The sequence below is a fragment of the Microbacterium sp. GXF0217 genome (assembly GCF_054798195.1).
In genome coordinates this window covers 1-98,241 of sequence record NZ_JBSJZG010000009.1, presented here as the reverse complement: position 1 = coordinate 98,241, position 98,241 = coordinate 1, and the positions used below count along the sequence as shown (strand labels likewise).

Sequence of the window (98,241 nt, the reverse complement as noted above, 5' to 3'; positions counted from 1 at the left end):
CAACGTGATCGGGTGCAGCCGCGTCCCAGAACCCCCCGCAAGAATGATGCCTTTCACGCCTCTATGTTGTCACACGCAACACCCGCCACTGGCGTCAGCGTCGCAGTGGCAGATGCTTGATCACCTGAAGATTGGGGCGAAGCCACGGCGCCACACGGAGGATCCCGTGGGCTATTGGCCGTGCTGCGCGCAGCACAGCTGCCTGCCATGACCTTCTGCCTTCGTGCATCCCCGGACTGCGTCTATCGGAGGCCGGAGCCGTCATTTCTCGTGACCGGAGCCGGGAGCGTTGCTCGGCGAACTCGATGACGAGATCGACAAGCTGCTCAACATCTCGAAGAGTGGGACGCGGTGAGTGCGCACGAGGCAACGTTCCGGTCATCAACTGCCGATACAACGCGGCGAAGTCATACCCAAGCTCACGTTTCGCGGCCGTGACCGAGGCGGCGGACATCGTTGTGTACAACCCCGGATCGGTGACGATGGCAGCGATTCGACTAGCCAAGCTGTGCGGGTCTCGCTGCGGTGCGATCGCCAGTCCGCCATTGCCTTCCGCGATCGCCAGCCATGGCAAGTCGTACATTGCGACTGGGAGGCCACGGGCCTGTGCTTCCGGGATGGTGAGCGGGTAACCCTCGATAAAACTCGTGCTGACGAATATGTCGGCGTCGTCGATTGCTGCCATCAGTTCAGCGCCGCGCAACGGGCCAACTGCCTGGACCCGACTCCCCAATCCTTGTTTGCGTGCTTGAGCGTTCAATCGCGCTGCGCTCATGTCCCGCCAGTCTGGCCCGATGATGCGCATGCGAAAGTCGACACCCATGCGTTCAAGATGCTCGGCGACGCGGAGCAGCTCGCTCACGCGCTTGGTCCGCTCTTGGAGGCGCCCCCACCAGATGAGCTCGACTGGTCGACCCTCCGGTGCCCGTCGCGGTGAGGACACCAGGCCGGCGGTGACCATCAGAGACGAGGGCGGGTTTGGCAGATACGAAACGCGAGGCATGCCGCGCAATTTCCAGAAGGCCACGTCGAGCGGCGACAGCACCACGAGATGTGACAGCAGGGGGAAGTAGAGGGGCGCGCGCTGCAGCCGATCCAAGCCGAGCAGTAGCGAACGCCCAGCGAAGTTGTGTGACCATCCGATCGTTGGGACCCCCGCCGCGCGCGCCGCGAGGGCAAAAGCCTGCCAGGACGTCGAGTACTGCCATTGATGGTCGATGACTAGATCGATCTCGTTCTGCACGCAGAGGTCCGACCACGCTGAGAGTGCAGATCCGAGCGTCTCGTCCGTGACTTCGACGAACCGTACCCCGGCCGGAAGGCCAGACGCGTCGCTTCCTGTTTCACGGGCGACGATCAACACCTGAACGCCTGATTCTTGCAGAACTCGCGCCTGCGAGATGATCACGCCGGAGATACCGCCGGTACGCAAATGATTCGTTGCGAGCAGGATTCGGCGTACCGGTCTTTCGGCCAGGTCGATTGCGTCGGCATGCGCGGCGAGGGTATCGATATCTTGCGGCCAATGTGTCGCAGTGGACTGCACGATGTCGCGGGGCGATGCACGCGAATACAGGTCTGCGAGCACTGCCGGGAGCAGGTCCGGTCGGCTGTGGTCTGCGAGATAGTGGGTTGTGTAGGCGATGATCGCGCGTCGGGTGGACGCGTAGGTCGCGAGTATGTCCTCCGATTCGACGCCAGAGCCCGCGACGTGTCGAACGGCTGGCTCGATCGAGTCGATCGAGTGGATGGCACTGGCGTAGAACGACGCGGTGTCGAGGTCGCGCACCTTTCGGCCGCTGCTACCGCGCCCGAAGTGATAGCGGTACAGGCGCTCCGGTATCGACTCCAGGTGTCTCGCGATCGCTGCCGTGAGGAACATGACGGGCAGGTCGTTGACTCGCGGCAGTATCAAGTCTGCGGGCAGAAGCGCATACGCGTCGAGGAGAAGCTGGGTGCGGAACAGGTAGCGCCAGAGCTGACCCTGTGCCGGGCGGTCCTGTGGGAAGAGCTTGTGTATTACGTCGCGACCGGAGAGGCTGGCATGCTTTGGCTGAAGGCGTGATTCGAACGCTCCGCCGGTACTCCCGTCAAGCTGCACGACTTCGACGCCGAACTGTACGAGATCTGCGCCGGTCGACGTCGCCTTCAGGAAGGCAGTTTCTGCTGCGTGCTTCGCCAGTTCGTCGTCGCCGTCGAGGAAGAGCAGATGGGCCGCCTGCGCGGCCAGGATTCCGGAGCGTCTCGCTTGAAAGGCCGACGTATTATGTGTCTGGCGGATGAGGTGCACGCGGCGATCGCGTGCCTGGTATTCCTCAACAATTCGAACGGTGTCGTCCGTGGAGGCGTCATCGACCACGATGACCTCAATCGCATCGAGCGTCTGTCGGAGACAGCTGTCGAGCGCGTTGGCGATCACGTCCTCATCGTTGAAAACGGGGATCACAATCGAGACGTGGGGAGCTTGTGACATGGGTGTCTCCCTATCGGCGCAACAGGACGCGCTTGATCTTGCTTGCAGCGGGCTGGAGCCAGGGCGCGGAGTCCACTACGCGATGGCCGATCGGCGTGAGACGTCGTTCGATCCGTTGCGCGAACGTTCGGTGGTGAGGCCGACGCCGCTGAGCAGGGCGTGCGCGCGCGGGGGAGGGACTGCCTGCTGCCGTTGGCGGCGGAGTGCTCCGTTCAGCGAAGAAGGCGAGTAGCTCAAGAATTTGGCGACCATCTTCAAGCGTGGGCTCGGGAGAGTGCCCAGGCGAAAGGGTCCCCTGGAGCAGGTCGGCGTACAGGCGAGTGAAGTCGTAGGAGGTCGCCAGAGCTGAAGACGTGACGGATGCCTGCGACATGGCTTCGTAGCGCTGCGGGTCTCCTGCAAGGTCAGCGATCGCGTTAGCGAGCGATGCCGGATCCTGTTGCGGAGTTGTGATGGCACCAGCGTTGTTCTGGAGCAGCGACAGCCATGGCAGGTCATACATGGCGATCGGCAGTCCTCGGGACTGTGCCTCCGGCAGCGTCAACGGATATCCCTCGATGATGCTCGTATTGATGAAGACGTCCGCTGAATCGATCGTCTCCAGCAGTTCGATGCCGTGGCGCGGCCCGGTGAGTTCGATCCGGTCAGCGATTCCTCGCTTCGAGGCGAGTTCGATGAGGCGGTCCGCCGTCACGTCCGCCCACTCAGGGCCAACGATCCGCAGTCGATAGTCCACACCGAGCCGCCGGAGTGCCGCCGCGACTTCCACCAGTTGCGTCACTTTTTTGGTGTGTTCCTCTAGACGCCCCCACCAGATGAGTTCGAGCGGGCGCCCCTGCGGCGCTGACTTCGCTTGTCCCGTTGTACCGGCTTCCAACAGGAATGGGGAAGGCGGGTTTGGTAGATAACTCACATGGCCGATGCCGCGTAGTTTCCAAAACGCGACGTCCAGTGGCGAGAGCACGACGAGGTGCGCAAGCGCGCCGAGATGCGTTTGCAGCACGGTCTGCAGATCATTCGCGTTGTAGGTGGGGCGCGCGGCGAAGTTGTGAATCCAGCCGACAGTCCTAGCTCCCGTTGCGCGGGCAGCCAGCGCGAAGCCCGGCCAATCTCGGGAGTAGAGGATCCGATGGTCGATGACGACGTCGACTTCATATATCCGGCAGAGTTGAGCCCACTGCGCTACGCGTTGGCGCCGCGAGGTTCCGGTCACTTGGACGAGCGTCGCGCCAGCCGGTACCAGAGACTCAGCGCTACCCGGTCTGTGGGTCGCGATGATTACCCGAAAGCCTGCGTCGAGAAGAATACGCGCTTGCGTCAGCAGTACACCGGACACTCCGCCGGTCGTGAGCACGTTCGTTGTGAGTAGCACGTTACGAACCGGAGCTTGGCCAAGTTCGAGACGCTGGCCGTACGCGACGAGAGAGGCGAGCGTGTCCGGCGCGAATGCGACGGCGGCTAGGGTCGCGTCAAGCTCATCGATCCGATCTCGCAGCCGGAACTGCTCTTCCACACGCGCATCCGACGGGAGCGAAGCGAACGTGGAGAGAGCCTCGGCGATCACGGTGAGATGGCCGGCCGCGAAGCCGTCCAGCAGTGGTTCCGGGTCAGGGCTGGATCGCGCTCTTTCGCGCAACGTCGCGGCAAGACTGCCGAATGCGTTGACTTGGTCGAGCAGTTCGCGGAATCGAGCAGTATCGACGTTGGTCTTTGGCGCTCTACGCACATACTCGACCGTGTCGACGGACGCGTAAGACGTGGCCAGGGCGTAGGCGAGGAGCACGATTGCGCGATCATCGGCGAGCAATCTAGTGTCGTCTGACACGATTGCGTATGCCTGAAGCAGCAAGTTCTTCTGGAACAGGCCGCGCCAAGGCTCCAGCCCGGCTCGCGTCTCTCGGGGTACGAGATGGCGGAGGATATCGGGCCCGTTGAGCGGCCCGACGGCGGGCAGCGACTTGGAGCTCTTGCCGTCGGCCCGTGCTGTGGTGATGGCATAACAGATCAACTGTGCGCGGGTTTCATCCGCGCACTTGTGAAGACGCTTCGCCGCTCCACGGCTGACGACATCGCCAGGCTCGATGAACAGGACGAAGGGAGCAGAGGACGCGTGGACACCAGACCGGCGCAACTGCGCTGCTGACGACTCAGCAGGCGCAGCAACGACGACAGTGCGCCGGTCTTCCGCGAGTGCGGCCTTCAGCGATGCGCTCCGGACCGGCCCTACGTAGACGATCTCGATATCGGTGAGCGACTGCGTGAGGCACGATTGCAGACTGCGCTCGACAGCAGCTTGGTCGTCAGTGGAAACGATAATGAATGAGACTAAGGGCATCGATCTCGTTGACATAAGCGGTGATCACCGTCCCGCCGCGGCATCGCGATAGATCGCGGCGTAGCGTGCGCTGGTCATGTTGGGGTCGCGTGACTCCAGATGCGGTCGGCCCACTGGGGGCGAGAGACGTAGCTCTGCGAGTGTCGTCTCGAATGCGTGCGCTGTCAGCGGGCCTGGGTAGCGCCGGACCCACGACGCGCCGATCTCTTCGCCCAAAGCGCGCGTGTGAGCCGAGTCTTCGACAAGAACAGGACGGTCCAAGGAAAGCGCGAGCATCAGGATGCTCTGACCCTCGTATGTCTGCGGCGAGGCCACCGCGACGATCTCTGCTTGGCTCACTTCTGAAACGCGTGCTGCGTCCGAGAGATCCTCGTCACGGTGCGATATCGAGTGGAGATGATCCGCAAGCGTTCGCGCATACGAACTTTCGAGTTCCACGGGAACCCTGCCAGCGACGCGCAACCTCCATCCGGGAAGCTCGGCGACGCCGAAAATCTTCAGCAACACTTCGTACCCCGGATCCAGCGTGTCCTGAGCGATGAAGACAATGCGCCCGGGGTGGGTGTCCTCCCGAGGGAAGCCCAGGAAGCGGTCGCGAAGATGGCTGTGCCCGAGAAACACCCGCTGTCGACGATCCGCCGCAGTCAAGGGCAGCAACGAAATCACGGTCGCCGCCGCGTCGTCAACGATGATCTCGGCCTGGGACGGAAGACGCCGCTCGTCGGCACCGTCCGCAGTTCGGACGAGTGCGATTCTTCGGCGCTGGAGGAGCTTTGCGAAACGCTTCGCACGTCGCACGCGTCTTCTTTCTGACCCGCTGCGATCGCCGATCACCAACTCGATGTCGGTGAGATGGACCACATCAACACCGTGGACTCGAAAAGGGTCGGTGCGGAAAACAAACTTGGAACCGCTCGGTGCCAGCCCCTCGGAATCGTCGCCAAAGAGCTGGTCCACGTAATCGATCCGATGACGCGGTGGTCGTGAGGTGACGAGCACGGTCGGAACAGCGACCGGAGAGTCGTCCCACGTGCTCGCTGCCCTCGTCGCTGAAGAAAGCGCGGAGAACACCTAGCAACCATATAGTGTGGGGTGCCGTGAGTGTGAAACGGCCTCAGCACGTGTTCGCGCACTTCAGCGGACAGGATGACAACCTCGGCGACTCGGCGTTGCGCGTCGCATATCTCGAGGCGTTGCGCGGTTCGGGGCGGCACATCCACCTCTATTTAGGCGACGCGACAGCGGACTACGTGGCAGGGTTCGCTACCGGCCCGGACGTTACTGTCTACAGGCAGCGTGCTGACTGGGCAGGTGCTGAAGCCGGGGTGGCGAGGCCAGTACACGCGTTCAACGCTGGCGAGATCAATCCACGTGCGGGGGGGATCTTCCCGGTTTCACGCCGCGCGGCGGAGTGTGCTCGGGTCCTAGAGGACGGCGGGGCTTTGTTCTTCGCGGGGATCGGCATCAAGAACGTGGACGATCTCGATGGCGTCTCGTTCGATCCTGTTATGCGTGAGGCATCGGTAATGTCCTGGCGCGACGAAGGTTCGCGTGCTGCTGCTGGGTTCGGCGATTTCGCACCGGACTGGGCGTACTCGGAGGGCACACCCGTCGAGGACTGGGCGCCCCCGGCAAATCGACCACTCATCGCTGTGACGATGCGATTCGACAGGGCGTGGCCAGGCGATGATTGGCTGTCGTCCGTTCGGGCGTTCGCATCCGCAACGCAGGGACGCATCGTCACCGTTGCGCAGGTTGCGCGGGACGCGCCTCGGGCCGTGCGCCTCGCAGATGCGCTCGGCGGCGAGTACATCATGCCGAAGAGCATGCGCCATGATGCGCTCGACGAATACGTGCGCGCGGTCTATCGGCAATCGGTCGCGGTGATCAGCGACCGGGCACATGGACTCATCATCGGCGCGACTGAGGGTGCATATCCGATCGGCTCGGGCAGCGACCCTCACAAGATCTCACGGCTGTTGTCCGCAGTCGGCCTAGGCGATCTCGTTGGACATTACGACCAGTTCGATGAGTTCGCCGCGCGCTTCGACGCACGTGTCGCATCGCTTCCGCCGGCCGTAACCGCAGCGCGCGCGGACATCGCTTCTCTTGTCGGGCGAGTACACGCTGCCATGGAGGCAGTCGCATAGACCGTCGCCGACGAGGGAAGCCCTGAGCGGTCTTAGGCCGACAGGCCAGCCGTGGCAGGTGCAAATTGCATTCAGCGTGCGCCCAGCCAGCCCTTCGCGCGATAGGCGAGAGGTTTCAATCCGGGAATACGCTTCAGTGCGACGCGACCTGCCGGAGCGGCCGATCGCCACAAGCGACTTCGCCATGTTTGCGCGTCCGTCGCCGGCTTCTGGTGAGGGCGCGCGTGCTGAGAGAAGAAGCCCATCAGACCAAGCAACTGCCCAGCGCTTTCGAGCGTTGGATCAGGTGAAAAATCGGATGCGAGCGTCCCGGACACGACATCACGATACAGTCGTTCGAAGTCGTGATCTCGTGCTCGGCCCGCAGCAACCAGGGATGCGCGGGATAGCGTCGCGAATCGCCCGGGGGTCTCGACGATATCGGCGAGCCGCGCCGCCAGCGCACGGGCGTCGCCTTGCGGTACGGCGACAACACCGTCGTTGTCATTCACGAGCGTAAGCCAAGGCAACTCATACATGAACACCGGCAAGCCACGGGATTGCGCCTCAGCAATGGTGAGTTGGTACCCCTCAATAATGCTCGTCGTGACGAATGCGTGGGCCGCGTCGATTGCCGTGACCAGCGCAGCACCATGCATTGGGCCGGTAGCGACAACCGCGTCTCCGACACCGCGTTTGCGGGCGAGCCTGTTGAGCTTCTTGGCCGTGACATCGTCCCAGTCCGGTCCGATGACTCTCAGTCTGAATGCGACACCGATCGAGCGGAGCTGCACGCCTACCTCGATGAGCTCACGTACTTGCTTCGTCCGCTGTTCCAGCCGGCCCCACCAGACGAGCTCGAGTCGACCGGTCGGTGCAGGCTTCTCGATCGTGGTTGCTGCAGATGCGAGCATCAGAGGCGATGGCGGATTGGGCAGGTAGGCCACGTGCTCGATCCCGCGCAGGCGGAAGTAAGCGACGTCCAGTGGCGACAGCGTGACGAGCTGCGCCAGCGTAGGGCTGCACCGCTCTATGAGGGTGAGGCGGTCGTTGCCGTCGTAAACGGGGCGAGCGACAAAGTTGTGCAGCCAGCCGATCGTCGCTGTGCCCTCGGCGCGGGCGACGAGGGCGAACTCCGGCCAGGTGTCCATGTACAGCACCTGATGGTCGATGACAACATCGACCTCGTAGGTGCGGCAGATCTCTGCCCATTGCTCCAGTTGTGCGGGGAGGCGGGGGGACGTCAGTTCGATGAACGAGACGTCGTCGGGCAGCATGCTTGCGTCGCTGCCGGTGTTGCGCGCAACGACCGTCACCCGGTAACCGGCGCCGTGCAGATATCGAGCCTGCGACGTGAGCACGGCCGAAACCCCGCCCGTGCGCAGCGTAGATGTGACGAGCACGATGTTTCGCACAGTCGAGGGCAGGCCCCGCCAACTGGCGTGGTACTTGAGCGCCCTGAGCGTCATCGGGTAGAACCGTGCCGCCGCGTGCACGATGTCGTTCGCAGTGGCAACGGCGTGCAGCTGCGCGAGCGCGCTGTCGATCGTCGTCTCGTCGCTGTGCTCGACGAGCTGGAAACACACATAACCGACGATGGACAGGCGTGCGGACTCGTAAGCCTCTCGAACGACAGCCGGGTCGGCTTGCCTCGACGCAAGCTCCTCGACCGCCGGGCGGATCGCGTCGACCGACGTGATCGCCCCGATGTAGAACTGCGCACGCTCAACGCTGTCGACGCGATGTCCGCTGCCGCCACGGCCGAAGTGATACCGGTACAGCTTGTCCGGTATCGCGGCATAACTCGAGGCGAGAGCTGCGGTGAGGAACAGCAACGGAAGATCATTGACGCGGGCGAGCTCTAGATCGTCGGGTATCAGTGCGTATGCTTCGCGGAGCAGGCGAGTGCTGAAGAGGAAACGCCAGAGCTGGCCTTGCGCCGGTCGTCCGACTGGGAAGAGCGCGCGCAGCACATCGTCGCCGGTGTGCGGATGCGGCGGTGGCTGGAGGCGCATCTCGTATGGGCTGCCGGTCCGTCCGTCGCGTTCGATCACGGTGACACCGAAGCCAACGATCTCCGCGCCCGTTCTCTCTGCCTGCGCGATCGCGGTGGCCGCTGCCTGCGGCGCGAGCTCATCGTCGCCATCGAGAAACAGCACATGGTCGGCGGTCGCTGCCAGAATGCCCGTTCGACGTGCCTGAAATGCTGAGAGATTGCGCTCATGCCGCACGACGCGGACGCGACTGTCACGTCCGCGGAACCGCTCGAGGATCTCTGAGGTATCGTCTGCCGATGCGTCGTCGACGCAGATGACCTCGATGTTCGTCAAAGTCTGCGCCAGCGCGCTCTCGAGGGCTGTCGCGACGGTCGCTTCGTCGTCTGAGACCGGCATGACGATCGTGAGCAGTGGCTGCGGAGTCATCGAGGCGAGTCTATCCACGGGGCGGGATAGCCTTAGAACATGAAGATCGCCATCGCCGGGACCGGATACGTCGGCCTGTCCAACGCCGTCATCCTCGCCCAGCACCACGAGGTGTTCGCCGTCGATATCGACCCCACGAAGGTCGAACTGCTCAGCCGGCGCGTCTCGCCGATCGCAGACGTCGAGCTCGAGGACTACCTCGCCACGCGGGAACTGGATCTCACACCGACATTGGATGTCGATGAGGCGTACCGCGGCGCGGAATTCGTCGTGATCGCAACGCCGACGAACTACGACGAGATCACCAATTACTTCGACACCTCGTCGGTCGAGGGCGTGATCGAGACGGTTCTGGCGGTCAACCCGCACGCTGCGATCGTGGTCAAGTCCACTGTGCCAGTCGGCTTCACCGCCCGAATGAATGCGGAGTATCCGCAAGCTACGATCGTCTTCTCACCAGAGTTCCTGCGCGAGGGGCGCGCGCTGTATGACAACCTCCACCCGTCGCGCATCGTCGTGGGCGATCGCGGCCCCGTTGGGCAGCGCTTCGCTGAGCTACTGCTTGAAGGCGCGATTGCCACCGACGTCCCCGTGCTGCTCACGGATGCGACGGAGGCCGAGGCGATCAAGCTCTTCGCCAACACCTACCTCGCGCTGCGCGTGGCGTACTTCAACGAGCTCGACACCTATGCCGCTGTGCACGGACTCGACACCAAGCAGATCATCGAAGGCGTCGGACTCGACCCGCGGATCGGCTCGCACTACAACAATCCCTCCTTCGGGTACGGCGGCTACTGCCTGCCGAAGGACACCAAGCAGTTGCTGGCGAACTACTCTGAGGTGCCGCAGAAGCTCATCGCGGCGATCGTCGATGCGAACAGCACGCGCAAGGATTTCGTCGCCTCTGACATCCTCGCGCGCAACCCCCAAACGGTGGGTGTCTACCGTCTCGTGATGAAGTCGGGATCGGATAACTTCCGTGCTTCGTCGATCCAGGGGATCATGAAGCGAATCAAGGCGAAGGGCATCGAGGTGGTCGTCTACGAACCCTCACTCGAGGAGGACGAGTTCTTCCACTCCGAGGTGGTCCGCGACCTTGACGAGTTCAAGTCGCGCGCCGACGTCATCATCGCGAACCGTTCGACTGATGCGCTCGAAGATGTCGCCCACAAGATCTACACTCGCGATATCTATGGCCGCGACTGACCGAGCCGGCGGAGGGCGGCTCGACGAGGTGGGGTAAGATCTTCCGATATGCCCGCCACGCTGCGGGCGTATTGTGCGTCAGGACAGAGAGATAGAGGAGTCCGTATGGGAGCGATGGCTGTTCCCGCGACCGCCGGACTGACCGAGGTGGGGACTCGTCCGCCTCTGGGCGCCTATCTCGCGGAAACCAGGCGCATGCTTACCTTTGCGCTGCGACTCGCCGGTAGCCGCCTAATCTCTGGTCTGCTTCCGAACCGGCTCGGCGTGCTGTGGATCGTTCTCAAGCCGCTTTCGCTGGCGATCGTGTACGGCACGATCTTCTATTTCATCCTTTCCGGGTCAGCCCGTCCCGAGAACTTCGTGCAATACCTGCTCGTGGGTGTCTTCGTCTTCGAGTTCTTCACCGGCTGCTTTGCGAGCGGATCGAAGGCAATAACCAACAACGCGAAGCTCGTGCAGAGTTTCGGGTTCCCCCGAATGCTTCTTCCGATCTCCGTTGTCTTTGAGCAGGCGATGCGCATGATCCCGGTGATCCTGCTACTCGGAATCCTCCTGCTCATCTTCGGCGAGCCGATCTCCTGGTCGTGGTTGCTGATCATCCCGATTTTCATAGTCATGGGTGTTTTCAACCTCGGGCTCGCACTCGTTGTGGCGCGAATCGCGGTCCGCACGCGAGACATTCAGCAGTTGATCCCGATCATTACTCGAATCCTGTTCTACGCGAGTGGCATCTTCTTCGATGTGGACGGCGCTCTTGCGAGTTATCCGACTTTGCTCACGATCGTGCACCTCATACCGACCTACGACTTCATCTCTATCGCGCGAGACGTGCTGTTGTCGGGGTATTCTGCCCCGATGCTGGCGTGGATCGCGGCCCCACTGTGGGCGCTGGTGATGATAGTCGTGGGAACGATCTTCTTCTGGCAGGGAGAGCCGAGGTACGGACTCAGTGACTGAACTTCTGCTCCCCGGTCAGGCAGTCGGGCTACCGGGCGACGCGCCGCGAGCAATGATCGCCGCGGAAGACGTACACGTGAACTATCAGGTGTACGCCTCCGGCAAGCGCATGACCGCACGTGAGTCCATGCTGAGCCTGCGATCGTTGCGGGGCGGGCGCGATCTTCAAACCGTACCCGCGCTGCGCGGCGTGACGTTCACCGCGAACGAGGGCGAATCGATCGGCGTGGTCGGCCACAACGGCTCGGGCAAATCGACCCTGTTCCGAGCGATGACCGGTCTGATCCCGCCTTCTGAAGGGCGCATCCTGGCTCGTGACCGTCCTGTACTCCTCGGCGTTAACGCGGCCCTGGTCCCCGAGCTTTCAGGTGAGAACAACATTCGGTTGGGCCTGCTGGCAATGGGCTTCAGTCCCGATGAGGCGGCGGGGCAGATCGACGAGATCGCCGACTTCGCCGAGTTGAACGACTTTATCTATCACCCGATGCGCACGTACTCGTCCGGCATGGCGGCTCGATTGAGGTTCGCGATTGCGTCGGCGAAAGCGCATTCGATTCTCCTGATCGATGAGGCGCTCGCCGTGGGCGACCGGCGCTTCCGGACGAAGAGCGAGAAACGCATCAGCGAGTTGCGCGGTAGCGCGGGCCTCGTGATGATCGTGAGCCATTCCGTCGGGTCGCTCAAAGAGACGTGTGAGCGGGTGCTGTGGGTACACAAGGGTGAACTAATCGCCGATGGCCCGGCGGCTGACGTCATCGCGGAGTATGTCGCTTGGACGAAGAAGCCAGGAGCCGGTGCTGTCGGGGCAGCGTCAGCGTCGATCCCGCAGACGAAGAACGCGCCGGTTGCAGTGGGATTTGCTGGCGTTGCTGACGGGAACCCGCAGTCCACGATTGCACCAGCGGCAAGCGTGCTGCCGGCGACAGCCGTAGCCTCTTCAATATCGGACGAACCCCGCGCCATCGCCCGTCGCGAACGCCACCGCCGGATGGAGCAGCGCCAGCGCAAGCGCAGCTACCTGCTCATGGCGCTCACCGGCGTCGCGATTCTGCTCGCGGTCGCCGCAGGCGCGATCATCGGAACGCTCGCGAGCGCCTCGGCGCCAGCCGACACAGATCCGTCCCCGCGACCCACTCCCGAAGAGACGCAGGCGACCACTGCGGCTCCGGTGATCACGAACTTCACCGCCAACGCCACCACCGTTCAGTGCGAGGCGGAAGAGGGCGAAGCGCAGGTGCTGCTGAGCTGGGACATCGACAACGCGAAGAGCGTCGCGGTCGGCTCGGGCAATGCCGAGGTCGACGCGCTCGAGTTCCCCATCGCTGCGGCGCTCCCGGCGACGCTCGCCGACCGGGCCGTGCCCTTCGACTGCACGCAGGAAGCGGTCGTCTACACGGTCACGGCCGAGAACGAAGACGGCGTGCGGGTCAGCGCGCCGTACATGGTCACGCGCATACTGCCCGTTGAAGAGCCCGAGGAGCCGCGGGATCAGGGTAACTCGGGGGATCAGAACTCTCCGCCGGACGAGACGGAGCCGGAGTCCGGTGCAGGGACCGACGCGGACGCGAGCGCCGATGCGGGTGCCGCAGCCGACACGGGTGCGGATGCGGGCGCTGCCGCCGACGCCGGTGCGGAAACGGGCGCAGCTGCCGACGCGGGCGCAGAAGCCGACGCCGGTGCCGATACCGGCGCGGGAGCGGAGACGGGCGCCGACGGCAGCGTCGACACCGGTGCCGCCGCCGCCGACGCGGCGGCCACTGCGGATGCCACAGCCGACGCGACGGGCACGCCGGACCCGACGGCCACCCCCTGAGCATGCGCCCCCGATCGCCCCGACCGCCGCGATCCGCGCGCGCCACCCGGACGTTCGTCTCTCTCACCGGCCCCGCGGGCAACATCGGCGACGCCCTCATCCGCCGCGAGACGCTCGCCTGGGCATCCGACACGAGCGACGAGCTCGTCGCCTACACGGGCGACGCGCCCGACGTCTGGCTGACCCAGCTCGGCATCCCCGAAGACGCCATCGTCCTCCGCTCGAAGAAGTCGGTGCCGCGCTGGCTCTGGCTCCTCATCGCGGCTCCGCGGCATCCGGTGCTCGTGTTCGAAGCCGGCGAGATCCCGCTCGATCGGGGCAACGGACTCCGTGAACTCGTCTTCCTCGCCGAAACGCTCATCGTCCGCCTCAAGGGCGGTGTCGTCGTCCGGCCACCCCGGGGCATCCGGGCGCCGTCGCAGCCGTCGCTCAGCATCCATCGCCTCGCAGCGCGCCTGTCGCCGGTGACGCTGTGGCGCGACGCGGTCACGCTGGCCACCGCCCGCACAGGACGCCTCGCCCCCGACATCGGGTTCTCCGCCGGCATCCGCCCGGGGCTCGGCTGGAACGAACGCGCCGAGCTGATCGTGAGCCTGCGCGGCGCGCGTCCGCTGCCTGACGAGCGCTGGATCCGCACGGTGCGCGAGAGCGCGGAGCGCGCGGGGCTCGGCATCCGCACCGTCGTCCAGGTGCGCGAGGACGAAGACCGCGCCCGCGAACTCGCGGAACTCCTCGGCGGCGTCTTCGAAGAGTGGGGCGAGACCGACCCGCTCGCCCAGGAAGAGCGCCTGCGCGAACGCTACGACGCCGCGCAGCTCGTCATCAGCGACCGCATGCACGTCCTCGTTCTCGCCGCCCTCAGCGGAGCCGTCCCCGTCGAGCTGGTGCCGCAGCCGACGGCGAAGATCCGCGAGGCGTTCGCGGCCATCGGCCTGGACGACGTCTCGATCGACGCCGCCACGACCGACCAGGAGCGCATGCGCGAGGCCCTGCGCCCGACGCCCGAGCGCGCGGTCGAGGTCGCCGAACGCGTGGGCGACGCGGAGGCGGCCCTCGCCGGCATCCAGCAGATGCTGCGCACCGGCATCCGCAGGACGCGCGCATGACGCGGATCCTGTTCCTCTCGCACAGCCATCCGTTCGGACCGTTCCGGGTCGGCAGCCACCACTATGCCCGGGTGCTCGCCCAGCGCGGAGCAGACGTCGTGCACCTGAGCACGCCGATCTCGCTCGCGCACAGGGTCACCGGTCGCGTCAGCCGGACGGACCTCGCCGCCGTGCCGAACCGTCCGCAGCGCGACGCGGACGGCGTCCTGAACGTCGTGCCGCGGACGATCCTGCCGGTGCCGGTCGGCGCACCAACGGTGGCTCGGATGCTGAAAAGCGCGGGCATCGCCCCGCGCTTCGACGCCGTGCTGATCGACCAGCCGCTGCTGTGGGACGCCTCCGTGCGCTCCCTATCGGATGCCGTGATCTACCGCCCCACCGACCTGTATCCGGCAGGGGTCAAGCATCGGCTGCAGCAGCGGATCCTGGATGCCGCAGACGCCGTGATCGCGACCTCCGACGAGGTGCTGCGCGGGCTCGGCCCCGTGCGCGTGCCGTCGCTCGTGCTCGGCAACGGCGCGGAGGTCGCACGCTTCGCGGCGCCCACCGGGGCGGACGCGCCACGCGCCGACCGCTGCGTCTACGTCGGCGCCCTGGACGCCCGCTTCGACTGGGAACGCGTTGAACGCTGGGCGCGGTCGCGGCCCGGCGTCGAGTTCGTCATCGCCGGACCGGACGCGCATCCGCCGCATCCTCTGTCGTCGAACGTCTCCCTCGTCGGGCCCGTGTTCTACGCGGACGTCCCCGCCCTGCTGCACACGGCCCGCGTCGGCCTTCTGCCGCTCTCCGACAACCCGCTCAACGCGGGGCGGAGCCCGATGAAGCTCTACGAGTACCTCGCGGCCGGTCTCGCGGTCGTCGCGCGCGAGACGCCGGGCATCCGCGGGCGGTCTGACCTCGGCATCGAGGTCTACACCGGCGGCGACGACGCGGATGCCGCGCTCGAACGGGCCCTGCGGCATCCGTCCCCGAACGAGGCGGGGGAGCGCGCCGCGGCCGACGCCTCGTGGGAGCGCAAGACGGACGCGCTCGAGGAGTTCATCCGGGCACTCCCCGGACGCTCCGCGTAGGCGCCGTCAGCGCATCCGCGTGATCGTCTCCGAGACGATCGCGGCCGTCCGATTCCAGTCGTATCCTTCCGGTGGATCGACCCGGCGACTGGCGGCAACCGCGCCGCTCAACGCGTCGGCCCACTCCTGAGCGTCATGCGCGGATGAGACCGCCCACCCGCGCTCGCCCACGATCTCGGCGACCGCCTCGCATCCCTGCCAGTGGACCACCGGCACGCCGCAGCTGATCGACTCCAACGCGGGCAGTCCGAAGCCCTCCAGCGTCGAGGGCATCACGGTCGCGGCGGCGCCCCGGTAGAGCTCGGCGAGCTCCTCGTCGCCGACGCCGCTCACCCAGCGCACGCGAGCGCCGACGCCGTGGTGCGTCGCCCGAGCACTCAGCTCGCCGATCTCGCGATCCGGCACGACGGCCACCAGGCGCACGTCGCGTGCCAGCGCGAGCGCCTTGAGCACGGTGTCGAGGTTCTTATGCGCCCGACCGTTGCCGACGAACAGCACATACGGATCCGCGGCATCGGCGGCATCCCCGGGCCGGAACGCGTCGGAGCAGCCGTTGCCGGCATTGACGATCTCCACCGCGTCATCCCTGACCCATTCCCGCAGCGCCCGCGCTGACGTCTCCGACACGGTGAGCACGACACCGGCCCTGCGGACGACCTGTCGGACCGGACCCGCGTAGTACGCCGCGAACTTCCACCGCGACAGCCCTGGTGCCTGCAACTGGATCAGGTCGTGCAGCGTGAGCAGCTGCCGCCGAGCACGCACGAGCGCTCCGTAACCGGGGGAGTAGACCACGGCATCCGGGGCGCCGGCCGACGGAACCGCGCGGAACGCGTCGGTCGGATGGAACGGCGTGCCGTCGAGACCCAGATCCGTCCAGGGCACGGTCAGCCGCGGGAGCACCTCCGACGCGTACCGGCCGATGCCGTGGGTTCCGCGGTAACGGTCGTCGACCAGCACGCGCGTCATGCGCCCGCCCCGTCGACCGATTCGTCCACCCACGCACGGATGCGGTCGGCGAACACCTCTTCCGAGAACAGCATCCCCTGCGCCCGGCAGTCGTCGGACGAGACTCCGGATGCCGTGGCCACCGCCTTGCGCAACTCATCGTGCGACCAGTGCTCGACGAGCGCACCGGTGCGACCGTGCACGATCGTCTCGGCCGTGCCGCCGATCGCGTTGGCGATCACCGGACGCCCGGCGGCCATCGCCTCGACGGGGACGATGCCGAAGTCCTCGATCGCGGGGAACACGAGCGCGAGGCAGCGCTGCAGCAGCGCGCGGTACAGCTCCATCCCGGGGGAGTCGACGAAGAACACCCGGCCGGGAGCGCGCTCCGCGGCGAACGCGCGCAGTCGGGCCTCGTCGGGTCCGGCGCCCGCCAGCACCACAGGGACATCGGCGGCGACACCGGCCTCGATCGCGAGATCCAGGCGCTTGTAGGGGATGAACCGCGAGAACCCGAGCAGGAACGTCTCGGGCAGGGCATCGAGAACTTCCTGGTCGTGCGCGTCGAGGTGCGCGGGCGCGAGGAACGCAGTCACATCGACCGGGGGATAGATGACCGCGCTGTCGCGCTGCCAGGACGCCGCGATGCGCTCCTGCACGAACCTGCTGTTCGCGGCGATCGCGACCGGCTCCTGCGCTCGCCGCCGATCGAGGCGCTTGAGGGGAGCGGCGACGGCCCTCGCGGGGAGCGAGCTGCCCCGCCCGTCCAGCTCGGGGGTCCAGATGTAGCGGGCCGGCGTGTGCGCGTAGACGAGCTTGGGCGCGAGACGTGCGGGGCCCGCGAAGCGCGCGTGGTGCGCGAACAGGTGCGAGCTGGTGAGCACCCACTCGGCATCCACTTCGGGAAGATCTCGCCAGGCCGCGGGCATCAGCGGGAGCGCCGCGGCCTTGTGCCCGCGCAGCGGGGTGCGGGCGAGCCACGTCTCGCCGTCGACCGTGAACCGGCCGTCGCTGTCGTTCCACAGGCAGTAGCGCGCGGCATCCGGAAAGATCCGCGTCAGCGACTCGAAGACGTTCTCCGACCCGCCCCGCGGGGCGAGCCATTCGTGCACCAGGACACCGGTCACGGCATCGAACCCGCACGAAGAAGCATGCATCGAGTCTAGGGAGGATTGTCCGCACGGCCGACTCCGTGGTCTGTCAGGTTCGTGCCGCTAGGTTGGTAGCGACCACCCGGGGGGAAAGGACACGATGGCTCTGCGCTTGACGAAGAAGACCACGATCATCATCGCGAGCGCGGCGGCCGTGCTCCTGGCCGGAGGAAGCGTTGCGACAGCGGCCATGATCATGGCGCAGCAACCGGAACCGCAGGCCACCGAGACGTCCGAACCGACTCCGGAGGCCGTCGCCACCACTCCGCCGCCCGAGCCGCTGGCCGAGGTGCCCGTCACCAATGTCGCCCGAGCGTCGATCGACGGCTGGACACTCGCCGACCGCACGGTCGTCGCCGCCGTGCTCCCCGAAGTCGGCGACGCCGCCACCGGCACCGTGTCGCTTCGGGTGGATGCCCCGGCCGACGACGCCGATATCGTCGCCGCCTCCGCCCCTGTCGCCCTCGCGCCCGAGACCCAGTACACCCTCAGCCTCTCTGCACGCCTGCTGGCCGAGAAGAAGGCCGCGACCGGCATCCGCCTGGATGTCGCCGGCCAGACGTTCACGCTCGACGAGCTGGATGCCGAGTGGGAGACCGTCGAATTCCCCTTCACCACCCCGGCCGACCAGGCCGCCGACTCGTCGATCGACATCGTGCTCTCCGGCGCCGTGCGCGGGTTCGGTATCGACGACGTCTCGATCACCGGTGCGGCAGGCGACGAGTTCGTCGCCAACGGCTCGTTCGAGGCCGTTCAGGCATCGGGTGGCATCGTCAACGACTCGCTCATCCTCACCGACAAGAGCGCGGTGCTCGCCGTCGCGGCCCCCGCTGGTGCCGTCACCTGGAGTGCGACATCGACCTCCGGCGGCGAGCCCATCACGGGCGAGGCCACGGCCGCAGGGCCTCTGACCGCGCTGCCGCTGACCGGCGTACCCCAGGGCCACTACGCGGTCACGGTCGATGACGCCTCCGGTCGTCACATCGAGACGAACGTCGCCGTGATCGACACCGGAACCTTCTACGTTCCCCAGGACTCGCGCTTCGGGGTCGCCGCGCACGTCGAGAAGGAGACCTTCATCGGCACCGGCACCATGGCCTCCGCGCTCGGCTTCGCCGAGGTGCGCAACGACATCTCCTGGGAGCGCAACGAGAAGACCAAGGGCCAGTACGTCTGGGACGAGAACTACGTGCGCGAGTTCTCGCGCATGCACGCCAATGACGTCAAGCTGCTCGGCATCGTGGCCTACGGCAACCGGCTCTACGGCACCAGGCGCGCGCCGTCCGGTGAGGAGTCGATCCAGGCGTACGGCCGCTACGCGAAGGCCGTCGCCGACCGGTTCGACATGGTCGGCCTCGAGGTGCTGAACGAGTTCAACCACCGCGAGACCGATGTCCCGTGCGGTCAGGCGCCCTCGTGCTACATGCCGATCGCGCAGTCCGCCTGGGATCACGTGAAGCCGTCCCACCCCGATCTCCCGCTCGTCACCGGGTCGACCGCGCTGTACGACCGGGACTGGTTCGTCGGGTTCTGGCAGGCCGGCGGCATGGCCGTGACGGATGCCGCGAGCTACCACCCGTACGAGTCCTGGATCGACCGGGACGCCGACCTCATCGCGGGCACGGTGCAGCAGTCGATCGCCGACATGCAGGAGGTCGCCGGCGCGACCAAGCCGGTGTGGATCACCGAGATGGGCTTCCCCACGCACTACGACGGCGTCACCGCAGCCGAGCAGGGGCAGATGATGGTGCGCAACGAGGCGCTCGCGTTCGCGAACGGCGTCGAGAAGTACTTCTGGTACGACCTCATCAACGACACCCCGGATCTCGCCGCCGGTGAGTCCAACTTCGGCCTCTTCGAGAACAGCCCGCGGGCGAACGTCCTTGCGAACGCGCCGAAGCCCGGTGCGTTCGCGCAGGCGCTCATGATCACGCAGATCCGCGACCGCGGCTTCCTGGACGACGAGTCGGACGACACCAGCACGGTGCAGGTGTTCGGCACGGGTGACGACGAGGTCCGCGTCGCCTGGGCGAAGGATGCCGAGGTGCAGCGTGCCTTCGCCACCGACGTCGCGCTGTCGGTGACCGACCTGTCCGGGCTCACGCAGATCCTCGAGCCGGAGGACGGCCAGGTCACGCTGACGCTCGGCGCGTCCCCGGTGTTCATCGGAACCGCTGAGGTGGATGCCGAGGCGGAATGACCCCTCCCGGCATCCTCCGAAACCGCCGCAGGTAGACTGCATCGGTTGCATCCCGTACGAAAGGCAAGTCCTCCATGAGCGCTGAGAGCAGGCGTGCGCAGACCGTCGACGACAACACGACGGACAAGAGCCGCCGCCGGCGTCGCGTCTGGCTGATCCTCACGCTCGTGGTGATCGCACTCCTCCTCGCCGTCTGCTGGGTGGGTCTTCGCGCCCTCACGGTCAAGGACGGCCTCGTCAAGAGCCAGGAGCTCATCAGCGACATCCAGAACGGCGGAAACGTCGACGAGGCCCTCCCGGAGCTCGCCGAGAACGCCGAGAGCGCGTCGGCCGCGGCATCCGACCCGGTGTGGTGGCTCATGGAGTGGGTGCCGGTGGCGGGCGACAACCTGCGCGGCGTGCGCCTCGCGGCGCAGTCGCTCGACGCGCTCGTCAACGGAGTCGCGCTGCCCGTGATGGATGCCGGTGACGACAGCGCCCCGGTCACGGTGCGTCTCCTCGACGCGTCCGAGGAAGAGGGCGAGCGCATCGTCCAGCTCGCCGACGGGCTGGACTCGGTTTCGAACTCGCCGTTCCTCATCTCGGTCGTCCGCGACGGCGTCGATCAGGTCGACGCGGTGATGTCGGCCGCAGCGCCGATGATCGGCATCCTGCCCGAGCTCCTCGGCGGAGACGGAGAGCGCAACTACCTGCTGGCCTTCCAGAACAACGCCGAGTCGCTCGCGCTCGGCGGCAGCGCGGCGGCTCAGACGCTCGTGAAGGTCGACCGGGGCGTGATCACGATGGGCGCGCAGGGCGACAGCGGCAGCTACCAGAACGGCACCGCCGTCGACGTCGCGGTTCCCGACAGCGCGATCCAGCTGTACACGAGCTATCTCGTCGACCACATCAACACGTCGACCAGCCGACCCGACTTCCCCACGGCGGCGCAGATCCTGCGCGCCTGGTGGCAGCGCGACATCGCGCCGGACGAGGTTGCCGGCGTCATCTCGATCGATCCGATCGCGCTGTCGCGCATCCTCGTCGCGACCGGACCCATCGAACTCGAATCGGGAGAGGTGCTCTCCGAGGACAACGCCGTCTCGCTGCTGCTCAGCGAGGTGTACGGCCGCTGGGACTCGTACAAGGAGCCGGAGCTCGTCGACGGATTCTTCGCCGACACCGCCGCCGCCGTCTTCGACAAGATCGCCACCGGCGACTTCGACATCAAGGACATGATGTGGGCGATCACCGAGAGCGCCAAGCAGGGCAGCGTCCTGGTCTGGGGTGAGGACGAGCAGATCGCCGAGGCGATCAAGGGCACCCGCATGAGCGGCGTCCTGCCGGAGAACAACAAGAACACGACCTCGGTCGGGATCTACTTCAACAACAGCAACGGGTCGAAGATCGACTACTTCACCGAGACCGCGACGTCGGCGACCTCCGTCTGCGAGGGCGACACGGCGACCTACACCGTGAACGGTGCACTGACGCTGCCGCTGTCGCAGCGCCAGGCCGAGGCACTGCCGCGGTACGTGCAGAGCATGACGTTCGGTGCGCGCTTCCGCGACTGGATCTTCGTCTACGGCCCTCCGGGGACGACCCTGGCCGATGCCACGTTCAACGGCGACGAGGTCTCGGTGATGCACCGCGACGTCGACGACCTCGGGCGGCCGGTCGTCGCGTTCGAGGCGTGGTTCGACCCCAGCGACTCGGTCGATGTGACGGCGACGTTCGTCGGACCCGCCGGCGACAACGGGCCGCTCCAGGTGCTGACCAACCCGATGGTCAACAGCGAGAAGCCCGTCGTCACCGACGGCTGCGCCGGCTGAGAACCGGGAGTCTCCCTCCCAGGAAATTCCAAGGCCGCTAGAATGACTGCGGTTCTGGTGTCCGTGTAGGGGGTGGTGGTCGTCGTCGTTCAACTCGAGCGCGGCAGCTCCGATGCCTCGGGGGAGCCCATGAGGCCCCCGCACGCTCCGGTCAAGAAGGCACGTCCTGGTGCCTGGCCGCGTCGCTATGCGAGCCGTCTGTTCTACAGCGACGTCGTCGTGATCGTGCTCGCGCTCGTCGTCTCGGCGACCGCGGTGCTTCCCGCGCTGTCGACGGGGGTCTCCTGGCCGGACGGCCCTTCGATCTCGTACATCACGGCGCTCGTCGTGATCGGCGTGCTCTGGCTGCTCGCTCTCGACGCGACGGATTCGCGAGACCGCCACATCGTCGGCCAGGGAGCCGACGAGTACCGCCGCATCGTCAACGCCTCGATCGTCGTGTTCGCGGTCACCGTCGCGATGGCGTTCTTCCTCGGGATGAACCTCTCGCGCGCGCTGGTCGCCGTCGTCTTCCCGCTCGGACTCGTGCTCCTCCTGCTGTCGCGGTGGATATGGCGGCAGTGGCTGCGCGGCCGGCAGAAGTCCGGCCGCTACCTGCACAGGGCGGTCGTGATCGGCGAGCCGTCGAAGGTCGCCCATGTCGCGCGCGAGATCCGCCGCGCCAAGAGCAGCGGGTACGAGATCGTCGGTGTGATCACCGAGGGCACGTCGCCTGATGTCGTCGCCGGCTTCGAAGTGCTCGGCGACATCGCGAACGTCGAGACGCTGCTGGATGACGTCCGCTTCGATGCGCTGATCATCGTCGGGTCGGACGACCTCGACCCCCTGACGATGCGCCACCTCGGGTATGCGGTGTCCGACCGCGACATCCAGCTCATCATGGCGCCCGTCCTCACCGACATCGCAGGCCCGCGCCTGCACACGACCCCGGTCGCCGGCCTGCCGCTCGTGCACGTCGACTTCCCGCGCATGGAGGGCTCCAAGCGGTTCCTCAAGCGCACGTCCGACATCATCGGCTCGATCCTCATGCTCGTGCTGCTGTCGCCCGTCTTCCTCATCACCGCGATCGCGATCCGCATCGACGGACCCGGCCCGATCTTCTACTCCCAGGACCGCATCGGCCGAGGCGGGCGCACGTTCGGAATGCGCAAGTTCCGCTCGATGGTGGCGAACGCGGACGATCAGCTCTCGACGCTTCTCGACCTGCAGGGCACGAGCGACTCGCCGCTGTTCAAGATCGAGGACGACCCCCGCATCACGAGGGTCGGGCGCTTCCTGCGCAAGCACTCCATCGACGAGCTGCCGCAGCTCGTCAACGTCTTCCTGGGCGACATGAGCCTGGTCGGCCCCCGTCCGCAGCGCGCATCGGAAGTCGCGCTCTACGACGACGTCGCGCATCGGCGCCTGCTCGTGAAACCAGGGCTGAGCGGGCTCTGGCAGGTCTCCGGCCGCTCGTCGCTGTCGTGGGAGGAGACGATCCGTCTCGACCTGTACTACGTCGAGAACTGGTCGCTTATGCAGGACGTCATCATCCTGTTCCGCACGGTGCGTGCGGTCTTCCTACCCGGCACCACGGCGCACTGATTCTCGGTAGCCGTTCTCGGGGTTCGTCCGCGAGCTTCGGGGTCGTCAGCGGGCGTGGTCATTTCTCCCGGGGACCGTGCATTCCCTCGCGGCACAGTCCGCCCTGAGGCTGGTACCAGGCGGTCTGCGTCCATGGACGGTGGGTGCAACTACGCTGACGCGCGACAATCGAACATTTCTTTCGAACATCTCTTCCATTCTTCGTGTTGGTTCAGTAGTCTGGAGGCATGTCGACGACGCATCCTCTGCACGACGCGGTCAGCCGCGCTGGTCGACAAGGCGGCCGGGTTTGTCGTTGGACGAGGTCCGTAAACTCCTCACCCGCACCGAAGCGCACCTGGACCCCGACGGGGTCCTGCCCCGGGAGGAAGCAGCACGGGCGCAGAACAGACTGGTCATGTTCGAACGCGAGGGGCGCCTGCACATCGACGCGGACGTCGACGTCGCCACCGGTGCGCCGATCAAAACCGCGATCGAAGGGCATGTCACCGCGGTGCTGAACGCACGGGGGAGCGCCCTCGACCCGGACGCTCCCGACGCCGACCGGCGCAGCATCGCGCGGTTGCAGGCCGACGCTCTGGCCGATATCGCCGCCCACGCCATCGGCTGCGACAGTAACGCCCCTGCCCTCGCCGGGGCGACCGTGATCGTCCGGGTCGGGGTGAACGACCTGGCCGATGGCACCGGATGCGCATCCATCGACGGCATCGACCAGCCCATCAGCATCAGTGCCGCCCGACGCATCGCCGCCAACGGGGGCGTCATCCCCTACGTCCTCGGCACCGACAGTGAGATCCTCGACTGGGGCAGGGAGAAACGCTTCTTCACCCGCACCCAACGACTCGCCCTCGTGGAACGAGACGGCGGATGCGCGATGTGCACCCTCCCACCCTCGATGACCCGCGCGCACCACATCGACTGGTGGAACCGCGACCGCGGCAGAACCGATCTGGGCCGCGGCGTCCTGCTCTGCGACAACTGTCACCACCGCGTCCACGACAACGGCTGGGAAATCCGCATCCAAGGCACCGGCACCACCGCGAAAGTCTGGTTCATCCCACCCGCCAACGTCGACCCCACCCGCACCCCACGCCTCGGCGGCACCGCCCGCTACAACCTCGCCGCCTGACACCGGCGACGCCTGAGAGACTGTGCGTCGATGGCACTGAGCACCTCTGGCTGACCTCCTTGCCGTCTGCGCGCCGACAACGCCGGGTCTCCTCGCCGCCTGACGCCGCTGGCAACACACCCGCCGACTGACGCCAGCCGCACGGGTGGGCACGCGTGAGACGCGGGGTGACACGGCATCGTCCCGCCTCTTCCCCTTGCGGCATCCGCCGGACAGAATGTGAGGGGTCGGCCGGAACAGGCCGGCAGAGAACCGGATAGGGGATGCAATGGGAATCGATGAGGCAGTCAACAAGGGCAAGGACCTCTACGAGGAGCACAAGGACAAGATCGCCGAGGCCGTGAAGAGCGAGCAGGCTGAGGACATCAGCGACAAGGTCCTCGACGGAGTCGCCGATTTCGCCAAGAAGGTTGCCCCCGGTGCCGCCGACAAGATCGACGAGATCCGCGACGGAGCCGACAAGGCCGTCGGCAACGAGTGAGACCCCCGAAGCGCCTCCGCAGCCGAACGGTTGCGGAGGCGCTTCGCCGTTTTCGGCGCGAACTCGCCCGTTTCGAACGAGAGGGCCTTTACCCGTTCAGCGTTCGTTCAGTAGGTTCATAGACGGAGGGGGGCTCCGCCGGCGCTCCCTCATCGAACGCACGGAGAGTCACAGCATGTCGTCGAACGCAGCGAAGACCACCAGGTCGCCCCTCCTCCGAATCGTCGTCGCGGTCGCCGCGGCCTTCGCCTTCATCCTCGCGGGGCTCGTCGTGCCGACCGCCGCACAAGCGGCGGAGTCGGCCATCACGATCGACAAGCAGGTCGACGGGCTCGATCTGCAGGACGGGCTGGCACCCGGCGACGAGTTCATTTACACGGTCGACCTCGCATGCTTCGACGCCGACTGCCAGAACGTCGTCCTGACTGACACGCTGCCGGCCGAGCTCGCCGGCTTCGAGATCGTGGGCGCGACCTACACGCCGACGACTGTTCCGCTGACCCTCACGAGCGAAGGATGCGTTGAGGATGGAGCAGGCAACCCCGTCGAAGTCAGCGATTCGTGCACGTACGAAGTGGACTTCCAGCAGCCGATCGACGACGGCGCTGGCGAGGGGCTGGCCGCGGGCGGAACACTGAAGCTCAGCCTCGCGCTGCAAGTCCCTGCGGATCTGCCCGCCGACTGGGAGTACAACACCGATCAGGTCACCAACACCGCCAGCACCACGTGGGACAACGGGCCGGGCGAGGTGCCGACCACGATCACGGACTCCGCCGACGTCATCGTCACCGTTCCGACGACGGTCGCGGTCGAGGCATCCAAGTCCTGGGAGCCTGCGTCGCAGCAGTTCGAACCTGGCGTGGAGTCGACCATCACCATCGGTGCGCAGAACCAGTCGAACCTCTCCGGCGACTCCCTCGTCATCCAGGAACCCACCAGCGCCGTCGACGGCGCGAACTCTCTCGGCGCCGACAACCCCTTCCGCATCGTCGACTTCGCCGGCTTCGCGTCCACGACCCTCCCGCCGGACGCCACCACCGTCCAGGTCGACGCATACGTGTACGACGAAGGGACGGGCACCTGGAGCTGGGTGTCCGGCACCCCGGCGGCGGCCCCCGCACTGCCCGACGGCGTCGAACCCGCAGAGGTCGGCGGAATCCGGCTCACCTATGCAGGCGGGACGATCGAGGCGGATGCCGCGGCATCCACCGCCTTCGCCGTCGAACAGCGCTCGACCGACCGCAACGATGGCTCGAGCCTGAACACTGGTTCCGCCGTCACCAACGCGATCACCTCGACCGTCAACGCCGACGGCCAGTCCGCGAGCGACACGGCGGAAGCGCCGTACACGATCGGCGCGCTGACCGTCGATGTCGGTGCCGACAAGACGATCACCCCGGCCGAACTGGCCGCCGGGGGAGAGTCGACCGCGCAGCTCGTCGTCCGCAACGACTCCAACGGCCCAGTGCAGACCATGACGGTGTCCGAGCAGGGCTTCTTCGACGCCGACATGGTGTTCGGCGGGTTCCCCACCGGCATCGCATACCCGGCAGGCGCGACCGCGGCCACCATCACCTGGTATGTGGACGGAGTGGCGCAGACGCCGGTGCCGTTCGCGAACGGCGAGGCGCCGGTCGCGCCGGCCGGCGTCATCACCGGGTTCGACATCGTCTTCACCGGTGACATCGAAGCGGGCGCCGCAGCCACCTTCGACGTCACCATCCTGCCCGCCGTGACCTTGGTCAGCGAGGACGAGCCGACGGCCACCCGCACCAACACGATCGACGTCACCGCCGAGAACGCGGTCGGGCAGGCGACGGACGAGGCAGAAGCTCCGATCGCGGTGTACTTTCCCGAGATCAGCATCGCGCTCCAGAAGAACATCAGCCCCGGCGGCGCCGTCGAGCCCGGCACCAGCGTCGTCGCGGGGCTCACCGCCACGACCGGTTCCGGTGTCGCGCAGGTCTCGCCGACCCAGATCGTCGTCGAGGATTCCTGGCGTGATGACCAGAGCGACGACTTCTGGAATGCCTTCGACATCGCCGGAATCGCTCCCACACAGGTGCCCGCGAACACCACCCTCACGATCGTCTACTGGACCGCGGACGGAGTCGAGAAGACGCTGACGACCGCCGGTCCCCAGGACACGGCGTTCGTGTTCCAGATGAGCCGCGCCGAGATGGCGGCCGCGCTCACCGCGCCGGACACGCTCTCCGACGTCACCGGCATCCGCTTCGTCTTCGACAACCCGGACGGCTTCCCCCAGGGCTTCAGCGTGCAGCCGAACGTCGTCTTCGATGCACGCAGCGATTTGCGCGACGGCAGCGGGCCGACCGACACGCGAGACGAGCCGGAGGACGACGCGGCCGCCCAGCAGCCGACGGTCTACGAGGATGAGGCGACCGCGCAGAGCAGCGCCGACGTCGACGGGCTCCCGGACGGCATCACCAGCGACATCGTCGATGCGACCGACACGATCGGCATCCAGATCCCCGCGCTTGGCGAGGGACCGCTCGGCGTGGACAAGCGCTGGGTCGACAGCGACGACAAGACCACCGACGTCGACCTGCTGGACGCCCAGTCCGGCGACATCGTCTCGACCAGGAACGAATGGCGCATCGGCACCCCCGGCATCCAGCAGCTGACGCTCAGCGACCCGGCGACGGAGGACGGCACGGACCCCGCGCCCGCGGCCGAGACCGTGTTCCAGGCGTTCGACCTGCTGAGCGTCGACCCGATCACGCTGGCCGACGATCCGCTACTGGCCTGGGACGACATCACCGAGGTCCGTCTGTTCGTCGACGGAGCCTGGGTGGTCGTCCCCGCACCGGACGGCACCTGGATGGCCGCCGACGGCGGCTTCAAGGGACACGTTCTGACCCCGGAGCAGTCCGCCGGGACGACCGGCGTCGCGCTGGTCTACACGCCGGATGACGCGGCCCGTGCGGCCAGTGCCGACCCGACCCGCCCCGAACCGGGCTCGGGTCTGGCGACCTCTGCCATCGGCCAGTACCGTCCCAGCTTCCTCACCTGGCAGCTGCGCAACGTCGTGCGCGACGACACCGGTCTCGACTCGCCCTGGGCGACCGCGGATCAGCACTTCAACGACGACGTGGACGGCACGATCTGGAACACGGTGCGCGGGGACTACGTCTCGGACGCCGGCAACGGGTCGGACAGCGATCAGGACAACATCGCGCTGATCGATCAGCCGCCGCTCGTCGACGTCACCAAGACCGCTGACCCCGCGACGCTGACGATCCCGGAGTCGGCGGACGTCGACCCGGCGAACTATCCGACGACGACCTTCACGATCGTTGCCGAGAACGGGAGCACGGCGCGCGCATCGTACGTGCGGGTCACCGATCCGATCACGTGCGCGCCGGGATCGATCGGAGACTGCGTCAGCGATCCGGATGCCTGGGATGCCGATCCGTTCGACGGCGCCTCCTACGACGCCGACACGAACCCCTATGAGCGGCTCAACGTCCTCTCGCTCGCCTTCGCGCACCCCGCCGAGGTCGATCCGGCAGCGTCCACGGTGACCCTGTGGGACCGCGCCGAGGACGGCTCGCTCTCCACGCGCACCCTGTCGATCACGGATGCCGCCGCCCTCGCCGAGGGCGATCTCGCCACGGTGGTGGGCGTGAGCGCCGTGTTCCAGGGCACCGATCCCGAGACGAACGGCGGCCTCATCGAGCAGGGCGACGATCTCACGATCACGATTCAGACGCGCGTGCGCCAGTACGAGCGCAGCGACGCGGGCCAGCTCGTCGCACCGGGCACCGTCGACAACGACGTGATCGCCCAGTCGTACGACCCGGTGCTGACCCCGAGCGGTCAGGCATCGACGCCGTTCGACCAGGCCGACGCCTCCGTGCAGCTTCTGGTCGCCATGCTCGACGCGACGCTGACCAAGACGATCGCGCCCGAGACGCTGCTCGAACCTCAGCTGGGCGATCCTGTCGCCGTCACGCTGGATGCCACCGACGGCGAATCGACGGCGGCGACCCACCAGGTCACGATCACCGACGACGCCGCCGCCTTCTGGAACGGCGTCCGCCTCGCAGACACGTCGAACCTCGCGGCGACGCTGCCCGCAGGCGCCGACCAGGTGCGCATCGACGCGCTCATCGGCTCCGAGTGGGTCGAGGGCGCCTTCGGTCCGACCGCGGAGCTGCCGGGCGTCGACCCGACAGCGGTCGTGGGCCTGCGCGCCGTGTTCTCGAACTCGTCGGGAGACGTGCTCTCGCACGCCAACCCGCCGGCCGACTGGACCGCGCAGCTGCGCTTCGACGTGCAGGTGCTCACCACCCAGCGTGACGGCACCGAACTCGCGCCGCCGGCGACGATCCCCAACGAGGCTTCGATCGTGAGCGAGCGCACGGACGGGCGCTACGCCCCGGCGGATGACGACGCGCAGGCGTCGCTGAACGTCGAACCGGGCACGCACACGATCGACGTCGTCAAGACGCAGCCGGGATCGAGCCACATCGTCGGCATCGGATCGTCGTTGCCGTGGACCCTGACGTTCACGAACACCGGCACCGGGTACCTGACGATCGACGAGCTCGTCGACACGCTCCCCGACTACCTCGAGTGGGACTTCTCCGAGCCGACCTACGCGACCAGTGACGGCGGCACGCTGTCGACCGACGTCACTGCGGCCGCCGACGAGACCGGGAAGATCATCACGTTCACCTGGCCGGACGGTGGACAGCAGATGTCTCCGGGCGAGTCGTTCACGATCACGATCAACCTGACCCTGCTTCCCGGTCTCGGGCTCGAGGAGTTCACCACGAACTCGTTCGTGGTGACCGCGGCGGAAGAGCTGTCGTCCTGCACCAACACCTCCGGCAACGGGCAGGGCACGGTCGACGGCCTCGAGACGAACCAGTGCGGCACGACGAACTTCGTGCAGCCGGCCCCCGGCGGTGCGCTCTCGGCCAGCAAGTGGGTCAAGGGCGAGATCGACGGCGTGCTCGTCGACGGCCAGGTCAACCCGACCAACCCTGCCCAGGCGTGCCCGCTCGACGCGGACAGCTACACGCGCATGCCGTGCGCCGCCTACACGGCCGTCGGCGCGACGGATGACTGGAAGGTGTCGGTGCTCAACGCCGGCACGGTCGGCTTCCCGACGATCTCGATCGTCGATCCGCTCCCGCAGCCCGGCGATCGGATGCTGGCGACGGGCGCCGCGCGCAACTCGACGTTCAAGAACGTCCTGCTGCCGGAGTCGCTGCTGACGAACTCCCTCCCCGAGGGCGCCGTCGTGTCGCTCGACGTCACCACGTCCGCCGCGCCGTGCTACGGCAGCGGAAGCGGATCCGCATGGTTCGGCGACCTGCTCTGCGACACCACGGCCGAGTGGGTCGGTGCCACCGAGTACGCCGGGCCCTGGGAAGCGGTGACCGGCATGCGCGTCACCATCGACTTCTCGGCGACGGCCTCCGGCGTGTTCGGACCCGGCGATCGCCTCGGCCTGCACTACCAGACCCGGAACACTCCGGCATCCGCCGACTTCCCGACCCTCGCACCCATCGCGGTGCCGGACGCCGGCGGCTTCGCGTGGAACCAGATCGGAGCCGTCGGGACGGACGGCGCCGGCGCCGAGTACTCGGTGGCGCCCGTCCAGGCCGGCGTCACGCTGCTGCACGGCGATCTGGGGCTGCAGAAGGTCATCGAAGGCGCGACGGATCTCGCACCGGATGCGTTCACGTTCACCGTCTCCTGCACCGTGGCCGGCGTTCCGCTGACGCTGCCGGACGGGGGAGTGGTGACGCTCACCGCCGAAGCCGACTACGCGTCGCGCATCGACGGTCTCCCGCTCGGCACGGTCTGCGACGTCGCAGAATCGGGTGAGGACGGCAGCTACGGCGAGATCGACCGTTCCGAGCCGCAGCAGATCACGATCACGACTCCCGCGACGGAGGACGGTGAGATCCCTGAGGCGCAGACCGCGTCGTTGACCAACACCTTCCAGTACGTGGACGTGTCGGTCACCAAGACGGTCGACACGGATGCGGCGGCTGGGTCGTTCGGTCCGTTCGACTACACGCTCACCTGCACCGGGCCTCTCGGCGATGACGTCGTCTGGGAGGACGGCGGCACGGAGCTGGCGTTCACGATCGAGGACGGCGAGACCTTCACCGCCCCGGAGGACACCATCCCGGCGAACTCGACCTGCCTCGTCACCGAGGTCGACGCCGACGGCGCGGACGGCGTGGTCGTCGTCGGCACGGGAGTCATCGACAACGGCGACGGCAGCGCGACGGTCGAGGTCGGCACAACCGGCTCCGAGGTCTCCTTCACGAACAGCTATGACACCGGCATCCTGACCGTCGTGAAGAACGTCACCGGCTCAGGAGCCGAGCAGTTCGGCGCTGGACCGTTCGAGTTCACGGCGGTGTGCACCTACCAGGACGAGACGCTGCTGGATGAGACGTTCGAGCTGGACCCGAGCGCGCAGCGCACGTTCGGCCCGTACCCGACCGGCACCGAGTGCGCGGTCGCCGAGACCGACGACGCCGGCGCCACCAGCGCCGTGCTCGATCCGCAGGACGGCGTGGTCGTCCTGGGCGAGGGCGCGGATCCCGCCTGGACCGTCACGGCGACGAACACGTTCGTGTCCGGCATCCTCACCGTCGTCAAGAACGTGGATGGCGACGGTGCCGCCCAGTACGGGGCCGGCCCGTTCGCCTTCACCGCGGTCTGCACGCTCGAGGGCGAGACGCTGCTGGACGAGGAGTTCGAGCTCGCCGCGAACACGCAGACCACGTTCGGGCCGTACCCGGCCGGTACGGAATGCGCGGTGACGGAAACCGATGAGGCCGGCGCGACGGACGCGACGCTCTCACCGGCCGACGGCACCGTCGTGATCGGGGACGGTGCGGCCCCCGGGTGGACGGTGACGGCGACGAACACCTTCGACGTCGGCATCCTGACCGTGGTCAAGAACGTGGACGGACCCGGAGCCGAGCAGTACGGCGGCGGTCCCTTCGTCTTCACCGCGGTCTGCACGTACGAGGGTGAGACGCTGCTGGACGAGACGTTCGATCTCGGTCCGAACGCCGAGGCGACGTTCGGACCGTACCCGACCGGCACCGAGTGCATCGTCGCCGAGACAGACGACGCGGGCGCGACGGAATCGGCGCTCTCGCCGGCCGACGGAGCGGTCGTGATCGGCAGCGGCACCTCGCCAGAATGGACGGTCACGGCCACGAACACCTTCGAGACCGGCATCCTGAGCGTGGTCAAGAACGTCGTCGGCGACGGGGCGGAGCTGTACGGCGCCGGGCCCTTCACCTTCACCGCAGTCTGCACCTATCAGGGGGAGACATACCTGGACGAGGAGTTCGAACTCGACGCCAACGCGACGGCGACGTTCGGCCCGTACCCGAACGGCAGCGAATGCGTCGTGGCTGAGACGGACGATGCCGGGGCGACGAGCTCGACCCTTTCGCCCGCCGATGGTGCGGTCGTGCTCGGCGACGGCGCGTCGCCCGAGTGGACGGTCACGGCGACCAACACGTTCGACGTCGGCCTCCTGACGGTCGTGAAGAACACCGAGGGCGACGGCGTCGAGCAGTGGGGTGCGGGTCCGTTCGGCTTCGAGGCGGTGTGCACCTACCAGGGCGAGACGCTGCTCGGCGAGCAGTTCGAGCTCGGTCCGGACGAGGAGCGCACGTTCGGCCCGTACCCGACCGGCACCGAGTGCACGGTCGACGAGACCGACGCCGCAGGCGCGACCGGTTCGACCCTCGCGCCCGCGGACGGCGTCGTCGTGATCGGAACCGGTACGGACCCGGCATCGGCGTCGATCGTGACCGCGACGAACACCTTCGACGTCACGTCGATCCTGGTCACCAAGACTCGGCTGGGCGACCTGGATGCCGAGGGCGCAGGCGGCCCGTTCACGGTGGAGCTGTCGTGCGTGCGACCCCTGGAGGGCCAGGACGTCCCGATCGAGATCCCCGGCGGCGCGACGCGCGAACTCAGCGCGGACGACGGCTACACGGCCTCGTACGAGGACCTGCCGGTCGACGCGACGTGCGCGCTCACCGAGACCGAGACCGGCGGTGCGGTGCGCACCATGACGGTGGTCACGGACGAGAGCGGCGCCTCGTTCACCGCGCCAGGCGTGACCGCGGACATCGCACTCGCCGATGCCGAGGGGCCGGTGAGCGTCGACGTGCGCAACGAGTTCGTCGAGGAGCTGCCCCGCACGGGTCTGGACGACACTCTCGCGCTGTGGCTGGCCATGCTGATTCTGCTCGGCGGCGGAGGGGCGCTCGTGCTGATCGCACGCCGCCGATCGGCCTGATCCTGACGCGCGCCTGATCGGATGAAGGGCCCTCTGCCGCAGAGGGCCCTTCATCCGCTACTATCGGGACAGCCGCCTGGGGATCTTGCGGCTGGGAATCGCGAAGGGGTTCGCGATCCCGAACCGCACGGCTCGTCCGTGCATACGACTGGGGAACGACTTTGGGGATCGATGCGTTCGTGACGCCTTCTGCGCGTCGCGCGCTGCCGACACGGCAGTCGATCCGCCGAGCCTCCGACGGGGATCAGGGCGCCCTTCCACGCCCGAATCCCCGCGTTCGGCGCGCCCCCTCGCGCTGAACGCATCCCCACGTGGGGCGAGGCATGGGGATGCCTCGCCCCACGGTCGTGGCTTCGGATGCAGGGCGCGACACGCCCGGGTTTGCAGAACCGAAATCAGTCATGGCAGAATGGGTGAGTTCCACATTCCGGGGGTGCGCTGTGCGCGCCGGTCGGATCACTACCAGGGCAGTGCATAGACGGCGCCTCTTCGTGAGGCAGCAGGGTTCTAGGCCGCGGGTAGAAGAACTCCCCGACACCTCTGCTGAGAGGTTCTGCCGTGCGCCGCGAGGAGCACGGACTGACAGAAGAACAGTGGTGCGCCCTTCGACAGGCCGGGACCGAGAGGTCACGAGTCCGAGAAGGCAAGTGCCGAGGCGTGAACAGCGCCATCGTGCGTCCAATGCCCCTGGGTCACCCGGCCCAGGACGGTAAGACGCTTAAAGAGAGTGAGCAGACAATGGCGGGACAGAAGATCCGCATTCGCCTGAAGTCGTATGACCACGAGGTCATCGACACGTCGGCGCGCAAGATCGTCGACACTGTGACCCGTGCGGGCGCAACCGTCGTCGGCCCCGTGCCGCTTCCGACCGAGAAGAACGTCGTGTGCGTCATCCGGTCGCCCCACAAGTACAAGGACAGCCGCGAGCACTTCGAGATGCGCACCCACAAGCGTCTGATCGACATCGTCGACCCGACGCCCAAGGCCGTCGACTCGCTGATGCGTCTCGACCTGCCGGCTGACGTCAACATCGAGATCAAGCTCTGAGGATCGACATGGCTGACATCAACGCAAAGATTTCCAAGGGTCTGCTGGGCACCAAGCTCGGCATGACGCAGGTGTGGGACGAGAACGGCAAGATCGTTCCCGTCACCGTCATCGAGCTCGCACCCAACGTGGTCACGCAGGTCCGCACCCCCGAGAAGGACGGCTACAACGCCGTTCAGATCGCCGCGGGCCAGATCGACCCCCGCAAGGTCAACAAGCCCCTCACCGCTCACTTCGAGGCCGCCGGCGTCACGCCGCGTCGCCACGTCACCGAGATCCGCACCGCGGATGCCGCTGACTACGCGCTCGGCCAGGAGCTCACGGTGGACGGTCTCTTCGAGGCCGGCCAGCTGGTCGACGTCGTCGGCACCAGCAAGGGCAAGGGCACCGCGGGTGTCATGAAGCGTCACAACTTCAAGGGTGTCTCCGCTTCGCACGGTGCGCACCGCAACCACCGCAAGCCCGGCTCCATCGGCGCATCGTCGACTCCGAGCCGCGTCTTCAAGGGCATGCGCATGGCCGGCCGTATGGGTGGCGAGCGCGTGACCGTCCTGAACCTCACGGTGCACGCCATCGACGCCGAGAAGGGACTCATGCTCGTCAAGGGCGCCGTCCCCGGTGCGCGTGGCCGCGTCGTCTACGTCCGCAACGCAGTGAAGGGTGCCTGAACATGGCTGACTCGACTCTCGCGCTCGACGTCCTGAAGGCCGACGGCAAGAAGGCCGGCTCCATCGAGCTGCCCGCCGAGCTCTTCGACGTCAAGACGAACATCCCGCTGATCCACCAGGTCGTCGTCGCACAGCTCGCCGCTGCGCGTCAGGGCACCCACTCGACCAAGCGTCGTGGTGAGGTCTCCGGTGCAGGCCGCAAGCCCTTCAAGCAGAAGGGTACGGGTAACGCCCGTCAGGGTTCCATCCGCGCGCCGCACATGACCGGTGGTGGCATCGTCCACGGTCCGAAGCCGCGCAACTACGCGCAGCGCACCCCCAAGAAGATGATCGCGGCCGCCCTGCTGGGCGCGCTGAGCGACCGCTTCCGCGGCGAGCGTCTGCACGCAGTCGAGACCTTCGGCATCGACTCCGCTCCTTCGACCAAGACCGCCGCGAGCCTGCTCGCTCAGGTCGCCGGTCCGAAGAACATCCTGGTCGTCACCCAGCGTGACGATGAGGTGACGCTGAAGTCCGTTCGCAACCTGCCGAACGTGCACTGGCTCACCTACGACCAGCTCAACGCCTACGACGTGCTCGTCTCCGACGACATCGTCTTCACCAAGGCCGCGCTCGAGGCGTTCATCGCTTCGAAGACCGGCGCAACCGAGGAGGTCTCGGCATGACCGAGCAGGCAACCGTCCTGACGACCGCTCTCAACAAGGACCCGCGCGACATCATCCTGAAGCCGGTCGTGTCCGAGAAGAGCTACTCGCTCATCGACGAAGGCAAGTACACCTTCCTCGTCGACCCGCGCGCCTCGAAGACGGAGATCAAGCTCGCCATCGAGAAGATCTTCAACGTCAAGGTCGCAGCGGTCAACACGATCAACCGCGTCGGCAAGGCCCGCCGCACCCGCTTCGGCACCGGTAAGCGCAAGGACACCAAGCGCGCCATCGTCACCCTGAAGTCGGGCACCATCGACATCTTCACGGCAATCGGCTGATCCGGGGGATAAGGACAATCATGGCTATTCGCAAGTACAAGCCCACGACCCCGGGTCGTCGCGGTTCGTCGGTGGCCGACTTCGCCGAGATCACCCGATCGACGCCTGAGAAGTCGCTGCTGCGTCCCCTGTCGAAGACCGGTGGCCGCAACAACCAGGGCCGCATCACGACCCGTCACATCGGTGGTGGCCACAAGCGCCAGTACCGCGTCATCGACTTCCGTCGCAATGACAAGGACGGCGTCAACGCCAAGGTCGCTCACATCGAGTACGACCCCAACCGCACCGCACGCATCGCACTGCTGCACTACTTCGACGGCGAGAAGCGCTACATCCTCGCGCCGAACAAGCTGAGCCAGGGCGACGTCATCGAGTCGGGCGCATCGGCTGACATCAAGCCGGGCAACAACCTGCCGCTGAAGAACATCCCCACCGGTACCGTGATCCACGCGATCGAGCTCCGCCCCGGCGGCGGCGCGAAGCTGGCACGTTCGGCCGGCACCTCGGTGCGTCTCGTCGCCAAGGATGGCCCCTACGCGCAGCTCCGTCTGCCGTCGGGTGAAATCCGCAACGTCGACGCGCGCTGCCGCGCCACCATCGGCGAGGTCGGCAACGCTGAGCAGTCGAACATCAACTGGGGCAAGGCCGGCCGCAAGCGCTGGAAGGGCGTCCGCCCGACCGTCCGCGGTGTCGCCATGAACCCGGTCGACCACCCGCACGGTGGTGGAGAGGGCAAGACGTCCGGTGGACGTCACCCCGTCACTCCTTGGGGCCAGGCTGAGGGTCGTACCCGCCACGCCAACAAGGAAAGCGACAAGTACATCGTGCGTCGTCGTAACGCCGGCAAGAAGCGCAAGTAGGAGTAAGAGAAGATGCCTCGCAGTCTTAAGAAGGGCCCCTTCGTCGACGAGCACCTGCTTCGCAAGGTGGTCGTGCAGAACGAAGCCGGCACGAAGAACGTCATCAAGACCTGGTCGCGACGCTCGATGATCATCCCGGCCATGCTGGGACACACCATCGCCGTCCACGACGGTCGCAAGCACATCCCCGTGTTCGTGACCGAGACCATGGTCGGTCACAAGCTGGGCGAGTTCGCGCCCACCCGCACCTTCCGCGGCCACGTGAAGGACGACAAGAAGGGCCGCCGCCGCTGACGCGGGGGCGATAGAGGAGAGAGAAATGGTGGAGTCCATCGCACGCGTGCGACACATCCGCGTGACCCCTCAGAAGGCTCGTCGTGTCGTCGCGCTCATCAAGGGCAAGCAGGCCCAGGAAGCTCTCGCGATCCTGAAGTTCGCACCGCAGAGCGCCAGTGAGCCGATCTACAAGCTTGTCGCGTCGGCTATCGCCAACGCACAGGTGAAGGCGGATCGCGACGGCGAGTACCTCGACGAGCAGGACCTGTACGTGGCTAACGCCTACGTCGACGAGGGCACGACGCTCAAGCGTTTCCGCCCCCGTGCACAGGGTCGCGCTTTCCAGATCAAGAAGCGCACGAGCCACATCACGGTCGTGCTCTCGACGCCGGAGGTCGCTGCTGCGGCCGAGGGCGACAGCAAGAAGAAGGCGAGCAAGTAATGGGACAGAAGGTAAACCCGTACGGCTTCCGCCTCGGTATCACCACCGACCACGTCTCGCGCTGGTTTTCTGACTCGACGAAGCCGGGTCAGCGCTACGCGGACTACGTCGCCGAGGACATCAAGATCCGCAACCTGCTCAAGACGCAGCTGGATCGTGCCGGCGTCAGCAACATCGAGATCGAGCGCACCCGCGACCGCGTGCGTGTGGACATCCACACCGCGCGTCCCGGCATCGTCATCGGTCGTCGTGGAGCTGAGGCCGAGCGCATCCGCGGCGACCTCGAGAAGCTCACCGGCAAGCAGATCCAGCTGAACATCCTCGAGGTCAAGAACCCCGAGGCCGACGCTCAGCTCGTCGCGCAGGGCATCGCCGAGCAGCTCTCTGCTCGTGTGGCGTTCCGTCGTGCGATGCGCAAGGGTCTGCAGGGCGCTCAGCGCGCCGGCGCCAAGGGCATCCGCATCCAGGTCTCCGGCCGTCTCGGCGGCGCCGAGATGAGCCGGTCGGAGTTCTACCGCGAGGGTCGTGTGCCGCTGCACACGCTGCGCGCGAACATCGACTACGGCTTCTACGAGGCCAAGACCACCTTCGGCCGCATCGGCGTGAAGGTCTGGATCTACAAGGGTGACCTCACCAACAAGGAACTCGCTCGCGAGCAGGCCAATGCGCCGAAGTCGCGCGGTCGTGACGACCGTGGTGGCGACCGTCGCCGTGGCCCCCGCAACGAGGCCCCCGTCGCAGAAGGAGCGTCTGCCTGATGCTTATTCCCCGTAAGGTCAAGTTCCGCAAGCAGCACCACCCGGGTCGCAGCGGCCAGGCAACCGGCGGCACGAAGGTCTCCTTCGGCGAGTACGGTATCCAGGCGCTGACCCCCGCTTACGTGACGAACCGTCAGATCGAGTCCGCTCGTATCGCGATGACCCGTCACATCAAGCGTGGTGGCAAGGTGTGGATCAACATCTACCCCGACCGTCCGCTCACGAAGAAGCCGGCCGAAACCCGCATGGGTTCCGGTAAGGGTTCCCCCGAGTGGTGGGTCGCAAACGTCAAGCCGGGTCGCGTCCTCTTCGAGGTCGCCGGTGTCAACGAGCAGCTTGCTCGTGAGGCGCTGACCCGTGCCATTCACAAGCTGCCGCTCAAGGCACGCATCATCAAGCGCGAGGAGGGCGACGCGTAATGGCGATCGGCACCAAGGAGCTCGCTCCCAGCGAGCTCGACACGTTCGAAGACCAGCGCCTCGTCGAGGAGCTGCGTAAGGCCAAGGAGGAGCTGTTCAACCTCCGTTTCCAGTCGGCCACCGGCCAGCTGGAGAGCCACGGCCGCATCCGCGCCGTCAAGCGCGACATCGCGCGCCTGTACACCGTGATCCGCGAGCGCGAGCTGGGCATCCGTGCGACGCCCGCTCCGGTCGAGGTCCCGGCGAAGAAGGCGTCCAAGGCAAAGGCGAAGAAGGCCGACACGGCTGACGCGCCGAAGGAGGAGGCCGAGTAATGGCTACCAAGAAGGAAGCCGCCGTCGAGGCTGAGCACGCTGCGCACGACGTGCGCGACGAGGATGCCCGCGGTTACCGCAAGGCTCGCCGTGGCTACGTCGTCAGCGACAAGATGGACAAGACCATCGTCGTCGAGGTCGAAGACCGCGTGAAGCACCCGCTGTACGGCAAGGTCATCCGCCGCACCTCCAAGGTGAAGGCGCACGACGAGGGCAACACCGCCGGCATCGGCGACCTGGTCCTCATCAACGAGACCCGGCCGCTCAGCGCCACCAAGCGCTGGCGTCTGGTTGAGATTCTGGAGAAGGCCAAGTGATTCAGCAGGAGTCCCGCCTCAAGGTCGCCGACAACACCGGCGCGAAGGAACTGCTCACCATCCGCGTTCTCGGCGGCTCGCGCCGTCGTTACGCCGGCCTCGGTGACACCATCGTCGCGACCGTCAAGGACGCGATCCCTGGCGGCAACGTGAAGAAGGGCGACGTCGTCAAGGCGGTCATCGTCCGTACCAAGAAGGAAACGCGTCGTCCCGACGGCTCGTACATCAAGTTCGACGAGAACGCCGCCGTGATCCTGAAGAACGACGGGGAGCCCCGCGGCACCCGTATCTTCGGACCGGTCGGTCGTGAGCTTCGTGACAAGAAGTTCATGAAGATCGTCTCGCTCGCCCCGGAGGTCATCTGATCATGGCGAACATCAAGAAGGGTGACCTGGTTCAGGTCATCACGGGCCGCAAGCAGGACAAGGGCGGCGACCGCGGCAAGCAGGGCAAGGTTCTCGAGGTCCTCGTGGCCGAGAACCGCGTCATCGTCGAGGGCGTCAACTACGTCACCAAGCACACGCGCGTCGGCCAGACGCAGCGCGGCACGAAGACGGGCGGCATCGAGACCATCGAGGCTCCCATCCACATCTCCAACGTCCAGGTCATCGACCCCTCGTCGAAGAAGCCGACTCGCGTCGGCCACCGCGTCGAGGAGCAGACCAAGGACGGCGTGAAGCGCACCGTCCGCGTGCGCTACGCGAAGAAGTCAGGTAAGGACCTCTGATGAGCACCGACACTGCCGCGCCGGCTGGCAAGATCCAGCCGCGCCTGAAGCAGAAGTACAAGGCCGAGATCCAGCAGAAGCTGCAGGACGAGTTCGGCTACGAGAACGTGATGCAGATCCCCGGCATCGTCAAGGTCGTCGTCAACACCGGTGTCGGTGAGGCTGCCCGCGACAGCAAGGTGATCGATGGGGCGGTCGACGACCTCACCAAGATCACCGGCCAGAAGCCGATCGTCACGAAGGCCCGCAAGTCCATCGCGCAGTTCAAGCTGCGCGAGGGACAGGCCATCGGTGCGCACGTCACCCTCCGTGGCGACCGTGCGTGGGAGTTCATCGACCGCCTGGTCTCGCTCGCACTGCCCCGTATCCGCGACTTCCGCGGCCTCTCGGGCAAGCAGTTCGACGGCAACGGCAACTACACCTTCGGTCTCCAGGAGCAGAGCGTGTTCCACGAGATCGATCAGGACAAGATCGACCGCGTTCGCGGCTTCGACATCACCGTGGTGACGTCGGCGAAGACGGATGACGAGGGTCGCGCTCTGCTGCGTCACCTCGGCTTCCCGTTCAAGACCGACGACGCCCAGGCGTGATCACCCTTCGACAGGCTCAGGGACCTTGGTCACTGAGCCTGTCGAAGTGCACGTACAATTGAAGATTGCGTGCTCATCGCAGGCCGTCTGTCGTGTAACGGCAGCCGGAACCTCATGATCGAAAGAAGAACACAATGACAATGACAGACCCGGTCGCAGACATGCTGACCCGTCTGCGCAACGCGAACTCGGCTCACCACGACTCCGTGACGCTTCCGTCGAGCAAGCTGAAGACGCACATCGCAGAGATCCTCCAGCAGGAGGGCTACATCTCCAGCTGGGAGGTCACCGACGCCCGCGTCGGCAAGAACCTCACGCTGTCGCTCAAGTACGGCCCGAACCGTGAGCGCTCCATCGCAGGCATCAAGCGTGTCTCGAAGCCCGGCCTCCGCGTGTACGCGAAGTCCACGGAGCTGCCCAAGGTCCTCGGCGGACTCGGCGTCGCCATCCTGTCCACCTCCTCCGGTCTTCTCACCGACCGCCAGGCTGAGCAGAAGGGCGTGGGCGGAGAAGTTCTCGCCTACGTGTGGTAATCCATCATGTCGCGTATTGGACGACTTCCCATCGAGATTCCCGCGGGCGTGACCATTTCGGTCGACGGTCGTGAGGTCGCGGTGAAGGGCCCCAAGGGTGAGCTCACCCTGACGGTGGCCAGCCCCATCGAGGTCGCGGTCGAGGAGAACCAGATTCTCGTCTCTCGTCCCGACGACGAGCGCGAGTCGCGGTCGCTTCACGGCCTGACCCGCACGCTCATCAACAACAACATCATCGGCGTCACCCAGGGCTACACCAAGGGCCTCGAGGTCGTCGGCACCGGTTACCGCGTGCAGCAGAAGGGCAGCTCGGTCGAGTTCGCTCTCGGCTTCTCGCACCCGGTCCTGATCGACCCGCCCGCCGGCATCACCCTGACGGTCGAGGGCAACAACAAGCTCACGGTCAGTGGCATCGACAAGCAGGCTGTCGGCGAGGCAGCTGCGAACATCCGCAAGATCCGCAAGCCTGAGCCGTACAAGGGCAAGGGTGTCCGCTACGCGGGCGAGGTCGTGCGTCGCAAGGCCGGAAAGAGTGGTAAGTAACCATGGCTCTCAAGTCAAAGTCTGACGCCCGCGCGCGTCGTCACGCCCGCCTTCGCAAGAAGATCGTGGGCACCGAGCAGCGTCCGCGCCTCGTCGTGAACCGCTCCGCTCGCCACGTCTTCGTGCAGCTGGTCGACGACAGCAAGGGTTTCACCGTTGCTTCGGCATCCACGCTCGAGACCGACCTTCGTGGTTTCGAAGGCGACAAGACGGCCAAGGCCCGCAAGGTCGGCGAGCTGCTCGCCGAGCGCGCGAAGGCCGCTGGTTTCACCGAGGCCGTGTTCGACCGTGGCGGCAACCGCTACGCCGGCCGTGTCGCGGCTATCGCCGATGGCGCCCGTGAAGGGGGGCTGGCACTGTGAGTGACAACAAGGAGAACGAAGTGACCGAAGCGGCAGCTGCCACTTCCGAGACGGCCGCAGGCACCACGCAGGCTGAGCCGGCTCGCGATCAGCGCGAAGCCCGCCGTGGCGGTCGTGACCGCAACCAGGGTGGCCGTGACCGCAACTCGCGTGACCGTGGCGACAACCAGTTCCTCGAGCGCGTCGTGACCATCAACCGCGTCTCCAAGGTCGTGAAGGGTGGACGTCGCTTCAGCTTCACCGCCCTCGTGGTCGTCGGTGACGGCAACGGTCTGGTCGGCGTCGGCTACGGCAAGGCCCGTGAGGTCCCCCTGGCGATCTCGAAGGGTGTCGAAGAGGCCAAGCGCAACTTCTTCCGCGTTCCCCGCGTCAGCAGCACCATCCCGCACCCCGTGCAGGGTGAGGCCGCGGCCGGCGTCGTGCTGCTTCGTCCGGCCGCTGCCGGTACCGGTGTTATCGCCGGTGGCCCGGTTCGCGCCGTCCTCGAGTGCGCCGGCATCCACGACGTCCTGTCGAAGTCGCTCGGTTCGTCGAACACGATCAACATCGTGCACGCGACCGTTGCTGCCCTGAAGCAGCTCGAGGAGCCCCGTGCGGTCGCCGCACGTCGTGGCCTCGAGTTCGACCAGGTCGCACCGGCGCGTCTCGTCCGCGCGGAGGCCGAGGCGGCCGCAGCGCAGAAGGTAGGTGCCTGATGGCTGCGCGCCTCAAGGTCACGCAGATCAAGTCCAAGGTGAGCGAGAAGCAGAACCAGCGCGACACGCTGCGCAGCCTCGGTCTGAAGCGGATCGGTGACACCACCGTCCGCCCCGACGACGCGCAGACGCGCGGCTACGTCCGGACCGTCGCCCACCTCGTCAAGGTTGAGGAGATCGACTAATGGCTGAGAAGAACGAAGCCGTCGAGGCCGAGAAGGCCCCGAAGAAGGCCGCCCCCAAGGCTGCCGCTTCGAAGGCCGCCACGGCCGAGAAGAAGGCGCCGGCTGCGAAGAAGCCGGCTGCCAAGAAGCCCGCCGCCAAGAAGGAAGCCGAGACCTCGCGTCCCGGCGTCCTGAAGGTGCACCACCTGCGTCCGGTCCCCGGCGCCAACACCGCGAAGACCCGTGTCGGTCGCGGTGAGGGTTCCAAGGGCAAGACCGCCGGTCGCGGCACGAAGGGCACCAAGGCCCGCAACACCGTGCGCGTCGGATTCGAGGGTGGGCAGATGCCGCTGCACATGCGCACCCCGAAGCTCCGCGGCTTCAAGAACCCGTTCCGCGTCGAGTACCAGGTCGTGAACCTGGAGAAGCTCGCCGAGCTCTACCCCAAGGGTGGAGACGTCACCGTCAGCGACCTCGTCGCCAAGGGTGCCGTTCGCAAGAACGAGAAGGTCAAGGTCCTCGGCAACGGGGATATCGCGGTGAAGCTCACCGTCTCGGTCGACAAGGTCTCGGGCTCTGCCGAGCAGAAGATCGTGGCGGCCGGCGGTTCCGTCAAGTAACCACAGTTCAGAGGGGTCGGAGAATTCTCCGGCCCCTCTGTGCGTTACTCTGGTCTTTCGGCCGTCTGCGTATCGACGGCGACCTTTCTGGAGGAAATCCCTTGTTTAGCGCCATTGCGCGGATCTTCCGCACGCCCGACTTGCGTCGGAAGATCGGTTTCACCCTGGTGATCATCGCCCTCTACCGGTTCGGCTCGCACATCCCCGCTCCGTTCGTGAACTTCCCGAACGTCGAGCAGTGCCTTGCACTCACCTCGGGCACCGAGGGCCTGCTCAGCCTGGTCAACCTGTTCTCGGGCGGAGCCCTGCTCCAGCTGTCGATCTTCGCCCTGGGTGTGATGCCGTACATCACGGCCACGATCATCACCCAGCTGCTGCGCGTCGTCATCCCGCACTTCGAGACCCTGCACAAGGAGGGTCAGTCGGGCCAGGCGCGCCTCACGCAGTACACGCGCTACCTCACGATCGCTCTGGCGCTGCTGCAGTCGACGACGCTCGTCACCGTGGCGCGCAGCGGTCAGCTGTTCGGCACCACCGACATCGCGGCCTGCCAGAACCTGCTGACCAACGATGTGTGGTGGGCGCAGCTGCTGATGATCATCACGATGACCGCCGGTACCGGTCTCATCATGTGGTTCGCCGAGCTCGTCACGGAGCGCGGCGTCGGCAACGGCATGTCGCTGCTCATCTTCACCTCGATCGCGGCGACCTTCCCGGCTTCGATGTGGATGATCTTCGAGGCCAAGGGCCTCGAGGTGTTCCTGCTCGTCCTCGCCGTCGGCATCGTGGTGATGGCGCTCGTGGTGTTCGTCGAGCAGTCGCAGCGCCGCATCCCTGTCCAGTACGCCAAGCGCATGGTGGGTCGTCGTACGTACGGCGGCACCAACACCTACATCCCGATCAAGGTGAACATGGCCGGTGTGATCCCGGTGATCTTCGCGTCCTCGCTGCTGTACATCCCGATGCTCATCGCGCAGTTCAACACTCCGCAGGACGGCTCGGAGCCCGCGGCCTGGGTCACCTGGATCTCGCAGTACTTCACTACCGGTGACCACCCGCTGTACATGGCGGTGTACTTCCTGCTGATCATCGGCTTCACCTACTTCTACGTCGCGATCACGTTCAACCCCGTCGAGGTCGCCGACAACATGAAGAAGTACGGCGGGTTCATCCCCGGCATCCGTGCGGGTCGTCCGACGGCCGAGTACCTCGACTACGTGCTTACGCGCATCACGTTCCCCGGATCCATCTACCTGGGTCTGATCGCCCTCATCCCGCTGGTGGCCCTGGCCACCGTCGACGCGAACCAGAACTTCCCGTTCGGCGGTGCGTCGATTCTCATCATCGTCGGTGTGGGGCTCGAGACGGTCAAGCAGATCGACGCTCAGCTTCAGCAGCGTCATTACGAAGGGCTCCTCCGATGACCGCATCCGCTCGTCTTCTGATCGTCGGTCCGCAGGGCTCCGGCAAGGGCACGCAGGGTGTGCGCATCGCGTCGGCATTCGGCGTTCCGGTGATCTCCACCGGCGACATCTTCCGTGCGAACATCAAGGGCGGCACGGAGCTCGGCCAGCAGGTCACCTCGATCCTCGATCGCGGAGACCTCGTGCCGGATGAGCTGACCAGCGAGATCGTGCGCGACCGGCTCTCGCAGGAGGATGCCGCGGGCGGCTTCCTGCTCGACGGATACCCGCGCAACGCGGTGCAGGTCGGCCACCTCGAGGAGTTCCTCTCCTCGCGCGGCCAGGCGCTGGACGCGGTCATCCTCCTCGACGTTCCGCGTGCCGAGAGCATCGAGCGCCTGCAGCTGCGTGCAGCGGAGCAGGGACGTTCGGACGACACCGCCGAGGCCATCGCGCACCGCCTGGACATCTACGAGCACGAGACGGCTCCGATCCTGGAGACGTACTCGGAGCGCGGGATCGTCGACCGGATCGACGGCGTCGGCTCGCTGGACGACATCACCGAGCGCATCTCCGCGGCGCTGGATGCGCGCGGCCTGCGCGTGACGGTCTGAGCGTGTTCCGCCGCTCGATCTACAAGACCCCGGCGCAGTTGCGCTCGATGGTCGAGCCTGGTCTCATCACGGCGGCATCGCTGGATGCGGCGGCGGCGGCGATCCGGCCAGGAGTGACGACGGCATCCGTGGATGCTGCGGCATCCGATGCCGTGCTCGCGCGCGGAGCGGAGTCGAACTTCAAGCTCGTGCGCGGATACAGCCACACCACCTGCATCTCGGTGAACGAGCAGGTCGTCCACGGCATCCCCGGTAAGCGCGTGCTGGAGGCCGGCGACATCGTGTCGGTCGACAGTGGCGCGCAGTTCCAGGGATGGAACGGCGACAGCGCCCGGACGTTCGTCGTCCCGGACGAGTCGCGTTCAGCGCTGGTCGCGTCGCGGCAGGAGCTCTCGCGCGTGACCGAGGGATCCATGTGGGCCGGAATCGCCGCGATGGCCTCGGCCCGGCACCTCGGCGACATCGGTGCGGCCATTCAGGACTACATCGAGGCGCAGGGTTCCTACGGGATCCTCCGCGAGTACGTCGGCCATGGCATCGGTCGCAAGATGCACGAGGCCCCCAGCGTCTTCAATTACCGGACACCGGATGCCGGGGCCGAGGTCAAGCCCGGGCTGGTGCTCGCGATCGAGCCGATGGTGACCGCCGGCGGCGAGGCGACGTTCGTGGAGGACGACGACTGGACCGTCTCGACGGTCGACGGCAGCGACGGTTCGCACTGGGAGCACAGCGTCGCGCTGCACGCCGACGGCATCTGGGTGCTGACGGCATCCGATGGCGGCGCTGCCGGCCTCGCGCCCTTCGGCGTGGTGCCGACCCCGATCGCTTAGCCGGCGCCGCGCCTCCGAGCGCACATCCGCGTGCGCCCACAGCCAGCGCAGCCCGGCGACACCGCGCTGATTCTGCTGGCCCGCGGCATGGTCCAGCAGCGACTCCGCCGTCAGCGGGTGCGGCAGAGGATAGGGGGTTCACAACGGGCGCATAGGATGGGGCGGCAGGATTGAGGGTGCGGCGCCGTGCGCGCCGGAAGACTTCGACGTGAGGGCGGCGCGATCGCGCACGTCCCGAGAGAACGGGAAAGCAATGGCAGCAGCACAGGGCAAGACCAATTGGTTCGCCATCTGGATCTCGGCCGCTGTGGTCGTCGTCCTGGTGGTCCTCGGCGGTGTCGTCGTGTTCCTGAACAACCAGGCGACAGCACCTGGGGAAGCCCCGGAGACCGCAGGGATCGTGAACGGCGAGACGGGCGCGATCGCTTTCGGCGAGGGCGAGACGACGATCGACACGTACGTCGACTTCATGTGCCCGATCTGCGGCCAGTTCGAGGACGCATACGGCGCTGCGCTGCAGGATGCCGCGGCGAACGACACCATCACGCTGAACATTCACCCCATCTCGATCCTGGACAACGCATCGCAGGGCACGGAGTACTCGTCCCGCGCCGCGAGCGCGATGTACTGCGTGGCGGCCGAGGCGCCCGACGCTGCTCTGGACTTCTTCAACCTGCTCTTCGAGAACCAGCCGGAGGAGAACACCACCGGCCTCACGGATGAGGAGCTCTCCGCGTTGGCCGAGCAGGCGGGCGCCGGAGCGGCAGCGGACTGCATCGCCGACGGCACCTACATGACGTTCGCGCAGGACCAGGTCGAGCAGACCCCGCCGGACCCCGCGACCGGCCGCGTCGGCACGCCGACCGTCGCGATCGACGGTGAGCGCATCGACAACGCGGACATCGCCACGCGCTTCGCCGAGATCCTCGGCTGAGCCCGCTGCGAGCCCGCAGCGACCGGATCTGACGACGACGGCGCATCCCATTTGCCGGATGCGCCGTCGTCGTCTAATATTGATCTTTGGTGCTTTGCGCCTGTTCGGCGTGTCCGGCTAATGCGAGCATCCAACCCACCCATCCACCGCAGATCGGCCGATCTGCAGAAGCGTCAGCGAGTTTATGGCTAAGAAAGACGGTGTCATCGAGATCGAGGGCGTCGTGTCCGAGGCGCTGCCCAACGCGATGTTCCGCGTCGAGCTCACCAACGGACACAAGGTTCTCGCAACGATCTCCGGAAAGATGCGGCAGAACTACATCCGCATCATCCCCGAGGACCGCGTGGTCGTGGAGCTCAGCCCCTACGACCTGACCCGCGGCCGCATCGTCTACCGCTACCGCTGATCGGTCGAGAAGTAACACCCCAGGCGATCACGCCTGTCCGGTGAAGACAGCGAACAGGAAACATCATGAAGGTCAACCCCAGCGTCAAGCCCATCTGCGATCACTGCAAGGTGATCCGCCGTCACGGCCGCGTCATGGTGATCTGCAAGAGCAACCCGCGCCACAAGCAGCGCCAGGGCTGACGCTTCGACGAAGCTCAGCGCGCTCAGCAGCACAACTGAATACACACAGGCAGGATCAGACGCTTCGGCCGGCTCAGCGAGCCGACGAGGCTGACACCTCGGGGCGGAGGCCCGGGCACCGATCCTGCTCCACACCTCCATCACATTTCAGGAGATTCGCATGGCACGTCTTGCCGGCGTTGACATCCCGCGCGATAAGCGCGTGGTGATCGCACTTACCTACATCTACGGCGTTGGCCGTACCCGTTCGGTCGAGATCCTCAAGGCCACCGAGATCGACGAGTCGATCCGCGTGAAGGACCTGAGCGACGACCAGCTCATCGCACTCCGCGACTACATCGAAGGCAACTACAAGGTGGAGGGTGACCTGCGACGCGAGGTCGCCGCAGACATCCGCCGCAAGGTCGAGATCGGCTCTTACGAGGGCATCCGTCACCGTCGTGGCCTTCCGGTCCGCGGCCAGCGCACCAAGACCAACGCCCGTACCCGCAAGGGCCCGAAGCGCACCGTCGCCGGTAAGAAGAAGGCCCGCTAAGCAGCGGCCAGGGAATAGGAGAAAACTTTCATGGCTGCACCTAAGGCCGCCGCGCGCAAGCCGCGCCGCAAGGAGAAGAAGAACATCGCGCTGGGCCAGGCCCACATCAAGTCGACGTTCAACAACACGATCGTTTCGATCACCGACCCGACCGGCGCGGTCATCGCGTGGGCATCGTCGGGTGGCGTGGGCTTCAAGGGCTCCCGCAAGTCGACCCCGTACGCCGCCGGCATGGCTGCCGAGTCGGCCGCCCGCCAGGCTGCGGAGCACGGCGTCAAGAAGGTCGACGTCCTCGTGAAGGGTCCGGGTTCGGGCCGCGAGACCGCGATCCGCTCGCTGCAGGCCGCTGGCCTCGAGGTGGGTTCGATCCAGGACGTCACGCCCCAGGCTCACAACGGCTGCCGTCCGCCGAAGCGCCGTCGCGTCTGATTTCGTTCGAGGATGCCGGCCCTTCGACAGGCTCAGAAAGCTGTCGAAGGGACCGGCATCCTCGCCGCAGGTTTCCACAACTCAAGAACCTCACCCACCACATGTCATATAGCGGGCATGTGATCGAAAGGAACACACAGTGCTCATCGCACAGCGTCCCACACTGACCGAGGAAAAGATCGTCGAGAACCGGAGCCGGTTCATCATCGAGCCGCTCGAGCCCGGTTTCGGCTACACCATCGGCAACGCGCTGCGTCGCAGCCTGCTCTCGTCGATCCCCGGCGCTGCTGTCACCAGCATCCGCATCGACGGCGTGCTGCACGAGTTCAGCACCATCCCCGGCGTGAAGGAGGATGTCACCGAGATCATCCTCAACATCAAGCAGCTGGTCGTCTCCAGCGAGCGTGACGAGCCCATCACCGCCTACCTGCGCAAGACCGGCGCTGGCGAGGTCACCGCAGCCGACATCTCGGCTCCGGCCGGTGTGGAGGTGCACAACCCCGAGCTCGTCATCGCGACCCTGAACGACACCGCGAAGTTCGAGCTCGAGCTCACGATCGAGCGCGGCCGCGGCTACGTCTCGGCCACGCAGAACCGCAACGAGTACGCCGAGGCCGGTCAGATCCCGATCGACTCGATCTACTCGCCGGTCCTCAAGGTCAGCTACCGCGTCGACGCCACCCGTGCCGGGGAGCGCACCGACTTCGACAAGCTCGTCCTGGATGTCGAGACCAAGTCGTCCATCAGCCCGCGCGACGCCGTCGCCTCGGCTGCGAAGACCCTCACCGAGCTGTTCGGCCTCGCCCGCGAGCTGAACGTCGAGGCCGAGGGCATCGAGATCGGCCCCGCACCGGTGGAGGCTGTCGCCTCCAGCGAGCTGTCGATGCCGATCGAGGACCTCGACCTGTCCGTGCGCTCGTACAACTGCCTCAAGCGCGAGGGCATCAACACGGTGTCCGAGCTCGTCGCCCTGTCGGAGACGCAGCTCATGAACATCCGCAACTTCGGCCAGAAGTCGGTCGACGAGGTGCGCGACAAGCTCATCTCGCTCGGTCTGTCGCTCAAGGATTCGGTGCCCGGTTTCGACGGCGCCCACTTCTACAGCGGCAGCGAAGACGAGTCCTTCTGACCTTCCCGAAATTCTGACCAGGAGTTAGACGAATATGCCTAAGCCCACCAAGGGTCCCCGCCTCGGAGGCGGCCCCGCACACGAGCGCCTGCTGCTTGCCAACCTCGCGGCTGCTCTGTTCACCCACAAGTCGATCAAGACGACCGAGACCAAGGCCAAGCGCCTTCGCCCGCTCGCCGAGCGTCTGATCACCTTCGCCAAGCGCGGCGACCTGCACGCCCGCCGCCGGGTGCTGTCGGTCATCGGGGACAAGACCGTCGTGCACGAGCTGTTCACCGAGATCGCACCGCTCGTCGCGGACCGCGAGGGTGGCTACACGCGCATCACCAAGGTCGGCAACCGCAAGGGCGACAACGCGCCCATGGCCGTGATCGAGCTCGTCCTCGAGCCCGTCACGCCCAAGAAGAAGGCTGCCAAGGCCGCCCCGAAGGCCGAGAAGGCCCCGAAGGCCGAGAAGGTCGAAGAGGCTCCGGCTGAAGAGGTCGTCGAGGAGACCGCCGAGGCTCCCGCCGAAGAGGCTGCTGCCGAGGAGAAGTCCGAGTAAGCATCCGCTCTCCACGAAGCCCGCCACCCCGTCAGGGATGGCGGGCTTCGTCGTTTCCGGAGGGGGCGCCGTGAAACGTCGCCGGACGAGGCGCCGTCGGCACCCTGCAGGCCCCCGGAGTAGGGTGGATGAGTGACTGACGCTCGGATTCATCGCGGCCCCCGGGCGTATGCGTCCTTCATCATCATCGGTCTGCTGGCTGGGCTCCTCTCCGGACTCTTCGGCGTCGGCGGCGGCACCGTGATCGTGCCGTTGCTCGTGCTGCTGCTGCACTTCGACCAGCGCCTGGCTGCAGGCACCTCGCTCGCGGCCATCGTGCCGACCGCCGCCGTCGGCGTGATCTCGTACGCCGTGCACGGCTCAGTGGCGTGGATCCCCGCGATCATCCTCGCGGCGGGCGCCGTCGTCGGCGCGCAGATCGGCACCCGCCTGCTGCCGCGGATCTCGCAGACCGCGCTGCGGTGGGGCTTCGTCGCCTTCCTGGTGGTCGTCATCATCATGCTGTTCGTCGTGATCCCGTCGCGCGGCGTGGAGTTCGATCTGAACTGGTTCTCGGGGATCGCGCTCGTCGTGGTCGGCGTCGGCACCGGCATCCTGTCCGGACTGATCGGTGTCGGCGGAGGCATCATCGTCGTCCCTGTGCTCATGCTCGCGTTCGGCACCAGCGACCTCATCGCCAAGGGCACTTCGCTGCTCATGATGATCCCGACCGCGATCTCGGGCACGATCGGCAATCTCCGGAATCGCAACGTCGACCTGACCGCCGCGGTCACGATCGGCGTCGCCGCCTGCACGACCACGGCGCTCGGCGCGTGGCTCGCGACGCTGATCGACCCGCTTCTCGGCAACATCCTGTTCGCCGCCTACCTCGTGGTCATTGCGGTCCAGATGGCGCTCAAGGCCGTCCGCGGTCGCCAGCGCTGAACTCCTCGGCGAGGGATGCCTGGGGCGGATGCCGGGGAAGGCCGAAAGTGAAGAAACGCTTATCCGCACCTCATTTCCGCCTCACATAGGGCCGACACCATGAGGTCATGACCTTCTCACGTCGCATCCTCGTTCCGGGCATCCTGATCTCCCTCCCTGTCGTGTTCGCCGCGGGCAGCATCGCCCTCGCGCAGACGCCTGGGGCACCGCAGCTGCCCCAGGAATCGGTGGTCGTCGACTTCGCGACGCCGACGCCCACCCCGACGCCCGAGCAGCCGTTGCCAGCGCCGTCCGCGGCGCCCGTCGCGCCGCCGGCCACCGGCGACGACGACGCCGACGACGGCCGGGGAGACGATGGAGCCGGAGACGATGGGGTCGGAGACGACGGCGCGGGTGACGATGGCGTCGGAGACGATGACGGCGATGATGGTGCCGGTGACGATGACGGAGACGACGGAGCGGGAGATGATGACGGTGACGATGATTGACGCGACCACGGCCCCGATCCCGACTGCACCCCAGCCCGAGCCCCGGCCCCAGAGCGAGCATCAGGCCGAGCCCGGACACCAGCGCAGGCGGATGCCGGCGCTGCCGGCGCGCTGGCGGATCACCGCCTGGATCATCGCCAGCACCGTCGTCACGCTCCTCGCCGTCGGGCTGATCGGGCGCAGCATCTTCCTCGCGGACATCGAGCAGTCCGCCAACGCGGATGTCGAGCAGGAGGCGCTCGAGTTCCACCGGTTCCTCGACCAGTCGGCCTCGGACTTCACCTCGGCCAAGGAACTGCTCACCGACTACCTCGGCCGTCAGTCCGTCCAGGCGGGGGAGATCATCGTGGGCGCCGTCGACGGCGAACCCGTCGCCCTGGCCAACGGACTCGTCGAAGGAGACGCGACGTTCGGCTTCGCCGAGGGCGAGGCGCTCGCCCTGCGTCTGCTCCACAGCGCTGAGAAGTCCGGAACCGTCTCGACGTCCGAAGCCGGCCCGCTGCGGTGGGGACGCGTGGACTTCACCGCGGGCGACACCGAAGGCTCGCTCCTGGTGATGCAGTTCACCCAGGCTCAGAGCGACGCCGTCGACCAATCCGTCATCACGATCGCCTGGGTCGCGTTCGCCGGGCTGCTGCTCAGCTCCGGCGTCGCCTGGCTGGTCGCCGGTCAGATCCTCGCGCCGGTCAGAGCGGTGCACCGCGTGGCGCGCGAGATCAGCGAACACGATCTCACGGCCCGGGTGCCGGTCGAGGGAAACGACGACATCGCCGCCGTCGCCACCACGTTCAATCAGATGCTCGACCGGCTTGAGGGCGTCTACGCCACCCAGCAGCGGTTCGTCGACGACGCCGGCCACGAACTGCGCACCCCCATCACGATCGTCCGCGGACACCTCGAACTGCTCAGCGACGACCCGGTCGAACGCCGCGAGACGCTGCGGCTGGTGAGCGGCGAACTCGACAGGATGAGCCGCATCGTCACCGACCTGCTCGTGCTCGCCCGCGCCGAGCAGCCCGACTTCGTCCGCGTCGCCGGATGCGACATCGCCGCACTCACGCTCGACATCGAAGCCAAGGCGCAGGCGCTCGGCGATCGACGCTGGCAGCTCATGGAGGTCGCCGAGGGGCAGGCGCGCTTGGACCCCCAGCGCATCACGCAGGCCGTGCTGCAGCTCGCCGCCAACGCCGTCCAGATCACCGAGCCAGGCGCCCGGATCCGCATCGGCTCGCGCTTCGAGGGCGTCGGCCCGGATCGGATGCTGCGGCTGTGGGTGCAGGACGAAGGACCCGGCGTCGCACCAGCGGACGTCGAGCGCATCTTCGAGCGCTTCGTCCGCGGCGGCACGACGGTGGAGGGAGTCGCGCACCGCCGCGGCTCAGGGCTCGGGCTGGCCATCGTCCGGGCGATCACCGATGCTCACGGCGGCTCGGCCTGGGTGGACAGCGTGCTGGGCGAGGGCGCGACCTTCGGACTCGACATCCCCGCCCCGAACGACGTCGACCCGGTCATCCCGCTGGGTGCCACTACCGTGAAGGAGGCCTGACATGCGCCGCATCCTCATCGTCGAAGACGACCCCTACATCACCTCGTTCGTCCGGCGCGGCCTGCGCACGGCGGGGTACGAGACCTCCGAGGCGACGGACGGCGAGAGCGCGCTCATTCTGGCCCGCACCCGTCAGTTCGATCTGATCCTGCTCGACATCGGCCTGCAGGGCATCGACGGCTTCACGGTCCTGTCGCACCTCCGCGGGGAGGGCATCGCCGCACCGGTGATCATCCTCACCGCGCGCGATTCGGTGATCGACACCGTTCGAGGGCTCGAGAGCGGCGCGAACGACTACGTGACCAAGCCGTTCCAGTTCGCCGAGGTGCTCGCCAGGGTGAAGCTGCGCATCGGCGACGGCGAGCAGCGGGTCGCCGGTGCCGTGCTCGCGCACGGAGACGTGACGGCCGACATCCGCACGCGCCGCGTCACGGTCGGCGAGCAGTCCGCCGACCTCACCTCCCGGGAGTTCTCGCTGCTCGAGGTCTTCCTCCAGCATCCGGGCCAGGTGCTGTCGCGCGATCAGCTGATCGGCCAGGTGTGGGGGATGGACTTCGACCCGGCATCCAATGTGGTCGACGTGTACGTGCGCGCCCTGCGGAGCAAGATCGGCGCGGAGCACATCGAGACGGTCCGCGGCGCCGGGTATCGGTTCCAATGAACACCGCACCTGTTCGCGTCACCTACGCCACACGCCCGCCGGAGCGGTTCGCGTCCGGAGCGCCGCTGCTGCCGGAGCGGACGCCGCGCGGATCGCGACCGCCGCGCGACTCTCGACCGCCGCGTGCGCACCGCACACCGCGCAACCGCGCCCCGCGCGACCGCATGCGCCTGCGCAGTCTGCTGAGCCTGCTCATCGCAGCGATGGCCGTGATCGCTCTGATCGCCGCCGCCCTCACCGCTCCGGCCACCGACGGCGCCCCGACGCTGCCGATCGCCGCGACGCTCTCCGTGTTCCTGCTCGCCGTCTGGGCGTGGATGTGCACCCCGCTCGACGACACCCTGGTGGCGTTCCTGGCGGCAGTCGCGCTCATCCTGGTCGGCGTGCTCCCCGCCGCGGACTTCTTCGCCTCGCTCGGAGACGAGACGATCTGGCTCCTGCTGTGCGCGTTCATCATCGCGGCGGGTGTCAGCTCGACCGGCCTCGCCCTGCGCGGCACAGCGCTGTTGCTGAGCCGCGCCCGCACACCGCGTGCGCTGTTCCATCTCACGACCTTCGCGCTCACCGTCACGACGTTCGCGGTGCCGGCGACCTCGGGCCGCGCGGCGCTGGCGATCCCGGTGTTCACGGCGCTCGCCGCAGCGCTCGCCGACCGGCCGTCGCTCATCAGGGCGCTCTCGCTGCTGTTCCCTACCGTGATCCTCCTCTCGGCGGTGGCGTCGCTCCTCGGCGCAGGCGCGCACGTCATCACGTCGCAGCTGCTGGAGGCGTCGACGGGCACGGGCTTCGGATTCCTCGACTGGCTGTGGTTCGGACTGCCGCTCGCGATCGTCTCCTCCCACGTCGCCTGCGAGATCGTGCTGCTGCGCTTCACCGGCCGAGCGGACCGTCGCCTCGGCATCCGGAACGTCACCGCAGCCCTCGGACGCACCGCTCCGACACCGATCGACGGACCGCTCACGGCCCCCGAACGCCGTGCCGGTCTACTGCTCATCGCCGTCGTCGCGCTGTGGTGCACGGAGCCGGTCCACCACATCCCGCCGGCACTGGTCGCCCTGCTCGGCGCGATCGTCGTGGTGTCGCCGGGGATCGGATGCATCACACTGCCGGTCGCGGTCAAGAAGGTGCCCTGGGCGCTGCTGCTCTTCCTCGCCGCCACTCTCGCGCTGGCCTCCGCGCTCACCTCAACGGGAGCTGCGGACTGGCTCGGCACCTGGGCGCTCGGTCCGATGGCCGGCCTCGGATCCGGTGCCGGCATCGCGTTCATGCTCGTCGTCATCGCGCTCTCGCTCGGCGCGCATCTCATGATCCCCTCGCGTTCGGCGCGCTCCGCCGCCATCATCCCGATGGTCATCGCCCTGGCTCCGGGCCTCGGCATCGATCCGGCGGCTGCGGCGTTCGCGTCCACCGCGGCCGCCGGCTTCTGCCATACGCTGCCGAGTTCGGCCAAGCCCGTCGCGATGTTCGCGGACCCGGAGATCGCGCCCGGAGGCTTCCAGCCGCGCGACCTGCGCTCGTTGTCGGTGCTCCTCGCCCCCGCGATGTTCCTGCTCGTCGTCTGCTTCTCGTTCTGGATCTGGCCGGCGATGGGGATGCCGATGCTGCGCTGAGCGCGATCCGCAGCATCCCCTCGTCCGCACGTCTCCCCACCTCACCACCCACCCCACCGACGTTCGTCGTCCCCGGAATCGGCTCCATCGAAGGAGAAACCATGTCCATTCACATCCCTCAGCGCGTCCTCGTCGCCCCCAGCGGTTTCAAGGAGAGCCTCGACGCGGAGGCCGTCGCCCGTGCGATCGCCTCCGGTGTGCGCCGGGTCATCCCCGGCATCCAGGTCGACGAGTTCCCGATCCCCGACGGGGGAGAGGGCACGGCGGCGGCGCTCGCGGCCGCGACCGACGGCGAACTCGTCCCGGTGAACGTGACAGGCCCCGTCGGCGACCCTGTCGTCGCCCATTACGCCCGACTCGGCGGGGCGGCGAGCGGCACAGCGGTGGTCGAGATGGCCACCGCCGGCGGACTGCGACTCGTCCCCCGCGATCGTCGCGACCCCGGTGCCACGACGACGTTCGGCGTCGGCGAGCTCATCGCGGCCGCGCTCGACGACGGCGCCGAGCGGATCATCGTCGGTTGCGGAGACTCGGGCACCAGCGACGGCGGTGCCGGAGCGCTCGAGGCGCTGGGCGTGCGCATTCTGGACCGCGAAGGGACGCCGATTCCGCGCGGAGGACGGCACCTCATCGACGCGTCAGCGCTGGATCTCAGCGGCCTGCACCCGAGGGCAGCGGAGATCGAGATCGTGCTGGCCTGCAACATCCACAACGTGCTGTGCGGACCGCGCGGCGTCGCACGGGTGTTCGGGCCGCAGAAGGGCGCATCGCCCGCCGACGTCGAGCAGCTGTCTGCCGCGCTGGACGCCTGGGCCGACGTGCTCGAGCGCTTCGGCAGCCACGGCGGCACGATGGACGTGCGCACCGGACCGGGCACCGGGGCATCCGGTGGACTGGGCGCGGGGCTCGCCGCCGTGCTCGGCGCACGCCTCGCGCCGCGGTTCGACGTCCTGCTCGACGGCGACCTGCTGCCGCGCAGTCTCGACGATCTTCTCGAGACGGCAGACCTCGTCATCACGGCGGAAGGCGCGATCGACTTCCAGACGCCCCGCGGGAAGGTGCCAGCCGAGGTCGCGATGCGCGCCCGGATCGCCGGCGTCCCTGTGCTGGGCATCGCCGGCTCGCTGGGGGAGGGCGCCCCGGCCGTGCACGACATCGGCATCGGCGCGATCGCCTCCATCCTCACGGTGCCGATGGCACTGGAGCAGGCGGTCGAGCAGGGCGAGGCGCTGCTGCGGGATGCCGCGGAGCGCAGCATGCGGCTGGTGATGCTCGGCTCGGCGCTCGCCGCCCGCGCGGCCTGACCGGTTTCCCCGGCCGACCTCAGGGAGTCGGTCGGGGGCGGCCGGTAGGATCGAGGGGTGCCAGTCAACACCGAACTCGTCGGCCGGGAGTTCCCGCCGACTGCCCCGTATCTCGTCGGTCGTGAGAAGGTGCGCGAGTTCGCCCGCGCCGTGTTCGCCGACGCCCCTCTGCACACCGACGTGGATGCCGCTCGCGCGCTCGGATATGCCGACGTCGTCGCTCCGCCCACGTTCGCCATGGTCATCCAGGACCAGACGCTGCAGCAGCTGCTCAGCGAGCCGGGGTCCGGTATCGAGCTGGCGCGGACCATCCACGCCGAGCAGCGCTTCGCCTACACCCGTCCGATCGTCGCCGGCGACGAGCTGAGCGGGCGCCTGAAGGTCACCGGCATCCGCACGGTCGGCGGCAACGCCATGATCACCAGCGAAGCCGAGATCACGGATGCCGAGGGAGCGCACGTCGTCACGGCGACCAGCGTGCTGCTGGTCGGAGCGGGGGAATGATGTCGTTCACTGTCGGAGATGTCATCGCCGAGCGCGACATCCACCTCACCCGCGAGTCGCTGGTGCGCTACGCCGGCGCGTCGGGTGATTTCAACCCGATCCACTACCGCGACGATGTGGCCGCGTCCGTCGGTCTGCCCGGCGTGCTCGCGCACGGGATGCTGACGATGGGCATCGCCTCATCCGTCGTGGTCTCGGCGCTCGGCGACGCCGCCGCGATCACCGAGTACGGCGTGCGGTTCACGAAGCCCGTCGTCGTCGACCCGGCGGACGGCGCGGACATCCGCGTCGTCGCCACGGTCGGCGCGGTCGACGAGGCGAGCGCCCGCATCGACCTCAAGGTCACCTTCGGCGAGACCACCGTCCTCGGCAAGGCGCAGCTGCGCGTCTCGATCTGATGCACGAGGTCTCGCCGATCGCGCTCTCACAGCTCACGACTCTGCGCACCGGCGCGGCACCGGAGCGGATGCAGGAGGCGCGCACCGCCGACGAACTGGTCGACGCGCTGCGCGAGACCTGGTCGCGAGGCGATGAGTGGTTCGTGCTCGGCGGCGGATCCAACCTCTTCGTCGGAGACGAGCCGTTCGAGGGCACCGTGATCCGCGTGCTCACGACCGGCATCGAACGGCTCGTGTCGCCGCACCCCGGTCGCGCCCGCGTCCGCGTGCAGGCCGGTCACGACTGGGATGCGCTGGTCGCCTACACCGTCGAGAACGGACTCGCCGGCATCGAGGCGATGAGCGGCATCCCCGGCACCGTCGGCGCGGCACCTGTGCAGAACGTCGGCGCCTACGGCCAGGAGATCCAGGAGACGCTGGTCGAGGTCGAGCTCATCGATGAGGCCAGCGGCGAGGTGTCGGTCGTTCCGGCATCCGCACTCGGGCTGGGCTTCCGGACGTCCGTGCTCAAGCATCACTACGGCGGGGCGCCGCTGCGCCGCGCCGTCATCCTGTCGGTCACGCTGGATCTCGCCGACGTGGGGGATGCCGGGCGCATCGTCCGCGGCGAGCAGCTGCGCCGGGCGCTCGCTCTGCAGGACCACGAGCCCGTCCCTCTCGCGTGGGTGCGTGAGCGGATCCTCGAGACGCGTGCCGCGAAGGGCATGCTGCTGAATGCGGAGGATCCGGACACGTCGAGTGCGGGGTCGTTCTTCCAGAACGCGATCGTGCCGGAGTCCGTCGCGCGTGCGCTCCCGCCGGAGTGCCCCCGTTGGCCGGTCGCTCCGGATCTGGATGCGGTGACGGTCATTCCGCTCGGTGCATACGACGGGAATGTACCGCCGCTGACCCACCGGCCGACCGATGTCAAGGTGTCGGCGGCGTGGCTCATCGAGCACGCGGGAATCTCGAAGGGCTTCAAGCTGCCGCGGTCACGAGCCGGGGTGTCGACCAAGCATGCGCTCGCGCTGACCAACCGCGGCGGGGCGACCGCCGGCGAGATCGCCGAACTCGCGCGGTACATCTCCGGCCGGGTGCACGCCGAGTTCGGTCTGTTGCTGCAGCCAGAGCCCGTGCTCGTCGGCGTCGAGATCTGAGCTCTCTCGCCGCGCGGGGCTCGCCGGGGGTGAGACCCGCGTTGCGGGGTGAGGCTTGGGCTGCTGGCGCACGCGTCACCTTGCAAGGTACGTCTCGCCGGGTGACGGGCAGATGGATGGGCGAAGGGCGTAGGCTCGCCTGCATGCCGCGACTCGTCCCGTACGTTCTCTTCCCCGGCAACGCAGCGGAGGCACTGACCTTCTACCGCGACGTCTTCGGCGGGGAGTTGTCGTTGTCGACGTACGCGCAGTTCAGCCGGGTGGACGGCCCCGATGACGCGATCGCGCACGGATCCCTCAGCGGTCCGGTGGACATGTTCGCCGCGGATGCCGGGCCGGACGAGGATGCCGTCCACATCGTCGGCGCGACCTTCTCGCTGCTGGGTTCCGCGTCGGAATCGGCGACGCTCACCCGTTGGTTCGATGTGCTCGCCGAGGGCGGAACGGTCGCCGACGCCCTGCAGAAGCGTCCGTGGGGTGACTACGACGGCCAGGTCGTCGATCGCTACGGCATCCGCTGGCTGATCGGATTCGAGGACTGAGCCGAGCGCGGGCGGGCGCTCACTGGAGCAGCGCCCGCCCGCGGTCAGCCGGACTCAGGAGGCGAACAGGCGCTGCAGGCGCTGGATGCCCTCGAGCAGCTGATCGTCGCCGAGCGCGTACGACAGACGCAGGTAGCCGGACGGGCCGAACGCCTCGCCGGGAACCACGGCGACCTCGGCCTGCTCGAGGATGAGGTCGGCGAGTTCCAGCGACGTGGACGGCGTGACACCGCCCCACGTGCGGTTCAGCAGACCCTGCACGTCGGGGTAGACGTAGAACGCGCCGAGCGGGTTCGGCACCTTCACGCCGTCGATCTTCGCCAGCTCGGACACGATGAGACGGCGACGACGATCGAACGCCTGACGGAACTGCTCGGCCTCGGTCTGCGGGCCGGTGAGCGCAGCGATCGCCCCCTTCTGGGCGACGTTGTTCACGTTGCTGGACAGGTGCGACTGCAAGTTGCCGGCGATCTTGATCGCGTCGGCAGGGCCGACCATCCAGCCCACACGCCAGCCCGTCATCGCATAGGTCTTCGCGACCCCGTTGACGAGGATGGTCTGGTTCGCGGCCTCGGGGACTGCTTCGACGATCGAGACCGCCTTCGTGCCGTCGTAGGTGAGGTTCTGGTAGATCTCGTCCGAGATGATCCAGAGGCCGTGCTCGACGGCCCACTGGCCGATCGCGGCGGTCTCCTCTGGCGTGTAGACGGAACCGGTCGGGTTCGACGGCGAGACGAACACGAGCACGGTGGTGCGCTCGGTGCGCGCCGCCTCGAGCTGCTCGACCGTGACCTTGTAGTCCTGGTCGGATCCGGCGAACACCTCGACCGGGATGCCGTCGGCCAGGCGGATCGCCTCGGGATACGTCGTCCAGTACGGCGCGGGCAGCAGCACCTCGTCGCCGGGGTTCACGACAGCCTGGAACGCCTGGTAGACCGACTGCTTGCCGCCGTTGGTCACGATCACCTGGGACGGCGAGACCTCGAGGCCCGAATCGCGCAGCGTCTTCGCCGCGATCGCCTCGCGCAGCGCGGGCAGCCCGGGCGCTGGTGTGTACCGGTAGCTCGCCGGGTCGGCGAGAGCCTCTGCCGCGGCATCCACGATGAACTGCGGCGTCGCGAAGTCGGGCTCGCCGGCCGCGTAGGAGATGACCGGCTTGCCTTCGGCCTTCAGGGCCTTGGCCTTGGCATCCACCTTGAGGGTCGCGGACTCGGCGATAGCGGACAGCTTGCGGGAGAGAGGAGCGCGTTCGGTCACGCTTTGAATGCTACCCGCGCGAGGAGAGCCGTGCGCGTCCGTCGTCGCGGCACGTCACGCCGCCGCACGTATCGCCCTCACCCCGCCCTCGTCGACAGCACTCCGACGAAGAAGAACAGGCCGGAGATCAGGACGACAGCCTGCGGGTACACGTACGACGCGAGGCACAGCGCCGCCCCGATGATGCCCAGCGTCAGCGGCCAGCGCGACGTCGAGCGGGCCGGTGGGGCGGGCCTCGGCATCCGGATCAGAAGACCCAGCGCGATCATCGGGAGGAAGAGCAGGTACTCGCGCGCGCCGATGACGACCTGCTCCGCGCCCGTGAGCGCGGACATCCCCATGCTGAGGAAGATCTCGGGCCGCGTGAGGAAGATCGCGAGGATGCCGATCGACAAGACGATCGTCAGGATGCTGAGAGCGATCGAGACGACGCGGCGCGCACGGCCCGCCTCTCGATAGGCGATGGCGAAGGAGGAGATGGTCGGGAGAGTACGCCGATCGCGCGAAGCGCCGTGCGGGCTGTCCACAGGCACTGTCGTTGCGTCGGAGAAATCCCGTCGGTCGGAAGCATCCGGGTGGATTCGTCCGACCGACGGGATATTTCCGCCAACGAGGTCAGTCCGTCTCGACGAGGTACCGGCTGTACGCGTTCAGCGTCAGGAACGCCGGGAACTCCGTACCGAGCGCGACATCGCGGAACACGTCGGCCGCATCGTCGAAGCGATCGCCGTCGCGGCGCTCGACCGTGGACAGCACATCGGAGATGAGCGACTCGACGTACTCCGTCGTGATCGGCGTGCCCTCCTCGGTGGAGCGGCCCTGGTGGATCCACTGCCACACCTGCGAGCGGGAGATCTCCGCGGTCGCGGCATCCTCCATCAGGTTGTCGATCGCGACGGCGCCCAGACCCCGCAACCACGCCTCGACGTAGCGGATCGCCACCGAGACGTCGTCGCGCACGCCCTGGTCGGTGATGGGGCACCCGATGTGCAGGTCGAGCAGGTCCGCCGGCTTCACGTCGACGTCGTCGCGCTGACGGTCCACCTGGTTGGGCCGGTCGCCGAGCACCGCGTCGAACTCGGCCTGCGCGGTCGGGATCAGGTCCGGATGAGCGACCCACGTGCCGTCGAAGCCGTCGCCCGCTTCGCGCCGCTTGTCCGCGGAGACCTTCTCGATCGCGCGGGCGGTCACCTCGGGGTCGCGGCGGTTCGGGATGAACGCGCTCATGCCGCCGATCGCGAAGGCACCTCGACGGTGGCACGTCTTCACCAGGAGTTCGGTGTAGGCCCGCATGAACGGCACCGTCATCGTGACCTCGCTGCGGTCGGGGAGCACGAACCGCGCCCCGCGCCCGCGGTAGTTCTTGATGATCGAGAAGATGTAGTCCCAGCGACCGGCGTTGAGACCGGCGCAGTGGTCGCGCAGCTCGAACAGGATCTCATCCATCTCGAACGCCGCGGGCAGCGTCTCGATCAGGACCGTTGCGCGGATCGTTCCGTGCGCGATCCCGATGTACTCCTCGGCGAAGGTGAAGATGTCGTCCCAGAGCTTCGCCTCCTCGCTCGATTCGATCTTGGCGATGTAGAAGTACGGCCCGCGTCCGGCATCGACCAGCGCCTGCGCGTTGTGCAGGAAGTAGAGCCCGAAGTCGACGAGGGATCCGGATGCCGCCATCGCCCGCCCAGAGCGGTCGACGAAGGTGAGGTGCTTCTCGGTGAGGTGCCAGCCGCGGGGACGCATGACGATCGTCGGCGTCCGCTCGGCGGTGACGCGGTACTCCTTGCCCTCGGGGCTCGTGTGGATCAGCTCGCCCCGGATCGCGTCGCGCAGCGACAACTGCCCTCCGATGACGTTCCCCCAGGTGGGGCTCGTCGCGTCCTCCTGGTCGGCGAGCCAGACCCGCGCCCCGGAGTTCAGAGCGTTGATCGTCATCTTCGGGTCCGTCGGCCCCGTGATCTCGACGCGGCGGTCCTCGAGGCCGGGACCTGCGCCCGCGACCCGCCACTCGGCATCCTCGCGGATGTGGGCGGTGTCGTCACGGAAACGAGGGTCATGCCCGTTGCCGATCTCGAACCGGCGCCGCATCCGGTCGGCGAGGCGGTCGTGGCGCCGGTGGGCGAAACGGTGGTGCAGCTCGGTGAGGAACGCGATCGCATCCGGGGTGAGGATCTCGTCGTAGCGGTCGCGCATGGGTCCGGCGATCTCGATCGCCGGACCCTGCCGGGTCTCGTTCGGGACGGTCGGTGGGGCGGTGGGAGTGGTCATGATGTGTCCTTTGGTCGGGAGGAGCTGGAAGGCGTTGCGGGAAGCGGGGCCCCGCGCCCGGAGGCTCAGGTCAGCGCGAAGCGGTGGTGTGGTCGTGTGAAGCCGGGAGGCGTTGCGGGAAGCGGGCCCCGCGCCCGGAGGCTCAGGTCAGCGCGAAGCGGTGGTGTGGTCGTGTGAAGCCGGGAGGTGTTGCGGGAAGCGGGGCCCCGCGCCCGGAGGCTCAGGTCAGCGCGAAGCGGTGGCCTGAGTGGGCGTGGGGTGGAATTGCGCGGTCTCGGTGGAGCCGGCGAGGGCGAGCGTGGCGCTTTCGGGATTGAGCGCCGTCGAGATGACGTCGAAGTATCCGGTGCCGGCCTCGCGTTGATGCTTGGTGGCGGTGTACCCGGATGCCTCGGCGGCGAACTCGGTCTCCTGCAGATCGACGTACGCGCTCATGGCGCGTTCGGCGTATCCGCGGGCGAGGTCGAACATGGAGTGGTTCAGGGCGTGGAAGCCGGCGAGTGTGATGAACTGGAACTTGTATCCCAGCTCGGCCAGTTCCTGCTGGAACGTCGCGATCTCGGCATCCGAGAGGTGCCGGCGCCAGTTGAAGCTGGGGGAGCAGTTGTAGGCGAGCATCTTGCCGGGGAACTCGGCGTGGATCGCCTCGGCGAACGAGCGAGCCAGCGCGATGTCCGGCTCGCCGGTCTCGACCCACAGCAGGTCCGCGTACGGCGCGAAGGCGAGGCCGCGGCTGATGACCGATTCGATGCCGGCGCGGATTCGGTAGAACCCCTCCGACGTGCGCTCGCCGGTCGTGAACTGCTGGTCGCGCTCGTCGACGTCGCTGGTGAGCAGGTCGGCGGCGAGGGCATCCGTGCGGGCGATGATGACGGTCGGAACGCCCGCGACGTCAGCTGCGAGCCGCGCCGCATTCAGCGTCCGAATATGCTGCTGCGTCGGCACCAGCACCTTCCCGCCGAGATGTCCGCACTTCTTCTCGCTGGCCAGCTGGTCCTCCCAGTGGATGCCGGCCGCACCGGACTGGATCAGCGACTGCGCGAGTTCATACGCGTTCAGGGGCCCGCCGAACCCGGCCTCGGCATCTGCCACGATCGGGGCGAGCCAGTCCTGGGTGAGCTCTCCCTCGGCGTGCTCGAGCTGGTCCTGTCGCAGCAGCGCGTTGTTGATGCGGCGGACGACGGCCGGAACGGAGTTCGCCGGGTACAGCGACTGGTCGGGGTAGGTCTGACCGGCGAGGTTGCCGTCGGCGGCGACTTGCCAGCCGGAGAGGTAGATCGCCTTGAGACCGGCACGCACCTGCTGCACGGCCTGGCCACCGGTGTACGCACCGAGCGCCCGAACGTACTCCTCGGTGTGCAACAGGTTCCAGAGAGTCTCTGCTCCGCGGTGGGCGAGCGTGGACTCCTCGCGCACCGAGCCGCGGATGCGGATGACGTCGTCGGCACTGTACGTGCGCTCGATGCCGTCCCAGCGGGGGTCGGTGTCCCAGCTGTCCTGGAGCTCGGCCGCGGTCTGGACCTGGTCACCGGCTCGCAGTCCGGTCGGTGCGGTGTTCGTCATGATCTCTCTCCTGTTCGGCTCGCTGAGCCTGTCGAAGCTGGGGCGTGGCATCCACTCTGGGTGAAGATCTCGGATGTTGATGACCGATCTCGAGGAGAAATTCATGCGTATTTCTGTTTTCGTGACAGAATCAGCGCCATGATCCTCCGGCAGGCCCAGGAAACGGACGACGACACCGACGCCCTCACCATCGGGCGGCGCATCCGCCGGCTGCGCGCCTCCAGGGCGATGACCCTGGAGGCGCTCGCCGCGGCCGTCGATCGCGCGCCCAGCCAGCTGTCCATGATCGAGACCGGCAAGCGCGAGCCGAAGCTGACGCTGCTCCAGGCGATCGCCCGCGCACTGGGGACGAGCATCGACGCGCTGCTCGAGGGCGAGCCGCTCGACGAGCGCAGCGCGCTCGAGATCTCTCTGGAGCGCGCGATGAAGGGGCAGACGTTCCAGGCGCTCGGGATCGAGCCGTTCCGGATCGCCAAGAGCGTCCCGACGGATGCGCTGAAAGCACTGCTCGCCCTGCACGGCGAGATCGACCGGCTGCGCGACGAACGCGCGGCGACGCCGGAGGAGGCCCGCCGAGCGAACGTCGAGCTGCGCCACCTCATGCGGCGGCAGGACAACCATTTCGCGGAACTCGAGGCGAAGGCGTCAGAGATCCTCGCGGCGGTCGGCCACCCCGGCGGCCCGCTCACGCAGCGCACGGCCTCCGAGATCGCCGCCCACCTCGGATTCACGCTGCACTACGCATCCGACCTCCCGCAGACCACGCGCAGCGTCGCCGATCTCGCGAACGGGCGGTTGTACCTGTCTGCCCATGTGCAGGCGAAGGGCGACGCGCGCACGGCGGTGCTGCAGGCGCTGTCGAGCCGGATCCTCGGCCACGCCGAACCGCGCAGCTACGCCGAGTTCCTCCGGCAGCGCGTGGAGACCAACTACCTGACCGGAGCGCTGCTCGTCCCTGAGGCGCACGTCGTGCCCGCTCTGCAGGAGGCGAAAGCGCGCAGGGAGATCTCGATCGAGGACCTCAGGGATGCCTACTCGGTGTCTTACGAGACCGCGGCGCACCGGTTCACGAATCTGGCGACCAGGCACCTCGGCATCCCGGTGCACTTCCTCAAGGTGCACGAGTCCGGCACGATCACGAAGGCCTACGAGAACGACGACGTGAACTTCCCGACCGATCGGCTCGGGGCGATCGAGGGGCAGATGTGCTGCCGGCGGTGGACGAGCCGGGTGGTCTTCGACGAGGACGACCGGTTCAATCCGTACTACCAGTACACCGACACGGGCAACGGCACGTACTGGTGCACCGCCAGGGTGGAGGCCTCCAGCGAGGGTCTGCACTCAGTCAGCGTCGGCGTGCGCTTCGACGACACGAAGTGGTTCGTCGGGCGGGACACCGCCAACCGGGGCGTGTCGAAGCACTCCGTCGAGGTGTGCTGCCGGCGGGCGCCCGCCGAGCTCGAGGAACGCTGGCGGGAGCGGTCCTGGCCCAACGTGCGCACTCCGCGCACGCTGCTGGCGACGCTGCCGACCGGCGCGTTCCCCGGCGTCGACACGACCGACGTGTACGAGTTCCTCGAGTCGCACGCGCCTCGATAGCCTGACGGACGTCCGAGCTCGACGGAGGAGATGAGATGTCGAAGGACCCTGAGGCGCCGACGGACGCACACCTGTGGCGGACCGAACTGCGCTCACTCGTCGCGGGCGGCAACCTCGTCGCGCTCGTTCTCGCGATCATCCTCGGCGTGTGGGGCATGTTCGCCACGCTGTCGGATGCTTCGGGCGATGGCATCGGCGGCAACCTCGCGCTCGTCGCCCCCGGCCTGTACTCCGGCTGGTGCATGCTCGAGATGGCGTGGAAGCGCACGGCAGCCGTCGGTCCGCTTCTGCTGCGGACGCTCGCGGCGTGCTTCGTCGCTCCGGCGTTCGTCGCGATCCCGATCGGCCTCGTGCAGGCCATCGCCGTCGCGTTCCCCGGCGTGCGGCAGTTGATCGTCGAGTCGGCAGCGCAGAACGGCGACTTCCACTACTGGTGGGACGAGGGGATCGCCGCCCAGCTGTTCCTCGTGCCGCTGGCCGGCTACCTGATCGGCATGTGCATCCCGTTGGGCGTGGTCCTCATCATCGTGCTGCCCGTCATCTCGATCCGTGCACCGCACATCGCCGCGGAGGGCTCGCACCTCGAACGCGTCGGAGGGCGCGGTCGCCTGTCCGCGACGGCGTTCGTGTTCGTCGGTCTGGGCGCCACCACCCTCGGGATCGTCCTGTGGGCGTTCGGCGACGGCGGGAGCATCCTCGATTTCCCCGAGGGTGTCGCGCGATCGTTCGACGCGCTGTCTTACGGCGATCTGTCGATGGAGGTCTTCTGGCCGCTCGGGGTCATGCTCGTGGTGGCCGGCGTGCTCTGCATGATCTGCGGCTGCATACCGGTGCTCATCGCGCGGGGCCGCGGTTTCGCCGACCAGTAACGGCGTCAGCCGCCGACCGCGACGGGCTATGCGCGCGGGGCGGCCGTGCTGTCGCGGGCGATCAGCTGCGGGCTCAGCTGAACCCGGTGCACCGGGCGGTCCGGGCTGCCCATCCGGTGCAGCAGCAGATCGACCGCCGTGCGTCCGACAGAGGCACGCGGCGGGCTCACGGCGGTCAGCGCCGGCGTGAACAGCTGCGCGACCTCGTCGTCGTAGGCGATGATCGACAGGTCCTCGGGGACCGATATCCCGCGGTTGAGTGCGAGATCGACGACAGCCATCGCCTCGGGGTCCGAGTGCACGAGGAGCCCGGTGATGCCGGCATCCATCAGCGCGTCCAGTGCCGTGTTGACCTCCGCAGTGAAGTCAGGGCTCGATCGATCGGGCAGCACGGTCTCGACATTGCCGGTGGGCTCGAGCTGCAGATCGGTGACCGCCTGACGCCAGCCGGCCACGATCTTCCGCGAGGTCGGCGAGTTGCGCGAGAGCACCAGGCCCACCCGTCGGTGACCGAGCGACGCCAGGTGCCGCGCGGCGAGCATCGCACCCAGCGCGTGGTCCGTGGTCACCGATTCGACCGGTGCGCCGTCGGATGCGACCGCGTCGCGCTCGACGAGCACCGTCGGGATGCCGGATTCGTGCAGCCAGCGCGTGACGTCCCGCGCGTGCGGGGTGTCGGTGTTCGGTGCGACGATGAGGCCGGCGATGTCCTCGCTCGCGACGAGTCTCTCGAGGACGGGGCGCTCATCCTGCAGCTCGTACGAGGCGCCGCGCAGCAGCACCTTCAGTCCGCGCGAACGGGCCTCGGCCTCCATCCCGCGGACGACGCCCGGCCAGTAGTAGTTCAGTGAGGGGACGAGCACCGCGATCGTGCGGACTTCGGACTCGGTCGGCGTCGAAGGGGCAGCGGCCGCTGCCTTCGACGGCACCGCACCGCCGTGCACGCGGACGAGCACGCCCTCGCGCTCCATCTGGGCGAGGTCGCGGCGCAGAGTGACCGGTGTCACCCCGAGGTCGTCGACCAGCTGCGAGATGCGCACCGCGCCGTCGCGCGCGAGTGCGTCGAGCACCTGCTCGCGGCGCTTCGCCGCCAGCAGGACGTGCGCGGTGTCGTCGGTCATGCTTCCTCGCCTCTTCCCCGTTCTTTCTACCGTCATCGACGTCCCTCATGCGTCATTCCGGGTGTCGACATCTCTAATCGATCATAACCGAACATAACGAAACTGAAACTATCTTGTCCTGTTTGAAAAAGATTGCTAATCTCCGAAAGCGGTCAACCCGACCTGACTGCCCGCATTTCAAAGGAGAGATCCGTGCTCGACTGGACCCGCGACGACTGGCTCGCGTTCGCCGACCGCCTGCTCGCCGGTTCCCGTGTCTGGGCATCCGAGAACTTCGCCCGCATCACTCCGCCCGGCGCATCCGGCGGCTACGGGCGGGATGTCGATGGGCTCGAGGGGTTCGCCCGCACGTTCCTGCTCGCCGGCTTCCGGATCGCCGGCGCTCGCGGTGAGGGTGTCGATCAGCTCATCGCCGACTACTCGCGCGGCATCGCCGCCGGAGTCGACCCCGACGCCACCGACCGCTGGGTGCGTCTCGACGAGCACGCGCAGGCCAAGGTCGAAGCGGCGTCGATCGCGCTCATCCTCGACATGACCCGCCCGTGGATCTGGGACCGCCTCGACGCGCTCATCCAGCAGCGCTTGATCGACTACCTCGCGCCGGTGGTCGGCGACGACACCTATCCGCAGACCAATTGGGTGTGGTTCCGCATCGTGGTCCAGACGTTCCTGCGATCGGTCGGCGGACCCTGGTCCCGGACCGACATCGATGCGGACCTCGCCACGCACGACTCGTTCGTCCGCGAGGGCGGCTGGCTCGCGGACGGCGACGAGCGCTCGTACGACCACTACGTCGGCTGGGCGCTGCACCTCTACCCGATCCTCTGGTCGCGCATGCAGGGCGCGGCGGATCTCGCAGACGGTCGCACAGCGGCGGACGTCGCGCGCCTCGATTCCTACCTGCAGGATGCCGTGGCCCTCGTCGGCTCCGACGGCTCCCCGCTCGTGCAGGGACGCAGCCTCGTCTACCGGTTCGCCGCCGCCGCCCCGTTCTGGGCCGGCGTCTTCGCCGAGGTCCCCTCGGTTCCTGCCGGGCAGCTGCGCCGCGCGGCATCCGGCATCGTGTCGCACTTCGCCGATCACGGCGTCCCGAACGACGACGACCTGCTCGACCTCGGCTGGCACGGCGAATGGCGTCGCCTCGCGCAGAACTACTCCGGCACCGGCTCGCCCTACTGGGCCGCCAAGGGGATGCTGGGGATCGCGCTTCCCGCCGACCACCCCGTCTGGGCGGCCGACTCCGTGCCGCTGCCCGTGGAAACGGGTGACGTGCTCCGCGTCGTCGAGAGCCCCGGCTGGATCATCGCGGCCACGCGGGACGACGGCATCGTGCGGGTCATCAATCACGGTGCCGACCACGCGAACGCCGGTGACCTGGTCGGCGACTCGCCGCTGTACGCGCGGATCGGCTATTCCACGGCGGCGAGCCCGCTGCTGAACGGCGACGCGTGGCAGGAGCCGCTCGAGCAGTCCGTCGCACTCATCCACGCCGACGGTCGTGCCGCGCACCGCGCTGGCATGCAGCTGCGCGTCGTCCGTCACGACGGCGATGCCGCGCTCGCCGGGTCCACCGCACGCGCGCACTGGATCGCGCCGGCCGCCGACCAGGTGCGTCACGGCTCGGGCATCACGGGAGACATCGCCCTCGCCGGCACCGTCACGACCCTCTCCCTGGTGCGCGGCGCCTGGGAGGTGCGCCTCGTGCGCATCGACGCCCTCGAGCAGGGAGCTGAGCCCGCGGCCCTGCGCATCGGCGGGTGGGCGATCGCTGCGGATGCCGTGGCCATGACTGCGGCGGGCGCCACCGCGAGCGCCGCGGCGAACGGTCGCGTCAGCGAGATCGTCGCTCTCAGCCCCGGCGGAACGGCGAGCGTCGAGGAGCGCTTCGAGGCGAGCCCGCTCGGCCCGGTCGCCGGCGTCCCGGTGATCGCGTACGAACCCGCCGTCGGCGTCTGGATCGTCACCGCCGTCCGCCTCGCGGCCGGCACGTCGTCCACCGAGCCGCCGGCCGTGAACTGGGACGGCGATGCCGTCTCGGTCGCGTGGCCCGACGGCATCCGCACGACCACGGACCTGGCCGACCTGGACTGACAGACCACCGGACGCCGAGCGTCCGGAGACCCCGACCCATCACTGGGCCATCGCAATCGCAAAGGAGCAGCACCCCATGAACCGCAGGATCCTCGCCGCCGGCAGCATCGCAGCTGTCGCGGCTCTCACACTGGCCGGTTGCAGCAGCGACTCCGGCGAACCCGCCGACCCCGATGCGCCGGTCACACTGAGCGTATCGGCCTGGAGCGTCGACACGACGCCGGAGTTCCAGCTGCTCGCCGAGGAGTTCGAGAAGACCCACGACAACGTGAAGGTCGAGCTCAAGGAGTACGACCCGGCCGAGTACAACACGCTGGTCACCGCCGACCTCGCCGCCGGTTCCGGCCCGGACATCATCACCCAGAAGGAGGTCAAGTACGTCACCACCTTCCAGGAGGGCGGCCAGCTGCTCGACGTCTCCGACGTGGCGCTGCCGGACGGCATCGGGGGAGCGAGCTCCTATGAGGTCGACGGCACGGCCTACGCGGTTCCCTACCGCCAGGACTCCTGGGTGCTGTTCTACAACAAGGCGCTCTTCGACGCCGCCGGCGTCGAGTACCCGGACGGCTCGTGGACGTGGGACGACTACGCGACGGCCGCCGAGGCACTGACGACGGATGCCGCCAAGGGCGCCTACCTGCACAACTGGCAGTCCACGGTGCAGGGCTTCGCGAACGCGCAGACCGGCACCGACATCCTCGAGGGGGACTTCAGCAACCTCAAGGACTACTACGACCGCACGCTCGCGCTGCAGGATGCCGGTGCGCAGGTCGATTTCAACACCGCCAAGGCCAACCAGCTGACGTACCAGGGCGAGTTCGGCACGCAGAAGGCCGCCATGCTGCTGATGGGCACGTGGTACACCGCGACGCTCATCGCCCAGCAGGCCTCCGGTGAGGCGGGCGACTTCGAGTGGGGCATCGCTCCGGTTCCGCAGCTCGACGAGTCGACCGCGGGCACCGACAACACCCCGGTGACGTTCGGCGACCCGACCGGCTTCGGCATCAACGCCAACATCGATTCGGCCAAGACCGACGCCGCCAAGGCGTTCCTGGAGTTCGCCGCATCCGAGGATGCCGCGAACCTCCTCGCCGGCATCGGCATCACGCCCGCGCTGACGAGCGACGCGATCGCCGAGAAGTACTTCGCCGTCGAGGGCGCGCCGACCGACGAGCTGTCCACGTTCGCGTGGTCGACGCACGAGACGCTGCCCGAGAACCCGACCTCGAGCAAGACCGCCGCGATCCAGGGCATCCTCGCTGACCTGCACACGGCCGTCATGTCCGGAGCCGAGCCGGTCGACTCCGCGATCGCGACCGCCGAAGAGCGCGCGAAGAACGAAGTCGGACTCGACTGATCCATCGGGGGCGGCCTGCGGCCGCCCCCGACACCTCCCCGCTTCCCCACAGGAGACGACATGACCACGACAGATGCCCCCGAGGCGCCGACGACGACGCCGGCGCGGCGACGCCGCTCGGCGCTGCGCCGCCGCAACGCGCTGATCGGCTGGAGCTTCATCCTGCCGAACTTCGCCGGGTTCGGGTTCCTGACCCTGCTGCCCGTGCTGATCCTCTTCTACATGGCCTTCACGAACTGGAACGTGTTCGGCAAGGCCGACTGGGTGGGGATCGCCAACTTCCAGCGCCTGCTGGGCGACGGCAGCTTCCACATCGCGTTCTGGAACACGATCTATTACTCGGTCCTGCACATCCCGCTGACCATCGTCGTCTCGCTCGGGCTGGCCCTGCTGCTGAACAACAAGCTGCGCGGCGTGGCGTTCTTCCGCACCGCGGCGTTCTTCCCGTACATCACATCGATCGTCGCGATCGCGGTGGTCTGGAACCTGCTGTTCAGCCCCGACTACGGCCCCATCAACGAGATCCTCCGCGCCATCGGCATCCAGAACCCGCCGGGGTGGCTGACCTCGCCGGAGTGGGCGATGCCCGCCGTGGTGATCGTGTCGACGTGGCGCGACATGGGCTATTACATGATCCTGTTCCTCGCCGGTCTCCAGACGGTTCCCCGCGAACTGCACGAGGCGGCCCGCGTCGACGGTGCGAGCGTGTGGCAGCGATTCGTGAACGTCACCCTGCCGTGCCTGCGGCCGACGATGTTCTTCGTCACCGTCATGCTCACGATCAACTCCTTCAAGATCTTCGACCTGATCCTCGTCATGACCGACGGCGGACCCGGCCAGGCGACCCTGGTGCTGTCGCAGTTCATCTACAAGAAGGGCTTCGAGGAATCGCAGTTCGGCTACGCGTCCGCCGCGGCCGTCGCGCTGTTCTTCCTCTGCATCCTGGTCACGATCGGCCAGTTCCTGTGGAACAAGAAGCGGAGCGCATGATGACTCAGACCGAACTCCTGGTCACCGGGCGCCGCCCGCTGCGCAAGCTGACCGATCCCGCGCCGCGCAGCCCCCGCGTCGGCGCCTCGTCCACCCGGCGCCGGGTGGGCCGCGTCCTCGGATACGTCGCGCTCGCCGTCTTCGCCGTCGGCCTGCTCATGCCGTTTTTCTGGATGCTGATGAGCTCCCTGAAGACGGCGAACGAGGTGTTCTCGGTTCCCGTGGTGTGGATCCCCGAGACCTTCGTCTGGCAGAACTACATCGACATCTGGACCAAGTCCGACATGCTCACCTGGATCCGCAACACGCTGGTCCTGGCGGTGTCCGTGACCTTCCTCCAGGTGCTGACCGGCTCCTTCGCGGCCTACGGGTTCGCGCGCATGCGCTTCGCCGGTCGCGACATCCTGTTCCTCATCTACGTGGGAACGATCGCCGTGCCGTGGCAGTCGTACATGATCCCGCAGTTCATCCTGCTGTCGAATCTCAAGGTCTCGAACACGCTGTGGGCGATCATCCTGCTCCAGGCGTTCGGCGCCTTCGGCGTGTTCCTCATGAAGCAGTACTACGAGACGATCCCCGAGGAGCTCAGCGAGGCCGCACGCCTCGACGGGCTCAGCGAGTACGGCATCTGGCGCCGCATCATGCTGCCGTTGTCTGTCCCGGCACTGGCGAGCCTGTCGCTGCTGACCTTTGTCAACACCTGGAACGACTACCTCGGGCCGCTCATCTATCTGCGCAACCCGGATCTGTGGACCATTCAGCTCGGACTCAAGAGCTTCGTGAGCAACCTCTTCGACACCAACTACGCGCTGCTGTTCGCTGGTCTGACGATCTCGGTCATCCCGATCGCGATCATCTTCCTGCTCGGGCAGAAGTACTTCGTCGAGGGCATCGCCACCAGTGGAATGAAGGGCTGAGCATGAAGCGCGTCTCGCACAGCACCTGGGCGACGATCCTCGGGGTCGTCTACCTGGGGCTCGCCGTGAACTTCCTCGTGCTCGTGGCCGCGGCACCCCTCGTCGTGCTGCTGATGACCACCGACCCTGCGCACTCCTGGCCGCTTCTCGCACTGGCCGCTCCGCTCGCCGCCCCCGCGCTGACCGGCGCGTTCACGGCATTCCGTGAGAACGCCGCCGGCGAAACGCAGGTGGTTCGCGCGTTCTGGCGCGGCTGGAAGGCGACGTGGCGCAAGGCGATGCTGCTCGGTCTCGCCGGCACCGCGCTCACCGTCATCCTGCTCGTCGACGTCCGCGCCGTCGCCGACACCCCGGCATCCGTCGTCGTCGTGCCGGTGCTCGGCATCCTGACGCTGGTGACGCTGGCGACGGGCCTCGTGGGGCTCGGCGCGCTCGCCGAAGTGCCGGCGGCGCGGATGCGCGATGCGTTCACGGCGGCGCTGTACCTCGGCATCCGTCGCTGGTATCTGACGGCGCTGTCCTTCGCGGTGCTCGGCGTGCAGGCGGCGCTCTTCACGACCATGCCTGCCATCGCGATCGGGCTGACCGCGGCGCCGGCGCTGTACGTCGTCTGGGCGAACAGTCGGTACACGCTGCGCCCCGTGCTCGAGGTCGAGGAGGTGCGGGCGTGAGCGCCGTCGTGCGCACGGCCATGAGCGCCGACGTCTTCGATCTGCTGTTCGACGAACCGCGGATGCAGCGGCTGAGGTCGCTGAGCTCGGCGGCGTCGTTGCGGTTCGACGACGGTCCGATCGAGGACACCGAGATCCTGCTCTCCTCCTGGGGAGCGCCGCAGCTCGATGCGGAGATGCTGGCACGGATGCCCCGGCTGCGTGCCGTCGTCCATGCTGCGGGGAGCGTGCAGGATCTCGTCTCGGACGAGCTCTGGGACCGTGGGATCGTCGTCACCTCCGCGGCCGACGCCAATGCGGTGCCTGTCGCCGAGTTCGCGGTCGCGTCGATCGTGCTCGCGTTCAAGCGCGCCTTCGTGCACGTCCGCAATCAGGAGCGGGAATCGTTCGCGTGGGCGGATCTCGTGACCTCCGCGGCGTACGGCAGCGCTGGTCGCACGGTCGGCGTCGTCGGGTTCTCGCGGATCGGACGCCGCGTGGTGCAGATGCTGCGTCAGATGGACGACGTCACGGTGATCGTGGCCGACCCCGTCGTCGATGCTTCGGCCGTCGCCGAGGCGGGGGCGCAGCTGGTCGCGCTGCCCGAGCTGCTGCACCGGGCGGATGTGCTGTCGCTGCACGCACCGGCTCTCCCGGAGACCCGGCACATGATCGGCGCCGTCGAACTCGCGGCGCTGCGCGACGGGGCGACGGTGATCAACACGGCCCGCGGAATGCTGATCGACCATGACGCGCTGTACGAGGCGTGCGCATCCGGCCGCATCGACGCGGTGCTCGACGTGACCGACCCCGATCCGCTGCCGGTGGACGCACCGCTGCGGCACCTGCCGAACGTCGCTTTGACGCCGCACATCGCCGGATCCATGGGCACCGATGTGCGCCGACTCGCCGACGCCGCCCTCGACGACGTCGAAGCGCTGCTGGTCGGTGCGCCGCTCTCCGGGGCGATCACCCGACGGGACATGCAGGTCAGCGCGTAGGTGTTTCACGCGCGCGGCCGCCCGTGCGCGCCGCGGTTCCGCCGGGTGAGGCGTCCTTTGCGGCGTGAGACTTGCGCGCCCTGCTCACGTCTCACCCCGCAGAGTACGTCTCACCCGGCAGAGTACGTCTCACCCGGCCGCCGTCCCGCGGCCTCGGTCAGCTCGCGGTCTGCAGCGCCGCCCACAGCTCCGCCCTGGCCGGGAATGTCGACAGGTCGACGCCGAGCAGCGCGGACGCCTGCGTGATCCGGGCCCGCAGGGTGTGGCGATGGATGCCGAGGGCGACCGCCGCCTGTTCGAACCGCGCGTCGTGCTGGAGCCACACGCGCAGGGCCTCCTCCAGTCCGTCGTGCGTGCGCAGCGGTGCGAGGCGCGATTCGGCGACCAGCCGCGCCTCGTCCGTCGCGAACGCGGTGAGGATGCTCGACGCGACCGTGTCCGCGTACCGCATCGCGCCGGTGCCGCCGTGCCGCTGCGCCGCCAGCGCCTGCGCATGCGCGCGCGAGAACGACGCGTAGCCGTCCGGCTCGGAGACGCCGAGGCGGATGCCGAACCGTTCGGCGATCTCGTCGAACACGCCGGCGTCCTCCGCGGAGACGCACATCACGACGCCGTCCTCCGTCGATGCGCCGAACAGGGCCGTTCCGGCATCCGTCCGCGTCCGCTCCCACCACTCCTCGAGCGCGTCGGCTGGTGCGTCTGCATCCGCCACGGCGACGACGATCGGTGCATGCGGGAGCGATCCGAGCACGCGCCGCGCGAGCGTGGGGTCGTCCAGCATCAGCGACGCGAGCACCTGAGCGTGCAACCGCCGTCTGCGGCGCGCGAACTGCTCGTTCTGCTCGAGCGCGAGACCGGCCATCGCGATCACGGAGGTCACCACGGCGCGGGCCTCGGCATCCAGCGACGCCGTAGCGATCGCGATGACGCCGCGCAGATGGCCGCTGCGGCCGAGCGTGAAGAGCGTGTACGACTCGGCGCCCAGTGACAGGGACTGACCGGCCTGGCCCCCGCGGGCGATGAGGTCCGTCGCCCTGGAGGCGAGGGCCTCGGCATCCGCCGTCGCGAGACTGCCCTGCGGATACTCGTGCACGAGAACGCCGGCGGCGTCGAACATCCCGGTCCAGCGCTCCAGGCGCCTGGCGAGCTCGGTCAGCGTCGCGAACAGGCCGCGCGGACGCAGCGCCGCGACGGCCAGAGCGCGCTGGGTGTCCAGCGCCCACGTCCGACGGGCGTAGGCCTGCGCGGCGATCGCCTCGGAGTGCGCACGGGCCACGGCGATGAACGGGGTGTCGTAGGGCACCTCGAACAGCGGCATCCGCAGATCGGCGCACGCCGCGATCAGCTCATCCGGGATGCCGGAGCGGTGCACGTCGGTGCCGAACCCGAGCCCGACGACGCCGCGCTCGTGCAGACGACGAACGTAGGCGTGCACGTCCTCTGCCGTGTCGAACTGCGATCCGGTCGTGAGCAGTGCGAGCTCGTCGGCGAGGAACGGGGTCGGATCGGCGAGGTCAGAGGAATGCACCCAGCGCAGCGGCAGCTCCAGGGCGCCGTCGTGCAGCATCCTCTCGTCCGAGATCAGACGCAGACCGAGGTCGTCGCGGCGCAGGAGTGCTCGCAACGTCGGCTGATCCATGTCGCGTCCTTCGGAACTCTTGTACGTATGGGCGAACTCCTCGAACAGATTGTACATTCGGGCGAGTGCGCGCGGTGTGCGCACCGGCCTACGCTCGCCGCATGGCACTTCTCGAGACCGCACCCGTTGCCCCTCCTCTCGGCGGGCCCGAACTCCCGCAGGAGCGTCGGCTCGCCACTGAGCTGCCCGGGCCGAAGTCGGCTGCGATCCTCGCGCGCAAAGCGGATGCCGTGTCCGCCGGCATCAGCCACACGATCCCGGTGGCCGCCGTCGCCGCGGGTGGGGGAGTCGTCGTCGACGTCGACGGCAACTCCCTCATCGACCTGGGCAGCGGCATCGCGGTGACCACGGTCGGCAACGCGCATCCGAAGATCGCCGCTGCGGTCGCGGCGCAGGCCGCGCAGTTCACGCACACCTGCTTCATGATCTCGCCGTACGAGTCGTACATCGAGGTCGCCGAGGCTCTGAACCGGCTGACCCCTGGCGGCTTCGCGAAGAAGACCGCGCTGTTCAATTCGGGCGCCGAAGCGGTCGAGAACGCGATCAAGATCGCCCGCAAGCACACCGGTCGCCAGGCCGTCGTCGCCTTCGACCACGGCTACCACGGCCGCACCAACCTGACCATGGCTCTGACGGCGAAGTCCATGCCGTACAAGAGCGGCTTCGGCCCCTTCGCCCCCGAGGTCTACCGCGCCGCCGCGTCGTACCCGTTCCGCGACGGACTCTCGGGCGCCGAGGCGGCAGCCCGCGCCATCCGGCAGCTCGAGAAGCAGATCGGCGCCGACAACCTCGCAGCCGTCATCATCGAGCCGATCCAGGGCGAGGGCGGATTCATCGTCCCCGCAGACGGCTTCCTGCCGGCGATCGTCGACTGGTGCCGCGCGAACGGCGTCGTCTTCATCGCCGACGAGGTGCAGACCGGCTTCGCGCGCACCGGAGCGATGTTCGCGAGCGAGCTGTTCGGCATCGAACCGGACATGATCACGACCGCCAAGGGCATCGCCGGCGGCCTTCCGCTCGCGGCCGTCACCGGCCGCGCCGAGATCATGGATGCCTCGCACGCCGGCGGTCTGGGCGGCACGTACGGCGGCAACCCGATCGCCTGCGCCGCAGCGCTCGCCGCGATCGATGTCTTCGAGAACGACGGCGTCATCGAGCGCGCCCGTGAGATCGGAGTGCTCCTCACCAGCCGCCTCACCGCGATCCAGCAGAGCGACGCGCGCATCGGCGACGTCCGCGGCCACGGGGCGATGATCGCCGCCGAGTTCGTGGATCCGCAGACCGGTGCTCCGGATGCCGCGCTCACCGCCGCCGTGGCGAAGGGCGCGATCGCGCAGGGGGTCATCGTGCTCACGTGCGGCACCTACGGCAACGTCATCCGATTCCTGCCGCCGCTCTCGATCGGCGACGACCTGCTGAACGAGGGCCTCGACATCATCGCCGAGGTGCTGGCCGCCAACGCACCGGCCTCCTAGAACGTCCGGTCGCGGCTCGGATCGGGGGATTTCGAGTCGCGGCCGGCGACTGCCTGCACGACGCAGCCGCACCCACCGCAGCATCCGAAGACGCACCACCTCACGCAACCAACGAAGGAGCAGCCCTCATGGCCGAGATCTCACGCGACGTCGTCGTCATCGGTGCCGGAGCCGCCGGACTCACTGCCGCCAACGATCTGCGCAAGGCGGGGCTCTCGGTCGCCGTCCTGGAAGCGCGCGACCGCGTCGGCGGGCGCCTGTGGACCGACGTGATCGACTCCGCGATGCTGGAGATCGGCGGCCAGTGGGTCTCGCCGGACCAGGAAGCGCTGATCGACACGATCGCCGAACTGGGGCTCGAGACCTTCAGCCGCTACCGCGAGGGCGACAGCGTCTACGTCGGACCGGACGGCGTCGCGCGCCGCTTCACCGGCGAGATGTTCCCGGTCGCCGCCGAGACCGAGCGCGTGATCGCCGAGATCACCGAGCGCCTGGACGCGATGGTCGCGGAGATCGATCCCGACAAGCCCTGGGAGCATCCGAACGCGCAGGAGTGGGATGAGATCTCGTGGGATGCCTGGCTGCGCGCGCAGACCGACGACGACGAGGCCATCCGTAACCTCGCCTTCGCCACCGGATCCGCGATGCTCACCAAGCCGACGCACGCGTTCTCGCTGCTGCAGTCGCTGCTCATGGCGGCATCCGCCGGGTCGTACTCGAACCTGGTCGACGCCGACTTCATCCTCGACAAGCGCGTCGTCGGCGGTCTGCAGCAGGTGCCGCTGCTGCTGGCGGAGCGGCTCGGCGACGACGTGCTGCTGAACCAGCCGGTGCGGAGCCTCGAGTGGGGCCCGTCGACCGGGTCCGGCTCGGGCTTCGTCGTCGCGACGACCGAGGAGCACACCGTCCGCGCACGGTTCGCGATCCTGGCCCACGCGCCGATCCTGTACAACCGCATCTCCTTCGTCCCGCCCATGCCGCGGCGTCAGCACCAGCTGCACCAGCACCTGTCGATGGGCTTCGTGATCAAGGTGCACGCGGTGTACGAACGGCCGTTCTGGCGCGAGGCCGGGCTCAGCGGAACCGCGTTCAGCCCGTACGAGCTGTCGCACGAGGCCTACGACAACACGAACCACGGCGACGAGCGAGGAACGCTCGTCGGCTTCGTGTCCGACCGCAACGCGGACGGCGTGTTCGAGCTCAGCGCCGAGGACCGAAAGGAGCGCATCCTCGAGTCGCTCTCGCACTACTACGGCCCAGAGGCCATGAACCCCGTCGTCTACTACGAGAGCGACTGGGGGAGTGAGGAGTGGACGCGCGGCGCGTACGCCGCGAGCTTCGACCTCGGCGGACTGCACCGCTACGGTGCGGACTTGCGCACTCCGGTCGGGCCGATCCACTTCGCCTGCAGCGACATGGCCGGCGCCGGATACCAGCACGTCGACGGCGCGATCCGCATGGGTCACCTGGTGGCGGCGAACATCGTCGACGCCGGCCGCGCCGCGAGCGAGGTCGGCTGATGGCCGGCGCGATCGTCATCGGCTACACGGCGACGGATGCCGGAGCGGATGCCGTGGCGCTCGGCGCCCGGCTCGCGCGCAGCCTCGGCGCGCGCGTGCACCTCGTGATGGTGCTGCCGAACGAGGGTACCCGCAACGCGGCAGTCGCGCCGGAGCGCGCGTACGCCGACCACATCAGGAATCAGGCCAGGCAGTGGCTCTCGGATGCCGCGGCGACGCTGCCCGCCGACCTCGCCCGCACCGGTCACGTCCGCTTCGCCGAGTCGTTCGCCGCCGGCCTCGTCGCCGCCGGCGAGGAGTTCGATGCGCGCGTGATCGTCGTCGGCGCCGCCGGCGGCGGATTGCTCGGGCGTCATCGACTGGGCAGCGTCGCCTCCGAGCTGCTGCACTCATCGACCACCCCGGTCGCGCTCGCCCCGACCGGCTTCTCGCAGCGAGACGACCACGTGATGACGCGGGTGACGGCTGCCGTCGGCATCCGGCCTGGGGCCGATGTCCTGCTGGAAGAGGCTGCTGCCCTCGCGACCGATGCGGATGTCCCGCTGCGGCTCGTGTCGCTGATGCCGTTCGACGTCCCCCCCGGGCTCGACACCGCGGCGATCCGCGTCGTCCAGGACGGGCATGCCGAGTCGGTGCTGGAGACGGCGGCCGCCGCCGTCCCCGGCAGAGTGTCGACCACGATCGAGCAGGCGGCCGGCGACAGCGTCGAGGATGCCGTCGCACACCTGTCCTGGCTCCCCGGCGAGGTCATCCTGGTCGGTTCATCACGGCTCGCGCAGCCGCGGCGGCTGTTCCTCGGCTCGACGGCGGCGAAGATGCTGCACGAGCTGCCCGTACCCATGATCGTCGTACCGCGCACGCGCGCTGAAGCAGGAGACCGCTGATGACCAGCACCGGTCGGGCGATGGGGCCCGAATCCACCGTCACGACAGGCATCTCGCAGAAGGGTCTGCGCGCCGGCGCCGTCGGCGTGATCGGCGCGGTCGTCATCGGCGTCTCCACGATCGCCCCCGCATACACCCTCACCGCATCACTCGGACCGACCGTCGCCGAGGTCGGCACTCAAGTCCCCGCCATCATCCTGGTCGGCTTCATCCCGATGCTGCTGACGGCGTTCGGCTACCGCGAACTCAACAGGGTGATGCCGGATTCCGGCACATCCTTCACGTGGGGCGTGCGGGCATTCGGGCCGTGGATCGGCTGGATGACCGGCTGGGGGCTGATCGCGGCGACCGTGATCGTGCTGTCGAACCTCGCGGGCATCGCTGTCGAGTTCCTGTTCCTGCTGATCGCTCAGCTCAGCGGCAACGCCGCGATCGCGGACCTCGCCTTCAACCCTTTCATCAACGTCGCCGTCTGTCTGCTGTTCATGCTGGGCGCCACGCTCGTGTCGTACCGCGACATGCAGACGACGCAGAAGTTCCAGTACGTCCTGGTCGGCTTCCAGGTGGCGGTCCTCGTCGTCTTCGCGGTCGTCGCGATCGTCAAGGCGGTGCAGGGCGATGCGCCGGACCCCACCGCGTTCTCATGGTCGTGGTTCAACCCGCTCGAGGTGCCCACGTTCAGCGCCTTCGCCGCCGGCCTCTCGCTGTCGATCTTCATCTTCTGGGGCTGGGACGTCGTGCTCACCATGAACGAGGAGACCAAGAACCCGGAGAAGACCCCCGGTCGGGCGGCACTGGTCACCGTCGTCGTGGTCGTCAGCCTGTACCTGCTGATCTCGATCGGGCTGATGATGTTCGCCGGCGTCGGCACGGGCGACCTGGGGCTCGCGAACGAGGGGATCTCGGCGAACGTGTTCTTCGCCCTCTCCGATCCCGTGCTCGGACCGCTCGCGTTCCTCGTCTCGCTCGCCGTGCTGTCGAGCTCGGCCGCGTCGCTGCAGTCGACGGCCGTCGGTCCGGCCAGGACGCTGCTCGCGATGGGGCACTACGGCGCGCTGCCGAAGACGTTCGCCCGCGTCAGCCCGCGGTTCTTCACCCCCGGCTACGCCACGATCGTGTCGGCCGTCGTCGCGAGCGTCTTCTACGCGGTCATGCGCCTGGTGAGCGAGAACGTGCTCACCGACACGATCCTGTCCCTGGGCATGATGATCTGCTTCTATTACGGGCTCACCGCGTTCGCCTGCGTCTGGTACTTCCGCAAGCAGTGGTTCGACTCGGCGCGCAGTTTCTTCTTCACACTGCTGTTCCCGCTCGTCGGCGGAGCGATCCTCGCTGTGCTGTTCGTGACGACGCTGATCGACTCGATCGACCCCGGCTACGGCAGCGGCTCGAGCGTCGGCGGCGTCGGACTCGTGTTCGTCCTCGGTGTGAGCATCATCGGGGTCGGCAGCGTGATCATGATCTGGAACGCCATCCGTCGTCCCGAGTTCTTCCGCGGCGAGACCCTCGCGATGGACGCGCCGCCGAGCGCGCGCCGCCGCTGACCCCCACTGACGAGCTACGAAAGAGAGATGATGATGACCGCTTCCCTCACCACGGAGGAGCAGACGCTGCTCGACAGCGTTCCCGCTGGGCTCTACATCGATGGGACCTGGCAGGATGCCGCGGGCGGCCGCACCTTCGACGTGCACGACCCCGCCACGAACACCGTGATCCGCCAGGTCGCCGACGCGACGCCGGAGGACGGCATCCGAGCCCTGGATGCCGCGGTCGCCGCTCAGGAGTCCTGGGCCGAGACCCCGCCGCGGACCCGCAGCGATATCCTGCGCCGGGCGTTCGACCTCGTGCAGGTGCACAAGGAGGATCTCGCGCTGCTCATGACGCTCGAGATGGGCAAGCCGCTCGCCGAGGCCAGGGGAGAGGTCGTGTACGGCGGCGAGTTCCTCCGGTGGTTCAGTGAGGAGGCCGTGCGCATCTCGGGCCGCTACGGCATCAACCCGGAGGGCACGGGCCGCATGGTCGTCTCGCAGCGTCCAGTGGGGCCGTCGTTCTTCATCACCCCGTGGAACTTCCCGTTCGCGATGGCGACCCGCAAGATCGCACCGGCGCTCGCCGCCGGGTGCACGGTCGTGATCAAGCCGCCGGCGCTGACGCCGCTCACCACGATGTTCTTCGTGAAGCTGCTCGAGGAGGCGGGGCTGCCCGCCGGCGTCGTCAACGTCGTGCAGACCTCGTCGTCGTCGAAGGTGTCGGCGCCGATCATCGCGGATCCACGGCTGCGCAAGCTGTCGTTCACCGGTTCGACCGAGGTCGGCCGCAAGCTCATCGCCCAGGCGGCGGAGGGCGTGCTGCGCGTGTCGATGGAGCTCGGCGGCAACGCCCCCTTCGTCGTCTTCGAGGATGCCGATCTCGACAAGGCGGTCGACGGTGCGATGGCGGCGAAGTTCCGCAACATCGGCCAGGCCTGCACGGCGGCGAACCGCTTCATCGTGCACTCGGCCGTGGCCGAGGAGTTCGCCGATCGGGTCGCCGAGCGCGTCAGGGCGATGAAGATCGGCCGCGGTACCGAAGAGGGCGTGGCGATCGGCCCGCTCATCGATGCGGATGCCGTCGCGAAGGCATCCGAACTCGTCGGCGATGCCGTCTCGCGCGGCGCCCGCGTCCTCGCCGGCGGCAACGCGATCGACGGCACCGGGACCTTCTACGAGCCGACCGTGATCACCGATGTGGCGGCGGGCAGCGACATCCTCCGCGAGGAGATCTTCGGACCCGTGCTGGCGATCGCGACCTTCGACACCGAGGAGGAGGGGGTCCGGCTCGCCAACGACACCGAGTACGGACTGGTCTCGTACGTGTTCACGGAGGATCTCGCCCGAGGGCATCGCATGATCGACGCGCTGGAGACCGGCATGATGGGCCTGAACGTGGGCGTCGTCTCGAACGCCGCCGCTCCGTTCGGCGGAGTCAAGCAGTCGGGTGTCGGCCGCGAGGGCGGTCTCGAGGGCATCCACGAGTACCTGTCCACGAAGTACACGTTGATCCCGAACTGAGAGGACGCACCATGACCGAGTACGCCGTCACCAACCCGGCCACCGGCGAGACCGTCGCCGAGTACGACACCGCCACCGATGCGCAGATCGAGGATGCCGTGGCCCGCGCCGCCGGGGCGGCGAAGACCTGGGGTGCGACACCGCCGGCCGAGCGCGCCGCCGTGATCCGCCGCATCGCCGAGCTGCACCGCGAGCGCCGCGACGAGTTCGCCGCGATCATGGTGCGCGAGATGGGGAAGCCGATCGCCGCCGCCGTCGGCGAGGTCGACTTCGCGGCCGACATCGTCGAGTTCTACGCCGACAACATCGAGACCATCACGGCCGATCAGCCGCTGCAGATCCTGGGGGAGGGCACGGCGGTCATCCGCCGGGCGCCCCTGGGTGCGCTGCTGGGCATCATGCCGTGGAATTTCCCCGCGTACCAGGTGGCGCGCTTCGCCGCCCCGAACCTCGCGAACGGCAACACGATCATCCTCAAGCACGCGCCGCAGTGCCCGGAGTCGGCTGCCTTCCTGGAGCGGATCTACGCGGACGCCGGGCTCCCGGACGGCGGATACGTCAACGTCTACGCCACGAACGAGCAGGCGGCGACGATGATCGCCGACCCTCGAGTGCAGGGCGTCTCGATCACGGGCTCGGAGCGTGCAGGCGCCGCGGTCGCGGAGGTCGCCGGCCGGCACCTCAAGAAGGTCGCGCTCGAGCTCGGCGGCTCCGATCCGTTCATCGTGCTCTCGACGGACGATCTGGATGCCGTGGTGCAGGCGGCCGTTGACGCGCGCATCGACAACAACGGCCAGTCCTGCAACGGCGCCAAGCGGTTCATCGTGGTCGACGGCCTGTACGACGACTTCGCTGCGAAGTTCACCGCCGCACTGGCGGCGATCACCGCGGCTGATCCGACGCAGGAGGACACGGTGCTGGGTCCGCTGTCGTCGCTCGCCGCGGCCGAGCGCCTGCAGGAGCAGGTCGACACCGCGATCGCGCAGGGGGCAACGCTGCTCACCGGCGGCACGCGGGACGGCGCGTTCTTCGCACCGACCCTGCTCGCCGATGTGACGGACGACATGGACGTCTACCGCGAGGAGCTGTTCGGCCCAGCGGGTGTCGTCTATCGCGTCGCGGACGAGGACGCCGCGGTCGCCCTGGCGAACGACACCTCGTTCGGCCTCGGCTCCTACGTCTTCACGACGGATGCCGAGCAGGCCGAACGCGTCGCGGATGCGATCGAGGCCGGCATGGTCTACGTCAACCTCGTGCTCGCCGACAGTCCGGAGTTGCCGTTCGGCGGTGTGAAGCGCAGCGGCACCTCGCGCGAACTGGGTCTGCTCGCCGCCGACGAGTTCGTCAACAAGAAGCTCGTCCGCATCGCGTGAGACCCGCCGGCCCGGCGCCGCGCTACCGTTGAAGCATGTGCCATCTCCTTGTCGAGGCGCGCCGTGCGGCCTGAGCGCGTCACGCGCACCCAGTCGGTGGTCGACGGGCTGCTCGACGAGATCATCGCCGGGCGGCTCGTCGCCGGTGAGCCGCTGCCCGCGGAAGGCGAGCTCGCCGACGCCCTGGGCGTTTCGCGGCTCACCCTGCGCGAGGGGGTCCGGCTTCTTCAGGCGCAGGGCGTGATCGTCCCCGTTCCTGGGAGCAGGCATCGCATCGCGCCCGTCGACGAGTGGACCGGTCTCGAGGCGGTCGTCCGCCACTCGCGCAGCGGCGGGGCGCGCAGACGAGCGGCACTCGATCTGCTCGACATGCGCGTCATGTTCGAGACCGGCGCCGCTGAGCTCGCCGCACCACGGTGCACGGATGAGCACCTGACGGCTCTCGAGGACGCTCTCGAACGGATGCTTTCGGCACACGCCAATGGAGACGTTCCTGGGTTCGTCGATGGCGACCTCGCCTTCCACGACATCATCTTCCAGGCGGCGGACAACCGCATCCTGGTGGCCTCGGTGCGCCCTCTGACGGCGCTGCTGCAGGAGTCCCGCAGCGAGACCAGCGCGGTGTTCGAGATCAGGGAGCACGCCCTGGTGGAGCATGCCGCGGTGCTCGCCGCCATGCGGACCCGATCGGCCGATGGGGCCCGCGAGGCGATGGCGAGCCATATGCGCCAGACCCGCGAGGACCTGCTGCACTACGTGCAGGGCGCCTGACGGGCGCGATCGCCCGAGCACGGCCGCGTGCCTACAGCCAGCGGTTTGCCTTCCCGCGGAACGCGGCGTATGGTCGTTATCTGATATCGGATATCTCTCTGGACAAAGGAGTTCCCGTGCACATCGACGCGCTGCTCGCGCCACTGCCCGACCCCGTGGACATCGACGCGGCCGCCGTAGCCGCTGCCCGTGATCCGCGGAGCGTTCTCGTCGTCCTCGACGACGACCCCACAGGCACCCAGTCCGTCGCACACCTGCCGGTGCTCACGCGGTGGGAGCGCGAAGACCTCGACGGCGCGTTCGCCACGGGATCCGCTGCGGTCTACGTCCTGACGAACACGCGTTCGCTCGACGAGGACACGGCGACCAGCCGCAACCGCGAGATCGTCGCGGTCGCGCTCGCCGCGGCTGAGGCTGCAGGGCGTCAGGTCACCTTCGTCTCGCGCAGCGACTCGACTCTGCGCGGACACTTCCCGCTGGAGACCGATGTGCTGGCTGCCGAGATCGCCGCCCACGGAGGCGCAGCGCCCGAGCTGACGCTTCTCGTCCCCGCGTTTCCCGAGGCCGGCCGCATTACCGTCGACTCCGTGCACTACTGGGTGACGGACGGCGAGGCGACCCCGGTCGGCGAGACCGCGTTCGCGCAGGACGCCACCTTCGGCTTCGTCTCCTCGGATCTGCGCGATTGGGTGGCGGAGAAGACCGGAGGACGCATCGCCGCCGAGGACGTCGCGGCGCTCACGCTCGGCATTATCCGCTCGGGCGTCGACGCCGTCGCCTCCTTCCTGCGCGCACTGCCGGCCGGCACCGTCGTCGCCGTCGACGTGGTCGAGGAATCCGACATGCGCGTCGTCGCGCTCGCGCTGAACAGCCTCGGTGGAAGAGGGGCGCTGCTCCGCGTGGGCCCGCCCTACGTGCGCGCCCACATCGGGCAGGAGATCGCAGAGCCCGTCCGTGCCGAGGACATCCCGTTCGCGAACAGCCGCGGCGGACTGGTCGTCGTCGGAAGCCACGTTCCGCTCACCACCCAGCAGCTCGAGGAGCTGCGTCGTGCACGCCCGGACACCGCGACGATCGAGCTCGACGTCCGCAGCCTGATCGACGACCGACGCGAGGCGCACCTGGCCGAGCGGACGCAGGCGGTCGCTGAGGCGCTGGAATCCGGCACAGTCATCGTCCACACCACGCGCGAGCTGGTCACGGGCGCGAGCGGCGAGGCGAGCCTCGAGATCGCCAGGCAGGTCTCCAGCGGTGTCGTCGAACTGGTCCGCAAGGTGCTGGCGGCCGCCCCGCCGCGCTTCGTCATTGCGAAGGGCGGCATCACCTCGAGCGACGTCGCCAGCGAGGCGCTCGAGATCCGTCGCGCGACCGTTCTCGGACCGATGCTCCCCGGCATCGTCTCACTGTGGCAGCCGGAGACCGGCCCCGCCGTCGGCATCCCCTACATCGTCTTCGCCGGCAACGTCGGCGTCGCGGATTCCCTCGCCCGCGTCGTCGCGACGCTGGCCGATCCCTCGAAAGGACTGAGATGACCACCACCGTCGCCGCCATCGGGCTCGGAGCCATGGGACTGCCCATGGCCACCCGGCTCGCCGAGCGCTTCACCGTCCGCGGGTTCGACATCGCCGCAGAGCGCGTCGCCCTCGCCTCCGAGCAGGGTGTCGTTCCTGCTGCATCCGCCGCCGAGGCCGTTGCCGGTGCACAGGCCGTGCTCGTCGCCGTGCGCACGGGCGCACAACTGGATGACCTGCTCTTCGGCGAGAGCGGCCTGGCGCCGCACCTCGCAGACGGGTCCGTCGTGATCCTCACCAGCACCGTCGGCACCGAGGGCATCGCCGACATCGCCGAGCGCCTGTCCGCGCGTGGCGTGCACCTCGTGGATGCCCCGCTGTCCGGTGGACCGGTCCGTGCGGGCGAGGGCGACCTGCTGATCGTTGTCGGGGCGACCCCTGACGCGCTCGCGATCGCACGACCGCTGCTCGAGCAGCTGGCTTCGACCCTGTCGATCGTCGGGGACCGCCCCGGCGACGGCCAGGCGCTGAAGACCGTGAACCAGCTGCTGTGCGGTGTGCACATCGCCGCCGCCGCCGAGGCGCTCGCGCTCGCGGACGCGCTCGGACTCGATCGCGAGAAGACCCTGGAGGCGCTCACGGCTGGGGCTGCGAACTCGTTCATGCTCGGCAACCGCGGTCCGCGCTCGCTGCAGGCCTACGACGAGGACGGCGCAGAGGTGCTCAGCCGCCTGGACATCTTCGTCAAGGACCTCGGCATCGTCGGCGACGCAGCGCGCCGCGCTCACCTGTCGACGCCGGTCGCCGCCGCCGCAGAGCAGCTGTTCCTGCTCGGCGAGGCCCAGGGCCTCGGCGCGAACGACGACTCCGCCGTGATCCGCGTGATCGCTCCCGAACGACTGTCCTGACCACGAACGACACGGCGCGCGTGCGCCGGAAAGAAGAGATCCGATGACGCTCCCTCTTCCCGCCCTGATCGCGATCGGGGTGGCGGGGCTCGCCCTGCTCCTCCTGCTGATCATCCGCTTCAAGATGCAGGCGTTCTACGCCCTCATCCTGGTGTCCATCGTGGTCGGCCTCGCGGCCGGACTTCCGATGACGACCATCCCCGCCACCGAGACCTCCCCGGAGCAGCTCGGGATCATCCAGGCGATCATCGCCGGGGTCGGCGGCACACTCGGCTCCGTCGCCGTGCTCGTGGCGCTGGGCTCGATGCTCGGCAAGATCATCGAGCTCTCCGGCGGCGCCGAGTCGCTGGCCGGCAAGTTCACGTCGTGGCTCGGACCGAAGCGCGTCGGCATCGCCCTCGTCGCGGCCGCCGGCATCCTCGCCATCCCGGTGTTCTTCGATGCGGGCTTCATCATCCTGGTGCCGATCATCTTCGCCTTCTCGAAGATCGCAGGGCTCAACCCGATCAAGTTCGGCCTTCCGGTGGCCGGCATCATGCTGGCCGTGCACGTGGCGGTCCCGCCGCACCCCGGGATCGTCGGCGGCTCGACCATCCTCGGCGCCGACATCGGATGGGTGCTGATCTTCTCGCTGCTCATCTCCATCCCGCTCGCCGTGCTCTCCTACCTGGTGTCGAAGGTCGTCAACCGTCGCGAGTTCGCGATGATCGAGGCGACCAAGGAGATGTTCGAGCGCTTCGGGACGGACGAGACGTCGCCGAACGCCGGCCTCGCGAAGGGCGAGAAGGCGCCGAGCGCGTACACCGTGCTGACGATCATCCTGCTGCCGCTCGTGCTCATCATGCTGGGCACGACCGTGGCGCCGGCATTCGAGGCCGGCACGTTCTGGAACGGCTTCCTGTCGATGATCGGCCAGCCGATCTTCGCCCTGATGGTCGCGATCGCTGCAGCCATGTTCCTGCTCGGCGTGCGCCGAGGGTGGTCCGGCGCCAAGCTCGGCGAGGTGATGGAGTCCGCGCTCCCGAGCGCCGCCGTCATCATCCTGATCACCGGCGCCGGCGGTGCCTTCGGGCGCATCCTCACCGAGACCGGAATCGGCGGCGCCGTCGCCGAGGTGCTCGCGGGGACAGGGATGCCGCTGCTCCTGGCCGCGTTCCTCATCTCGCTGATCATGCGCGCAGCGCAGGGATCGGCGACGGTCGCCATCACGACCACGGCCGGACTCCTGCTGCCCACGGTCGCCGTGCTCGGACTGGACACGGTCCACATCGCCCTCGTCGCCATCGCGATCGGCTACGGGGCGCTCGGCCTCAGCCACGTGAACGACTCCGGCTTCTGGGTCGTCACCCGCTACCTCGGACTCTCGGTGAAGGACGGGCTGCGCACCTGGACGCCGCTGACCACCGTGCTCGGCGTGGCGGGCTTCCTGCTCACCTGGCTGCTGTACGCGGTCATTCCGATGGGCTGAGCGCCTCGCGCAGAAAGGCCGGGCATCCGCATCGGGATGCCCGGCCTTTCGTGTTGCGACAGCTACGCGGGTCCGGGTCGGTCGGAGCCCTCAGCCGGGGCGCTCATGCCTCCGCGATCGCCCGTGCCTCGGCGGCCTCGGCTGCTCGACCGAGCGCCTCCAGGACGTCGCCGAGCTCGAGAGCAGCGACCTGGCGCAGCGGCGGGATCTCCGCTGCGTGTTCGAGCACGGTGCGGTAGATCGCGACCGCGTCGCCTCCGCGATCGTTCCCGGCGAGAATGCGCGCGGCGAAGAGCTCCGAACCGCCGGCCGCTCCGGCATCCCCGAGGGTCAGGAATCCGTCCGCCGCCGTCAGCGCGGCGGCCACGGCCTCGTCCACCCGACCGAGGCCCGCGAAGGCACGCGCACGGGAATCCGTGACATCGGCGAGCAACCACCCAGCATCGTGCTGCGTCGCGAGGGCGGCGACCTCGTCCAGGAGCGCGAACGCGCGCTCGTCCTGCTGCCCGGCGTACGCCTGTGCGAGGTCGTGCAGCACCTCGGTGACGGCGCCGGCGGCATCCGGAGTCCGCCGGACGATCTCGGCCGCCGTCTCCAGCAGCTCGATCGCGTCCTCGTGCTCCTCGAATCGGGCGAGGATCCTGGCCTGCTGGCTGAGCGCGAGCGCCTGGTCGGGTCCTTCCTCAGCGGCGCCGTACAGCTCAGCCGCGTATCCGAAAGCGCCGACCGCCTGGCCGAACTCTCCGGAGGAGGCGAGCGAGCGGGCGAGCATCATCACCGTCATGGCACGCGACCCCTCAGGGACGTCGGCCTCCTCCTCGCGGCGCAGCACATCACCGAAGAGCTCGGCGGCTTCGGCAGCGTCCCCGGCCGAGAGCATGGCTCGAGCGAGGCGGAAGTCGATGCCGGACAGGTCACCGCCCTCGCGGCCGACGAGGTGAGCGGCGGTGCGGTAGCGATTGACCGCCTTCTCGGCGTCGCCGCCGTCCTCCCAGAGGGCGCCGGCGAGCATGTGGGACGCGGCCAGTGCGCTGTCGGCGCCGATTCCGGCGAGAGTGCGGCACGCCTCATCGGCGTCGGCTGCTCCGGCGGAGAAGTCGCCCTGCCCACCGCGGATGCGACCGCGGATCTCGAGCGCCCTGGCGCGGTGCCCCGCACCGAGGTCGTCCTCGATGAGCAGGCGGTCCAGATGTCCGAGGGCCCGGTCGAGGCGCTCGCTCTGCAGCAGTGCGAACACCGCGAGCAGGCTCGTGGAGTGCACGTGGCGCGTGTCGGCGGCATCCGCGAATCCGCGATGCGCGCGCTCCGCGAGATCCAGCACGGCGTCGTACTCGCCCTCCTTCAGATGCAGCGAAGCCCGGCTGATCGCCAGATCGCCGCGCGACCGCGGCGGCAGCGCTGCGTCATCGGCCAGCGCACGATCCAGCGCGGCCGCCGCCTCGGGCGACGCGTCGCCGAACGTGGCGAGCTCCAGACGCTCCTCGAGGTCGGCCTGCGCATCGTCGCCCGCGGTGCGCAGCGCGGAAACGCGCTCCGGCAGCAGCGCGCGCGCCTCATCCAGGCGGTCGCCGGCCACGAGCACGGCGATGCGGATGGACTGCAGGCGCGCCTGCTTCTCGGCATCCGTCACGCCGAAGGCATGCGGCAGTGCGGCCAGGGTCTCCTGTTCTGCGCCGTAGTCGGCGAGTTCGACCACGCGATCGAACCACGCGTCGGCATCGGCGGGGAACGCTGTCGAGACCGGCTCGACGAAGGCATCGGACCGGATCGGGACATCGAAGCGCGCGCTCGCCAGGCCGCGCAGGCGACGCAGTCTCTCGGCGTGCGCGTCGCCGCCGTCGCGGGCGTCGAACTCCGCTCCGATGCGCTCGGCGGCCGCCCAGCACGCGTTCGCCAGAGCGGATGCCGTCCACACGCCGTCATGCGGGCCGAAGAAGGACTGCAGGGCCGCGGAGTCCGCACCGCGCACGGGCGTCTCGCCGTGGCCGGCCGCCGTGACCCGATCCAGCGCGAACGCGAATGCGCCGAGCGCCGTGAAATGGGCATCCACGTTCAGGCCGTCGTGTCCGAGCCAGCCCAGGTGCCGCTCGACGAGCGACAGGGCACGGGCCTCGTTGCCGCTGACGGCACAGAAGACGATGTTGTTCGCGACGATCGTGAGGTTGTCCGGGTTGTCCTTCGCGAGGCGGTAGCTGCGCAGATGGGCCGTCTTGGCCTCGTCGGACCTGTCGGCGCGCAGATACGGCAGCAGAACGCGCGAAAGGGCGTGCTCCGGCTCCTCTCCACAGGAGAAGCCGCCTTCGATCATCTCCTCGACCAGGCGGATCGCCTCGGCGTCCCGATCGGTATCGACGAAGAACCCGGCCACCTGGCTGCGGCTGCAGGCGTCGCAGTGGCTGTGCTCGTCGCGCGGAGTCGCCTCGAGCTGCACGCGCAGCTGCTCGGCATCCGCGATGCGGCCGGCATCCCAGGCGTCCTCGAAGCGGGCCGTGAGCACACCGCTCATGCCGAGACCGGCCTTGCGGTAGTGGGCCTCCATGTCGTCGAGGACGGCGGTGATCTGCTCCTGCGCGAACGCGGGGGAGGACCGCAGCGCCGAGGCCATCCACTTGAACTGCCACATCAGGTCGGCGCCGCCGTTGTCGATGTCGGCCGGGAAGCGCGCCGGATCCGCGTCGTGGCGTGCCAGGCACCAGGCGAAGGAGTTCAGCATGACGTCGGTCGCGCCGCCCATGTTCGCCGAAGCGGTCTGGCGCATCCTCGCCTGGTACTCCAGACGGTCATCGCCGATCTCCTGCGCGAGAGCGACCGCCTGCGCGACCAGCGCCTGCTCGGCCGGCCCCCACGGGGTGGCGTCGATCTCCTCGATGAGCTGCTGGAACTGCTTCTGGGGACGAGCCATGGGATTCCTTCTGCGGTGGCGGTCGTTCAGTGGACGTCGTCGATCGTGTCGACGTCGATCCCGGCGGAGAGGGAGACGAGATCCGCGAGTGCGGTCGTCATGAGGGTGCGATCCGCATCGGACAGCGGATGGTGGCCGGCCAGCAGCGCCTGGACGTAGAGCAGCTGCACGGTACGCGAGAACACGGCGTCGTCGAGGACGCCGGTGAGCGAGCGCACCACGCGGTTCGACCAGTTCAGGCAGAGCCGCGCGCTCAGGTCGTCGTCGCGGCCGGCTGACAGCGTGTCGTCGATGCGTGCGAGCACGCCGCCCCACAGCGCTCCGGTGATCCCCTTCGTCCGGTGGCGGTCCAGTGCGCGGAGCACCTCGGGGTCGGCGACGTACAGGCCGGGGAGCTCTGGCCGGTCGATCGCGCGGACGACGACGGCGCAATCGGATGCCGCGAGCACGGCGCCCGCCCGATCCTCCAGCGCCACGGCTGCCGCGCGGTCGTCCAGCGGCGGCGGGTCGAGGCGATCGAGCTCGCCCGTGACATTGACGTTCTCGACGGTGACGTGCGGATAAAGCTCGGGGAGCATCCGGATGAGGTCGGCGTCGTACAGGTAGCCGCCGTTGACGAGCACCTCCGCGCTCGGCGAGATGCCGGCGACCTGGCGGAACTCGTCCACGGTCTGTGCGAAGCGCACGTGCGTGAAGCGCTCGACGAGATCGCCGATGCGGATGCTGCCATGCGTGGTCTCGACGGTCAGCCATCGCGTGATGAAGGCGGCGAGCTCCTCGTCGTGGCGGACCAGCGACTTCAGGCCGACCTCGTGGATCGCGACGAACTGCGCCAGCCGGTGCGGTTCGCGGAGCCCCAGCTCGAGGATCCAGCGGCGGATGCCGGCGCCGAGCTGCTCGCGGACCCGCTCCAGCGCAGCATCCTCGACCAGCGACTCGCGGCTCGCGGTCGGCGCGAGCGCCGTGGAGTCGACGACGGCCCTGACGAAGAACGCCCAGTCGGGCAGCACATCGACGACGCGCTCGGCGAGCAGCATCCGGCCGAGATACATCCGGGTCGCCTGGCGGGATCCGGGTGGGGGAGCGAAGGGGAGCACGTACGCGAGGCCCACCGTGCCTGTCGCCGGCTCGGCCAGTTCGATGACGTCCAGCGGAGAGGACCCGAGCAGGTCGCGGCCGTACTGCACCGCGGCATCCGGATCGCTCCGCGCGTCGAGGAACGGGGCGCGGCGTGTGATGTCCACGTCGCCGGAGGCCGTCTCGAGCACGACCCGCACCGGCAGGAACTCGCCGAACGTCGTCGCGAGTTCGCGCACGGCGTCCGGGCGCAGCAGATCGTCGGCGTCGAAGCGGGGGATGAGGTGCACGCTGGTGCCGATCGGGAGCTCTTCGGCGAGCTCCGCGACCTGGAAGGTGCCGTCCGCGCTGCCGGTCCACTCGACGCTCGCGCCGCCGCGGGCGCTGCGCGAGCGGATCACGATGGTGTCGGCGACCATGAAGCAGCTGAGCAGCCCGATGCCGAACTGGCCGAGGTAGTCGCTGCGCGGAAGATCGAAGATGTCGCGCTTCGAGCTGCGTCCGACGGTGGCGAGGAGCTCGGCGACCTCCGTGGCGTTCAGCCCGACGCCGTCGTCGCGCAGGACGAACTCGCCGGATGCCTCGGTGAGCGGCGTGATGCGGATCGTACCGCCCGATCCATCGACCTCGGAGCGCGCGGTGATGGCGTCGCGTGCGTTCTGGAGGAGCTCGCGCAGATACACCCGCGGACTGGAGTAGATGTGCCTGCTGAGCAGATCCACGACCCCCCGCAGATCGACCTGGAACTGCTGGATCTCCCCGTGCAAAGCGCCCTCCCTCGACCGACTGACGAGCCTAACAGGCAGGGCTCGGTTCGCCCGGGCCCGCCGGATGCCCTACACTGGTGAGGCAGTTGTCTGCATTGTTTCGCTGTGCCCGAGGGTGCAGAGGCGATGCGGATCCAGGGGCCACATGGTCTCTAGGGCGGTAGCTCAATTGGCAGAGCAGCGGTCTCCAAAACCGCAGGTTGCAGGTTCGATTCCTGTCCGCCCTGCGCGTCAGCGCCACGCTGGCACACGAAAGGTACATTCAGGATGGATCAGGACGAACCGCGCGGCGAAGTCGTCGCGGCAGGCGGCGCAGCGAGTGTCAAGAAGCTCGGCTTCTTCGGCCGCATCGCGCTGTTCTTCCGTCAGGTCATCGGTGAGCTCCGCAAGGTCGTCACTCCGACCCGCAAAGAGCTGGTCAAGTTCACCCTTGTCGTCCTCGTCTTCGTGGTGATCGTCATGGCCTTCGTCTACGGCCTGGACACTGTCTTCTCGTGGCTGACGGCGCAGGTCTTCGGGGTTCCGCAGTAAGAGCCCCAATCCCGCGGCTCACGCCGCAGTGAATGGAAAGAATTAACGTGTCTGAACGATATTCCGACGACGCCGACTGGGCGACCGCAGCGGAGCAGTCCAGCGAGGACGACGAGGCGCAGGAGGGCAATGTCCTCTCCGCTGAAGAGCTTTCCGTCGCCCCGGCCGAGCACGTCGCCCTGCACGTCGAGGGCGATGAAGACGAAGAGGACGACACGGATGACGACATCGACATCGACGACCCGGAGGCGGACGCGATCGTGAACGACGCTCTCAACCTGGACGAAGCGGCCGAGTCCGAGGCTGCCGCTGAGGTCCTGAACGATTCGACGGCCGAAGAGGTCGCAGACCGCGAAGCAGCAGTGGCCGACGAGGTCACGCCGTACGACGGACCGGACGTGAACGGCGACGACGAGTCGGCTTCCGCCGAGTCCGACGATGAGGCCGACCCGTACGAGGAGTTCCGTCTCGACCTGCGGATGCTGCCGGGCAAGTGGTACGTCATCCACTCCTACGCCGGCTTCGAGCGCAAGGTGAAGGCCAACATCGAGCAGCGCAAGTCGTCGCTCGAGGTCGAGGACGACATCTACCAGGTCGAGGTCCCGATGGAGGACGTCGTCGAGATCAAGAACGGCCAGCGCAAGATGGTCACCCGCGTGCGCATCCCCGGCTACGTGCTGGTGCGCATGGAGCTCAACGAGGACACCTGGTCCGTCGTCCGCCACACCCCCGGCGTCACCGGCTTCGTGGGCAACGCCCACAACCCGACGCCGCTGCGCTTCGAAGAGGCCTTCAACATGTTGAAGTCGCTCGTCGAGGTCAAGGATCTCCCCACCGCGAAGAACGTCCAGTCCAAGGGCGGCGTCGCCGTGGCACGCCCTGTTGCGGCCGAGGTCGACTTCGAGGTCGGCGAGACCATCACGATCAAGGAAGGCTCGTTCGCGGGTCTGCCCGGTTCGATCAGCGAGATCAAGCCCGAGAGCGGCAAGCTCACGGTGCTCGTCTCCCTCTTCGAGCGCGAGACCCCGGTCGAGCTGTCGTTCGACCAGGTCACCAAGATGATCTGACACTTCCTGGCTCGCTGAGCCTGTCGAGACCGGCCGTCCCCTTCGGGGCGGCCGTTCTCGTTTCCGGGCCCCGTTCCGGGTACACCTGCACGACCCGGGAACGGATGCCGGAGCAGAAACCGCTTTTCGATCGTGCAGGTGTTCCCAGGTCGTGCATCTGTGCCCCCGATGCCGGGTGAGCACGGCATCAGGTCTGATCAGGTAGACTTGGCTGGTTTGTGCTCCGCTTCGGCGCGCACGGACGACCACGATCCGGAGATGCCGGGTCCGTGGGAGAAGCGGATGCCTCGGCATCCGATTCGATGAAAGGAAAGAGAATGGCACCGAAGAAGAAGGTGACCGGCCTGATCAAGCTTCAGATCAACGCCGGTGCAGCCAACCCGGCGCCGCCGATCGGCCCCGCGCTCGGTCAGCATGGCGTCAACATCATGGAGTTCTGCAAGGCGTACAACGCCGCGACCGAGTCGCAGCGCGGCAACGTCATCCCCGTGGAGATCACCGTCTACGAGGACCGCAGCTTCACGTTCGTCCTGAAGACCCCGCCGGCTGCGGAGCTCATCAAGAAGGCCGCCGGCCTTCCCAAGGGTTCGGCCACGCCGCACACGGTCAAGGTCGGCAAGATCACGAAGGACCAGGTCCGTCAGATCGCCGAGACCAAGCAGGCTGACCTCAACGCGAACGACATCGAGGCCGCCTCGAAGATCATCGCCGGCACCGCCCGCTCCATGGGCATCACGGTCGAGGGCTGAGGAGAATAATCATGGCTACGAAGTCCAAGGCTTACAAGGCTGCCGTCGAGAAGATCGAGGCAGACCGTTTCTACACTCCCGCTGAGGCTGTCGCCCTGGCGAAGGAGACCGGCTCCGCGAAGTTCGACTCCACGGTCGAGGTCGCGCTGAAGCTCTCGGTCGACCCCCGCAAGGCGGACCAGATGGTGCGCGGCACCGTCATCCTGCCGCACGGTACCGGTAAGACCGCTCGCGTCATCGTGTTCGCCACCGGCCCCGCGGCCGAGGCTGCGATCGCCGCTGGCGCGGATGAGGTCGGCGGCGCCGAGCTCATCGAGCGTGTCGCCGCCGGTTGGACCGGCTTCGACGCAGCCGTCTCGACCCCTGAGCTCATGGGACAGGTCGGTCGACTCGGTAAGGTGCTGGGACCCCGCGGTCTCATGCCGAACCCGAAGACGGGTACGGTGACCCCGAACCCGGCCAAGGCCGTCGAGGACATCAAGGGCGGAAAAATCGAGTTCCGCGTCGACAAGCACGCGAACGTGCACTTCGTCGTCGGCAAGGCGTCGTTCACCACCGAGCAGCTCAACGAGAACATCGGTGCAGCGCTCGAGGAGATCGTCCGCCTGAAGCCGTCGAGCTCGAAGGGCCGCTACATCCAGAAGGGTGCGGTGTCGACGACGTTCGGCCCCGGCATCCCGCTGGATGTCAACGCCATCTGAGTCGACGACTCGCTTCTTCGAAGGGCCTCCGCTGCGGCGGGGGCCCTTCGTCGTATCCGTGCAGGCCGGCGTATGCGCGGACGGGGGAGCGGATCGGATGCCGTGAACCCGCGGAATCCGGCGCGACACGCCATGGGATCGCCTGGATTTGCCCGACCCCTGGATCCCGCGTAAGTTATTACTTGTTCGCCCCACAGGGAAGCGGAAAGGCCGAGAGCCTCACCCCCCTCAAGTGGAGAACCACCCCTGATTCCTTCTCAGTCTTGAGAGTCCGGACGTTCGCGTCTAGGATGGGGGATCCACCTCGTGGTACGCAGTCACCGGCTGCGCAGCGGATCTTCGATTCGAAAGCGCCGATTTGACAGCCACCGCGAAACGGATAAGCTAGAGAAGTTGTCTCGAAGCTCTAAAGCTTCGCTTCATCACCTCTGGTTCCGAGCCGCTCGGCGCGTCGATTTGACAAGCTGAACGGCACGGATAAGATAGAGAAGTTGCCCTTCGGGCCTGGTCGTTAGGCTGGGTCGGGGGAGCGTCTGATCCTTGAGAACTCAACAGCGTGCACTTGTCAAATGCCAAATTATCCTCGTCTC

General features: G+C 67.9%; 89 protein-coding genes and 1 tRNA gene. 75 read left to right on the top strand and 15 right to left on the bottom strand.

Features of this window, described 5'->3' with window-relative positions; all coding sequences use genetic code 11:
• From ACWAT3_RS16245 to ACWAT3_RS16230, 4 genes are all read right to left on the bottom strand, one after another.
• The coding region (locus ACWAT3_RS16245; protein ID WP_460799759.1) for a sugar phosphate nucleotidyltransferase at window positions 1-57 on the bottom strand (57 nt) is incomplete at its 3' end.
• 37 nt (window positions 58-94) lie between these two features.
• Window positions 95-2,473, bottom strand: coding sequence for a glycosyltransferase (locus tag ACWAT3_RS16240; protein ID WP_460800069.1), 2,379 nt, complete (start codon window positions 2,471-2,473; stop codon window positions 95-97).
• Between the two features lie 10 nt (window positions 2,474-2,483).
• On the bottom strand, window positions 2,484-4,808 hold the full coding sequence (locus ACWAT3_RS16235; RefSeq protein ID WP_460800067.1) for a glycosyltransferase: 2,325 nt from the start codon (window positions 4,806-4,808) through the stop codon (window positions 2,484-2,486).
• Window positions 4,809-4,832: 24 nt separating this feature from the next.
• Window positions 4,833-5,765 (bottom strand): hypothetical protein, encoded by a 933-nt coding sequence (locus tag ACWAT3_RS16230; protein WP_460800065.1) that lies wholly within the window; start codon window positions 5,763-5,765, stop codon window positions 4,833-4,835.
• A gap of 140 nt (window positions 5,766-5,905) precedes the next feature.
• Here ACWAT3_RS16230 and ACWAT3_RS16225 point away from each other — a divergent pair, with 140 nt between their 5' ends.
• A complete protein-coding gene (locus ACWAT3_RS16225) occupies window positions 5,906-6,958 on the top strand; it encodes a hypothetical protein (RefSeq protein WP_460800064.1) in 1,053 nt (350 codons plus the stop codon).
• A 71-nt stretch (window positions 6,959-7,029) separates the two neighbouring features.
• Here the strand turns inward: ACWAT3_RS16225 and ACWAT3_RS16220 are convergent, their stop codons facing one another.
• The gene (locus ACWAT3_RS16220; RefSeq protein WP_460800062.1) at window positions 7,030-9,360 is read right to left on the bottom strand and encodes a glycosyltransferase; all 2,331 of its coding nucleotides are present in this window, start codon (window positions 9,358-9,360) and stop codon (window positions 7,030-7,032) included.
• A gap of 39 nt (window positions 9,361-9,399) precedes the next feature.
• On the opposite strand from ACWAT3_RS16220, the gene ACWAT3_RS16215 reads away from it, so the two are divergent.
• From ACWAT3_RS16215 to ACWAT3_RS16195, 5 genes are all read left to right on the top strand, one after another.
• Window positions 9,400-10,566 carry a nucleotide sugar dehydrogenase gene (locus tag ACWAT3_RS16215; protein ID WP_460800061.1) on the top strand — a complete coding sequence of 389 codons (1,167 nt, stop codon included), beginning with the start codon at window positions 9,400-9,402 and terminating at the stop codon, window positions 10,564-10,566.
• A gap of 105 nt (window positions 10,567-10,671) precedes the next feature.
• A complete protein-coding gene (locus ACWAT3_RS16210; RefSeq protein WP_460800059.1) occupies window positions 10,672-11,523 on the top strand; it encodes an ABC transporter permease in 852 nt (283 codons plus the stop codon).
• Window positions 11,524-11,599: 76 nt separating this feature from the next.
• Window positions 11,600-13,336 carry an ABC transporter ATP-binding protein gene (locus ACWAT3_RS16205; RefSeq protein ID WP_460800057.1) on the top strand — a complete coding sequence of 579 codons (1,737 nt, stop codon included), beginning with the start codon at window positions 11,600-11,602 and terminating at the stop codon, window positions 13,334-13,336.
• Window positions 13,337-13,338: 2 nt separating this feature from the next.
• Window positions 13,339-14,442: a hypothetical protein gene (locus ACWAT3_RS16200; protein ID WP_460800056.1), complete on the top strand. Its 1,104-nt coding sequence runs from the start codon at window positions 13,339-13,341 to the stop codon at window positions 14,440-14,442.
• Window positions 14,439-15,512, top strand: a complete 1,074-nt coding sequence (locus ACWAT3_RS16195; RefSeq protein WP_460800054.1) for a glycosyltransferase family protein — start codon at window positions 14,439-14,441, stop codon at window positions 15,510-15,512. Before ACWAT3_RS16200 ends, ACWAT3_RS16195 begins: the two co-directional genes overlap by 4 nt.
• A gap of 6 nt (window positions 15,513-15,518) precedes the next feature.
• On the opposite strand, the gene ACWAT3_RS16190 is transcribed toward ACWAT3_RS16195, so the two are convergent.
• Both ACWAT3_RS16190 and ACWAT3_RS16185 read right to left on the bottom strand, forming a co-directional pair.
• Window positions 15,519-16,481, bottom strand: coding sequence for a glycosyltransferase family 4 protein (locus tag ACWAT3_RS16190; protein WP_460800053.1), 963 nt, complete (start codon window positions 16,479-16,481; stop codon window positions 15,519-15,521).
• Entirely contained in the window at window positions 16,478-17,587 is a 1,110-nt protein-coding gene (locus ACWAT3_RS16185) for a glycosyltransferase (protein ID WP_460800051.1), read from the bottom strand. Before ACWAT3_RS16185 ends, ACWAT3_RS16190 begins: the two co-directional genes overlap by 4 nt.
• Before the next feature lie 136 nt (window positions 17,588-17,723).
• Between ACWAT3_RS16185 and ACWAT3_RS16180 the strand changes: the two genes are divergently transcribed.
• From ACWAT3_RS16180 to ACWAT3_RS15955, 46 genes are all read left to right on the top strand, one after another.
• Window positions 17,724-19,811, top strand: coding sequence for a glycosyl hydrolase (locus ACWAT3_RS16180; RefSeq protein WP_460800049.1), 2,088 nt, complete (start codon window positions 17,724-17,726; stop codon window positions 19,809-19,811).
• Between the two features lie 74 nt (window positions 19,812-19,885).
• Entirely contained in the window at window positions 19,886-21,622 is a 1,737-nt protein-coding gene (locus ACWAT3_RS16175) for a DUF4012 domain-containing protein (RefSeq protein WP_460800048.1), read from the top strand.
• 129 nt (window positions 21,623-21,751) lie between these two features.
• Complete coding sequence (locus ACWAT3_RS16170; RefSeq protein WP_460800046.1) at window positions 21,752-23,206, top strand: sugar transferase; 1,455 nt, start codon at window positions 21,752-21,754, stop codon at window positions 23,204-23,206.
• A gap of 76 nt (window positions 23,207-23,282) precedes the next feature.
• On the top strand, window positions 23,283-24,335 hold the full coding sequence (locus ACWAT3_RS16165; protein ID WP_460800044.1) for a DUF222 domain-containing protein: 1,053 nt from the start codon (window positions 23,283-23,285) through the stop codon (window positions 24,333-24,335).
• Window positions 24,336-24,603: 268 nt separating this feature from the next.
• Window positions 24,604-24,816, top strand: coding sequence for a hypothetical protein (locus tag ACWAT3_RS16160; protein WP_429458587.1), 213 nt, complete (start codon window positions 24,604-24,606; stop codon window positions 24,814-24,816).
• 175 nt (window positions 24,817-24,991) lie between these two features.
• Window positions 24,992-33,139, top strand: coding sequence for a DUF5979 domain-containing protein (locus ACWAT3_RS16155; RefSeq protein ID WP_460800042.1), 8,148 nt, complete (start codon window positions 24,992-24,994; stop codon window positions 33,137-33,139).
• A 738-nt stretch (window positions 33,140-33,877) separates the two neighbouring features.
• Window positions 33,878-34,186, top strand: a complete 309-nt coding sequence (rpsJ, locus tag ACWAT3_RS16150; RefSeq protein ID WP_017201594.1) for a 30S ribosomal protein S10 — start codon at window positions 33,878-33,880, stop codon at window positions 34,184-34,186.
• Between the two features lie 8 nt (window positions 34,187-34,194).
• Window positions 34,195-34,854 carry a 50S ribosomal protein L3 gene (gene rplC / locus ACWAT3_RS16145; RefSeq protein ID WP_264156988.1) on the top strand — a complete coding sequence of 220 codons (660 nt, stop codon included), beginning with the start codon at window positions 34,195-34,197 and terminating at the stop codon, window positions 34,852-34,854.
• 2 nt (window positions 34,855-34,856) lie between these two features.
• Complete coding sequence (rplD, locus tag ACWAT3_RS16140) at window positions 34,857-35,519, top strand: 50S ribosomal protein L4 (protein ID WP_376180642.1); 663 nt, start codon at window positions 34,857-34,859, stop codon at window positions 35,517-35,519.
• Window positions 35,516-35,839 (top strand): 50S ribosomal protein L23, encoded by a 324-nt coding sequence (rplW, locus tag ACWAT3_RS16135; RefSeq protein ID WP_429458591.1) that lies wholly within the window; start codon window positions 35,516-35,518, stop codon window positions 35,837-35,839. Before rplD ends, rplW begins: the two co-directional genes overlap by 4 nt.
• A gap of 20 nt (window positions 35,840-35,859) precedes the next feature.
• Complete coding sequence (gene rplB, locus ACWAT3_RS16130; protein ID WP_460800040.1) at window positions 35,860-36,699, top strand: 50S ribosomal protein L2; 840 nt, start codon at window positions 35,860-35,862, stop codon at window positions 36,697-36,699.
• 12 nt (window positions 36,700-36,711) lie between these two features.
• Window positions 36,712-36,993, top strand: coding sequence for a 30S ribosomal protein S19 (gene rpsS / locus ACWAT3_RS16125; protein WP_018171448.1), 282 nt, complete (start codon window positions 36,712-36,714; stop codon window positions 36,991-36,993).
• 25 nt (window positions 36,994-37,018) lie between these two features.
• On the top strand, window positions 37,019-37,417 hold the full coding sequence (rplV, locus tag ACWAT3_RS16120; protein WP_194421677.1) for a 50S ribosomal protein L22: 399 nt from the start codon (window positions 37,019-37,021) through the stop codon (window positions 37,415-37,417).
• A complete protein-coding gene (gene rpsC / locus ACWAT3_RS16115) occupies window positions 37,417-38,175 on the top strand; it encodes a 30S ribosomal protein S3 (protein ID WP_264156992.1) in 759 nt (252 codons plus the stop codon). The genes rplV and rpsC overlap by 1 nt, the downstream gene beginning before the upstream one ends.
• Window positions 38,175-38,594 (top strand): 50S ribosomal protein L16, encoded by a 420-nt coding sequence (rplP, locus tag ACWAT3_RS16110; protein WP_460800038.1) that lies wholly within the window; start codon window positions 38,175-38,177, stop codon window positions 38,592-38,594. The genes rpsC and rplP overlap by 1 nt, the downstream gene beginning before the upstream one ends.
• Entirely contained in the window at window positions 38,594-38,908 is a 315-nt protein-coding gene (gene rpmC / locus ACWAT3_RS16105) for a 50S ribosomal protein L29 (protein WP_429458594.1), read from the top strand. The genes rplP and rpmC overlap by 1 nt, the downstream gene beginning before the upstream one ends.
• Complete coding sequence (gene rpsQ / locus ACWAT3_RS16100; RefSeq protein WP_460800037.1) at window positions 38,908-39,225, top strand: 30S ribosomal protein S17; 318 nt, start codon at window positions 38,908-38,910, stop codon at window positions 39,223-39,225. Before rpmC ends, rpsQ begins: the two co-directional genes overlap by 1 nt.
• Window positions 39,222-39,590, top strand: coding sequence for a 50S ribosomal protein L14 (gene rplN / locus ACWAT3_RS16095; RefSeq protein ID WP_025102399.1), 369 nt, complete (start codon window positions 39,222-39,224; stop codon window positions 39,588-39,590). The genes rpsQ and rplN overlap by 4 nt, the downstream gene beginning before the upstream one ends.
• Before the next feature lie 2 nt (window positions 39,591-39,592).
• Window positions 39,593-39,952 (top strand): 50S ribosomal protein L24, encoded by a 360-nt coding sequence (gene rplX / locus ACWAT3_RS16090; protein WP_460800035.1) that lies wholly within the window; start codon window positions 39,593-39,595, stop codon window positions 39,950-39,952.
• Complete coding sequence (gene rplE, locus ACWAT3_RS16085) at window positions 39,952-40,542, top strand: 50S ribosomal protein L5 (RefSeq protein WP_460800033.1); 591 nt, start codon at window positions 39,952-39,954, stop codon at window positions 40,540-40,542. The genes rplX and rplE overlap by 1 nt, the downstream gene beginning before the upstream one ends.
• 134 nt (window positions 40,543-40,676) lie before the next feature.
• Window positions 40,677-41,075 (top strand): 30S ribosomal protein S8, encoded by a 399-nt coding sequence (gene rpsH, locus ACWAT3_RS16080; RefSeq protein ID WP_376180653.1) that lies wholly within the window; start codon window positions 40,677-40,679, stop codon window positions 41,073-41,075.
• Between the two features lie 6 nt (window positions 41,076-41,081).
• The gene (gene rplF, locus ACWAT3_RS16075; RefSeq protein WP_460800032.1) at window positions 41,082-41,618 is read left to right on the top strand and encodes a 50S ribosomal protein L6; all 537 of its coding nucleotides are present in this window, start codon (window positions 41,082-41,084) and stop codon (window positions 41,616-41,618) included.
• A 2-nt stretch (window positions 41,619-41,620) separates the two neighbouring features.
• Entirely contained in the window at window positions 41,621-41,980 is a 360-nt protein-coding gene (gene rplR / locus ACWAT3_RS16070) for a 50S ribosomal protein L18 (RefSeq protein ID WP_429458603.1), read from the top strand.
• Window positions 41,977-42,675, top strand: a complete 699-nt coding sequence (gene rpsE / locus ACWAT3_RS16065) for a 30S ribosomal protein S5 (protein WP_460800030.1) — start codon at window positions 41,977-41,979, stop codon at window positions 42,673-42,675. Before rplR ends, rpsE begins: the two co-directional genes overlap by 4 nt.
• Complete coding sequence (gene rpmD, locus ACWAT3_RS16060) at window positions 42,675-42,860, top strand: 50S ribosomal protein L30 (protein WP_179432942.1); 186 nt, start codon at window positions 42,675-42,677, stop codon at window positions 42,858-42,860. The genes rpsE and rpmD overlap by 1 nt, the downstream gene beginning before the upstream one ends.
• A complete protein-coding gene (gene rplO / locus ACWAT3_RS16055; RefSeq protein WP_460800028.1) occupies window positions 42,860-43,459 on the top strand; it encodes a 50S ribosomal protein L15 in 600 nt (199 codons plus the stop codon). Before rpmD ends, rplO begins: the two co-directional genes overlap by 1 nt.
• A gap of 101 nt (window positions 43,460-43,560) precedes the next feature.
• Complete coding sequence (gene secY, locus ACWAT3_RS16050; RefSeq protein ID WP_460800026.1) at window positions 43,561-44,883, top strand: preprotein translocase subunit SecY; 1,323 nt, start codon at window positions 43,561-43,563, stop codon at window positions 44,881-44,883.
• Window positions 44,880-45,476 (top strand): adenylate kinase, encoded by a 597-nt coding sequence (locus tag ACWAT3_RS16045; protein WP_460800025.1) that lies wholly within the window; start codon window positions 44,880-44,882, stop codon window positions 45,474-45,476. The genes secY and ACWAT3_RS16045 overlap by 4 nt, the downstream gene beginning before the upstream one ends.
• A gap of 2 nt (window positions 45,477-45,478) precedes the next feature.
• Window positions 45,479-46,306 (top strand): type I methionyl aminopeptidase, encoded by an 828-nt coding sequence (gene map, locus ACWAT3_RS16040; RefSeq protein WP_460800024.1) that lies wholly within the window; start codon window positions 45,479-45,481, stop codon window positions 46,304-46,306.
• Between the two features lie 253 nt (window positions 46,307-46,559).
• The gene (locus ACWAT3_RS16035) at window positions 46,560-47,240 is read left to right on the top strand and encodes a DsbA family protein (RefSeq protein WP_460800022.1); all 681 of its coding nucleotides are present in this window, start codon (window positions 46,560-46,562) and stop codon (window positions 47,238-47,240) included.
• A gap of 184 nt (window positions 47,241-47,424) precedes the next feature.
• On the top strand, window positions 47,425-47,646 hold the full coding sequence (gene infA / locus ACWAT3_RS16030) for a translation initiation factor IF-1 (RefSeq protein WP_005050493.1): 222 nt from the start codon (window positions 47,425-47,427) through the stop codon (window positions 47,644-47,646).
• Between the two features lie 65 nt (window positions 47,647-47,711).
• Complete coding sequence (rpmJ, locus tag ACWAT3_RS16025; protein ID WP_005050492.1) at window positions 47,712-47,828, top strand: 50S ribosomal protein L36; 117 nt, start codon at window positions 47,712-47,714, stop codon at window positions 47,826-47,828.
• Between the two features lie 160 nt (window positions 47,829-47,988).
• Complete coding sequence (rpsM, locus tag ACWAT3_RS16020; protein ID WP_047524098.1) at window positions 47,989-48,363, top strand: 30S ribosomal protein S13; 375 nt, start codon at window positions 47,989-47,991, stop codon at window positions 48,361-48,363.
• A 30-nt stretch (window positions 48,364-48,393) separates the two neighbouring features.
• Window positions 48,394-48,792: a 30S ribosomal protein S11 gene (rpsK, locus tag ACWAT3_RS16015; protein ID WP_376180669.1), complete on the top strand. Its 399-nt coding sequence runs from the start codon at window positions 48,394-48,396 to the stop codon at window positions 48,790-48,792.
• A gap of 139 nt (window positions 48,793-48,931) precedes the next feature.
• Window positions 48,932-49,921, top strand: coding sequence for a DNA-directed RNA polymerase subunit alpha (locus tag ACWAT3_RS16010; RefSeq protein WP_460800020.1), 990 nt, complete (start codon window positions 48,932-48,934; stop codon window positions 49,919-49,921).
• Between the two features lie 34 nt (window positions 49,922-49,955).
• Entirely contained in the window at window positions 49,956-50,465 is a 510-nt protein-coding gene (gene rplQ, locus ACWAT3_RS16005; protein ID WP_460800018.1) for a 50S ribosomal protein L17, read from the top strand.
• Window positions 50,466-50,597: 132 nt separating this feature from the next.
• On the top strand, window positions 50,598-51,389 hold the full coding sequence (locus tag ACWAT3_RS16000; protein WP_460800016.1) for a sulfite exporter TauE/SafE family protein: 792 nt from the start codon (window positions 50,598-50,600) through the stop codon (window positions 51,387-51,389).
• Window positions 51,390-51,496: 107 nt separating this feature from the next.
• Entirely contained in the window at window positions 51,497-51,877 is a 381-nt protein-coding gene (locus ACWAT3_RS15995) for a hypothetical protein (RefSeq protein ID WP_460800014.1), read from the top strand.
• On the top strand, window positions 51,870-53,423 hold the full coding sequence (locus ACWAT3_RS15990) for a sensor histidine kinase (protein ID WP_460800071.1): 1,554 nt from the start codon (window positions 51,870-51,872) through the stop codon (window positions 53,421-53,423). The genes ACWAT3_RS15995 and ACWAT3_RS15990 overlap by 8 nt, the downstream gene beginning before the upstream one ends.
• A gap of 1 nt (window position 53,424) precedes the next feature.
• A complete protein-coding gene (locus ACWAT3_RS15985; RefSeq protein ID WP_460800012.1) occupies window positions 53,425-54,084 on the top strand; it encodes a response regulator transcription factor in 660 nt (219 codons plus the stop codon).
• Complete coding sequence (locus ACWAT3_RS15980; protein ID WP_460800011.1) at window positions 54,081-55,694, top strand: SLC13 family permease; 1,614 nt, start codon at window positions 54,081-54,083, stop codon at window positions 55,692-55,694. The genes ACWAT3_RS15985 and ACWAT3_RS15980 overlap by 4 nt, the downstream gene beginning before the upstream one ends.
• 101 nt (window positions 55,695-55,795) lie before the next feature.
• Window positions 55,796-56,998, top strand: a complete 1,203-nt coding sequence (locus ACWAT3_RS15975; protein WP_460800009.1) for a glycerate kinase family protein — start codon at window positions 55,796-55,798, stop codon at window positions 56,996-56,998.
• A 57-nt stretch (window positions 56,999-57,055) separates the two neighbouring features.
• The gene (locus ACWAT3_RS15970) at window positions 57,056-57,502 is read left to right on the top strand and encodes an FAS1-like dehydratase domain-containing protein (RefSeq protein WP_460800007.1); all 447 of its coding nucleotides are present in this window, start codon (window positions 57,056-57,058) and stop codon (window positions 57,500-57,502) included.
• A complete protein-coding gene (locus tag ACWAT3_RS15965; RefSeq protein WP_460800006.1) occupies window positions 57,499-57,900 on the top strand; it encodes a MaoC/PaaZ C-terminal domain-containing protein in 402 nt (133 codons plus the stop codon). The genes ACWAT3_RS15970 and ACWAT3_RS15965 overlap by 4 nt, the downstream gene beginning before the upstream one ends.
• A complete protein-coding gene (locus tag ACWAT3_RS15960; RefSeq protein WP_460800004.1) occupies window positions 57,900-59,036 on the top strand; it encodes a UDP-N-acetylmuramate dehydrogenase in 1,137 nt (378 codons plus the stop codon). Before ACWAT3_RS15965 ends, ACWAT3_RS15960 begins: the two co-directional genes overlap by 1 nt.
• A gap of 143 nt (window positions 59,037-59,179) precedes the next feature.
• Window positions 59,180-59,578: a VOC family protein gene (locus ACWAT3_RS15955; RefSeq protein ID WP_460800002.1), complete on the top strand. Its 399-nt coding sequence runs from the start codon at window positions 59,180-59,182 to the stop codon at window positions 59,576-59,578.
• Window positions 59,579-59,632: 54 nt separating this feature from the next.
• Here ACWAT3_RS15955 and ACWAT3_RS15950 read toward each other — a convergent pair whose 3' ends face one another.
• The 4 genes from ACWAT3_RS15950 to aceA all read right to left on the bottom strand — a co-directional run bounded on the left by ACWAT3_RS15950 (window position 59,633) and on the right by aceA (window position 64,663).
• Window positions 59,633-60,835 (bottom strand): pyridoxal phosphate-dependent aminotransferase, encoded by a 1,203-nt coding sequence (locus ACWAT3_RS15950; protein WP_460800000.1) that lies wholly within the window; start codon window positions 60,833-60,835, stop codon window positions 59,633-59,635.
• 77 nt (window positions 60,836-60,912) lie between these two features.
• Entirely contained in the window at window positions 60,913-61,362 is a 450-nt protein-coding gene (locus ACWAT3_RS15945) for a hypothetical protein (RefSeq protein ID WP_460799998.1), read from the bottom strand.
• An 88-nt stretch (window positions 61,363-61,450) separates the two neighbouring features.
• Window positions 61,451-63,100: a malate synthase A gene (gene aceB, locus ACWAT3_RS15940; RefSeq protein ID WP_460799996.1), complete on the bottom strand. Its 1,650-nt coding sequence runs from the start codon at window positions 63,098-63,100 to the stop codon at window positions 61,451-61,453.
• A 225-nt stretch (window positions 63,101-63,325) separates the two neighbouring features.
• Complete coding sequence (gene aceA, locus ACWAT3_RS15935; RefSeq protein WP_460799994.1) at window positions 63,326-64,663, bottom strand: isocitrate lyase; 1,338 nt, start codon at window positions 64,661-64,663, stop codon at window positions 63,326-63,328.
• 138 nt (window positions 64,664-64,801) lie between these two features.
• Between aceA and ACWAT3_RS15930 the strand changes: the two genes are divergently transcribed.
• Window positions 64,802-66,262: a helix-turn-helix domain-containing protein gene (locus ACWAT3_RS15930; RefSeq protein WP_460799992.1), complete on the top strand. Its 1,461-nt coding sequence runs from the start codon at window positions 64,802-64,804 to the stop codon at window positions 66,260-66,262.
• Between the two features lie 35 nt (window positions 66,263-66,297).
• Window positions 66,298-67,131, top strand: a complete 834-nt coding sequence (locus tag ACWAT3_RS15925; RefSeq protein ID WP_460799990.1) for a hypothetical protein — start codon at window positions 66,298-66,300, stop codon at window positions 67,129-67,131.
• A gap of 26 nt (window positions 67,132-67,157) precedes the next feature.
• Here the strand turns inward: ACWAT3_RS15925 and ACWAT3_RS15920 are convergent, their stop codons facing one another.
• Window positions 67,158-68,252 carry a LacI family DNA-binding transcriptional regulator gene (locus tag ACWAT3_RS15920; RefSeq protein ID WP_460799988.1) on the bottom strand — a complete coding sequence of 365 codons (1,095 nt, stop codon included), beginning with the start codon at window positions 68,250-68,252 and terminating at the stop codon, window positions 67,158-67,160.
• Window positions 68,253-68,444: 192 nt separating this feature from the next.
• On the opposite strand from ACWAT3_RS15920, the gene ACWAT3_RS15915 reads away from it, so the two are divergent.
• The 6 genes from ACWAT3_RS15915 (at window position 68,445) to ACWAT3_RS15890 (ending at window position 75,258) form a co-directional block, all read left to right on the top strand.
• Window positions 68,445-70,343 carry a DUF2264 domain-containing protein gene (locus ACWAT3_RS15915; RefSeq protein WP_460799986.1) on the top strand — a complete coding sequence of 633 codons (1,899 nt, stop codon included), beginning with the start codon at window positions 68,445-68,447 and terminating at the stop codon, window positions 70,341-70,343.
• 76 nt (window positions 70,344-70,419) lie between these two features.
• Window positions 70,420-71,700: an ABC transporter substrate-binding protein gene (locus ACWAT3_RS15910; RefSeq protein ID WP_460799985.1), complete on the top strand. Its 1,281-nt coding sequence runs from the start codon at window positions 70,420-70,422 to the stop codon at window positions 71,698-71,700.
• Between the two features lie 60 nt (window positions 71,701-71,760).
• Window positions 71,761-72,690: a carbohydrate ABC transporter permease gene (locus ACWAT3_RS15905; RefSeq protein WP_460799983.1), complete on the top strand. Its 930-nt coding sequence runs from the start codon at window positions 71,761-71,763 to the stop codon at window positions 72,688-72,690.
• Entirely contained in the window at window positions 72,687-73,607 is a 921-nt protein-coding gene (locus tag ACWAT3_RS15900; RefSeq protein ID WP_460799981.1) for a carbohydrate ABC transporter permease, read from the top strand. Before ACWAT3_RS15905 ends, ACWAT3_RS15900 begins: the two co-directional genes overlap by 4 nt.
• Window positions 73,608-73,609: 2 nt before the next feature.
• The gene (locus tag ACWAT3_RS15895) at window positions 73,610-74,278 is read left to right on the top strand and encodes a DUF624 domain-containing protein (RefSeq protein WP_460799980.1); all 669 of its coding nucleotides are present in this window, start codon (window positions 73,610-73,612) and stop codon (window positions 74,276-74,278) included.
• Entirely contained in the window at window positions 74,275-75,258 is a 984-nt protein-coding gene (locus ACWAT3_RS15890) for a hydroxyacid dehydrogenase (RefSeq protein ID WP_460799979.1), read from the top strand. The genes ACWAT3_RS15895 and ACWAT3_RS15890 overlap by 4 nt, the downstream gene beginning before the upstream one ends.
• 157 nt (window positions 75,259-75,415) lie before the next feature.
• Here the strand turns inward: ACWAT3_RS15890 and ACWAT3_RS15885 are convergent, their stop codons facing one another.
• Window positions 75,416-76,897: a PucR family transcriptional regulator gene (locus ACWAT3_RS15885; RefSeq protein ID WP_460799977.1), complete on the bottom strand. Its 1,482-nt coding sequence runs from the start codon at window positions 76,895-76,897 to the stop codon at window positions 75,416-75,418.
• A gap of 101 nt (window positions 76,898-76,998) precedes the next feature.
• Between ACWAT3_RS15885 and gabT the strand changes: the two genes are divergently transcribed.
• The 10 genes from gabT (at window position 76,999) to ACWAT3_RS15835 (ending at window position 89,857) form a co-directional block, all read left to right on the top strand.
• Window positions 76,999-78,372: a 4-aminobutyrate--2-oxoglutarate transaminase gene (gene gabT / locus ACWAT3_RS15880; RefSeq protein WP_460799975.1), complete on the top strand. Its 1,374-nt coding sequence runs from the start codon at window positions 76,999-77,001 to the stop codon at window positions 78,370-78,372.
• Window positions 78,373-78,500: 128 nt separating this feature from the next.
• Window positions 78,501-79,892, top strand: coding sequence for a flavin monoamine oxidase family protein (locus ACWAT3_RS15875; RefSeq protein ID WP_460799974.1), 1,392 nt, complete (start codon window positions 78,501-78,503; stop codon window positions 79,890-79,892).
• Window positions 79,892-80,776, top strand: coding sequence for a universal stress protein (locus ACWAT3_RS15870; RefSeq protein WP_460799972.1), 885 nt, complete (start codon window positions 79,892-79,894; stop codon window positions 80,774-80,776). The genes ACWAT3_RS15875 and ACWAT3_RS15870 overlap by 1 nt, the downstream gene beginning before the upstream one ends.
• Window positions 80,776-82,320, top strand: coding sequence for an APC family permease (locus ACWAT3_RS15865; protein ID WP_460799970.1), 1,545 nt, complete (start codon window positions 80,776-80,778; stop codon window positions 82,318-82,320). Before ACWAT3_RS15870 ends, ACWAT3_RS15865 begins: the two co-directional genes overlap by 1 nt.
• A gap of 27 nt (window positions 82,321-82,347) precedes the next feature.
• The gene (locus ACWAT3_RS15860) at window positions 82,348-83,826 is read left to right on the top strand and encodes an NAD-dependent succinate-semialdehyde dehydrogenase (RefSeq protein WP_460799968.1); all 1,479 of its coding nucleotides are present in this window, start codon (window positions 82,348-82,350) and stop codon (window positions 83,824-83,826) included.
• A gap of 11 nt (window positions 83,827-83,837) precedes the next feature.
• The gene (locus ACWAT3_RS15855; protein ID WP_460799967.1) at window positions 83,838-85,199 is read left to right on the top strand and encodes an aldehyde dehydrogenase family protein; all 1,362 of its coding nucleotides are present in this window, start codon (window positions 83,838-83,840) and stop codon (window positions 85,197-85,199) included.
• A 63-nt stretch (window positions 85,200-85,262) separates the two neighbouring features.
• Window positions 85,263-85,970, top strand: a complete 708-nt coding sequence (locus ACWAT3_RS15850) for a FadR/GntR family transcriptional regulator (RefSeq protein ID WP_460799965.1) — start codon at window positions 85,263-85,265, stop codon at window positions 85,968-85,970.
• Window positions 85,971-86,086: 116 nt separating this feature from the next.
• Window positions 86,087-87,502: a four-carbon acid sugar kinase family protein gene (locus tag ACWAT3_RS15845; RefSeq protein ID WP_460799963.1), complete on the top strand. Its 1,416-nt coding sequence runs from the start codon at window positions 86,087-86,089 to the stop codon at window positions 87,500-87,502.
• Window positions 87,499-88,389 (top strand): NAD(P)-dependent oxidoreductase, encoded by an 891-nt coding sequence (locus ACWAT3_RS15840; protein WP_460799961.1) that lies wholly within the window; start codon window positions 87,499-87,501, stop codon window positions 88,387-88,389. Before ACWAT3_RS15845 ends, ACWAT3_RS15840 begins: the two co-directional genes overlap by 4 nt.
• 43 nt (window positions 88,390-88,432) lie before the next feature.
• Window positions 88,433-89,857, top strand: coding sequence for a GntP family transporter (locus ACWAT3_RS15835; RefSeq protein WP_460799959.1), 1,425 nt, complete (start codon window positions 88,433-88,435; stop codon window positions 89,855-89,857).
• A 103-nt stretch (window positions 89,858-89,960) separates the two neighbouring features.
• Here the strand turns inward: ACWAT3_RS15835 and ACWAT3_RS15830 are convergent, their stop codons facing one another.
• A complete protein-coding gene (locus ACWAT3_RS15830) occupies window positions 89,961-92,759 on the bottom strand; it encodes a hypothetical protein (protein WP_460799957.1) in 2,799 nt (932 codons plus the stop codon).
• 26 nt (window positions 92,760-92,785) lie between these two features.
• Window positions 92,786-94,603, bottom strand: coding sequence for an HSP90 family protein (locus ACWAT3_RS15825; RefSeq protein ID WP_460799955.1), 1,818 nt, complete (start codon window positions 94,601-94,603; stop codon window positions 92,786-92,788).
• A gap of 154 nt (window positions 94,604-94,757) precedes the next feature.
• Between ACWAT3_RS15825 and ACWAT3_RS15820 the strand changes: the two genes are divergently transcribed.
• From ACWAT3_RS15820 to rplA, 5 genes are all read left to right on the top strand, one after another.
• Window positions 94,758-94,830, top strand: a tRNA-Trp gene (locus ACWAT3_RS15820).
• Window positions 94,831-94,870: 40 nt separating this feature from the next.
• A complete protein-coding gene (gene secE, locus ACWAT3_RS15815) occupies window positions 94,871-95,134 on the top strand; it encodes a preprotein translocase subunit SecE (protein ID WP_460799953.1) in 264 nt (87 codons plus the stop codon).
• Between the two features lie 47 nt (window positions 95,135-95,181).
• The gene (nusG, locus tag ACWAT3_RS15810) at window positions 95,182-96,201 is read left to right on the top strand and encodes a transcription termination/antitermination protein NusG (protein ID WP_460799952.1); all 1,020 of its coding nucleotides are present in this window, start codon (window positions 95,182-95,184) and stop codon (window positions 96,199-96,201) included.
• A 317-nt stretch (window positions 96,202-96,518) separates the two neighbouring features.
• Complete coding sequence (gene rplK, locus ACWAT3_RS15805; protein ID WP_460782437.1) at window positions 96,519-96,950, top strand: 50S ribosomal protein L11; 432 nt, start codon at window positions 96,519-96,521, stop codon at window positions 96,948-96,950.
• Window positions 96,951-96,961: 11 nt separating this feature from the next.
• The gene (gene rplA, locus ACWAT3_RS15800) at window positions 96,962-97,651 is read left to right on the top strand and encodes a 50S ribosomal protein L1 (protein ID WP_460799950.1); all 690 of its coding nucleotides are present in this window, start codon (window positions 96,962-96,964) and stop codon (window positions 97,649-97,651) included.
• Window positions 97,652-98,241 lie beyond the last annotated feature (590 nt).

What these genes read in the sequence shown, in the direction of transcription:
- ACWAT3_RS16240 (WP_460800069.1), bottom strand. Translation starts at nt 2,473, where the DNA reads ATGTCACAAGCTCCCCACGTCTCGATTGTGATCCCCGTTTTCAACGAT.
- ACWAT3_RS16235 (WP_460800067.1), bottom strand. Translation starts at nt 4,808, where the DNA reads ATGCCCTTAGTCTCATTCATTATCGTTTCCACTGACGACCAAGCTGCT.
- ACWAT3_RS16220 (WP_460800062.1), bottom strand. Translation starts at nt 9,360, where the DNA reads ATGACTCCGCAGCCACTGCTCACGATCGTCATGCCGGTCTCAGACGAC.
- ACWAT3_RS16215 (WP_460800061.1), top strand. Translation starts at nt 9,400, where the DNA reads ATGAAGATCGCCATCGCCGGGACCGGATACGTCGGCCTGTCCAACGCC.
- ACWAT3_RS16210 (WP_460800059.1), top strand. Translation starts at nt 10,672, where the DNA reads ATGGGAGCGATGGCTGTTCCCGCGACCGCCGGACTGACCGAGGTGGGG.
- ACWAT3_RS16200 (WP_460800056.1), top strand. Translation starts at nt 13,339, where the DNA reads ATGCGCCCCCGATCGCCCCGACCGCCGCGATCCGCGCGCGCCACCCGG.
- ACWAT3_RS16195 (WP_460800054.1), top strand. Translation starts at nt 14,439, where the DNA reads ATGACGCGGATCCTGTTCCTCTCGCACAGCCATCCGTTCGGACCGTTC.
- ACWAT3_RS16190 (WP_460800053.1), bottom strand. Translation starts at nt 16,481, where the DNA reads ATGACGCGCGTGCTGGTCGACGACCGTTACCGCGGAACCCACGGCATC.
- ACWAT3_RS16175 (WP_460800048.1), top strand. Translation starts at nt 19,886, where the DNA reads ATGAGCGCTGAGAGCAGGCGTGCGCAGACCGTCGACGACAACACGACG.
- ACWAT3_RS16170 (WP_460800046.1), top strand. Translation starts at nt 21,752, where the DNA reads ATGAGGCCCCCGCACGCTCCGGTCAAGAAGGCACGTCCTGGTGCCTGG.
- ACWAT3_RS16160 (WP_429458587.1), top strand. Translation starts at nt 24,604, where the DNA reads ATGGGAATCGATGAGGCAGTCAACAAGGGCAAGGACCTCTACGAGGAG.
- ACWAT3_RS16155 (WP_460800042.1), top strand. Translation starts at nt 24,992, where the DNA reads ATGTCGTCGAACGCAGCGAAGACCACCAGGTCGCCCCTCCTCCGAATC.
- rpsJ (WP_017201594.1), top strand. Translation starts at nt 33,878, where the DNA reads ATGGCGGGACAGAAGATCCGCATTCGCCTGAAGTCGTATGACCACGAG.
- rplC (WP_264156988.1), top strand. Translation starts at nt 34,195, where the DNA reads ATGGCTGACATCAACGCAAAGATTTCCAAGGGTCTGCTGGGCACCAAG.
- rplD (WP_376180642.1), top strand. Translation starts at nt 34,857, where the DNA reads ATGGCTGACTCGACTCTCGCGCTCGACGTCCTGAAGGCCGACGGCAAG.
- rplW (WP_429458591.1), top strand. Translation starts at nt 35,516, where the DNA reads ATGACCGAGCAGGCAACCGTCCTGACGACCGCTCTCAACAAGGACCCG.
- rplB (WP_460800040.1), top strand. Translation starts at nt 35,860, where the DNA reads ATGGCTATTCGCAAGTACAAGCCCACGACCCCGGGTCGTCGCGGTTCG.
- rpsS (WP_018171448.1), top strand. Translation starts at nt 36,712, where the DNA reads ATGCCTCGCAGTCTTAAGAAGGGCCCCTTCGTCGACGAGCACCTGCTT.
- rplV (WP_194421677.1), top strand. Translation starts at nt 37,019, where the DNA reads ATGGTGGAGTCCATCGCACGCGTGCGACACATCCGCGTGACCCCTCAG.
- rpsC (WP_264156992.1), top strand. Translation starts at nt 37,417, where the DNA reads ATGGGACAGAAGGTAAACCCGTACGGCTTCCGCCTCGGTATCACCACC.
- rplP (WP_460800038.1), top strand. Translation starts at nt 38,175, where the DNA reads ATGCTTATTCCCCGTAAGGTCAAGTTCCGCAAGCAGCACCACCCGGGT.
- rpmC (WP_429458594.1), top strand. Translation starts at nt 38,594, where the DNA reads ATGGCGATCGGCACCAAGGAGCTCGCTCCCAGCGAGCTCGACACGTTC.
- rpsQ (WP_460800037.1), top strand. Translation starts at nt 38,908, where the DNA reads ATGGCTACCAAGAAGGAAGCCGCCGTCGAGGCTGAGCACGCTGCGCAC.
- rplX (WP_460800035.1), top strand. Translation starts at nt 39,593, where the DNA reads ATGGCGAACATCAAGAAGGGTGACCTGGTTCAGGTCATCACGGGCCGC.
- rplE (WP_460800033.1), top strand. Translation starts at nt 39,952, where the DNA reads ATGAGCACCGACACTGCCGCGCCGGCTGGCAAGATCCAGCCGCGCCTG.
- rpsH (WP_376180653.1), top strand. Translation starts at nt 40,677, where the DNA reads ATGACAATGACAGACCCGGTCGCAGACATGCTGACCCGTCTGCGCAAC.
- rplF (WP_460800032.1), top strand. Translation starts at nt 41,082, where the DNA reads ATGTCGCGTATTGGACGACTTCCCATCGAGATTCCCGCGGGCGTGACC.
- rplR (WP_429458603.1), top strand. Translation starts at nt 41,621, where the DNA reads ATGGCTCTCAAGTCAAAGTCTGACGCCCGCGCGCGTCGTCACGCCCGC.
- rpmD (WP_179432942.1), top strand. Translation starts at nt 42,675, where the DNA reads ATGGCTGCGCGCCTCAAGGTCACGCAGATCAAGTCCAAGGTGAGCGAG.
- rplO (WP_460800028.1), top strand. Translation starts at nt 42,860, where the DNA reads ATGGCTGAGAAGAACGAAGCCGTCGAGGCCGAGAAGGCCCCGAAGAAG.
- ACWAT3_RS16045 (WP_460800025.1), top strand. Translation starts at nt 44,880, where the DNA reads ATGACCGCATCCGCTCGTCTTCTGATCGTCGGTCCGCAGGGCTCCGGC.
- ACWAT3_RS16035 (WP_460800022.1), top strand. Translation starts at nt 46,560, where the DNA reads ATGGCAGCAGCACAGGGCAAGACCAATTGGTTCGCCATCTGGATCTCG.
- infA (WP_005050493.1), top strand. Translation starts at nt 47,425, where the DNA reads ATGGCTAAGAAAGACGGTGTCATCGAGATCGAGGGCGTCGTGTCCGAG.
- rpmJ (WP_005050492.1), top strand. Translation starts at nt 47,712, where the DNA reads ATGAAGGTCAACCCCAGCGTCAAGCCCATCTGCGATCACTGCAAGGTG.
- rpsM (WP_047524098.1), top strand. Translation starts at nt 47,989, where the DNA reads ATGGCACGTCTTGCCGGCGTTGACATCCCGCGCGATAAGCGCGTGGTG.
- rpsK (WP_376180669.1), top strand. Translation starts at nt 48,394, where the DNA reads ATGGCTGCACCTAAGGCCGCCGCGCGCAAGCCGCGCCGCAAGGAGAAG.
- rplQ (WP_460800018.1), top strand. Translation starts at nt 49,956, where the DNA reads ATGCCTAAGCCCACCAAGGGTCCCCGCCTCGGAGGCGGCCCCGCACAC.
- ACWAT3_RS15995 (WP_460800014.1), top strand. Translation starts at nt 51,497, where the DNA reads ATGACCTTCTCACGTCGCATCCTCGTTCCGGGCATCCTGATCTCCCTC.
- ACWAT3_RS15990 (WP_460800071.1), top strand. Translation starts at nt 51,870, where the DNA reads ATGATTGACGCGACCACGGCCCCGATCCCGACTGCACCCCAGCCCGAG.
- ACWAT3_RS15985 (WP_460800012.1), top strand. Translation starts at nt 53,425, where the DNA reads ATGCGCCGCATCCTCATCGTCGAAGACGACCCCTACATCACCTCGTTC.
- ACWAT3_RS15980 (WP_460800011.1), top strand. Translation starts at nt 54,081, where the DNA reads ATGAACACCGCACCTGTTCGCGTCACCTACGCCACACGCCCGCCGGAG.
- ACWAT3_RS15975 (WP_460800009.1), top strand. Translation starts at nt 55,796, where the DNA reads ATGTCCATTCACATCCCTCAGCGCGTCCTCGTCGCCCCCAGCGGTTTC.
- ACWAT3_RS15965 (WP_460800006.1), top strand. Translation starts at nt 57,499, where the DNA reads ATGATGTCGTTCACTGTCGGAGATGTCATCGCCGAGCGCGACATCCAC.
- ACWAT3_RS15960 (WP_460800004.1), top strand. Translation starts at nt 57,900, where the DNA reads ATGCACGAGGTCTCGCCGATCGCGCTCTCACAGCTCACGACTCTGCGC.
- ACWAT3_RS15955 (WP_460800002.1), top strand. Translation starts at nt 59,180, where the DNA reads ATGCCGCGACTCGTCCCGTACGTTCTCTTCCCCGGCAACGCAGCGGAG.
- aceB (WP_460799996.1), bottom strand. Translation starts at nt 63,100, where the DNA reads ATGACCACTCCCACCGCCCCACCGACCGTCCCGAACGAGACCCGGCAG.
- aceA (WP_460799994.1), bottom strand. Translation starts at nt 64,663, where the DNA reads ATGACGAACACCGCACCGACCGGACTGCGAGCCGGTGACCAGGTCCAG.
- ACWAT3_RS15930 (WP_460799992.1), top strand. Translation starts at nt 64,802, where the DNA reads ATGATCCTCCGGCAGGCCCAGGAAACGGACGACGACACCGACGCCCTC.
- ACWAT3_RS15925 (WP_460799990.1), top strand. Translation starts at nt 66,298, where the DNA reads ATGTCGAAGGACCCTGAGGCGCCGACGGACGCACACCTGTGGCGGACC.
- ACWAT3_RS15920 (WP_460799988.1), bottom strand. Translation starts at nt 68,252, where the DNA reads ATGACCGACGACACCGCGCACGTCCTGCTGGCGGCGAAGCGCCGCGAG.
- ACWAT3_RS15910 (WP_460799985.1), top strand. Translation starts at nt 70,420, where the DNA reads ATGAACCGCAGGATCCTCGCCGCCGGCAGCATCGCAGCTGTCGCGGCT.
- ACWAT3_RS15905 (WP_460799983.1), top strand. Translation starts at nt 71,761, where the DNA reads ATGACCACGACAGATGCCCCCGAGGCGCCGACGACGACGCCGGCGCGG.
- ACWAT3_RS15900 (WP_460799981.1), top strand. Translation starts at nt 72,687, where the DNA reads ATGATGACTCAGACCGAACTCCTGGTCACCGGGCGCCGCCCGCTGCGC.
- ACWAT3_RS15895 (WP_460799980.1), top strand. Translation starts at nt 73,610, where the DNA reads ATGAAGCGCGTCTCGCACAGCACCTGGGCGACGATCCTCGGGGTCGTC.
- ACWAT3_RS15885 (WP_460799977.1), bottom strand. Translation starts at nt 76,897, where the DNA reads ATGGATCAGCCGACGTTGCGAGCACTCCTGCGCCGCGACGACCTCGGT.
- gabT (WP_460799975.1), top strand. Translation starts at nt 76,999, where the DNA reads ATGGCACTTCTCGAGACCGCACCCGTTGCCCCTCCTCTCGGCGGGCCC.
- ACWAT3_RS15875 (WP_460799974.1), top strand. Translation starts at nt 78,501, where the DNA reads ATGGCCGAGATCTCACGCGACGTCGTCGTCATCGGTGCCGGAGCCGCC.
- ACWAT3_RS15870 (WP_460799972.1), top strand. Translation starts at nt 79,892, where the DNA reads ATGGCCGGCGCGATCGTCATCGGCTACACGGCGACGGATGCCGGAGCG.
- ACWAT3_RS15865 (WP_460799970.1), top strand. Translation starts at nt 80,776, where the DNA reads ATGACCAGCACCGGTCGGGCGATGGGGCCCGAATCCACCGTCACGACA.
- ACWAT3_RS15860 (WP_460799968.1), top strand. Translation starts at nt 82,348, where the DNA reads ATGATGATGACCGCTTCCCTCACCACGGAGGAGCAGACGCTGCTCGAC.
- ACWAT3_RS15855 (WP_460799967.1), top strand. Translation starts at nt 83,838, where the DNA reads ATGACCGAGTACGCCGTCACCAACCCGGCCACCGGCGAGACCGTCGCC.
- ACWAT3_RS15840 (WP_460799961.1), top strand. Translation starts at nt 87,499, where the DNA reads ATGACCACCACCGTCGCCGCCATCGGGCTCGGAGCCATGGGACTGCCC.
- ACWAT3_RS15835 (WP_460799959.1), top strand. Translation starts at nt 88,433, where the DNA reads ATGACGCTCCCTCTTCCCGCCCTGATCGCGATCGGGGTGGCGGGGCTC.
- ACWAT3_RS15830 (WP_460799957.1), bottom strand. Translation starts at nt 92,759, where the DNA reads ATGGCTCGTCCCCAGAAGCAGTTCCAGCAGCTCATCGAGGAGATCGAC.
- secE (WP_460799953.1), top strand. Translation starts at nt 94,871, where the DNA reads ATGGATCAGGACGAACCGCGCGGCGAAGTCGTCGCGGCAGGCGGCGCA.
- rplK (WP_460782437.1), top strand. Translation starts at nt 96,519, where the DNA reads ATGGCACCGAAGAAGAAGGTGACCGGCCTGATCAAGCTTCAGATCAAC.
- rplA (WP_460799950.1), top strand. Translation starts at nt 96,962, where the DNA reads ATGGCTACGAAGTCCAAGGCTTACAAGGCTGCCGTCGAGAAGATCGAG.